This window comes from Faecalibacterium sp. AF27-11BH, from assembly GCF_003603005.1.
Taxonomy (GTDB): domain Bacteria; phylum Bacillota; class Clostridia; order Oscillospirales; family Ruminococcaceae; genus Faecalibacterium; species Faecalibacterium taiwanense.
Genome location: NZ_QVGS01000001.1, coordinates 1 through 113,831, shown reverse-complemented (window position 1 = coordinate 113,831; position 113,831 = coordinate 1). Strand labels below are relative to the sequence as shown.

Here is a 113,831-nt window from a genome sequence, read left to right as displayed (position 1 = left end):
TTCAAGCCGGGCCTGAATGTTCTTACCGGTGAGACTGGTGCCGGCAAGTCGATCCTGATCGATTCCATCAATGCGATCCTGGGAAACCGCACTTCAAAGGATCTTGTGCGCACAGGGGCCTCCAAGGCGGTGATCCGTGCAGCCTTTGAGGAGGTGCCCGGTACGGTACTGGACAGCCTTGAGAAGGCGGGCTACGAGCGCTCGGATGCACTGATGCTCAGCCGCGAGATCACAGCCGAGGGCAAAAGCACCTGCCGCATCAACGGAATGCCTGCAACGGCTGCGGTTCTGCGGGAGCTGTGCGGAGGACTTATCAATATCAACGGTCAGCACGACTCTGTGGGCCTTCTGAACCCGGCAAGACATCTGGGCATTCTGGATGATTATGCGCAGAACAGCGCGGAGTTTCAGGACTATTATGTCCTGTACCGGGAGCTTGTGCGCATCAAGCGGGAGCTGGATGCCATGATCACCGACGAAGCCGAAAAGCAGCGCAGGATCGATCTGTTGAGCTATCAGGTGCAGGAGATCGAGGATGCCGGACTGACCGCCGGAGAGGAACAGACGCTGGAAAGCCGCCGCAAGATCCTTGCCAATGCATCTGCCATCCGGGATAAGATCGCACAGAGCTATGCATTGCTTTCGGGCGATGACGAGGCCTCCGGCGCAGTCGATCTGCTGGGCGAGGCATCCAATGCAGTGGATGCTGCCGCGCAGCTGGATGATGCACTTGCCGGTGCATCCAGTCAGCTGCTGGATCTGTATTACAATGCAAAGGATGTTGCCGCAGATCTGATCGGTCGGCTGGATTCCTATGATACCAACGATGCGGAGCTGGACGAGATTGAGCAGCGTCTGGATCTGATCTACAAGCTCAAGCGCAAATATGGTGATACGGTAGAAGACGTGATCGCTTTTGGACAGAATGCAAGGGAAGAACTGGAGCGCATCCAGTCCTCGCAGGAACGGCATGACCACCTGCAGGCAGAAAAGCTCCGCCTTTATGCGCTGGCCCGTGAAAAGGCAGAAGCACTGACCCAGACGCGCCTGCGCGCTTTTGAAGAGCTGAACAAGCGTATTTCCGGCACGCTGGATTTTCTGAACATGCCGGGCGTGCGCATGACACTGCGCCATACCCGCGGCCCGCTGGCAAGCCATGGGCAGGACAGCATCGAGTTCTACATTTCCACAAACCCCGGTGAGGCGCCCAAACCCCTTGCAAAAATTGCTTCCGGCGGCGAGCTGAGCCGCATCACGCTGGCCATCAAAAATGCAATGGCCGATAAGGATGCCGTGCCTACCGTGATCTATGATGAGATCGACAGCGGTGTTTCTGGCAAAGCCGCCGGGCGTATTGGTGAGGTACTGCGCCAGAGCGCACAGGGCCACCAGATCTTGTGCATCACCCATACAGCCCAGATCGCTGCACTGGCGGACTGCCATCTGCTGATTCAGAAAAATGTAGCCAATGACCGCACCTATACCGAGATCCATCCGTTGGATGAGGAGGGCAGAGTGGAAGCACTGGCCCGGCTGATCTCCGGCGACCACGTTACCGAGCTTTCGCGTGCCAATGCCCGCGAAATGCTGGGTCTTGGCGCAAAATAAGCCAAAATAAGCCGCTGCAGATAAGGGGTTGACAAGCCCGAAGCATTGTGATAAAGTAGTCCTTGTTAATGGCGATGAAGGGAACAAGTACCTTGAAGTGTTCTGCCCAGAGAAACCCCGGTTGGTGTAAGGGGCTGCAGAGCAACAGGGGAAATACCTCCCGGAGCTGCAGGCTGAATGCCGTTCAGGTTAATAGGCTGTGCCGCGTGCGAGCGTTACAAACGCAGGAGTGTCTCTCTACTCTGGGGTGTGCACTCGTGAGGTCGTTTCTGTGAGGAAGCGGCAAACAGAGGTGGTACCGCGAATTTTCTCGCCCTCTGCCAAATTCATTTTTGGCAGGGGGTGTTTTATTTTTCCCTCTGCCCACAAACAGGAGGAAAAAATCATGACTCTGTACGAAGAACTCAAGGCCCGCGGCCTGGTAGCCCAGATCACCGATGAAGAGATCATCGACCTGATCAACAATGGCAAGGCAACCTTTTACATCGGATTTGACTGCACTGCCGACAGCCTGACCGCAGGCCACTTTATGGCCCTGACCCTGATGAAGCGCCTGCAGATGGCAGGCAACAAGCCTATTGCCCTGATCGGCGGCGGCACTACCATGATCGGCGACCCCTCCGGCCGTACCGACATGCGCAAGATGCTGACCAAAGAGGATATCGCCCACAATGCCGCATGCTTCAAAAAGCAGATGGAAAAGTTCATCGACTTCTCTGAGGGCAAGGCACTGATGCTGAACAATGCAGACTGGCTGCTGAACCTGAACTACGTGGAACTGCTGCGTGATGTGGGTGCCTGCTTCTCCGTGAACAACATGCTGCGCGCCAAGTGCTACGAGCAGCGCATGGAGAAGGGCCTGTCCTTCCTCGAGTTCAACTACATGATCATGCAGAGCTACGACTTCTACTACATGTTCCAGCACTACGGCTGCAACATGCAGTTCGGCGGCGACGACCAGTGGAGCAACATGCTGGGCGGCACCGAGCTGATCCGCCGCAAGCTGGGCAAGGACGCTTATGCTATGACCATCACCCTGCTGACCGACTCTCAGGGCAAGAAGATGGGCAAGACCGCCGGCAATGCCGTCTGGCTGGATCCCAACAAGACCAGTCCATTCGAGTTTTACCAGTACTGGCGCAATGTGGGCGATGCCGATGTGATGAAGTGCATCCGTATGCTCACCTTCCTGCCGCTGGAGCAGATCGACGAGATGAGCACATGGAAGGATCAGCGCCTGAACGAAGCTAAGGAGATTCTGGCTTACGAGCTGACCAGCATGGTCCATGGCAAAGAAGAGGCCGAAAAGGCCCAGAATGCTGCCCGCGCACTGTTCAGCGGCAGCGCAATGGATACCGAGCACATGCCTTCTACTCAGCTGACCGAGGCCGACCTGACCGATGGCTCCATCGGCATCCTGACCCTGATGGTCAAGGCTGGTCTGGCAGCATCCAACGGCGAGGCACGCCGTCTAGTCGTGCAGGGCGGTGTTCTGGTGGATGGCGAGAAGGTAGCCGCTCCCACCGTTGGCTTCACTGCTGAGCAGCTGGCAAAGGGTATTGTGATCAAGAAGGGCAAGAAGATCTACCACAAGGTCACTCTGTAAAAATATTGAACATGAAAATGCCGGTGTACTCTGTTTTGGAGTGCACCGGCATTTTTTCACTTGATGGAGGATTGCTCGCTTGCTTGCAGAATTTACAGCTCGTAAGCCTTCTTCAATGCTTCGTAAGCTGCATCCTCATTCTCTGCGTGGACCAGCAGGGAAATATCCAAATCGCTGGTGGTGATAAGCAGTACTTCAATGCCGGCCATTGCCAGAGAATTCAGTGCACGGGCAGCTACGCCGCAGCTGGTGACCATTTCTTCACCAAACAGGTTCAGCTTGGAATAACCCACGCTGATCAGCGGAGAAGCCTTGGCATCCTTGTCCAGATTTGCAACGGAAATAGCCTTCATCACCAGCGGAAGATCACTGCTGGAAGCGGTAAAGCTGAAATCAATGGTGGTGCCATGGGGTGCACTCTGGCTGATCATATCTACGACCACACCGTTATCTGCAAAGATCTGCAGGTAACGTGCGAGGCTGTTGCCCTTGAACTCTACATCCTGCACACTGATCATCATGAGGCTCGGCTCAATATTGATCTTCGATACTCCGTACATAAGGATCCTCCGTTCTGCCCGAAAGGCGGGCTTCAACAATACAAAAATATTCAGGTAAGCTGCAAAAACTCCGGGTCGATATTTTCCCGGGCAATGGACTGAATCATTTCCAGGCTGAAATCTGGATACGCCTTCCGTACTCCGTGGGCCTTTGTAAGGGCTTCGGTATAATCGCGGAACAGGTAGGTACGCACATTGGATTTGCCTGCATCATAGTGGGTCACCGTCGGCAGAAGTCTGGGAGAGAGCACGCTGCAACGGACAGTGCCGTCCGGTTCGGTCGTTTTTTCAAGCTGAACCGATAAAATTGCGCCGACCAGCTGATTGGGCTTTTCCTGCGTGCTGATAAAATTGCCCAGAGAATAGGCCGTGAACACCTGCCTGCCGTCTGCTGCAGTCAGCCACTGTGCATTTTGCAGCACATGCGGGTGGGTGCCAATGATCAAGTCTGCACCCCAGTCTGCAAGGTTCTGCGCCAGAGTTCGCTGCGGATCTGCGATGGCATGGCTGTTTTCTACGCCCCAGTGCACACCCACCACCACAAAATCTGCAAGCTGACGTGCCGCTTTTACCTGCTGCTCGATCACATCGGTCTGGCTGGTATAGATCACATTGGCCTGCATGGAGCTGTTCTGCGGGATGCCATTGGTATGCTCTGTGTAGGAAAGATATGCGATCGTTACACCATTGACAGTCTGCAGCGGGACATGACCGTAGTCGCTTTCTCCCTTCCACAAACCGATCGTTACAACATCCTCCGGCATACTGCCCCAGAAGCGCAGGGTAGCGGCAATGCCGGAAGCGCCTTTATCGTAGGTGTGGTTATTGGACAGGCTGAACACCCGCACACCCGCCCGGTAAAGCGCACGGGCGCAATCGCCCGGCGTAGAAAAGCATGGGTAGGAGGATGGCTTCAATTCATCCGTGCAGAGCGTTTCCTGATTGATCCAGTTCACATCATGCTGTGCATAAAAAGGCGCAATATGTTCGTAACAGTAATCGAAACTGTAAGCTTCCTCTCCGGAAGCGCGGCGCTGCGCCTGCTTATAAATGGGAGCGTGGATCAGATTATCTCCTGTTGCAGAAAAGCGGACAGTCTGAACCAGCGGCTGCGGTTCCGGCTCTGGCGCAGGCTCTGCTTCTTCCGGCTGTGATACAGTGGCAGAACCTGCAGAAGAGCTTTCCGTGCTCACCGGTTCTGCCGTCGGTATGCTTTCCTGCAGAAAGAACTTTGGCAGCAATGGCAGGCAGAACAGAAATACGATCAGCATCGCTCCGGCTGTCCAGAAAGCCTGCCTTTTGGCGCGGCGTTTTGCAGTCGGTCTGCGCCGGTGCTGTTGCGGGGATTGTTTGTTCATCCGCGTCCACATCCTTCCACCATGTTTCTGCCAAAAGCAGAGCAATCAGGCTTTTTAAAGTGCAGCGATCATATCACCCATATTGTACAGGCCCGGCTCCTTTTTTGCAAGGTAAACTGCTGCATTCACAGCGCCGTTTGCAAAAATATTGCGAGAGTAAGCGGTGTGCTTGAGAGTGATCACCTCGTCCGGGCCGCAGAACAGCACTTCGTGATCACCCACGATGCTGCCGCCGCGCACGGAACTGATACCAATTTCCTTCGGGTCGCGCTTTTGACGGACAGAAGAACGATCATACACATAGTGATATTCGCCATTATTCTGCTCGTTGATGGCATCGGCCAGCATCAGAGCGGTGCCGCTAGGTGCATCCAGCTTGTTGTGGTGGTGCTGCTCCACGATCTCAACATCGTAGTTCACACCCAGAATAGCCGAAGCGCGCTTGCACAGCTCCGACAGCACATTGATGCCCATGGACATATTAGCGCTCTTGAACACCGGCACCGTGCGGGATAGCTGCACCACCTTGAGCTGCAGCTCTTCCGAAAGGCCGGTGGTGCACACCACGATGGGCAGCTTGTGAGCTTCACAGTAGGGCAGAGCCTTTTCCACAGCGGCCGGAGAGCTGAAATCGATGATCACATCGCCCTTTCCGTCCAGCTTTTCCAGGCTGTCATACACAGGGATGCCGTTCTGTTCGCCATCCTTCAGGTCGATGCCTGCGATCACGCGGCAGTCCTCGCGCTGTGCGATCATATCACACAGCACATGGCCCATGCGGCCGCCGATGCCCTGAATCACAATATCCGTCATAATTTTTATCCTTTCCTGCCCGTTTTGCATATCGGCATATCGCAAAATGCCCGGACAGAGCGCTCCGCCGGGCATTTTGCAGCCAAAAACTTATTCTGTAATAAGACCCTCTGCACGCAGAGCCTTTTCAATCTGCTCCTTGTGGGCCTCGCTCGGCTCTACCAGAGGCAGACGGCACTCGCCAGCTTCCCAGCCCAGCACATTCATGGCGTACTTCACCGGGATGGGATTCACTTCACAGAACAGCGCATCAGCCAGCGGCAGCATTTCCAGCTGCAGCTCACGGGCCTTTGCGGTATCGCCGTCAAAGAATGCCTTGCAGCAGTTGTGCACCAGCTCCGGCTTGACATTGGACACGACGCTGATCACGCCCTTGCCGCCCAGAGCCAGCAGGGGAACCACCTGATCGTCGTTGCCGGAATAAATGTTCAGCTCGTCGCCGCACAGCTGTGCGATCTTGGCTACCTGAGAGATGTTGCCGGAAGCTTCCTTGATGCCGTTGATCAGAGGATGCTTGCTCAGTTCCAGAGCAGTCTCCGGGGCAATGTTCAGGCCGGTGCGGGAAGGCACGTTGTACATGATCACCGGGATGCCTCCGGCCTCAGCCATGGCGGTAAAGTGAGCAACCAGACCAGCCTGCGTGGTCTTGTTGTAATAGGGAGTCACCATCAGCAGAGCGTCTGCGCCGCATTCGGCAGACTTTGCGGCCAGTGCGCAGCCGTGGTCGGTATCGTTGGAGCCAGCGCCTGCAATGACGGGCACGCGGTGGTTGACAACATCCACCGTATACTTGATGGCGGCAAGCTGCTCCTCATCGGTCATAGTAGAGCACTCGCCGGTGGTGCCGCAGATGATGATGGCATCGGTATGGTGCACGATCTGATCCTCAATAATGCGGCCCAGCTCGTCAAAGTTGATGCTTCCGTCCTCGTACATCGGGGTGATAATGGCAACACCCGCGCCGGTAAAGACAGGATTCTTCATAGCCTAAAACTCCTTTGTATGCGCTTTTGCGCAAAATATACTTAGTCGAAATAGCCCTTTGCGGCCAGCAGCTCTGCCAGCAGAACGCCGCCGCCTGCAGCACCGCGCAGGGTGTTGTGGCTCATGCAGGCAAACTTGTAATCAAACAGGGTGTCCTCGCGCAGGCGGCCGATGCACACAGCCATGCCGTTCTCGGTGTTGCGGTCCAGCTTGGGCTGCGGACGATCCGGCTCGGTGAAGTAATGCAGGAACTGCTTGGGTGCGCTGGGCAGGTCAAGCTCCTGTGCGGGGCCGCGGAAGTTTGCCCATGCCTCCAAAATCTGCTCCTTGGTGGGCTTCTTCTCAAAGCTTACAAACACGGCAGCGGTGTGGCCGTCGGAGACAGGCACGCGGAAGCACTGTGCGGTGATCACCGGCTTTTCGGCGTTCACGATATGGTCGCCCTCAATGTGGCCCCACAGCTTGAGCGGCTCGCGCTCGCTCTTTTCTTCCTCGCCGCCGATGTAGGGAATCACGTTGTCCACGATCTCGGGCATACGGTCAAAGGTCTTACCTGCACCGGAAATGGCCTGATAGGTGCACACCAGAGCCTTGCTGACACCAAAATCCTTCATCAACGGGTGCAGGGCGGGAACATAGCTCTGCAGGCTGCAGTTGGACTTGACGGCAATAAAGCCGCGCTTGGTGCCCAGACGCTTGCGCTGTGCGGGGATGATCTCGATGTGGTCGGCGTTGATCTCGGGCACCACCATGGGCACATCCGGGGTAAAGCGGTTTGCACTGTTGTTGGACACCACCGGGCACTCAGCCTTTGCATAGGCCTCTTCCAGAGCCTTGATCTCATCCTTGGGCATGTTGACTGCACAGAAGATAAAATCCACCTGAGAAGCAACCTCTTCCACCTTGGATGCATCCAAAACTACCATCTTCTTGACACTTTCCGGCATGGGGGAGGTCATGGCCCAGCGGGGACCGACAGCTTCCTCATAGGTCTTGCCGGCGCTGCGGCCGGATGCAGCCAGAACGGTCAGCTTGAACCAGGGGTGATTTTCCAGCAGCGTCACAAAACGCTGACCGACCATACCAGTCGCACCTACGATACCCACTTTATACTGTTTTTCCATTTCCAGCACCTTTCCTTTCGTGAAAGCGAACTCAATAAATATTTCTATTACATAGATTCACGGCTTGCAAACCGGACAGCGATGCAATATAATAGATACTGTTTATACAGATTTTATGATATCATTGATACGGTGTCCGTGTCAATCATCGGAAAGGCAAATTGCACGCTATGTTAAAAAAAGATTTTTGGTATGATTTACCCAAAGAACTCATTGCACAGGAGCCGGCTGACCCCAGAGACTCTGCACGGCTGATGGTGCTGAGCCAGAAAGACGACAGCATCCAGCACAAGATCTTCCACGATCTACCGGAATTTTTAGAGCCGGGCGACCTGCTGGTGGTAAACAATTCCAAGGTCCTGCCTGCCCGCATCGTGGGCGTCAAGCAGCCCACCGGTGCTGTGTGTGAGCTGCTTTTGCTGCGTCAGGTCAAAGGCGACCAGTGGGAGTGCCTTGCAAAGCCTGGCAAGCGGATGCAGCCCGGCACGAAGGTGAGCTTTGGTGACGGCAGCCTGACCGCCGTGGTGGACGAGACCATGGAGGACGGCAACAAGTACGTTACATTCTATTACGATACCGAGACCCTTTATGAAAAGCTGGACGAATTTGGCAAAATGCCTCTGCCGCCCTATATCACCAAGCAGCTGGAGGATCAGAGCCAGTACCAGACCGTCTATGCCAAGGAGCTTGGCAGCGCCGCAGCGCCCACGGCTGGCCTGCACTTCACCCCGGAACTGATGGATACCATCCGCGCCAAGGGCGTGAACATTGCTGAAGTGACCCTGCATGTGGGTCTGGGCACCTTCCGCCCTGTACAGGAGGACGAGATCGCGGATCACAAAATGCACAGCGAATGGTACTGCATCGACGAAAAAACGGCGCAGATGATCCGCGATACCAAGGCTGCCGGTCACCGTGTGATCGCAGTGGGCACTACCAGCTGCCGCACGCTGGAAGCCGTTGCCGCAAAGTACGGCGAAATCCGCGCCTGCAGCGGCAACACTTCTATCTTCCTGTATCCAGGCGTGAAGTTCAACTGCATCGACGGCCTGATCACCAACTTCCACCTGCCGGAAAGCACCCTTATCATGCTGGTGTCGGCCCTGTATGGCTACGAGAAGACCATGGCAGCCTATAAGGTGGCTGTGGAGGAACGTTATAGATTCTTCTCTTTTGGCGATGCGATGCTGATTCTTTGATTATTTTTCCCGCTATTCTGTTGTTGATGAGCCTGATCCCGGGCTTTTTCATGAAGATCGCACGGCTGTTTTCCGTGCACAGAAAGGAACAAAAACTATGCCTTCTTTGACGACCTATAAGCTGCTCAAGCAGGAACACGACGCCCGGCGGGGCGAGTTCAAGACCGTGCACGGCACGGTGCAGACGCCCGCTTTTCAGAACGTGGCTACCGCCGGTGCCATCAAGGGCGGGTTGTCTGCTCAGGACCTGAAAGACATTGGCGCACAGGTCATGCTGTGCAACACCTACCACCTGCATCTGCGCCCCGGCGACAAGCTGGTAGCCGATATGGGCGGTCTGCACAAATTTACCCGCTGGAACGGCCCCATTCTGACCGACAGCGGTGGATTTCAGGTATTCAGTCTGGCAAAGCTGCGCAAGATCACCGAAGAGGGCGTGACTTTTGCCTCCCATCTGGACGGCCACCGCATCTTTATGGGACCGGAAGAGAGCATGCAGATCCAGGCAAACCTTGGCTCTACCATCGCCATGGCCTTTGACGAGTGCGTAGAGAACCCCGCACAGCACGATTATTCCAAGGCCAGCTGCGAACGAACGACCCGTTGGCTGAAACGCTGTAAGATTGAAATGGCCCGCCTGAAGCACGAGGGCATTTCCGTGAATCCCGATCAGCTGCTGTTTGGCATCAATCAGGGCTGTACCTTTGCGGATCTGCGTGTGGAGCACATGAAGCAGATCGCAGACCTCGATCTGGACGGTTACGCCATCGGCGGTCTGGCTGTGGGCGAACCCACCGAGGTGATGTATGAAATGATCAGTCAGGTGGAGCCCCACATGCCCAAGGATAAGATCCGCTACCTGATGGGCGTTGGCACCCCCGGCAATATCATTGAGGCAGTTTCCCGCGGCGTAGATCTGTTTGACTGCGTGATGCCCAGCCGTAATGCACGCCACGGCCACTTGAACACCTGGAGCGGTATCATCAACATCAAGAATGCAAAGTATGAGCGCGATGAACGCCCTATTGATCCTGCCTGTGGCTGTCCGGTCTGCCGCAGCTATTCCCGTGCCTATATCCGCCACCTGTTCAAAGCGGAGGAGATTTTGGGAATGCGCCTTGCCGTCATGCACAACCTGTGGTTCTATAACCATTTGATGGAGCGTATCCGGGATGAGCTGGATGCAGGCACCTTCACGGCTTTCCACGATAAATATGTAAAGCTTCTGGATACCCGAATTTGAGAATAAGTCTTGCAACAGGTCGTTTAAAAAGGTATAATAAGCTTATCTGAATTTTGAGAGGAGATTTTGCCCCATGCAATTTCTGACTACCACTTCCGAAGGCTACATCAGCCTGTTCTTCACACTGGCTCTGATGCTGGTTCTGCTGTACTTCATGATCTATCGTCCCCAGAAGAAGCAGGAGAAGAAGGATGCCGCAATGCGCAGCAGCCTGGAGATCGGCGATCAGGTCACCACCATTGGCGGTGTCATTGGCCGTGTTGTTGCAATCAAGGACGATACCTTTGTTCTGGAGACCGGTGCTGACCGTGTGAAGATCCGCTTCACCAAGACTGCAATTTCCGCTGTTGAAAAGCTGAACATGGACAAGGCTGACAAGAAGTAAGCTTTTTCTTCAAACAATTAAGAGCATATCAAACGCGTCTTCCTGCATAGATTACTGGCAGGGAGGCGCGTTTTTATGTCTGAGAAAAAACTTTTCCCGGCGGAACTCCGGGTTCTTCTGCTGGCGGGGGCAGTCGGCGTTATGGTCACAGCGGGCGGGCTGGCCGCAATGGCAGCGCTGATGACAGCACAGGGTTATTCTGGTGCCGCCGCACCGCCGCTGGCAACAGCAGCCGTTGGTGCAGGGAGCCTTTGCAGCGGTTGGATCGCTGCATTTTGCAAAAAGGAACGCGGCCTGCTGTGCGGGCTTGTACAGGGCCTGTTTTATGCGGCATTGCTCGTGGTGCTCAGCGTTCCTTCCGGTACGCTTACGGAAGAGCCGCCGCTGCTGCGGTTTGCTGTGCTGATCCTGTGCGGCAGTATTGGCGGATTGCTGGGCATGGTGACCCGGGAGAAAAAGCGCCGCAGCTGAACAAATAAAACAAGGAGGTTCGATCATGTGGGTCTATCAGCAAACAGGAACGCCAGCGCACTTGCCAGAAGCCGCGCAGCAGCTTCCCACAGGTGAAGCTGCGCTTCTGCCGCAGCCGCAGAAAACACTGCCGCCAGAACGATCCGCACCGGAAGTGCCTTCACCGCTGCAGAGACATCACACGGAAACCCGGCAGAAAACCTGCTGGCTGCTCGTCTGTGCCTTTCTGATCGGCTCTGGCTCAGCTGGCGTGCTTCTGGCTTTCTGCGAAAAGCAGCAGCCGGACTGGCTGCAATATTACCTGCAAAGCTGGCGCGGCCTGTTTGCTGCTGCAGATGCACATACTGCGGCCAGCCTTTTCGGAATGGAATATCTTACGCTGGCTGCGGCCGCGACCCTTCTGTTCCTGATGGGCTTTTCCGTACTGGGGCCGGTTTTGATCTTTTTGTTTACGATGTTCTATGGGCTGGGAAACGGGACGCTGTTTGTGCAGTTGCTTTCCGACACGGCACTGAAAAGAGAAACGTGGCTTCTGCTGCTTGCATTTCTGCCTGCGGCAGCTGCTTCTGCAGGGCTGTGCACGCTCGGCACAGATTCTCTGCGGGTGAGCAGCCAGATCCGCGTCTGTTCCTTTTTTGCAGCAGGGCCTGACCGGGAGATCGTCCGGCCACATGGATTCATCCGGCAGTATCTGCTGACGCTGACGTTATTTGTGCCGCTGTGCGGCATTTCTGCAGCGCTTGCAAGCATTGGAAGCAGGCTTTGAGCAAGGGCTTTTCTTGCGGGTTTGCTTGTTATATGCTACAATAGAGAATAATAAAGCCAAGACAATGTAACAGGAGCTTTTTTGATGAAGGAACCAAAACTGAAAACTGTATATGTGTGTTCCAACTGCGGCGAGACAAGCCCCCGCTGGATGGGCCGCTGCCCAAGCTGCGGCAGCTGGAACACGATGAACGAGGACGTTGTAGCGGAAGCCCCCAAAGCAGGTACTGCCGCAGCCAAACAGGCGGCAGCCGCCCGCCCGGAAGGGGTGACCACCCTGACCGCAAAACGCCTTTCTGAGATCAGCATGACCGAAGAAAAAAGCCGTATTCTGACCGGCATTTCGGAGCTGGACCGTGTACTTGGCGGCGGCATTGTGCTGGGCGGCGTTGTGCTTTTGAGCGGTGAGCCGGGTGTGGGCAAATCTACTATGCTTCTGCAGCTGTGCGGTGCCATTTCCAACCAGCACAGCGTTTTGTATATCACTGGCGAGGAATCGGTGCGGCAGGTCAAGCTGCGCGCTGCCCGGCTGAAAGTGCCGCAGGATAACATTTTTCTGGCAGCGGAGAATGATGTGGACGAGATCTGCGGCCTGATCGAAAAAGAAAAGCCGGATCTCGTGGTCATCGACTCCATCCAGACGATGCGCTGCATGGATATCTCGTCCTCCGCCGGTACGGTAAGTCAGGTCAAGGAAAGTGCGGCCCGCCTGCTGGCCGTGGCCAAAAAGCAGGAGATCCCCATGTTCATTGTGGGCCATGTGAACAAGGACGGTGCCATTGCAGGCCCCAAAGTCATGGAGCATATCGTGGATACGGTACTTTACTTTGAGGGCGATAAAATGCTGCCGTACCGCATCCTGCGTGCGGCCAAGAACCGTTATGGCTCTACCAATGAGCTGGGCATGTTTGATATGACGGGGCAGGGCCTTGCTGAGATCGAAAACCCTTCACAGATGCTGCTGGAAGGCCGTCCTCTTGGCGTTTCCGGCAACTGTGTGGCCTGTACCATGGAGGGCAGCCGTCCCATTTTGAGCGAAATTCAGGCCCTTGCAACCAAAACCAATTTTCCAGCACCGCGCCGTGCCTGCAGCGGCTACGACTACAACCGCATGAATCTGCTGATCGCTGTGCTGGAAAAGCGTGCAGGGTATTTCTTTGGAAACCTGGATGTATATATCAACATCGTGGGCGGCATTGCGCTGCGTGATACTGCCTGTGATCTTTCTGTCTGCTTGAGTATGGTCTCCTCGCTGCTGGACAGGCCCGTCAGCGATAAGCTGATCGCCATTGGCGAGGTCGGCCTTGGCGGTGAAGTGCGCAGCGTACCCAATCTGGAACAGCGCCTGCATGAGGCAGAGCGTATCGGCTTTGAACGTGCGGTGATCCCGAAGCACAGCCTGAATCATCTGAGCCCGGCAGATTATCCTGGAATGCAGCTGATCGGCGCGGCTTATATCACCGATGCGATCAATGCCCTGAAATCTGACCGCTTATAAGAGGAAAAACAATGTCGATCTATCTGGACGAGAAAAATCCCGGCAAGCACAAGCCCTTCGATGATGCTGCGCCGGACATTGTAGAATACGTCCGCTATCTGGAAGTGATCGCGGGCAAAAGCGCAAACACGGCGTTCAGCTACTACTGTGATCTGCGCGGATTCAGCCGTTTTATGAAGCGCCGCCGTGGGCTTGTGCCCGAAGACAGCGAGATGAAGGATATCGACCCCAAAGGGCTGGACACCGCATTCTGGGCCTCCGTAACAAAGGAGGATATCTACGAATATCTGTACTTTTTAAACCGCGAGTGCGGCAACAAAAAGTCTTCAACGGCCCGGCGGCTGGCAAGCCTGCACGGCTTTTATGATTACCTGGTCAATCAGGTCAACCGGCTGGATGCTGATCCGACTGCGGCCATCCACCCACCCAAACAGGATAAGGTACTGCCCAAATATCTGACGGCGGAGCAGTCCATGGAGTTATTGGAAAGCACGCAGACCCAAAGCGATTTTCCGGAGCGGGATTATTGCATGGTGACGCTGTTTTTGAACTGTGGAATGCGTCTGGCAGAGCTTGTCGGCATGAATCTGGACGACATTGATTTGGAAAACCGCCAGATACGCCTGTTTGGCAAGGGCCACAAGGAGCGCATGGTTTATCTGAATGATGCCTGCATGGAAGCATTGCGGCTGTATCTGGGCAAACGCAATACGATGGAGGGGCTTCTGCCGCAGGAAAAGGCGGTCTTTATTACCCGACGGCGCAAAGAGCGTATCTCGAACCGCAGGGTAGAACAGCTAGTGACCGGTGCAATGAAAGCGGCCGGATTAAAAGGCTTTTCCACACATAAGCTGCGCCACACTGCCGCAACTCTGATGTATCAGACAGGCAATGTGGACATCCTTACACTCAAGCAGCTTTTGGGCCACAGCAACGTGTCTACCACACAAATTTATACGCACCTACAGGAATTTCAGGTGCGCGCGGCTATTGAAGAAAACCCGCTGGGCAAGGTCAAAAAGCCCAAAGCATCTTCTCACATCTTGGATACAACAGAAAAGGAAAAAGGGGAGACAGCAGAGGATTCAGCTCTGGATGAGGAACTTTCGTCTGTGCCCATGAAAGCCTTTGAGGGTGCGGCTCAGGATGGCATCGGGCTGGATGCTTCCGTGCTTGCAATGAAGCCTGATGCGAACGCTGGAAACGGAAATTCCTGAACCACATAAGAATACCCATAAAATGAAACGATACCGTCTGTGACGCGTCCAAGGTGCGGACATGTCATCGGCGGTATTTTTATAGATATATTTATATAAATAATGGAATGATAAGCTGTGATCTGGCCAGCGATTTGAAATCGCACGAGCAAATGGTCGTGCGCAGAAAAATAAAAAGATTAGAATGACCACAGAACTTATATCAACATAAAAAGAGAATCTGGAAAAATAAAATGCAAGCGCGCATGGCAGCGGCAGACTGTGCAGCTTTTGTAATTTGTAAGTCCATAAAAAGATTGTAGCACCAAAATACTAATGAGACACAAAAATATAAAAAACGCAAAAGTTGAATCATACGGTATTACAGATGGCTGCAGATCCGCAGGTCGCGGAAAAGGCCAGATTCAGGAAAATAGAGATTTTTCGCTTCCCTGCATTTCGCATAACGTGCATTATACGAAAATTATACACTCAAAAAAATAAGACCGCCCTTCTCTTCTGGTTATGAGTTCAGCGGTCTTAAAATACCGATAGCTGTATGGTGTTGGGTTCAGAATGTTATCGCTTCTTCTCCCTTGGTGATGCTATGCTGATACTTTTTAATTTAAAGTGAACCCGGCAAGCTGCTCGGCCTGCGGCTGTGTGCCAAAGTATGCACAGATCGCTTCGTAATAAACGCGGGCTGTTTTTTTACAACCTTCTTCGCTGCCGAACTGTGCAACATCTGCTTCATTCGTTACAAAGCATTGCTCTGCCAGCACTGCCGGACAATTTACATCTTCCAGCAACGTAAAGCTTCGCTCTGCACGCACCTCGGTGTGGGTACTTTCCACAAGTTGCTTCTGATCGTTTTCCAGATAATAAATGTATCGGACTCCCCCGCGCCCACGCAGAGATGCTCCTGCAGCCTGCATTCCTTTGGCAAGCAGCTGCGCAAAGTAAAAGCTTTCCTGATGCCAAGTCCGGCCCGGCACTGCCGGATAGCACTCAAAGCCGGATGCAGTGGAGCCATTTGCAGCTGAGTTGCCGTGGATGGAAAGCAGCAGCTGCGGTGCCTGTTCGTCCGCTCTGGCGGCACGCTGGGCGGGTGTAGTGGTTTCATCAAAGCTGTCACGGGTCTGCAGCGGAATAAAATTAGAGTCCTGCTGCAGCAGCCGGATCAGTTCCGAGGCGGTTGCTGCGGTCATATCTTTTTCTTCGATCACTCCCCTTGCACCCGGGTCTGCTCCACCGTGCCCGGCATCGATCACCACGCGGTAAGGAGGATCACCGACCTGCGGACGGAATTCTTCACCGGCGATGCTTTCCGCTGGCTGAGCTGTCTGCAGAGTCAGCGCTGCATGCCAGAGTGAGCTGCCAAACCAGATGCCCACTGCGCAAAAAAGCAGAATGACCGTATTTTTGAGCACATGAGAAGTCTGTTTTCGTCTTTTTGAGTGCGCGGCATTGGAATATCGTTTTGCCATTTTGGCTTACATCCTTATATTAGCATTCTTTATAGAATACGATCCTGCTCTGCAAATTCCTTCAATGTGAGAAAAAGCTACCCGAAAAATCCTTCGGATAGCTTTTTCTTTATTTCAGCTCTACCACGGTCACGCCGCTTTCACCCTCGCCATAACGGCCCAGACGGAAGCTTTTGACCATGCGGTTGCCGCGCAGATGCTTGTGGATAGCTGTGCGCAGCGCACCGGTTCCATTGCCGTGGATCAGATAAACCACTGTCTGTCCGTTCAGGATGGCACGGTCGATAAAGGAATCCACCTCCGGCAGCGCTTCGTCCACCGTCAGGCCCAGCAGATTGCATTCCATCTTGGCGGAACGCTGTACCCTCTCTACCCTGCCGTTCGGGCGGTTGGCATCGCCGGTCAGGCGGGAATAGCGCTGCTGTGCTTTAGTCTGCGGTTTCTTTTCCTTGACCAGCTTTTCCGGCTGTTTCAAGCCCTTGAGCGGAACTTTGGTCTTGATGATGCCTGCACGCACCAGAACGTCGCCGTTTTTATCCGGCAGGGCCAATACGGTGGCCAGCTGGTTCAGCTCTGCAATGCAGACCTCCTGCCCTACCTTGACCTCTTTCAGCGGCACAAATTCCTTGACGGGGTTATGCACAGCCTCGGAGCCGATAAACAGCTTTTCCGATTCTTTTTTGGCGATCTCGCGGGCGCGCTGAGCTTTCTGCTGGGTGCTCATGCGCTCGTCCTTCTGCAGCTGACGCAGTTCGTCGGTCAGGGCGTAAGCCTGACTTTCCACCTGCTGTGCCAGCGCACGAGCCTTGGCACGGGCAGCTTCCAGTTCATTTTCGCCCTGACGGATCAGCTCATCACGCTTTTTCTGCGCGGCTTCCAGCTGGTGGGAAGCTTCATTTTTCAGCTCTTCCACCTCGTTCTGGCTTTCCTTCAGCTGCAGCTTCAGATCATCCAGCTGTCCCAGAACGGCATCCAGACGCTTATCCTCTGCGGAAAGATGCTGCTGTGCCGCTTCGATCACGCGCTCCGGGATGCCCAGCTTTTCGCTGATGAGGAACGCATTGGATTTGCCCGGCACGCCGACGCTCAGCTTATAGGTCGGGCGCAGCGTTTCCAGATCAAACTCACAGCTGGCATTGACAACGCCCTTGGTTTCCAGAGCAAACACCTTCAGCTCAGCGTAGTGAGTGGTGGCCATCAGCAGCACGCCGCGGCGGCGCAGCTCTTCAATGATGGCCACAGCCAGCGCAGCACCTTCGGCGGGGTCGGTACCGGCACCAAGCTCGTCCAGCAGCACCAGTGTGTGCGGCATGGCAAGCTCCAGAATGCCGGTGATCTTTTTCATATGACCGGAGAAGGTGGAAAGGCTCTGCTCAATGCTCTGTTCATCGCCGATATCCACCAGAAATTCGTCAAATACGCAGATCTCGCTGCGCTCGTCAGCCGGGATCAGGAAGCCACACTGCGCCATGGCGCACAGCAGGCCCGCTGTTTTCAAGGTGACGGTTTTGCCACCGGTGTTCGGGCCGGTGATGATCAGCGAATCGTAATCCCTGCCCAGAGCAATATCCACAGGCACGCACTTTTTAGGATCGATCAGCGGGTGGCGCGCACGGATCAGCGAGAAGGAATCGTCGGTGCGGACAGCAGGCTTGAATGCCTTGAGATCCAAAGCCAGCCGTGCCTTTGCCAGCAGAACATCGATCTCCAGCATAGCCTTGTAGCTGTACTGGAACTGCGGCTCAATGGCGGCCACCTGTGCGGTAAAGGCCACCAGAATGCGCTCGATCTCCTGCGCTTCCTGCGCACGGTACTGCAAAATGCGGGCATTGGCTTCCACAACGGCCTGCGGCTCCACAAAGACGGTGGCTCCGGTAGACGAAACATCATGAATAATGCCGCTCACCTCACCGCGGTATTCGCTCTTGACCGGCACAACATACCGGCCATTGCGCATGGAAACCACGCTTTCCTGTAGATACTTGGAGGTATCCATATTGCGGACCATGCTCTCCAGACGGTCACGGATGCTGTTCTCCGTTGCGCGGATCTTTTTGCGCAGATCGTTCAGGGTATAAGAGGCCGTGTCTGCCATGGCATCCGGTGCCAGAATGGCGCTGGAGATCTGCTGTTCCAGGCCCGGCTGCGGTGCCAGCGCATAGAACAGATCGTCTGTAGGCAGAGCGTCGTGCTCCGAAGCACCATACCAGCTTGAAAGATTCTGAAAATTGCGCAGTGCACCAGCCACCATCAACAGCTCGCCCATTGAAAGTACGCCGCCTTTTACGGCGCGGGCCGCCAGCTGACTGACATTCTCCACGCCGCCAAAGCGCGGGGAGCCGTTTTTGATCAGCAGGGTGTTGATGGCATCGGTCTGTTCCAGCGCATAGCGCACCTCGTCCGGGTCGCACTGCGGCTGAGTGGCAAGCAGCATTTCGCGCGCTTCCTTGCACACGCAGCCCTCTGCGGCACGGGCGATGATCTTATCCAGTTCCAGAGTTTTTAAGTAACTTGTTTCCATAGGTTCCCTTTATGCTCAGGGCAGCAGGGTCTTTAAAAAGTCATAGCTTTTCAAAGGCTTGTCCATGTGGGTCAGTGCATAGCGCTCTGCCACTGCGGAAAGCTTTTCCAGACTGCCCACAGAAATTTTGAATGCAAATATTTTTTTGTCGTCCACAAGGCAGATGTGCCGCAGCGCATACAGTGCGCCCTGATCAAGGTTGCAGGTTTTTCCTGCTTTTGCGGCGCAGTCTGCACAGAGCAGATGACCTTCCTGCACATCCAGATAGAACGCAGCACCATCATAGGCGCTGCAATCGCGGCAGCACACGATCTGTGGCATAAAGCCGCACTCGCTCATGGTGCGCAGTTCAAACACGGCCTTGATCACCCGCAGATCCGTTTTGCTCTCGCTGATCATATAGAAACAGTTGAGCAGCAGCCGAAGCTCCCGCTGTGCCTCCTGCCCGGTGGGCGAAAGGGTCATTGCCATTTCAGCCATATACATGGCAAGGCTCATGCCCTCAATGCTGGACGAGATGCCGTGAAAGACATTTTTCACTTCTGCTTCCCGCACAGTGTACATGTTGCGGCCCGGCACCAGTGTGAACTCGGAGTAGCAGAACAGCCCGCACGCGCTGAACAGCTTGCTCTTCAGCCGCAGGCTGCTCTGCGCTGCTGCCGAGATCACGCCCAGTTCCGGTGTCAGGATCGTCAGAATGCGGTCCGATTCCTTATAGCGGGTCTCCTTCAGCACCAGACCCGTGGTTACAAAGGCTTCCATTTTCTTGGTCCTCTGCCGGGGTTTCTTCCGGCCGCTGTTGTTTATAATCGAGATAACGAAGAATGTTTCCCGTGCAGGCAAACGCCTGCCAGCTTGCTTGTGCATCCATTTGCAGCACCTCTTCCCTGTTACGGATAGTGTCAGGTTTATTTTAACCGTTCATCCAAGGGAATTCTGTCCTGCTTTGGCAAGTGTCAGCGGTTATTGGTGTTCTGCTTGAAGCCAAAGTTGTTCAGCAGGAACTCGTTATCGCGCCAATCGGATTTTACCTTTACCCAGCACTGCAGATTGACGCGGCAGCCCAAAAACTCTTCGCAGTCTGCACGGGCAGCACTGGCAATTTTTTTCAGCATTGCACCGCCTTTTCCAATGACCATGCCCTTGTGGCTTTCGCGCTCGCAGTAGATATTTACATCAATATCGATCAGGTCGGTACCCGGGCGCTCTTTGAAGCGCTCCACCACAACAGCAATGCCATGGGGGATCTCGTCGCGCATGAACAGCAGGGCCTTTTCACGGATGACCTCCGCCACAAGCTCCTTTTCCGGCATATCCGTGTAGGCATCATCATCAAAATAATGCGGGCCTTCCACAGCATAGCGGCTCAAAGCATCGAACAGCACTTCGCAGCCGTCGTTATCACGGACGCTGATGGTGTAGATATCGTCGAATACACCCAATGCCTTCAGCTCTTCTTTGCGGGCTTCCAGATCAGCAGGCTCCTTGACAAGGTCGGTCTTGTTGATGACTGCAATTGCCGGGCCGCCGCTGCTGCGCAGCATATCCACCAGCACCATTTCCGATTCATTCAGTGCGCCGTAAGGCTCAAACAGCATCATGGAAACATCCACATCTGCAATGGAATCGCTGGCAGTCTTATCCATCCGTTTACCCAGTTTGTTGCGTGCCTTGTGCACACCGGGTGTATCCAGCAGCACATACTGCAACGGCCCGCGGGTGATCACGCCGGTAATGCGGGTACGGGTGGTCTGCGGCTTGGAAGTGACGATGGCTACCTTTTCGCCAACCAGAAGGTTGGTCAGACTGGATTTGCCAACATTGGGACGGCCAATGACAGCCACAAAAACGGAAGAAGTATCATAATGCCCCTGAATGGGTGTAGCGTTACTCAAAATCTAGCTCCTGTCTGTATTGTGCGGCAACCGCACGGTGAATCAATTACTCGGTATAGCTTACGGTGCGCGGCAGGCCCAGCTGCAGCAGAACAGCTTCCTCTTTCTCACGCATCCGCATGGCTTCCAGACCACCATTTTCGTGGTCGTAGCCCAGCAGGTGCAGCATGGAGTGCACCGTCAGGAACGCCACCTCACGCTGCAGCGGATGGCCGTAGAGGTTTGCCTGCTCCTGTGCACGCTCCATACTGATGACGATGTCACCCAGCATTTTGCAGCCGTTGTTCTCGTCAACATCATATTTGCCGTCTACACCCAGAGGGAAGCTCAGCACGTCGGTGGGCATGGGCTTGTTTCGGTACTGGTTGTTCAGCTCAGCAATGGCGGCGTTATCCACAAAGGTCACGCTGATCTCTGCAGGAGCTTCAAAATGCTCATACTCCAGCACGGCATTACAGGCACGGCGGATGAGAATGCGCAGACCGGAAGGAACCTTGACGGCCTTCTGTGAATTGGTGATCAAAACTTTATTGGACATAAATCAGTCCACTCCTTTCTGTTTTTGATGGCTTTATATGAATTCTGGTGATTTTATTTTTCAGGGTGTGCAGCCTTTTCGTAAGCCTTGATAATTTCCTGCACTAGACGGTGGCGCACAACATCTTTCTCAGTAAAATAGCACTGTGCAATCCCATTTACATTTTTAAGCACGTGCAGTGCATCCACAAGACCGCTGCGGGTGCGTTCCGGCAGATCGATCTGGGTCACATCACCGGTAACCACCACCTTGGAGCCGACACCCATACGTGTGAGGAACATTTTCATCTGCTCCGGTGTGGTGTTCTGTGCCTCATCCAGAATGATAAAGGAATCATCCAGCGTGCGTCCGCGCATATAGGCAAGCGGTGCAACCTCAATGATCTGCTTTTCCACAAGGCGCTCGTAAGTTTCGGCACCCAGCATATCAAACAGGCCGTCATACAGCGGGCGCAGATAAGGGTCTACCTTCTGCTGCAGATCACCGGGCAGAAAGCCCAGTTTTTCACCTGCTTCCACTGCCGGGCGGGTGAGCACGATGCGGGAAACATCCTTGGCTTTAAAAGCCTTTACCGCCATGGCAACGGCCAGATAGGTCTTGCCGGTACCCGCCGGGCCAACGCCAAAGGTGATGGCATTGGTGCGGATGGCATTGAGATATTCCTTCTGGCCCAGTGTTTTGGGCCGGATCGGCCGTCCCTTGACCGTTACGGTAACAAAATCTTCGGTCAGTTCCTTGACCCGCTTTTCTGCTCCGTCGTGCGCCAGACTGATGCAGTAACGCACGGTCTGGTCTTCCAGCGGTGTATGATTCTCGATCAGAAGCAGCATTCCCTCCACAGCGCGGCTGGCCGCGGCAACATTGGCCGGTTCGCCTGAAAGCCGCAGCTGCGTGCCCCGGCAGACCGCCGTAACAGAAAATTCGTTCTCCAGCAGACGGATGTTCCGGTCGCAGTTGCCAAAAACAGCTGCGGCGACCTCTACACTATCCAGTTCAATATTCTTTTCTGCCATGTGCTCCTCCTGAAAGGATATATTTTAATGCTTCTATTGTACCACCAAAATCTCGAGAAGAAAACTGTGAAAAGTACACAAAATATTTTCATCCGTTCCATCGGTTTTTTCATACGCCAAGGCAGCTGCCCCTGCAAAGCGTCAGCGGCAAAAAAGAAAATGCAGGAGCAGGAATGCATCCTGTACGAATGATCTTGTCAAGACCTTTTGTGCCACAACCACAGAGAAAAACAAAACATATCTTTGGCCAAAAAGACAATAGCAAACTTCTCCCCTGCGTGCTACAATAGCAAGCGTTGTGCGGCTTGCACCCGGCCGGCCGCTCCGGAATGCTGAAATCAAAGGAGAAGGAACCATGGAACAACTTTTTCTGATGCCCGGTGAAGAACGCTGCGAACGCTTCAAGGATGGCAACGGTATTCCGAGAGTTCACTACTCCTATCGCTCGATGCACGGTGCATTCTTCGACTGCGAGAGCCGCAGTTTGGAGGAAGCCCAGCGCCTGTGTGAGGACTGGCTGGTAGGTCAGGATCGCTGCTACCGCAACTGAAATGAAAAATAGAAACCTCCGCTTCCCTGTCGGTACTGCCGCCGGGAAGCGGAGGTTTTTGCTTTTTACAGGTTTATTTCCACAGTTGAGCGCAGACAAGTTCCAGCACACTGCCCGCGATGCAGCGGGCCTTATCCGAAATGAGAAAACAGTTGGAAAGTTCCTCTTTGCGGGGGTCTATATCGGCCACCTTAAAACCGGGCGTTACCGGATAACTGCTGCGCAAAAGTCCGCGCAGAATACCCGTGATCTGCGTGGTCACAGAGATCATGGCACCATCTGCCGTGCGGATCTGCGCAATGGTCTCACCCGCTTCCACGATATCTCCAATTTTGCGGAGATCCATAAATATACCGGCCGTGCCGGCATGGATCACGCGCTCTTTGCCGTAGCCGCCAATGATTCCGGGAATGCCGGTATCGGGGATGGCACTGCCTTCCCGAATGATGCGTCCCAGCCGGTGGCCGCGATTGGTTTCCACCACCACATCCACATCCTGCCCGGCCGTGAAACCGGGGCCGAGTGCAATGGTCAGGGGTGCCATATCCCGCGTTGTGCCAAGATTCTTTTTGGCAAGGATCGCATCCACAAGGACATCCGGCTTTGCGGGCGCAATGCTTTTTCCTTGCGGGTCTACCAGAACAGGAACGGCATTCTGTTTCCAGACTTCTTCTGCCTGCGCCAGAGTTTCGATCCGTACCGCACACAGACCTTCAACGGCGGTCTCACCTTCATAAACGGCTTCGCACAGAGAAACCTGCCGCCGGATCGCCGCCGGATGCTCCGCTTCCAGCACCAGCACACGCAGGCCTGCGCTCCACAGCCGGTGAATGGTGCCGGTAGCAAGGTCGCCGCCGCCGCGCACAAGGATCAGTGCATCCTTCTTCATTTGATCTCCTCTCCGGGCTGGAGTCGAGTCAATACGATCTCCATAGACCCACCGCAGGCAGCAATTGCTGCATCATCATTTTTGCCGTCTGCCGAAAAATGCAGCCGTTGATACGCCGGAGCCGCTCCCGTCAGCATTTCCTGTGCAGCCAGAATGGTGCGGTGCTCCATAATACCGCCGCCCACGCTGCCCACAATAGAGCCGTCTGTGCGAACCAGCATTTTTGCGCCGATTTCCCGCGGCGTAGAGCCGTGCCGCGCCGCAATCACGGCAAGCACCGCCTGCTGCCCGGCGGCATCTGTCTGAGCCATGGCTTCCAGAAGGGCAGATGAAAAGCCCTCCGTCTGCGGACGCGCATTCTTGATCGATACGATCTGTGCCAGAATGGAAAGTGCGATCTCCTCTGCCGTCTGTGAGCCGATGGAAAGCCCGATGGGGGCGTACAACGCCTCCACTCTTTCGGCATCGATACCGGCTTCCAGAAGTTGACGGCGCACCAGTGCGGCACGCCCGCGGCTGCCCATCATGCCAACATAGGCTGCAGGCTTTTTTAATATCACCTTCAGGCAGTCCACATCAAATGCATGTGCCCGGGTGACGACCACAAAATAAGTCTCTGCGCCGTCAGGTACCTGCGCAAGCGCTTTATCAAACGGCAGGCAGAGCACTCTATCGGCTCCGGCCAGCCGCAGCTGCTGTGCATATTCCTCGCGGTCATCCATTGCAAGGACCGTCAGGCCCAGCAGCTTTGCAAGCTGCACAACGGCTGCAGCCACATGTCCACCGCCGCAGACTACCAGCTGCGGCACCGCGCCAAAGCGCTCCGCAAAGATGTCTGTGCCTGCAACAGAGTGGATACCAGCTGCTGTGCAGCCCTGCAGTTCTGTCAGGTGCTGCAGCAGTACGGTGCTGTCCCCCCTCTGCCACACAGGCCTGCCCTCCAGCAAAAGCAGCTGGCTCCCCGCGGCATCGCCCTCTAACTGGGCCACCATCGTCCAGCCGCCCATAGAACGGGCTTTTTGCAGCATTGTATAAAGCGGCATTTTACCCATGCGTCATTCTCCTGTTTTATCTTTATTACTGTTCTACTGCTGCGGCCTGATCGTAACGTGCCGGGTCCAGCCGGTTCTGCCACTGCTCAAATTCTTCCGGCAGCATCCGCCAGGCAAGGCCGCAGCCTGCGGAGATCTCGCGCGGCAGTGGGATGAGCCTGCCCGGAACCTTCTCCGCAAGGCACTGCTTTTCCCATTCCATGGCATCCAGCGTTGTGCGGAATGAAAGAACAATATAAGTTTTTTTGATGCGCATATCAGATCTCCTGTGCAAGCTCCTGAACAGCGGCTGCGGTCTGCAGCACTTCGGCTTCCGTATTGAAATGCGAAAAGCTGAACCGTACCACGCCCTGCTCCACCGTGCCCAGCGCTTTATGCATCAGCGGTGCACAGTGCGCACCGGCACGCACACAGATGCTGTAGTCCTCCCACAGAATATCTGCAATGCGGGCTGAATCTTCGTCTCCGATGTTGAGCGAGATAATGGGAGCGTGCAGCGCCATTTCCGGGTCGCCGTAGATCTTCACGTTCGGCAGATCTCGAATGTTTTTATAAAAGAGCGCCGCCAGTGCAGTTTCTTTTGCACACAGCGTTTCCACGCCCTGAGCCAGAATCCATTCCACACCGGCACACAGGCCCGCCAGACCCGGAACATTGAGCGTCCCGGCTTCCAGAGCGGTGGGCATCTGTGCGGGATGCTGTTCATCAAAGCTGTGTACGCCGCTGCCTCCCACTACCAATGGCTGGATGGAAAGCCCCGGGCGCACATACAAGCCGCCTGTTCCCTGCGGGCCAAGCAGCGCCTTATGCCCAGTGAAGCATAGCACATCAATGCCCAGTGCCTGTACGTCAATGGCCTGTGAACCCGCCGTCTGGGCCGCATCCACGATCAGCAGCAGGCCGTGCCGGTGCGCAAAACCCGCTGCTTTTGCAAGATCCGTTCCGTTGCCGGTCACATTGGAAGCACCTGTTACGACCAGCGCTTTTGTATTGGGCTGAACCAGCTTATCCCAGTCATCATATTGCAGCCGTCCGCGCTCATCCACGCCTGCAAAACTGAACTGCAAGCCCTGTTCCCGCAGCCGGTAGAGCGGCCGCAGAACAGAGTTATGCTCACATACCGTTGTGATGATATGATCGCCCGGTGCAAAAAGGCCCCCCAATGCAATGTTCAAGGCCTCCGTTGCATTTGCCGCAAAGGCAATACAGGACGGGTCTGGTGCGTGGAGGAGCTTTGCCATTGCGCACCGCGCAGCATAAACAAGACGGCTTGCGTGCAGCGTTGGCTCATGGGCACCCCGTCCCGGATTGCCTGCCGTGCGCATTGCGTCCAGCACAGCCTGCTCTACCTGTGGCGGCTTGCGCAGGGTCGTGGCAGCGTTATCCAGATAGATCACGGTTTCACCACGTTGCCTGCCTGCGTCAGCTTTTCCACGATGGTGTACATGTTGGTCACACTGCCAACAGCAAGCTTTTCGGTCAGGCCATAGAAATTCAGGCAGGTGCCGCAGGTCATGATCTCCACGCCCTGTGCTTCCAGTGCCTTCAGGTCATCCAGCATGGGCGAACCCTCACAGGTCAGGGACGCGCCGCCGTTATAGAACAGCACTGTTTTGGGCAGCTGATCCTGCTGGGTAAGTGCGAACACAAAGGCCTTGAGCAGGGACTTGCCAAGGTCATCTGCGCCAATGCCCATTTTATCAGAGCTGATGGCAACCACCGTGTCCGTGCGGGTGTCCGGTGCACAGGCCGGTGCTTCTTCAGTGGGTGTTTCGGACGCTTCGCCGACCGTGAACAGCACGCGGTATTCCCGCTCGGCCAGCTTTTCGGCGCTGTACTGATAACCTTTCTGCTGGGCCATTTTGGTAAGGTTCTGCACGGCGATCTCATTATCCACCAGCACTTCCACCTCACCGGCACCCTTCAGTTCAGAGATCGCCTTTTTGGCTTTTACAACGGGCAGCGGGCATGCGTCACCACGGGCATCAACTTTCAGCATCATAATTGTAGGCCTCCATCAGTATTTTACAGTGATTTCCTGTTCGGTTTTGGGTATGATCTCACCCACGATCTTTGCGGGCAGGCCAGCGGCCTGCAGCTCTGCTTCCAGCGCATTTGCTTCTTCTGGCAACACGGCCAGCAATAGTCCGCCGGAAGTCTGTGGGTCAAACAGCACCTCTTCCATTGCAAACGGCACATTTTCAAAAGTGACATATGGGCCGGTATGGTTGCGGTTGCGCTGTCCGGCAGCGGTATACAAAAAATCATCTGCTGCTTTTTCGGCTCCCGGTAGAACCGGCACCATCCGTGCATCAATGATACAGGAAAGCCTTCCGCCCATCATCTCGTGCAGATGGCCCAGAAAACTGAAACCGGTCACATCGGTTGCCGCGTGGACCGTATACTTTCGGCTGATCTCGGCAGCGTTTTTGTTCAGCGTTGTCATGGACGCAATGGCACCGGCCATATCTTCCGGTGCCGCTTCGCCCACACGGTTTGCCGTGCAGATCAGGCCCACGCCCAGAGCTTTTGTTAAAATCAGCTTGTCACCGGGCCTGCCGGAATCATTCATATACATTTTTTTCGGGTCCACAAGGCCAGTCACCGAAAGTCCGTATTTCACACCTGTATCGGCAATGGAATGCCCGCCTGCAAGGCTTCCGCCCGCTTCGGCCACCTTCTTGGCTCCGCCGCGCAGAATCTCGCCCAGAATGTTCAGATCCATGCTCTCCGGGAAGCAGACCAGGTTCAGTGCAGTCTTCACCTCGCCGCCCATGGCATAGACATCACTCAGGGCGTTGGCCGCTGCGATCTGGCCGAAGGTATAGGGGTCATCCACCATCGGCGGGAAAAAATCCACTGTCTGTACCAGCGCCACATCATCGGTAATGCGGTATACAGCCGCATCATCCCGGCTGTCGTACCCGACCAAAAGGCTCGGGTCTCTTGCACCGCGCGGCAGCTTTTCCAGAATACGGCTCAGCGCTCCGGCTCCCAGCTTTGCGGTACATCCGCCGCCGGTGCAGAACACGATCTTGCCTTCTTTGCTCATGCACGTTCTCCTTTCTCGAAATGAGACGTAGCGCAGGAAATCCGATAAATTTTTTTCAGAATATCAGCCACCTGCCGGGCCAGAGCAGCCTGCTCTTTTGTATCGACCTGATTGAGTACAACATAAAAGCTGCGATCCCCTACAGCCTTCCTTCCACCGGCTTCACTTGCAAGCAGATTTGCCAGAAGTTCCGGTGTCAACTGCGCATCCTGCGGAACACAAAGCAGCTCTGCGGCAAGCTCTGCCCGGAAACAGACCTCCCGGAGCGGATGCCTCAACGCAGAAAGCCCTGCTACGGCCAGAACCGTATCGCACTGCGGTAAAAGCACCGGCTCGTGCGCAGCGGGTGCCTTGCAGGGCATCCGTTTTGCGCCGTCCGCTTCAATGAGCACGATATCTGCAAGGGTCATCCAGCGCTCCAGCTGTGCCTGCGGCGGGGCCGTCAATTTGCCGCCGTGTGCAGCGGTTCCGGCCACGGCATAACTGCCGCACTTCCACAGGCGGAAAAGCTCTGCATCCGTCTGTGCCCAGACCCCGCCGGGCGGCTGCATAATATGGGTGGTGGTAGCGGCCAATACCCGCCAGCCCTTGCGGGCGCAGTGCGCAGCCAGATTGTACATCAGTGTGGTCTTTCCGCCGCCGCCCACCAGAGAAATAACATGTCCCTTCTCCGCAAGAAACGGAAAAATTTTTTCGTCGATCATTTCTGCTTTTCTGCAACTGCCATGGCGATTTTTTCCGGTGTGATGGGCAGCTCATAGAACCGGGTACCAATGGCATTGTAGATCGCATCGGAAATGGCAGGCAGCGGTGTATTGATGACCACCTCGCCGATGGACTTTGCGCCAAAGGGTCCGTTGGGTTCATAGCTGCTCTCGAATTCAACCTTGATCTTGCCCACATCGGTGCGGGCCGGAATTTTGTACTGGAACAGAGAGTTCTCTTCCGGGTAGCCATTTTTATCGTAGGTGATGTTTTCGGTCAGAGTCATGCCGATGCCCTGCAGCAGACCGCCCTCAGCCTGCACACGGGTCAGGTTCGGGTTGATGGGCGTGCCGCAGTCCACACAGGCATCAAATTCCAGCAGCTTTACCTCGCCGGTCTCAGTATCCACTTCCACCTCAGCAGCACCAACCATGAACGGCGGCGGCGACAAAGGCGAAGTATGCGTTTCGGTGGCTTCCAGCGGAACCATGTGGCCGAACTGAGAAGCATACGCGATCTCGCTCAGAGACTTTTTCTGTGTGGGATCTTTGCTCTTGAAAACATCTTTTCCATCAAATTCCACCTCGTCCTCGGTGCATTCCAACAGCTCTGCGCCCAGCTTGCAGATCTGGCCGCGCAGCTTCATGGCACACTTTTCGGTGGCCTTGCCGGTAACGTAAGTGGTACTGGACGCATAGGAGCCGGAGTCATAGGGCGAGGTATCCGTATCAGCTCCGAAGACCGTGATATTGTCCAGCGGGCAGTCCAGCACTTCGGCGGCGATCTGCGCCAGTGTAGTGTCACAGCCGGTGCCCATGTCGGCCGCACCGATCATCAGGGTATAGAAGCCGTCGTCATTCAGTTTCAGGGTGGCACTGCCCACATCCATGCCGGAAATGCCGGAGCCCTGCATCGCCATGCCCATACCGACAGCGCGCACCTTGCTGTTGCCCATATCACGGGCAGGGTATTTGTGCTCCCAGTCGATCATATCCCGCACCTTGACAAGGCAGCGGTCCAGCGCGCAGCTGGTGTTGACAGCCCCATAGTAGGCGGGCATCACATCGCCCTCCTGTACGGTGTTTTTCAGCCGCAGCTCAAAGGGGTCCATATTCAGCTTATGAGCCAGTTCATTGACAGCAGATTCTACGGCAAACAGTCCCTGCGTTGCGCCGTAACCGCGGTAAGCACCGGCAGACATGTGGTTCGTATACACCACATCACTGATAAAGCGGAAGGCTTCTGCCTTGCCGTACAGCGGGATGGACTTGTGACCGGAAAGGCCCACAGTCGTAGGGCCATGCTCACCGTAAGCACCGGTATTGGAAAGGGTGTACAGATCAATGCCCTTCACAACGCCGTCCTTCGTGGCACCCAGCCGCACATGGATCTCCATTTCGTGACGCGGCGAGGATGCGATCTGGCTTTCCACACGACTGAAAATGATCTTGGAGGGCTTTTTGGTCTTCCAAGTCACAAAAGCCGGATATACCTCACTGACCGCCGTCTGCTTGGCACCAAATCCGCCGCCGATGCGGGGCTTTGCCACGCGCACCATGGATTTGGGAATATGCAGTGCGTTCGCAATATTGCGCCGTGCATGGAACACGATCTGCGTGGAGCTGAGCACATTCAGCCGCCCATAGGTATCAATGGAGCAGTAGGTGCGGAAGGTCTCCATCATAGCCTGCTGACAGGCTTTGGTGTGGTAAATGTGGTCAATGACTACATCGCTGGCCGCCAATACAGCATCGATATCGCCGGAACCACTCTCATCGTGGGCACAGAGGTTGCGCTTATTGTCGGCTCCCACCGGGCACAGACTGGCCCAGTTGTCCTCCGGATGCACCAGAATGGGGTTGTCCTTGGCAGTGTGATAGTCCAGCACTGCTTCCAAAACCTCATACTCCACCTTGATGAGCTTGAGAGCCTTATCCACGCACTTTTCGTCCTTACCGGCCACAATGGCCACCACATCGCCCACAAAGCGCACATGGCGGTCAATGAGCAGGCGGTCATGCGGACTGGCTTCCGGATAGGTCTGGCCAGCCTGCGTGTAGCGCGGCGCATCCTGCGGCACATCCTCCCATGTAAAGATCGCCTCGATGCCGGGCACCTTTTTTGCTACAGTCGTATTGATAGTTTTGACGATGGCATTTGCGTGCGGAGAGCGCAGCAGCTTTACGATCAGGCAGTCCTGCGGGATCACATCGTCCATATAGACGGGCTGGCCGGTGACCAGCTGCATGGCATCCTTTTTACGGAAAGGCTTGTTGATGGTACTCATTCTGCGGCCTCCTTCTGCTTTTTCCATGCCAGAAAGTTCATGATGCCGCGCAGCTGGCCCTCATAGCCAGAGCAGCGGCAGAGGTTGCCGGAGAGATATTCCTTCACTTCTTCCTCACTGGGGTACGGATTCTCGCGGAAGAGGGCCAGCGCGTTCATGATAAAGCCCGGGTTGCAGAAGCCACACTGCTCTGCACCCTGATCCGCGATAAAGCCGCCGAACTCCGCGGCTTCTTCCTGCAGGCCTTCCAGTGTGGTAATGCTGTGGCCGCTGGCACGCGCTGCCAGTACCGAGCAGGACAGCACCGGTTTCTCGTCCAGAAACACCGTGCACAGACCGCAGTTGGAGGTCTCACAGCCGCGCTTGACGCTCTTGCAGCCGTGAGCACGTACAAAATCGATCAGCAGCATATCTGCAGCCACATCCTCTGTGACCTTGATGCCGTTCAATGTAAGAGTGATCTGCATTTAATTTTCCTCCTGTGCCGTGCGTGCTTCCAGTTCCAGAACAGCACGCTTTGTCAGAACGCCTGCCAGATGGCGGCGGTACTCGGCATTGCCGCGCATATTGGAGCCAGTGACAATTTTTTGCTTTACTTCATCGGCAAAGTTCTGCGCCAGTTCCTGCGCAGAAACACCCGCCTTTGCCGGCAGCTCAAACAGCACAGCCTTGAGCGGCCGCGCACCGATCGCAATGCGATAGCTGCCGTTTTCCAGACGGGCGGCAGCGCAGGTAAGCACCGGGATATCAGTCTGGCTGTTGCGCACGGACTGATAGAAAAATTCTGCTTTTTCCTTTTTAACGATCAGCCGCACAAGGATGTCCCGATCATAAGGGCGCTCAGCATACTCCTGCAGGGATATGATCCCACCCTTGTACAACTCTACCGAACAGTCCATGGCCATAAACAGCGTGAGCACATCGGAAAAGCCGAACCGGCTGTAGATGCTGCCACCCACAGTTGCCAGATTGCGCAGCTGCACGCCCACGATATGCCGCAGCGCTTCCTTTACTGCGCCATGGGTATACGCAGCAAGACCGGCGTGCTCTTCCAGCTGGCGCAGTGTAACCATGGCACCAATGGAAAAGCTGCCCTCGGTCTCCTCTATGGTGTCCAGTCCCAGACCGGACAGGTCGATGGCTGTACCGACATTGATGTTCTCCATTTTGAGCCAGATCATGCCGCCCAGCACACGGTTGGCCTTTTTCTGGTTCAGCTGCCACGCTTCTTCCAGACTTTCGGCCTGCTTATATTCTCGGATCGTCATCATAGATGCAGGTTCCTCTCTCTTTTTTTCTCTGTTCTTTTATTTTAACACAGATTTCGATATAATACTATTGTGAATTCGTTTCAGAAAGAGTGGTACTATATGAAAGAACTTCTTCCGGTGGGCTGTGTCATCATGGCATCCGGTCTGAGCCAGCGCTTCGGCTCCAACAAACTCCTTGCGCCGTTCTGCGGGGAACCGATGCTATGCCGCGCATTTGCAGCGACCGATACTCCAAAGCTTTCGGCCCGCATCGTGGTGACACGTTCGGACGAAGTTGCGCAGCTTTGCCGCTCCCGCAATGTTCCGGTGCTGCTGCACGATCTGCCCGGTCGAAACGATACGGTGCGGCTGGGTCTTTCTGCGCTGCTGGAACAGGTTCCGGAGCTTTTTGGCTGCATGTTCCTGCCGGGAGACCAACCGCTTTTGTGCCGCGAGACAGTGGAAGCCATGGCAGGCATCTCCGGATGGGATCAAAGGACTCGGCTGGAACGGCAAAAAGAAACAGAACGGGAGATCTTCCGTCTGGGATTCCGGGTCCGTAACGACCCGTCTCCCTTTACTGGAAGTCCCGTTCTGTTTGAAAAAGGACTTTTTCAGGAACTGCTCACCTTGCCGCAGGGCATGGGCGGAAGTGTTCTGCTTCGGAAATATCCCGCGCATGTTCACACCGTTTACATTGCGGATCGGAATGAATTGGCCGACGCCGACACGCCCGAAGCACTGGCGCAATTGGAAGCACTGGCCCGGCAGAAGCTTTGAGCTTTATACTGCCTTGTCATCCTTCGGCAGCAGCACATTCAGCAGGATCGCCACGAACGCAGCCGGAACGATGCCGGACTCGCCGCAGATCAGCTGTAAAGCGTGCGGAGCCTGTGCCAGAATGCCGCTGTTGGCACCCATGCCGTAGCCAACACCCAGAGCCACCGAGACGATGGTAAGCTGACGCGGGGTCATCTTTTCCTTGGTGATGAGCTGGATGCCGCTGACCACGATGGAAGAGAACATCATAACGGCAGCACCGCCCAGAACGGCCTGCGGCATAATGGAAATCAGTGCGCCGAGCTTGGGGATCAGGCCGCACAGGATCAGGAAGATGGCACCGGAGGCCAGAGCCATGCGGTTGACCACTTTGGTCATGGCCACCAGACCCACGTTCTGGCTGAAGGAAGTGTTGGGCAGTACACCGAACAGAGCCGCAAAGGAGGAGCCCAGACCGTCACAGATCACACCGCCGGACAGCTCTTTATCGGTGGGTTCACGATTCATGCCGCCCTCCATGACACCGGAGATATCACCCACGGTCTCAACAGCGGTAACAACGAACATGATCATCACCGGCATAATAGCGCGCATATCAAACACGATCTTGACCGGCATCAGCTTGGGAATGGCAAACCAAGAGGCCTGTGCCACCTTATTCCAGTTGAGCACCCATGCCTTGGTAAACTCTACACCATCGGCAGTGACACCGGTGGTGGGCAGCACCAGACCCATGACAAAGGCCGCAACGTAACCGGCCAGAATGCCGATCAGGATCGCGGAAGAGCTGAGGAAGCCCGTGGTCCAGTGCTTGAAGATCAGAATGACCACCAATACGAACAGGGCAAGCAGAAGATTTTCCATGGAGCCAAAGTCTTTTGCGCTGTTGCCGCCGCCAAAGGAATTGATGCCCACCGAGATCAGCGAAAGACCGATGGAAAGTACAACCGTACCGGTGACGACCGGCGGGAAAAACTTGCGCAGAGGCTTGAGGAAGAAGCCCAGCACGCTTTCAAAGATGCCGCCGATGATGGATGCGCCCATAATGGCACCATAGGCCAGCACACCGCCGCCCATGCTGCCGACAACACTGTTGAACACGCCGATAAAACCGGAACTGGTGCCCATGATGATGGGCACGCTACCGCCCACGGGGCCGATGGTGAACAGCTGCACCAGTGTGACCACACCGGCCACGAACATGGCACTCTGCAGCAGCGTGACCTGCAGATCTGCGAACTCACCACCCGCAATGCCGCAGGCACTGGTGATGATCAGCAGCGGGGTCAGGTTGCCCACAAACATGGCGCAGACATGCTGCAGACCCAGCGGGATCGCCTGTTTCAGGGACATTTTTGCGTCGAACTGATACGCCGACTCTTCGAGCTTGACTTCCTTCAAATGTTCCACTCTCCTCAAATCTTGACAAAAATCATTCTTTTCGACTGCTTTACCAAAAAAGCGGATTTATTATAGCAAAACTGCGTATCCTTGTAAATTAAGTATGACTTTTTCGTGAACGGCTGCTTCCCGCTGAGAAACACAAAAAGCAGGGCGCTTTGTGCGTTTTTTCCGCTTTGGTCGGAAGAATTTCGCGCAGAACTCCTGCTTTTTTGTTTTGTTTTATTTGATTTTTGTGCGATATGGAAATTTTACAGCGTTCTCAGCCCGTAATCTTTTAAACAGCGCTGGATGCCCTGCTGAGTGGTGTCGAACCGGATGCCGAAGCGTTCCAGTTTTGTGGTGTCCATCACAAGGTTCCGGCCCCAGCTTTCTTCCTCGATCTGCACAGCGATTCCCAGCGTTTCGGCAAACTGCCGGGCGGTGCATACCATGTTTTCGGCATTGCCGCTGCCAAAATTGTATACGCCGCCTGGCAGCGCCATGGCAGGCTCCAGATTTTCGATTACCTGCCGCACATAGGTCACGCCGCGGTGGTCGTTCCGGGAGAAGCGCAGAGCCTCTCCCTTCAGCGCGGCACGCAGAAGATTCAGCGGAAGATTGCCCCGGATGGGCAGCCCATAGCCGGGCAGGTCATACATCCAACTGGCACGCAGATGGACCGAGTCCGGGCAGAGCTCCAGCACACGCTGCTCTGCTTCCAGCTTGTATTGGCCGTAAATGTTTGCGGGATGCAGGGCCAGTGTTTCCGGCAGCGGCCCCTGCTGCTGCACACCGGCATAGACCTGATCCGAGCTGAATGCCACCAGCTTTGCCTTCGTCTGCTGCGCAGCCCGTGCCAGCCAGACTGGCAGCTCCACATTGGCACGGTAAGCTTCTGCCGGATGCTGCGCACAGTAACTGGTATCGGAAAGAGCGGCGGTGTGCAGGATCACATCCGGATGCAAAGCTTCCACCTGTGCACGGGTGAGAGCTTCATCGGCTGTACAGAAAAAGCCTTTTGGAAGGGCGCAAAGCTCGTACTTTCCCTGCCACTGCTGCAAAATGCGGGAGCCGACAAAGCCGCCTGCACCGGTGATAAGAATTTTTTTCATGATAATTTCCTCCTGCAGGGCAATGAAAAAGTGCCCAGAAGCATGACAGCCTGCCGGGCACAGAAATTTTAAAGGAACAGTTCCAGCACGAACACGACGGCACAGCAGGCCACAGATACCTGAAACAGGCTTGCGCCGAACCAAGCAGCTGCAATGCCTACCACCAGCGCCATGGCACCGGCAGCCGGGCTCTGGGTCGCGTTGACAATGGCCGGGAAGGTCATGACCGCCAGCGTCACATAGGGCACATAATACAGAAACGACTGAATGAATCGATTTTTGATGGGCTTGCGGATCAGTGTGAGCGGAAGGATGCGGATGGCATAGGATACCAGCGCCATCACTGCAATGTAAATGTAATGATTATGCGTCATGCTCTGCCTCCTGCTCTTCTGGATTTACCGGAAAAAGAACTGCTGCAGCGCTGGAAATGAGCACTGTGAGCAAAATGGTGCGCGTGCCCTCCGAAAGAGCGGAGATACCCGGCAGGTAATTGCACACAAAGCTCAGTGCAAAGCTGATGGCAACAAGTGCAGCTACCACCCTGCTCTTACGCGCCGGAGGAATGATGATGGCAAGGAACATGCCGTAAAGGGCAACGCTCAGCGCACTGACAGCCCGCAGCGGCAGCAGATTGCCCGCAATGATGCCCAACGCTGTACCGATGGCCCAAGCCGGTGCCGCCAGCAGAATGGCACCGTAGGTATAATATGGGTTCAGGCTGCCGGGCCGTGCAATGGTGATGCCAAAAAGCTCGTCTGTCACATCATAACCGATGAGCAGCCTGTGCCAGAAGGGTGTGCCCGGCGCAAAGCGCTGGGCCAGTGCGCAGCTCATGAGCAGATAGCGCGCATTGGCGATCAGTGTGATGATGGCCACTTCCAGATAGGTCGCATTGGCCATGATGATGGCAAATGCAGCGTACTCGCCTGCCGAAGCGTTGTTCAGTAGGCTGACCAGAAAGCCCTGAAACGGGGTAAAGCCTGCCCGGCGGGCCGCAATGCCCAGCGAGAAGGAAACAGCAAAATAGCCCAGCGCAATGGGAACGCCATCCCGCATGCCCTCACAGAAAATCTTTTTGCTGAAAGCCCAAACCGGCCTTTCTGCATTGACAAGCTCCGGGGCAAGGAGCTTACTTTTGGAATTCATCTTTGTTTTTTTACTCCTTTCCTATTTCAAACACCGCTTTTTATTATACTCTCCCGCACACAGAGAAGAAAGGGCTTTTTCACTTTCTTTTCGGCACAAAAGGAAAACGCCGCCTGAAAAGGCAGCGTTCTTCGTCGATTTATGCGCCCGGCACCAGAAAATGCATCGCCTGCGGCAGGACCTGCGTACCGGCTTCCAGCCCATTTGCCGTCAGGATCTGTGCCGGTGACACATGGAACCGTCTGGCAATGCCGAACAACTCCTCCCCTGCCTGTGCATAGTAGATGCGCAGTGCGATCTCCGGGTCCGGAGTCGTCAGCGGTTCGCCCAGCTCAATGCTGCCGATGCCCGAATGTGTGCTCCGGCAGAGGATGGCTCCTTCGGCACGGGCGGTGACCGTCACTTCCAATGTGCCGCCAGTGCAGCTGCACTGGATGTTCTCGGTGCTCAGCCAGCATTCCGGGCTGAACTGTGCACCCGGCGGAGCTTCTACTGCAAGCGGAAAGACAAGCTCCAGTGTTTTTTCGTAGCTTTCCAGCTCAGCAAGACTGTTCTCGGCAAAGGCGGTAGCAACGGCACGCACCGTAAAGGCCCAGCCGTCGCGGTAAGGTGTTACCTGCGCCGGTCCATAAGACACAAAGCAGGCGCGCAGCTGAGCATCCGCATCTGGCAGCGGCCCGGAGGCCGTGGAAGATGCTGTCTCGTTCAGCATACAGGCAAGATCTTCTGCTGCCAATTCCTGCGGCGTGACGGCGGTTTCAAACTGCGTAGAAAAGGCATCCGCTACGTATTGCAGCTGGCAGGGCCGCCATGCGTGCAAATGCATCATCACGCTGGCTGTCAGTTGGCCGCTGGCTTCCTGTTCGCCCTCCGCAAGGGCAAAGCCAACCGGCTCCAGCACGCACATGCATCTGCAGTCCTCTGCCACGCCTTCCAGATCCACCACTTGATTGAACGGCAGGGATGCCGCCTGACTTTGCAGGCTGCTTTCGCCTTCCGCGCGCCAGGCGCATTGGGCACGTACCTCGCCCTTGACCACTGCCTTGCCCGCCAGCAGCTTTACCTCCCGCACGGCGGCGCTGCCGGTAATATCCAGAATGGCTGCGGGCGGCTTTGCAAAAACAAGCTCCCCTTCCACAGTGACCAGCTTTTCCAGCACCGCGGTGCTGCGCACGCCGTTCAGCGTCTGCAATTTCTGTTCAATGCCGCCATCGGCCAGCGCCGTGATCAGTTCCTGTTTATCCTGTGTATGGATAGTAACTACAAGACCATAGGCTCCGCGCACCTCGATGCGGTGCGGGTTTACTGCCCGGCAGTTGAGGTATTCGGTCTGCCCTTCTACCATGGCCATCCAGCTGGTGAAGGAAAATTCCGGCACCTCCAGCTGCTTTGTAAACGGCAGCTTCTGCTCGGTCTGGCAAAGCCCGGCCCCATCCTCGCCCTGATAAAACACAGTGCAGCGCAGATAGCCTTCCAATGTAAGCCGCCCGGGCTGCAGCTGCTTTTGCAGCACCACCGGTTTTGCAAAGCATTTGACCAGCTTGAACACCGGCGGAAGATAATCTGAAATCAGGATCTCGGTTTCCAGCGGAAGTTCTGCCTTGACGGTGCAGCTCGTGCCTGCCTGCGGCAGCGTATCCCGAAAGATCTTCAGTTCCATGCAGTGTGCTCCTTTCCCTGTCCGTCTCTACTGGAAAGGTATGCACATGCTTTGCAGGATATGCGCGCAAAAAAGGCACCGTGCAAAACGCACGATGCCTTTGGGCCTTTTGAAACAATCAGATCGTTTTGCGCAGGACAGCCGTCTGCATTACATGGTATTTCTGCATCAGCCGGACGGCAGCCGGTGTGATCTTCTCGCCGCTGACCACAATGGGGATCGCAGGCGGGCAGGAAACCGTCGGCATAGCGCAGATACGCCCCACCGCCTGCTCTGTGGGCACCTGCTCCTGCGGGGCAAACACGGCCTGCCGGATACTGCAGCAGGTGTGCAATTCGTGTTCCAGCTCCAAAAGCTCACGATCGTTTTTTTCCGGAAGCGGGAACGGTCCTGTAAGGTTTTCCACAATGTGGAGAACGGCAGAAGTCAGCCGTTCAAAGTCCTGCGGCGGATTTGCCGGGGTGAACATCAGCACAACATAGCGCGGGTCGGCATATTCGCACTCGACCTTTGCGCAGCGCAGCGCTTCTGCAAGCTCTGTGCCGGTCATGCCCAGTGTAGCAGCATCCAGCGTGACCTTGAGAGGTTCGCTTTCCAGTGCCAGCGGCTCCGGGCAGTGTTTTGCCGCAGCGGCTTCGTTCAGCTCCCGGCGCAGGCGGGTCAAATATCCGCAGCACTGCAAAAGCCGCAGCGGATAACCCTCCGACAGAACCTGATTGCATTTGTCCAGCGACTGCAAGATCAGGTAAGACGGACTGGTGGAACCAAACAATGCCAGTGCATTGCGCACAGCGGCTTCGTCCTGAATGGGGGCATTTTTGCCCAGATGCAGGTATGCGCCGCCAGTGACAACGGGCAGCGTTTTATGGCCGGAGTCGCAGCACATGGCCGCGCCCAGCGCAATAGGATGCTGACCGCCCTGCGGCAGAAAACGCAGGTAAGCACCGTGGGCATTATCCACCAGAAGCGGAACTCCAAAATCCTTGCACACTTCGGCCAGCGCTGCAATATCCTGCACGCCGCCCAGATAATCCGGACTGGTGATGTAGACGCCAAAGGGCCTTTTGCCCTGCTGCGCCAAACCCTGCAGAGCACCTGTCAGCTTTGCAGCTGACACCGGGCAGCTGCAAAGTGCACCGGCATCCTGCGGCGCAGGCCAGAGCCACTGGATATCAAAATCCAGCAGCGCCGCCGCATACAACAGCGCTTTGTGAGCGTTGCGCGCTGCCAGCAGGACCGGGCGCTGTCCGGCTGCGGGCGCAGCCTGCAGTGCAAGGCACAGCATTGCACGGATGCACTGGGACGAGCCCTCTGTGCTGTAATAGGTATGCACCGTGCCGAACAGCCGGGTAGCGTTGGCTTCGCTCTGGGCAATGATGCCGTCAGCCCCATACAGTTCATCCGCACCCTTTATTTCGGTAATGTCCCACGGCTCAAAGCCCAAAAGGCTCTGGCCCTTGTGGCCGGGCATATGCAGCCGCGAGGTGCCGGACTGTGCGTAACGGCGCACAAAATCCACAATAGGCGTGGTCGTGCTCATTCGCAGGCTTCGCCATCAGCACAGGCGTTACAGGTGGAACCAAGCTCAATAGGCACCTCGATGCCCTTGGCGGCAAGTTCCTGATTCTCAGCGACCTTGATCATGATAGCGCATTCCATTCGCTTTTTGAACAGCTCACAGCCGTACTCGTACACGCCGGTGATATTGCCGGTGGCATGGTAGGAGTTGGCTGCACAGCCGCCGGAGCAGTACAGCTTTGCCCAGCAGTCCTGACACTCCTTGCGGGCATAGGCGTTGCAGTGCTTGAACTCATCCCGCACAACGGTGTTGGTAACGCCCTTCCAGATATCGCCCATCAGATACTTGGGATCACCCACGAACTGGTGGCAGGGATACAAATCGCCCCAGGGAGTAACGGCCATATACTCGGTACCGGAACCGCAGCCAGAGATGCGCTTGTAGATGCAGGGACCGCCGGTCAGGTCGATCATGTAGTGGTAGAAGGTAAAGCCGCGGCCCTCGCGGTTGCGCTTGATCATTTCCTTGGCAAGGATCTCGTACTGTTCCTTCAGGATGGGCAGATCTTCCTCGGTCAGGGCACTGGGGTCGCCGGGCTTAGACACCACAGGCTCCATGCTCAGCTCAGTAAAGCCGAGGTCGGCCATGTGGAAGATATCGTTGGTGAAGTCGGTGTTGTAGTGGGTGTAGGTGCCGCGCATGTAGTAGTTCTTGTCGCCGCGCTTCTTCACGAACTCCTGGAACTTGGGCACGATGGTATCGTAGCTGCCATGGCCTGCATAGTCCTTGCGGAAACGGTCGTTGACCTCTTTGCGGCCATCCAGACTCAGCACCACATTGTGGCACTCCTTGTTGCAGAAATCGATCACATCGTCATCGATCAGCATACCGTTGGTGGTCATGGTAAAGCGGAAGTTCTTGTTGTGGATCTTCTCCTGCTCACGGCAGTAGGCCACCAGCTTTTTGACCATGTCAAAATTCATCAGCGGTTCGCCGCCAAAGAAGTCCACCTCAAGGTTGCGGCGGGTGCCAGAGTTTTCGATCAGGAAGTCCATGGCACGCTTGCCCACTTCAAAGCTCATCAGCGCACGGTCGCCCTGATAGCGGCCCTGCGAAGCAAAGCAGTAGGAGCAGTTCAGGTTGCAGGTGTGTGCAACATGCAGGCACAAGGCCTTGACCACTGTGTTGCGGTTTTTAAAGTCGAAAGCCATATTCTCATAGGTATCCGGGGTCCACAGCTTGCCTGCTTCCTTCAGGTTGGTCACATCATCGATGCACTGACGCAGATCTTCCTCCGTGACATCCTCGCGGTCTCCATACTTTGCCATCATAGCCGAAACGATCTCGTCAGCAGTATGCTCCGGGTACATGGCAATGATATCGTATGCAACATCGTCCACCACATGCACCGAGCCGCTGCAGGTGTCCAGCACGATGTTATAGCCGTTCAATTGATACTGGTGTACCATTTTACTCTCCATTCCAATTATACAAAAAAATGCCGCCCGGCAAAGGCGGCAGGGGGTTGCAAAAATTACTTGTTGCTGTTCTCGCACTGCTGGTTAGCCACGCCGCAGGAGGTCTTGCAAGCGGACTGGCAGGAAGTCTGGCACTCGCCGCAGCCGCCGGTCTTAACGCTCTTGGTCAGGTCACGAGTAGCAATGGTCTTAATACGTTCCATAATAGAAAACCTCTCTAACTCTCAAAATTTCATCGCGCCGGACAAAGCCCAGTACGCATTTATCTTTGCTTATGATAACACGCAAGGGGCTTTCTGTCAAGATTTTTATGCTGCCAACCTGTTCAAACCTGTCCAGCAGGCTGATACTTCGTCAGGACGGTGTGCAGCCCCAGCTCCCGCGCCCTGGCCAGTAAGTACCGGTAGCGGCACAAAAGCGCCTGCCGCTCGTAAATGCGCTGCTCGATCAGGTCTGTATCTACCTCCAGATCAAACATCATCTCATTGCGCCGCAGGCAGAACAGACATTCCTTCAGCTCTTCTTCCAGTTCTGGGTGATAGCGTTCGTGCTCGGTATCCCGCGGGATGCGGCTCGAAAGCAAAGTTTGGGTGTTCTGGGCATGGGTTCGTTCCAGCATAGGCCGTCCTCCTCTTCTTTGTGTATCTTGAAGGTTTGTACATTTTAGTATATGAAGAGACCGGTGCAGAATATGCCAGTTTATGGTAAAGCAGAAACTTCTCCGCTGGTGCGCGCATTTTAAAAAAGTTTGCAATTTTTTCAAAATCACGCTTGACAAGTATCACTTTTCCGCGTATAATAGCACACGTTGAGCGGCTCACACTGCGAAACGCAATCGAATATTGGGGATTTGCATAGTGGTAGTGCGGTAGACTCTGACTCTACTTGTGGGAGTTCGATTCTCTCATCCCCAACCAAAAGCCATCCGGTTTATGCCGGATGGCTTTTTTCGTTCTATATTGTTATACAAAAACAGCGTACCGTCTTTGCGACGGTACGTCCATTTTTATGCAGTTATTACAGAATGCTAATGCGGCCTGCGCCGTAGGGATTCTCGTAATCCAGCAGATAGCCCGGGTAATCGGCCAGCGGGCTGTTTGCGGTGGTCAAATGCGGCAGACCCTCTGCATCTACACCGCCAAAGGTCATGGCATAGGTAGACATCACAAGGTAATCCTCAGACACATAGTCCTTGATCAGCTCTGCGCCATCAAACATGGCAAAGCCATCGCCCAGATTGCGCAGAGTGTAATTCATGCCAGCCAGAGCGTATGTCTTGCTCTCGTCCAGCGGTTCATAAGTACCGGAAGCCTTGTTGTAGATCTTCACGTTCTGCACGCGCGGAGTGCCGGTGGCACTGCCAATCCAGACATTCTTCTCGTCGGTCTGCACGGTGTTGGGGATATCGGCGTGGATCTCGTAGGAAGCGCCTGCCACATGCAGGAAGCCGCCGTTCTCCTTTTCCGTTCCGGCAAAGCGGGCTGCAAACTCCAGTGCATCCTGGATCTGCTTGCCGGTGACAGACATCAGACAGGCCACATTGCCAAACGGGCTGACCTGCTTGCAGGTCTTGAAGGTCCAGTAGCCGGCTTTCTCATCGGCGCGGATGCCGCCGCCGTTCATGATAGCGATGTCACAATGCAGCTGTTCCACCTCATTGAAGTAGGAGTAAATGCCGTCGGCCACGAAGTCGCCGAGATTCGTCTCTGCCATGCGGATGCGGCGCTTGCCAGTCTCGGGGTCGGAGATGTAGAAGTTCGTATCGGCAACAGCGATCTTCTCACCCAGCATGTCGTCCACAGAAGCGACCCATGCGTTCTGGATATCGGCAACGGCACTGTCGGAGCCTTCGTAAGAGGAGATCAGACGGGTGGCAATGGAGCCGTCAGCCTTGATGGTCATTTCGCCAACATTTGCAAAATAAGAGCCGGTCTGGGTCAGGGCGACAGCCTTGCCGGACAGATCCTTCACCCACTCACACTCCATCTTGGTGTGAGAATGGCCGTCGATGAATGCATCGAAGCCGGAGGTGTGCTCGATGACTTCCTTGCTGGTCCAGGGCGAAGAGGAAGGATCAACGCCCAGATGGCCCAGACCGATCACATAGTCAGCCAGAACCTTGGCCTTATCAATGGACTTCTGCACAGCCTTGTACAGCTTCTGGCCGTCGTCACCGCCCAGAATATCATAGATATAGCGGCTCTGGCTCTTATCCATGAAGTAAGCCGGAGTAGACTTGGTGAAGGTCTCGGGCGTGGTGATGCCCACAAATGCGATCACGCGGCCGCCGATGGTGAAGTATTTGACATCCGGCAGAACGCGGTTGCCCAGCGGCAGATTGACCCAGTTGCTGGAGAGGTACGGGAAATCTGCCTCAGCCATTACCTCTTTTGCACGGGCCATGCCGTAGTCGAATTCATGGTTGCCGGGCGTAGCAACATCGTAGTCAGCGGCGTTCATCAGCTGGATGATGGATGCACCTTCGTCCATGGAACCATATGCGGTACCCTGAATATGGTCGCCCGCATCTACCAGCAGGACATTTTTGCCTGCATCCTGATAGCTCTTTTTCAAAGCTGCGATGGCAGCATAGGTCAGTTCCGGCGATTTTTTGTCGATGTAAGTATGAACATCGTTGGTGTACAGGATCGTAATGTCCTTAAAGCTGCCGGGGTAACATGCAGACGCAGCGGGTGCGCCCAGACTTACGGCAGCAACGGCCGTGGTAACACCTGCGGCTTTCAGGAAGCTGCGGCGGGAGATAAGCTGTTTCATGGAAAAACGACCTCCTCTTAAAACTCTCTTTTGTTTTTATCGGGCGCACAGAACCAGCCCGACGCTTATTATGTTAAGCATAACACACAAAACACCCAAGAACAACCCGGAATCGCACAATTTGTTCATAATTCACGGTACTAAGTCACACTTTTTGTGCAACATTATTCCTCTTCAGGGCAAAAACAGCCCGCATCTGCAGCCAGTCGTTGACTGCAAAAGCGGGCTGTTTTCAAAGGGGATTCAAAAATGGATCAGAGCAACGAGCTCAAATCGCATTGTATTCCTTGAGGAATTTCTCAAGGTCGGTACCCTCGATCTTTTTCAAAGCTTCCTTCATGGCAAGGCGCGGGATGAGCGGCAGATCCATGTCGGTGATCTTCTTGCCGTCGCGCAGCTTGACCGTTGCATCGATCAGGGCACGTACATCATAGGTGCTGCCCCAGACCTCGGGCACACCGCGGTCGATGTCCAGCAGGGTGTACACAGCTTCCATACCGGTGCGCATGGAGTATTCGGTGGTGAAGATGGTGTCACGGCCGGTCTCGGCGAACTGACCCAGGAAGGCAAAGTTGACAGCACCCTCCGGCACGATATCAGGACGGTCGCCCATCGCACGCGGCATAAAGAATGCATCGATATACGGCATCATGACCGGGATGGTGTTGGCACTGTGCTCGGCCAACTCTTCGATCTGATCCTCGGGCACACCAATGTGGTACAGCCATTCCATGCACAGTTCCTTGCCGGTGCAGTCACGCATGGCCTTTTTGACGTAGTTGCCGGGCTTATCACTGAACAGGCCGTAGACCCAGACGCACAGCTGGTTCTTGGGCTGGTCTCGGAACTGCTGCTGACGGTTCAGCGTCCAGCTGAGCAGCCAGTTGGAGTCCTTAACGGTGACGATGCCGCCGGTGACGGTGTGGCCACTGAACGGGTCACGCTTGCAGATCTTCTGGATATACTGTGGGATCTTGTCGTCCAGCGTAGTGATGGTGGCGCTTTCCCAGTTGGAATGTTCGGGGTCGGAGCAGAACTTTTCAGGATTGCCGAATGCAGGGTCCTGTGCAGCGATCTTCTTCCACAGATCCCAGCCGTTGCCCGGCTTGATGGTGGGATCAAAGCCTGCTGCCTTGTCCTGTGCGCCCATCGTGCAGCTTTCCACGCAGCCGCCGTTGGTGATGAACAGCAGATCATTTTCGGTCAGGTCAATGGTGCTGATCTCACCTGCGTGCTCCACAACCACGCTGCTTGCCTGCTTGCGCTTGCCATTGATATCAAATTTCACGTCCACGACCTTGGTCTCATAGTGGAACTGCACGCCGTGGTCCTTCAGGTAAGTGACCATGGGCAGGATGATAGATTCATACTGGTTGTAGCGGGTAAAGCGCAGGGCGGTGAAATCCGGCAGGCCGCCGATGTGGTGGATATAGCGCTTGAGATAGAGCTTCATTTCCAGAGCACTGTGCCAGTTTTCAAAGGCAAACATGGTGCGCCAGTACAGCCAGAAGTTGGAGTTCAGCACTTCATCATCAAAGAAATCGGTGATCTTCTTATCCTGCAGCTGCTCGTTGGGGGTGAAGAAGAGCTTCATGATCTCCATAGCACCCTTATCAGACAGGCCGAACTTGCCATCGGTGTGGGCATCCTCGCCGCGGTTGACGGTAGCACGGCACAGTGAATAGTTGGGGTCTTCCTTGTTCAGCCAGTAGTACTCATCCAGCACACTGGCACCCTCGGTCTCCAGAGACGGAATGGAGCGCAGCAGATCCCACATGACCTCGAAGTGGTTATCCATCTCGCGGCCACCGCGCATCACGTAACCGATATCGTATTTGTAGCCGTCGCAGGCACCGCCGGGGATGGGGTCTTTCTCAAACACATGCACATGCTCGCCCTTCATCTGGCCGTCACGCACCAGATAACATGCAGCCGTCAGTGCGGCCAGACCGGAACCAATGATATATGCAGATTTATGATCGACACCCTCCGGCTTTTTAGGAGTTGCAAATGCTTCATAGTTGCCACTGGAATAGTACATAGAAAAGCCTCCCTGCTTTTTATTGCTTTTTTCGGCATCCTTGCGCCGTCCTTATGGCAACAGTATACCCCGCGTCGCCGCAGCAGACAACAAACAAACTTTAGCAGGTGTATAAATTTTATACAATCATTCTGTTTTGCTGGAAATACGTACAAATTGTGACAAAAGCCGCCCTAATAGCGAATCGTTCTGTGATATAGAGTGCTTTATAAACCAGTTTCAGCAAAAAGAAAAGCGCCCAGATTTCAACGAATCCAGGTGCTTTTTGTTGGTGGAGGCGATGGGAGTCGAACAATTAAATTTGATATTGCTACGTCAAAAATAGGAGGCGTTATGGCTCTATCACTTTGCATTTGCGCTTGTTGTGCGGCTTGCAAAATATCCACTTGTGCTAGGGTACAAAAAATAGTGTTACCAGAAATGTTACCAAAATCAGCCCTGCGCTTTCTGAAAAGCTGCTGTTGTTGCGGCTGCCAAATCTTCACGCTGCCCCTGCAATTCATGCCGGTATACACCGGATGTGTCCATGTTCTTGCTATGTCCCACGAGCATCTTCAGCTGGCTGTCAGTCAGGACGCTGGATTCGACACTGACAAAGGTGTGCCGCAGCTCGTAAAGTGAAACTTTCGGCTCAAGCCCGTTTGCTTCCTGATAGGATTCCCAGCGGCGATAGAGCGCATGTTCTGACGGGATCTGAAACAGCGGGGTATTGTAGTTCAGAAGTATACCTTGAGCCTTCAGAAGCTGCACCTGTGCCTCGTATGCCTCGCGAGCTTCCTTGCCCATGTCAAAAGAGCGGATTGCATTTTCGTTTTTTCCGGTCGTCTGTTCCCGGTGCACGTTGATGCTTCGCCGAAGGTTGACCGTGTTCCCTTTGATGTCACCATACCAGAGACCAATCAGCTCCCCGGGGCGCAGGCCGGTCGCAACTGCAAAGCGATAGGCGTAGATGTACTCGTCAAATACCGGCTTTCCGTAGTAGGTACGGGTATCTACGCTAAACAGCACCTTCAGAGCGGTGGGCTGAAGAATTGTGCGTTTTCCCATTCTCGCATTCTTCGGGATAGACAGATCAGGATGCAGTGTCGTGTACTTGTTCCTTCTGCACCACTTGACAAAGGCCGTTTCCGCCGCCCGAATCGTCATAAGCGTCTTTCGGCTCAACGGCTGGTTTGAGATGGGCTTGCGCTGGTTCTTTTTCTGTGAGCGCTTCCGGAACGAAACGTCGATTGCCTTTTGAAGGTCGCCCTCGGTCAGCTCGTCAATGCGGATGTTCCCGCAGGTCGGCAGGATATAGCAGTCCCCGTAACGCTGGCATTGTGTCACATAGGATGTCCCGCAAGTCAGCTTCAGTTCTTCTACCCACTGGGCATAGAGGGCAGCTACCTTCTTTTTTCCGTCTCTGATGCTATCGTCAAGCCAGGCATCGGCCTTTGCGTTGGCTTCCCGCTGGCCGGTGCGGCCAGGCGTGCTGCTGTAAAACCGTTTGCGGGTGCCGTTCTTCTGCACCGCAATGCACCAACGCTTTTCCTTCTCGACCCAAAACGCTGTGTTTGTCCTCTTTTTCATTGTTTTCACCTCCAAAAGGGTACACTTTGACAAGCCCGCCCAAAAGAGGTATAATCGCAGTGTCGAGTGTGCGATGACCCCGCAAGGGTGAGCCGCTTATCTTAACTCCCTCGGCGTTAGCGCGCTGGGGGAGGTTTTTATTTAAGCAACCAATCCGCAGAAACTTCAAAGTATCTTGAAATATCCAGAATCATTTTAATGCTTGGTTCCATTTTTCCTGTTTCATAATTCGATATTGTAGTCCGGCTGACATGAAAGATTTCACCAAGTTGCTGTTGAGTGAGCCTCTTTTCAGACCTCAACTCACGAAGATTATTTTGAAAGCTCATACAATCCCTCTGTGTGCGAAAATCGTGAATCGTCTTTCAATGGTGACTACTTTATGATACAATCACCATGGAGAAAGGAGACTGCCCTATGTGGAAGCTGTTGAACATTCTATATCGTATTACTTCCTATGTGCTTTTTCTTGCTATTCTTTTGGGGGCCTCTTGTAAATTTCTCACTTTTTTCTTTTTTCACGATTTTATTCCTTTTACAGTCGAACTTTTACTTGTTATTTTTTCGTTGATTCTTCTCAAGAACTACCGTCCCTATGATTTCCCTCATTGGACGAAGGAAAAATAACCACTTTAGAGTCGGGCTCTTGAAGTTCAAGAGCTCGACTTGCTTTTTGCAGCTTTTCCAATTCCTGGTCTGTCGGCATTTTTTGAAGAACACTTTCTTCCTTTTCTCTGGCAATCTGAATACGTTTTAATTCATTATCCAGATCAATTCCGCTGATTTCTTTTTTTAACTTTTCTGCTTCCAAACTTTTAATGCTGTTATCATGTTTGCGGTTGCATACCCATTTGATCAACCCTCTAACAGACGGAATATCAATTTTCAGCCCTGACACTTCATAGCTACCGCCAAAAAGCACCGCAAAGATAAATAAGAACGCAAACCAATGTTCCTGAATAAAATCCATTCCCTGAGAGAATGCAACAACATAGTCTCCCGGAGAATTCAAATTCGTTGTTATTGAAATGTCTTCATCTTCATTAAGAACAGAAAAAATCTCAGTTATGTAATAACAAAATGTCGCAAAATCACGACCTTTTATTTTTCTTTTTGTATTCACGCGAAAAACGGCATGGGTTTCTCCGTTGTAAACATACAAATCAAAACAAGTGTTTAAAACTGGAATAGCATAGTCACTGATTGTGGACAAACTATGGTGGTTCAGCATTGCACGCGCCAGCATTGGTGTCAGTCTGAGCTCTTCGACTTCTTTTATAATTTGAACTTTTCGACGCTTCACATAAGGACATTCAATTCTATTTTGCTTATGAAAGCCCGCAGCAATTTGGGCGTCTGCCTCTAATTCTTTTTTTATTGGATCCTGAATGTCCTGTTTTTCAAAGTATTCTCCAATTATTCCGAAGGCGACTCTTTTATCGCCCAAAATCATAACCAGATCGCCAGCCTGCATTTCGCTCGCAAAACTATAGCATTTGTTTATAGCGGCACCTGGCCGTTTATCAGCGTAATTTAGCTCTACTGCTTGACGCAATTTTTCTTCTGTATCTTGTGTGATATTACTTTGAAGAACTGCATTCCAGCCAATTGCGATATACCCATTATGAATGTATTCGCTGTAGTATGCACCCGACTTTGTCCGGATCATCCAAAACGAGCAGGTATCAGGAACCTGAACAACATGCACTTGCTGGTTGATTTTTTCAACAAGCTGAAAATTATATTCTTCCATTTTCTTCCTTTCGTAACTGCTGCATTGGTGACGCAGCGGCATTTATTTTATTGAGCAATGTGCAAAGTTTGTATACTGCCTCAGTTTTTCAGATTTTTCACCGCCCGGTCAAAATCCGACACGATCTTTTGCGTGGGGTTGAATAGATCATACTCGGCTTCCGCTTTCTGCTTTGCCTGACGGGCAGATATCTTGCCTTTGTCCGGCAAAATATCGTACCGCCGGAAGGACAAAAACTCGTTGATGCTGGCAGCAAACTGTTCCATAGTGAAGGTATTTTCCCGCTCGATCAGATCCTCGATATAGTCAAAGTAACCGGAAACGGTGCGTTCCAGCTGCCGGATCTGCTTCTCGGACAGGTAATTTTTTGCAATGGACACATCCGATTTGAGCACACGCCCCTCTGGTGCGTACTTCCATGTGGTTAGCCCCATGTGCTCCTTGGTGTGGTCGGCCTTGCTGTACACGATCTCTGCCGCCGTCTGGCCGGTGATCGCATAGTGGAACTTGTTCTGCACCATGGCATAGAAGTCCCTGGTCACCGGCGCGTTGCGGTCATAGTCGATGCTGCACTCTGCAAAGATATCCGTCACCTGCTGCCAGATCCGGCGCTCACTGGCGCGGATGGATCGAACACGCTCCAACAACTCACGGAAATAATCCTTACCGAAAGCGTCCTTGCCCTGCTTCAAGCGCTCGTCATCCAGCACAAAGCCCTTGGTCATATACTCTTTGAGAATGCCGGTAGCCCAGATACGGAACTGCGTAGCCCGGCGGGAGTTGACACGGTATCCCACAGAGATAATGGCATCGAGGTTGTAGAAGTTTGTTTCTCTGGTCTGCGTCTTATCGTCCAGAGCACCGTGATGTGTGGTTGTTTCCATTTTGGAAACAACCACTTTTTCGTCCAATTCGCCTTCTTCAAAAATATTTTTAAGATGTTTACTGATAGCAGGTTTCTGTACGCCGAACAATTCGGCCATGCCCTGCTGTGTCAGCCAGATGCTTTCGTCCTTCACAACGGCATTGATCGAAACATCTTCCTCCGCAGAGCGATATATCAAAAACTGAAAGTTATTTTCCATCCTCTATCCTTTCACACCAACCCACGGCAACACCCTACCGCCAGCCCTTCAATGACCTTCTCCTCCAGCTGCTGATCCGCAAGCACCATGCTTTGCGTTGGCGCGCCGGGGGAGTTTTTGTTTAGTTTACATCAGTTATTCAAAGCCTTTGCGCGCACAGTCGGGCTTGCTGCCTTGAACAGATCATATGCGTTCAAGACATCCGTAATTGCCTGACGCTCTTCGGGGGTGACTGTGTGGTCGATGCTGCCACCATCGCCGCTGTATCGGATAATGATTTCATCAGCGCTCAAAATATTCTTAAACCACTGGATATCTTCATCATCGCCCATAAAAGATGTCAGTTCCCAGTACTGCTTTCCATCATAGCCACGATCCACATCCGTCCAATCAATCGTGTAGGTATATTTATACTCGCCCGCGCGAATCGTAATCGTGTCCAAGTACACATATTTGTTGCCGCTACACAGAACCATGAAAAACATTGACGGATCATTGGTGCTGCCATTTACAAAGAAGGGCAGTATATAGCTTTTGCCTTGATTGCTCAGTCGGTCTTCCGTGGGTGACACATAGCTTCTTGCGTCCTCGACCTTATCATAACTGATTTTCAGCTTTGCAAGAGCGTCTTTCAGTCCAAGCACCTGCTGGGCTTCTGCCAACACCGCAAAGTTACTGACCTGCGCCTTGCTTGCATCGTCCAATTCGTTATAAGCATTTACAGCAGCCACAATTGCCGGGCGGCGGGCAGTCGTGACGGTTCCGATTTGGTTGATCAGGCTTTCCACCTGCGCTACCGTCGCAGTATTGCATTCTTCAAGAGCGGCTGTGCTCATATATTCTGCTGGGCTGACAGCCATTGCCGGCGCTGCCACAGATACAAGCGTTGCGGCAATGCACAGTGCTGCAGCGGTCTTTTTCATAGTTTTCTTCATACATAACACTCCTTCGCTATATAGACTGGAATGACTCCGATAATCCAAAATTACCCTACCCAGTGCGTCCAGCCTACGGCCTTGCCCTCAATGTGCACCTCTTCCAGCTGGGGGCCGGCGTAGATCATGGGCGCATAAGCCGGGTTTGCGGGCATCAGGGTCAGCGTGCCGGGGTTGTAATATACCCGCTTGAGAGTGGCTTCGCCATCAATGCGCACCGCTGCGATCTCGCCGTTCTCCACCTCCGGCTGGATGCGGATATACACCACGTCTTTATCGTGAATGCCGGCATCCACCATGCTGTCACCGTGGCAGGTCAGGGAAAAATCGCACCGGATGTTCTCCGGCACGTCCACCATTTTTTCAATGTTCTGCTCTGCCGTGATGGGTTCCCCACAGGCAATGCTGCCGATCAGCGGGATCTTCTTCATCTTCGGCATCGGCTCAAAGCCCGGGGGGATGGGACGGGATGCAGGAGCGGGCTGGGCATCATCCAAAATTGCACTTTTGGGGATACCAAAGTAATTTGCCATTTTCTCCACTGCGCCCATGCGAGGTATTTTTATCCCGAGTTCCCAAGTGGACACCGCTTTGTCGCTGACACCTGCAATCTTGCCAAGGTCAGCCTGTGATAGCTCGTGTTCCAATCGGATTTTTTTAATATTTTCAGCGATGCTCAATTGAATCACTCCTTATATGTAGAGATTACACCAAAAGTAGAGCTATGTCAACATTTATTTTAAAATTTTCTACTTTAAGTTCTTGACATTCTACTAAAAGTGGAGTATAGTATTCTCGAACCCAGACGAAAGGAGGTGTGAACTTGGGATTCACCGTTAAACAAGCCCGCCAGTACGCCGGTTTCACACAGCGTGAAATGGCAGAAAAGCTCGGAATTTCGCGCGATACATACCGCAAAATCGAGCAATCGCCCGAAGACGCTACCGTCGCCACCGCGAAAAGAATCAGTGAGGTCGTCGGCATTCCCATCGACCAAATTTTTTTCGCCAGTGCATCTACTTAAAGTAGATTATTTAATTCATCCAAAAGGAGGTGAAAAACATGAAAATCAAAATCATTGGTGAACCCAAAGAAATTGCCGCCCTTGTATTAGCGGTACAAGGGCGGCAAAATCGCGAGGTGTTAGCCATTGGTGAGATCAGTGCCAAGGGTCACAGCAATGATCTGGTCACAAAAGACAGTCAGAACAGGGAAATTCACAACGGGACTTGTGGTTTCCAGACGAGCATCCTTTAGCAGAATAAACTCACAGCTTTCACCCGTCTGCGGACTTTCTTCTTCAGCAGAAGCAGCTTTGGAAACGGCCTTGAGAGCTGAGGAGTTAACTGTCTGCGCAACGGCAATGTTCGGATTGCTATTTTCCTCATCAAATACGGGGATACCGCTGATCATGCCAGCAGGTGTCGCCAGAAATAAACGGTTCTTTGCAAATTCTTTGAGGGAAATGGTATTTGCATATCCAGTAAGAACAGCCATTTTAGTCAATGACAAGCTCATGTTTTTTCACCTCCTTCCGTTTTGGGGTGTCTTTATGATAGCACATCCATAGTGAAAAATACATACTTGCCAGCCATCCAAAGGAGGTGAAGAAGATGAAGAACCACGAAATGCAAATCTTTGCTCTTTGCATCCAGATTCTGGCATTGATTGTCATTTTACTAAAGAAATGAACATCGATGCAGCCGCAATCAAAATTGCGATCACATTGCATACTCGGTTGAATCTATTTTCTTTGGCCTGATCTCTCATCTCTGCATCATGCTGTTCTTGCAACTTGTGCAGAACTTCGCAATGTTCTTTCTGGCTCTGCTCAAATTTTTCTCGCAGTTCACGCAGGTCTTCGGAAGCCGCTTCCTCAGCATACGAGCTTTTTGAGTGGTCGCAGGCATCAAGTAAAGCTTTCAACCGTTCTTCTGTAAGCTGGCTGCAGTCTGGCTGCTTTACCACAGAGGTAAAAGCAGCCATCTTCGCAGCTTCACGATGATAACCTGTAAGCTTTTCAATTTCTTTATTTTCGCTCATTTTTACCACCTCCTTCTTGTTTTTTCTCCATTTTACCGCAGGAATGAGGTGCACACAAGGATGTAAACCACATGAACAATAACAAAAAGCCCGGCGAACCGCTGGAACCGGAACGCTGGGCGAAGATAGAAAAGGAAGTTCAGGAGCTTAAACGGAGCAGGTCAATCCTCAGCATCGGCTTGTTCCTGCTGAGCGGCCTGTATGGAATCTTAATCCTCTGCATCATCTTGAGAATCATCCGAATCGAGGACACTTTGACCTCGATCATCCAATTCAACGCTCTGGTTGGCGAGCATCTCCAAAGCCTCGGCGATTCGCTCATTCGTATCCTCAACGATTTTGAAATGCTCCTCCGTGCGCTGTCTGAAGTTTTCTGACCTTTCTGCTTCCTCTCGCTGTATTTCGAGCATTTCCTGTTGATATTCTGCCGTTGCAGACCATGAAGATTCTTCCTTTTTGTCATGTTCGCTGGACAATGCCTGACCTGCCAAAAACAGAAGAATTGTAACGATGATGAACAACCCCAATGTCACCGAGACCACTGCTGCAGCCACCGGCACCGGTTCCTCCACCCAGTGGAAGGACAAGAGCCCGCAGCAGATCCTGAAGGACGTGAACGACCTGCTGAGCGCTGTGTGGGCTTCCTGCGAGTATGACACCGATGCCATCCCCAACCACATCCTGCTGCCTTATGAGCAGTACAACTACATCCTGACCACCATGGTGTCCGATCTGGCATCCGAGACCATTCCTATGCGAAGGATGGGAGCAAGGCTCTGAGCAAGAACTTCCACGTCCGGGAGTTCAAGTGCAAAGACGGCAGCGACCCAATCTTTATTGATGACGAGCTTGTGGCTCTACTGCAAAAAATCCGGGATCACTTCGGCAAGGCTGTGAACATCAACAGTGCTTTCCGCACTGCCAGCCACAACGCCAAGCAGAAGAAGGCGGCCAAGTACAGCCAGCACCTTTATGGCAAGGCGGCTGACATCTGGATCGCTGGCGTGTCGGTGGACACGCTGGCGGCCTACGTCGAAACACTGCTTCCCGGCAAGGGAGGCATTGGACGATACCACGCGGACGGTTTTGTCCACGTCGATGTGCGGGAGGTAAAAAGCAGATGGGTGATGTAGTGAAGAATGGAGTTTGCACCATGGTTGGAGTAATCGGCAGTCTGATCGCAAGTCAATTCGGCGGATGGGATGCGGCACTTTCGACGCTGATCCTGTTCATGGCAGTCGATTACATCACGGGGCTTGTGGTCGCCGGGGTTTTCCACGCCAGCCCGAAGAGCAAAAGCGGCACGCTGGAAAGCCGCGCAGGCTGGAAGGGCCTGTGCCGCAAGGGCGAAACACTGCTGATCGTGCTGGTGGCCTGCAGGCTGGATGCCGTGATGGGTTCCACCTTTGTGCGGGATGCCGTTGTGATCGGCTTTATCTGCAACGAGACCATTTCCATCATCGAAAACGCGGGCTTGATGGGACTGCCCATCCCGGCAGCGATCACCAAGGCTGTGGACATTTTAAAGCAGCGCTCGGAAACCGAGCAGAAAGGATAAGCTCTTATGAATGAATTTCTGAAAGTCGCACTCACTGCCTGCATCCCCGCAATGACCGTCATTTTCGGCTGGGGCCTGAACAAAGGTGTCAGCATTGCAAACGGCTACATCAACAACAAGTTTGAGCAGACCTGTCTCCAGAATGCCGCCAACGCGGTGTTCAACGCCGTCCAGTACGTCAACCAGACCTACGTTGATGCCCTGAAGGAACAGGACAAGTTCGACGAGGCTGCGCAGCGCATTGCCTACAACCGCGCACTGACCGCTGCGAAGAAAGCCCTGACGCAGGAGACCATCAAGTTCATCAAGGAGACCTTTGGCGACCTCGACAGCTACCTGAAGCCGATGATCGAAGCGCAGGTGCGCAGCCAGAAGACCTATATGTGACGTTTTCGCGGCATCACGAAAATGTTAACGCCAACAAGATCATAGTATAGCAGCAGCCCCGGGGAGCCTGACGGTTCCTCGGGGCTGTTTTTGTTTGGCGTGTTTCGACGCTTTACGACGTATATCGACGTAATTGGTAAACTTTAAGTATTTTTCGGTTAGAGTTGACGCATAGAAAGGATGTGTCAACTATGATCGTTTCCGAATTGTCCACTCAGGTCACTGATTTGCTGCGCCCGATGGGCATCACACGCAATCTGAGCGCCTACAGTATCCTGTGCCAGTGTCTTGAGCTGGTCTGTGAGCAGGAAGACCGCCTGCAGGCCGTGGAGAAAGATATCTATACCCCTATCGCCGACCGCAGAAAATGTGAGCCAAAAGCGATTCAAAGCGCTGTCCGCCGGGCAGCTAAAGGTGCATGGCTCACAAACCCGGAGTATGTGCAGCAGCTGGCAGGCTATCCGCTGACTGGGTGTCCAAGCGCGGTACAGTTCATTGAGATGTTGTATAATGCGCTGGTGAGAGCAGTCTGAAAACTTAATAGTGTTACCAAAAACGTTACCATAATAAAGAAAAGAACGCCAATTCCTAACGAAATGGCGTTCTTTTTTCATGGTGGAGGCGATGGGAGTCGAACCCATGTCCGAAAAGAGTTCAGTGTAGGTATCTCCGGGTGCAGGCGATCTACAACATTCCCGCCGCGCCACGCCGATCGTCAGGCTAGCGCATTGGTAGCTTCATGAGTTCCTGCCGGTCCGCAAAGCTTAAGTCCGTTCAGGTGCTGTGTCTAAAGGACGCCCCGGCCCCACACGACACAAGAGTGGGCGGAACGCGCAGCACTCAGGCTGCGAGCAACTGAGAATTGTTATTGTCAGTTAATTTTTTTGGAGGAGTTATAGAGCAGTTCCCCCACTGCTACCCGCTGCCCAGACCTCACTCTCCCCGTCGAAACCTTTACGCCCCCTTATAAAGCACACCTTGCGGTGTGCAGAAAGCTTTGAAAAAGTTCCGCTTCAGGAAGCGGTCTGAAAAAATCAATAGTATTTGCCGTTGGACTTCATGGCACGGTCAATGGAACGCTTTGCATCGCGCTGGGCGGCATCGGCACGCTTATCGTAGAGCTTTTTGCCTTTGCAAAGACCCACTTCCATTTTCACGCGGCCATGTTTGAAATAGAGCGAAAGCGGCACAAGGGTAAATCCCTGCAGCTTGCACTGCTGATGCAGCCGCCGGATCTCACTTTTGTGTGCCAGCAGGCGCCGGACGCGCATCGGATCCTGATTGAACATGTTTCCGTGGTCGTAGGGACTGATATGCATTCCCTTTACCAGCAGTTCACCATCCTCAATATCGACCCAGCTGTCTTTCAGGTTGACCCCTCCGGCACGCAGGCTCTTGACCTCCGTACCTTTCAGTTCAACACCGGTTTCCAGCGCTTCCAGAACGAAGTATTCATGGCGCGCTTCACGGTTTGTGGCAATGGTTTTTGTTGCCGGACGCTCCTTAGTGGGTGCCATTCCGCGCGCCTCCTTTCTCCATTGTGGTTTGTTGTATCAGTATACCATTTTTTTATGGTTTTGCAAGGGCTGTTTTTGAAGAAACTGTAAATTTTTCCCAATTCACAGCTCACCACGGCCAGAAAGTGCACGGTACAAAGTGGTTTCGTCAGTGTATTCCAGACTTGCACCCACCGGCAGGCCGTAGGCCAGACGTGTGGTCTTGATGCCCAGAGGCTTGATAAGCTTTGCCAGATACATAGCGGTGGCTTCACCCTCCACCGTGGGGTTCATGGCCATGATGACCTCTTTCACCTTGCCGTCGCCCAAGCGGGCCAGAAGTTCCTTGACGCACAGCTGTTCGGCAGTAATTCCGTCCATCGGGCTGAGCAGACCGTGCAGCACATGGTACAAGCCGTGATACTCCCTTGTGCGTTCAAACGCCTGCACATCGCGGGGCGTTTCCACCACGCAGATCACAGAAGGATCGCGTTTTGCACTGGCACAGATGGGGCAGATATCCGCTTCTGTATAATTCTGGCAGATACGGCAGCGATGGAGCTTGGTGTGGGCACCCTGAATGGCTCCCGCCAGTGCGGCGGCATCTTCGTCCGACATGCTCAGCACCTGATACGCCATGCGGGTAGCGCCCTTGCGCCCGATCCCCGGAAACTTGCTGAATTCTTCGATCAGCTTTTCCAGCGGGGCAGCAGTATAGCCCATGTTCTTCCCTCCTGCCGGATCAGAGACCGGGGATGTTCATGCCGCCGGTCAGCTTGCCCATTTCAGCTTCGGCAGTTTCGTCCACCTGCTTGACGGTTGCGTTGATGGCAGCAGCCACCATATCTTCCAGCATTTCAACATCATCCGGGTCCACAGCCTCGGGCTTGATGGTGATGGACAGCACTTCGTGCTTGCCGTTCATCTTAACAGTGACCATCTCACCGGCAGCGCTGCCGGTGTACTCGGCAGCTTCCAGCTCGGCCTGTTTGGCTTTCATATCTTCCTGCATCTTCTGTGCCTGACGCATGAGGGCGTTCATATCGGGGCGGCCAAAGCCTGCGGGCATTCTTGCTTTCATAATCGTTTCTCCTTATTGATGCAATGTATTTTTATGATCTCGTTTTCCTTGCGGAATCCTCAATGGACACATCCAACCCCAGCTTTTCCAGTGCACGAAGCGACTGCTCTGCGTTGGAGACCGTTTTGCCAGCGCTCTTTGGTTCATAGGGACCAATGGGCACCGCCGTACCGGACACATCCTTGATCAGCTTTTTGATCAGGCGCTGGCTGTCCTTGTTGGCGCGGATAAAATCGCGGAAGGTCTTGCCGCCGTCGATCAGCACGCGGGTGCCATCAAAGTAAGCCTTGGACTTGCGCAGATAGGTGTAGAGCATGGGATCTTTTTCCTGCAGCTGCTGTACCACCTGCGGCCAGTACGGATACAGCGCAGTCCCTTCCTGCCCGGCATCCTGCGGCTTTTCCGGCACAGGCTTTGCAGCGGGCGTGGGTGCAGGTTTGGGCGGTTCTGGCTGCGGAACAGGTTCCAACTCTGCCGGCATGGGTGCAGCTGGCTGTGCGGCCTGCGCGGCAGGCTCGTCCCAAGGCAGCATTCCGGCCTGCTGCACGGGCGGTTCCTCCGGCAGCGGCGGCAGCTCTTCGGTCTGGACGGGTGAAGTCTGCTCTACAGATATTTCCGACGGCACGGAAGGTTCTGCCTTTACAGGTTTCGGTTCCGCTGCAGGCTGCACCACAGGAACGGACGGTATTGGCGGCTGGGTAGTCGGAGCGCTTGCAAAGGGCTGCACAGCAGTTGCCGAGGCAAACGGCTGCGGCGCTGCGGGTTGAGCTGCAGCACGGACAGGCGCGGCCTGCACAGGAACTGCCTGCGGCTGCTGGGGCGGTTCGGATAAGCCAAATAGTGCAAGTTCCAGCTCGATCCGCTGGTCGCTGCCGCGGGTCATATGTTCCAGCGCACTGCCCAGCGCACGGATGGCACGAATGGCCTCCCGCTGGCCAAGCTGCGGGCCTTTTTCCAGATACAAAGCCTCCTCCTCCGGCGAAACGCCGGACAGAAGGCTCTGCCCGCCCGGCAATGCTGCCAGCATCAAAGCACGATAATGCGCGATCAATTCCTCTGTCAGACGCTTGACATCCACAGACTGCTGGCGAAGCTGTGCCAGCTGGGCCAGTGCTGTGGCACCGTCCTGCGCTTCCAGTGCGTCCGAAATGCGGAACAGATAACTGCGGTCGGTCACACCTGCCATGCGGCGCACCACATCGGCATCGATTTTCGCCGTAACGCCTGCGCAGGTATCCAGAATGGACAACGCATCGCGCAGTGCACCGTCGGCCAGACGGGCGATCAGTTCCGCACCGTCCGGCGAAAGCTCCAGCTTTTCCTCACCTGCAATGTATTCCACCCGGCGGGCGATATCCTCCGGCCCGATGCGGGTAAAATCGTACCGCTGGCAGCGGGAAAGGATGGTGGCGGGCACCTTCTGGATCTCAGTGGTTGCCAGAATAAAGATGACGTGGGCAGGCGGTTCTTCCAGCGTTTTGAGCAGCGCATTGAATGCCGCTGTGGACAGCATGTGCACCTCATCGATGATGTATACCTTATATTTACAGGCGCTGGGAGTGTAAGCTGTTTCGTCGCGCAGGTCGCGGATATCGTCCACACCGTTGTTGGAAGCCGCATCCATCTCCACCACGTCCAGAATGCTGCCGTTATCGATGCCTTTGCAGATCTCACACTCGCCGCAGGGGTCTCCATTGACCGGATGCAGGCAGTTGACTGCCTTTGCAAAGATCTTGGCGCAGGTGGTTTTGCCGGTGCCGCGCACGCCGGTAAACAGGTAGGCATGGCCCACACGGTTTGCCGTGATCTGGTTTTTCAGCGCAGTAACAATGGCCCGCTGGCCTACCACATCCTCAAAACGCTGCGGTCTCCATTTGCGGTACAAGGCACGGTACATGGTTCTCTCCCCTTTCCTGCAAAATAAAAAGGACAGCGCTGACGGGGTTTTGTCCCCGCCTTGCGTAACTCGGCATACGGATGCAGGCTTACTGAAACGCACGAACGCACTGCTTAAGGCTGCTTGGTTCCCCACCTGACCTGGTTCACAGCGAATCCATCGTACAGGACCCGCATCCGTATGCCGAACCACGCAGCAGGCGCTGTCCGACACATCCTTCTGAATGCCAGAATATTGTACCATAAACGCAGGCAGATTGCAAGGGGTGGGAGGTATCATTTCACGGCCCACGCATGAAACGATCAAATAGGATAGCCCAAAGTCAGAAAATGTGATGTTCTCTAAAATCCAAAAAGCGCAGTACATTCTCTGCGCTTTCGCGTTTTGTACTGCGCTTTTCTTTTATCCTGTTATTTTAACGGCATTGATTTTGCAGCAGCCCTTTTTTTCTTACAATGCCACATCCAGTGCCATCATCAGCGCAAATCCCAGCACGATGCTTACAACACCGGCAGGCTCGTCGCCCTCCACGGCCTGCGGGATCATCTCCTGTGCGGTCACGCACACCATACAGCCCGCCGCTGCGCTGAGCAGCCACGGCAGCGCAGTACTGACCCATTCGGCCAGGGCAAAGGCAAGCAATGCCCCCAACGGCTCTACCAGCCCGGAAGCCGCTCCCGCAAAAAACGCCTGACTGCGGGTGCGGCCGTTATGGGCCAGCGGCAGGCTGACTGCTGCACCTTCCGGGATATTCTGCAGACCGATGCCAAGGCTCAGTGCCAGTGCACCGCTGATGGCATCCGGTTCCCCGGTCAATGCCAGTGCAGCGGCAAGGCCCGCCACCATACCCTCGGGCAGGTTGTGCAATGTTACAGCCAGCACCATACGTCCGCCGTGCCCGGCCCCGCCTGCCAGCAGCTGCCCGGCAAACTGTTCCACCTGCAAAAGGCCCACTGCGCCCAGCACAAGCCCCACTGCCGATGGGATCCATGCCGGAAGCGGCAAAGTCTGTCCGCGCTGGATAGCAGGCAGCAGCAGGCTCCACACACTGGCCGCCAGCATGATGCCCGCTGCCATGCCGCACAGGATGCGCTGCGTGCAGGGCCGCGACTGCCGCCGCAGCAAAAACACACCTGCTGCCCCCAGTGTAGTGCACGCCGCCGGGAACAGCAGCACCCACGCAGTGAAAACGATCTGGTTCACGATACATTCCCCCTTTGCCCGGTGTATGTGCGACGAAGCAAAAAGGTGCAGAAAAGCCCGTCACACTGTATTTTGTGTGGCGGGCTTTTCTGTCAGAATGCGATGGCATCTTCTTCGTTGCCAAAGGGCAGACCCGTAGCCGGATCGACCGGCGGCAGGCCAGTCTGCCCCATATCCGCCGCCTTTACGCTGCATACCACCGCATTGGCAAGCACATACTTCACCTTTGCGGTGGCAGCAGCGCCGATCTTATCATAGATGCGGCCTCCGCTGTAACAGTCGCCCAGCACGGTGTGAGTGCTGTTGGCCACATAACCCACCTTGCCCAGACCCGGCAGTTCTGCGCGGATGGCTTCGCGGTCAAAGCCATTCTCCGGCTCCTTGACCAGCTTTACCTTCTGGCCTACTGTAAACGGCTGAGTGCCGAAGCGGTAGTTGAGTCCGGTCAATGTAACATAGTACTTCATCTTTATTTCCTCCAAAACACATGTTTTATTTTCAGGGGACCCGTTCATCCCCTGCTGTGTCTGTATTATCCACTTTTTATGTCCAATAAAAATCACTTTCAAATAACACTTGTCATTTTTTGATATTTTTGTTCAGGTTCGCTGCACAAAGTTTACCATCTTTTCTTTCTCCGCAGGTCAACTGTCATATGACAAATGGCTCTTTTCCGTTTCCGGAGCCGCATCATCCTCACTTTTGCATTTCTTTATTTCTCTTTAGGGAACATGCATTCCCGTCTTGATTCAAGTGAACAAACAATGAAAGAAATTACAAAGTGATTACAACGCGGTAAAAAATTCTTTCCTGAGTCTCCCTGTGCTTCGATCAGTTTAACAAAAACTCTTTGACTTTTAGCGATAAATTATAACAAAATCGTAGATTATCATTGAAATCCCACTTCTTAGCCAAAAAAGCTCTTGATTTTTTCGCAAAAAAGACTAGAATATCCACTTGCAGAAAGGCACTTCCTGTAGGGCCTTCTGCAAAATACATTTGCGTATGGCAAGGAGATTTTAGATATGAAACTCAAGAATGTTTGTGTTGCTGTTGTTGCTCTGGCTCTGGCTGTTGGCATGACCGCTTGCGGCGGTTCTGCTTCCTCCACTGCTGCATCCTCTTCCGAGGCTGCTTCTACCAGCACTTCTGTTGCTGCTGAGGCCGAGGAGAGCGCTTCTTCCGCTGTTGCAGAGGAGAACGGTTCTTCTTCTGAGGCTGCTTCCAGCGAGGCCGCTTCTTCTGAGGCTGCTTCCAGCGAGGCTGCTTCTTCCGTTGCAGCTTGATTGCACAGCGCCTAAATTCCAATAAAAGCTGAAGCCGGGCACAGGGAGCCATGAGTTTTCCTGTGCCCGGCTTTTTACAACAAAACGCACCGGATCGTTCAACGAGAACCACCCGGCGCGTTATTTTTTATGCTCCCCAGAACAGGATGCCCAGCCCTGCGGAAATCAGGATCATGAGAATGGGGGATGGTGCCTTGCCGTTCCTTTTGCGGCACAGCAGATGCAGCGCCCACAAAAGTACAAACACTGCAATGGAGCGCGCATCCGGTACAAAGTCGGTGCTGCGGCCCGCAAAGCCCAGCAGTGTGGAAAGTGCCATATTGATTGCCGTTGCAAGGATCATCGCCACCACACAGGGACGAACGCCGCCAAGAACTGCGTTGACTCCCGCATACTTCATCAGGTTCTGCAGCACCGATGCAACGAGCAGAATGATCACAAAAGACGGCAGCACCACCCCCAGCGTGGCGCACAGCGCACCCCAGAAGCCGCCCTGTGAAGCGCCGATGAAGGTAGCCATATTGATGGCCAGCGGGCCGGGTGTGGACTCCGACACGGCAATGAAGCTGAGGAATTCGCCTTCCGTCAGCCAGCCGCGTCCTAAGACCGTTTCCCGCACCAGCGAGATCATGCCGTAGCCGCCGCCAAAGGACAGCGCGCCGATCATGAGAAAATTCCAGAAAAGTTCTACATAGATCACGGCTTCTTCTCCCCCTTCCGCAGCTGCTGTACTGCATACACCAGCAGCCCGGCCGCACCGCTGAACAGGATGAAAAAAATGGAAGAGAAGGACACTGCTGCAATGGAACAGCCCACCATCGCTGCCGCAACCGTGGTCAGGATGACAATATTGAAGACGCTGTGTTCCAGCTGCTTCAGCATTTTCAGGCCCGCCGAGAGGATCAGATAGATCACACACACCTGAATGCCGTGGAACGCACTTGCCACCACCGAAAGGCGGAGGAACTGGTCAAAGAACAGCGAGATCAGATAAATGACCGCGAAGGACGGGAGACACACCGCCACCGTAGACGCCGCCGCGCCTGCCGTACCCTCGATCTTGTAGCCGATATAGGTGGCACTGTTCACCGCCACCGGGCCGGGCGTAGACTCCGCAATTGCCACCATGTCCAGAAATTCTTCTTTTGTCACCCACTTTTTCTCTTCCACAAATTCATTTTGCAGCAAAGCCACCATGGCATAGCCGCCGCCAAACGTGAACGCTCCAATTTTGAAAAACGTCCAGAAAAGCTCCTTTGTTTTCGACATAGCCTTCTCCTTTCTTGCGCCTTATTATATCATTTTTTGTTTTGATATGATATACTTTAATGGAATATGCTGCTTTCTTTGGAAAAAGCAGAAAAAGGAGTTTAGGATATGAAAACAAAATTTGGCATCGTAGGCTGCGGATTTCTGGGCAACATTGTGGCCGATGCATGGAAGAACGGTCTGCTGCCGGACTATGAGCTGGTGGGCGTGACCAGCCGTACCCGTGCTTCGGCAGAAAAACTTGCCGCCGAGGTAGGCTGTCCCGTCTGCGATGATGTGGATGCCCTGCTGGCGCTGCAGCCGGAATACATTGTGGAGACTGCTTCGGTGGAGGCTGTGCGCGCCATGGCTGTGCCTGTACTGAAAAAAGGCGTGAATCTGGTCATTATTTCCATTGGTGCCTTTGCGGACCTTGATTTTTACGAGCAGGTCAAGGCCGCTGCCGTGGAGGGCGGTGCCAAGGTGCATCTGGCAAGCGGTGCCATTGGCGGCTTTGATGTGCTGCAGACCGTCACTCTGATGGCCGAGGCGCAGAAGCTGGCCGAGACGGCAGGCATTGAGACCCACACCGGAGCCAAAGGCTTCCGCAACACGCCCGTATGGGCCGACCACCTGCTGACCGATACCGAAAAGACCACCGTGTTCACCGGCAATGCCAAGCAGGCCATTGCCACCTTCCCCCGCCGCGTGAATGTGGCTGTTGCCACCTCGCTGGCCACCACCGGCCCGGAGATCACCGGCGTGACCATGCACTCGGTACCCGGCTGGGTGGGCGACGACCACTGCATCACCGCCGAGATCGAGGGCGTGAAGGCCGTGGTGGATATCTGCTCTTCCACCAGCGCCATTGCCGGTTGGAGCGTAGTTGCCCTGCTGCGCAACCTCTCCTCCCCCGTATGCTTCTATTAAAGGAGGGCTTTGCAGATGTTCAACAAACTGGTGGCCATTGAGCCGGTAAGCCTGATTCCTTCCGCTGAGCAGGAACTGCATCAGTACGCAAAAGAAGTGGTGCTGTACCGCGATATCCCGGCCAGCGATGACCAGATCGTGCGGCGCATCGGAGATGCCGATGCCGTGCTTCTGAGCTACACCTCCCGCATGGGCAAAAATGTGATCGAGCGCTGCCCGAATATCCGTTACATCGGCATGTGCTGCAGCCTGTATTCTGAGGAAAGCGCCAATGTGGATATCGCCTACGCCCGCACCCGCGACATCAAAGTGCTGGGCATCCGGGACTACGGCGACCGCGGCGTTGTGGAGTACGTCCTGCATGAGCTCACCGGCATCCTGCACGGTTTTGGAATGCCCATGTTGCGGGACGAGCCGGTGGAGATCACCGGGCTGAAGGCAGGCATCATCGGGCTGGGTGTGTCCGGCAAAATGATCGCCGACGCGCTGCAGTTCATGGGCGCCGACATTGCCTATTACAGCCGCACCCGCAAGCCGGATGCCGAAGCTGTGGGCATGGCCTATAAGCCGCTGGCACAGCTGCTGACCGAGAGCAAGGTGGTGTTCACCTGCCTGAACAAAAATGTCCTTCTGCTGGGCAAGGACGAATTTGCACAGCTGGGCGCAGGCAAGGTACTGTTCAACACCTCCATCGGCCCGGGCTTTGACTCTGCTGCTCTGGAACAGTGGCTTGCTCTGCCGGGCACCCACTTCTTCTGTGACACCCGTGCCGCTGCAGGCCCGGTGAGCGAGGGCTTTTTTGAACGCGAGAACGTACACTGCGCCAATGTTTCCGCCGGGCGCACCAAGCAGGCTTTTGTGCTGCTGAGCCAGAAGGTGCTGGCAAATATCCGCACTGCGCTGGGAGAATGATATAAAAAGGAAACGCTTCCCCGGCCGGGGAAGTGTTTCCTTTTAGGCTTTATTCAAAATTGTTGTGATCTCTTCCAGATTCGCCGCAAATCGGATGCCCTGCTGGCGCTGCGGCGTGGAAAGGCCTTTCTCGATCATTTTGGCAAGCAGTGCTTTCAGGCTGTCGTAGTAGCCGTTCAGATCATACAGGATGCAGGGCGCGTCCAACTGGCCCAGCGAGACCTTGGACATTACCTCTGCGATCTCTTCCAGCGTGCCGGTACCGCCGGGGAATGCGATGAAGGCATCGCCCAGCTCGATCATCTTCGTCTTGCGCTCGGTCATGTCCTTGGTGACGATCAGCTCGGTCAGGCCATCGTGCTGCAGCTCCTGCTGCACAAAGAACTGCGGTTCCACACCGGTCACCGTGCCGCCTGCGTCCAGCGCGCTCTGGGCAAGCTGACCCATCAGGCCGCTGCGGGAGCCGCCGTACACAAGGCGGTGCCCGTTTGCACCGATCCAGCTGCCCAGTTCCCGGACAGCTTCCGCCAGCGCAGGATCATTGCCCGCATTTGCTCCAAGATAGACCGTGATGTTCATGGTATTTCCCCCTTTGTTTTTTCCATTTTACCACGCAGCGGGCCGATTGAAAAGGGCCATCCCCTTGCAAATGCAGCGGCACTGTGGTATTCTTGAACGCAGAAAAAAGGGAGCCTGCAAAAGCAGGCTGAGAGTGGGCTGTTTGCCCAGACCTGTGACCTGATTTGGACAATGCCAACGTAGGGAGATACTGCTGCTTCAAAGTGCGGAGATGCCTCCTTGCGGGCATTTCCGCATTTTTTGCAAAGGAAGTTGTAACCATGAAAACTGCATTGACGATTGCCGGCAGCGATTCCAGCGGCGGTGCTGGCATCCAGGCCGATATCAAAACCATGACTGCAAACGGCGTGTACGCCATGAGCGCCATTACCGCACTGACTGCCCAGAACACCACAGGTGTGACCGGCATTTTTGAAGCCACGCCCGAATTTCTGGCACAGGAGATCGACGCCATTTTTACCGACATCTACCCGGATGCCGTCAAGATCGGCATGGTATCCTCGGCAGAGCTGATCGGTGTGATCGCCGAAAAGCTGCACACCTACGGCGCAAAGCATATCGTGGTGGACCCGGTGATGGTTGCCACCTCCGGCTCCAAGCTGCTGCGGGACGATGCCGTGCAGGCACTGACCGAAAAGCTGCTGCCCATGGCAGAGGTGGTCACCCCCAATATCCCGGAGGCTGAGATCCTTTCCGGCATGAAGATCACCGATGCGGCCGGAATGGAGGCCGCTGCAAAGCTGATCAGCGAGAAATACCACTGTGCCGTGCTGTGCAAGGGCGGCCACCAGATCAACGATACCGACGACCTTCTGTGGCGGGACGGCTGCGGCAAATGGTTCCGCGGCAAGCGCATTGCAAACCCCAATACCCACGGCACCGGCTGCACCCTGTCCAGCGCCATTGCGTCCAATCTGGCAAAGGGCTATGATCTGGATGCATCGGTGGAGCGCGCAAAGGCCTACATTTCCGGCTGTCTTTCTGCCATGCTGGATCTGGGCCACGGCTCCGGCCCGATGGACCATATGTTTGCACTGAAGGGAGAGTTTGTGGGTGAGTGAGCAGACCTTTGTGCAGCAGCTGGTGCAGGAAAGTCTGCCTGTGTGGGAGAAATGCCTGCACTCAGAATTTCTGACCCACCTTGCGGATGGCACACTGGATGAAGCCTGCTTCAAGGGCTACATCGTGGAGGACAGTCTTTACCTGCGGGAATATGCCAAGGTGTTTGCCTGGGGCATGACCAAGGCAAAGGATATGCAGACCATCCGCACCTACTATTCCCTGCTTTCCTTCGTGAATGAGAGCGAGGATGCAGCCCGCCTGCACTATCTCAAGCACTTTGGACTGACCGATGAAGGCATCCAGAGCCTGCCGCTGCGGCCGGAGAACCGTGCCTATGTGGACTCTATGATCGAAGCCGCCAAAAACGGCGAGGGCGCAGCCGAGTGCATGATGGCCTGCCTGCCCTGTATGCTGAGCTATGGCTGGATCTTCCAGAAACTGCTGGAAGAAAAGCCTTCCGTGCAGGATACCCTTTATGGTGCACTGGTGGTGGACTATGCTGGCAAGGGCTATGAGGCGGCCTGCCGCGACTGGGCCGCGTTTGCAGAAAAAGTCTGCGAAGGCCTGAGCAACGAGCGCCTTGCCCGCTGCCGCGAGATCTTCCATGCCTGCTCGGAGCACGAGCTGAACTTCTGGGCCATGGCAGCTTCCCCGCGCAGTGACCTGTAATTTTTCCTAAAATATAAAATGCACCTGGCCTGTGGGTAGAACCGCAGCAACCGGGTGCATTTGTTTTGTTCAGGGTTTCGTGGCCGCAGCCGCAGGCATGAGCCTTAGTGCCGGAAACATGGGAGCCCTAAAACAAAAACTCCCCCGGCTCTTCTGCCGAGGGAGTGGAAAAGAAAAACGCCCCTAACAGAAGAACTCTCTTCTGTCAAGGACGAATAAAATATGGCCTTTTATCCGCGGTGCCACCCTGACTTCATGGGCATGACCCCATGCACTTGGCGGGATGCCAACACATCCCCGGCAACTGACGTATGCCCTACGTTGCAGAATACTGTGCGGCGAAAGTTCTCCGCAGTTCCCTGCACCCTCAGCGGTCCATTTCGGGAAAATATAACGCAAAGTCACACTTTCCTTGACGAACTGTTTCCGGTCTGCTTCTCAGCTGCGCAGGCTCTCTGTACAGGCATGGTTCGCCGTTATCTCCGCTTCAACGGTTTAGTGTATTGAATTTGGCTATATTAAACCACGGATTTTTCGTTTGTCAATACCTGTTTGCAAATTTTTCAAAATCAGCCTATGTCCACAGTGGGTTCAGCGCTTCCGGCGGCTGTTCGTGCTAGAAAACTTCACCGCTTTTGCCGGCCTGCGACGGCTGTGCAACGCACTGTAGTAGCCAAAGGCAGTGCCGCATAAGCCGCCCACAATGTGCATGAAGTTTGCTACATTGTCGTGCACAAAAATGATATCGTACACCTGCTGACCAAAGTACAGCGCTGCAACCAGCAGCATGGTGACCGGGATGCCGCCGGAGAAGCCCGCCAGCGACGAAAGCATGATAAGCATGAACACGATGCCGGACGCGCCCAGCAGCCCCGAACGCGGGAACAGCACGCATTGCAGCACGCCGGTGACCAGAGCGGTGAACACCATGCCGCACAAAAGCGGCTTGCTGCCGTACTTTTCTTCCATTGGCGGGCCAACAACGAGCAGCAGCAGCATGTTATTCAGAAAGTGATCCCAGCTGGCATGGCCCAGCACATGGCCGAACAGCCGGATGTAGAACAGCGGGTCCTTCAGCGAGGAGCGATAGACACAGAACAGATGCATCGTCGTCCACCCGTCCGTCCACTGGTCGAGGAACAGCACCAGAAGTGACAGCAGGAAAAATGTGAGGATCACCGGGGAGTTGTACTGCAGTTCCAGTTTGAGTTTTACTTTTTTCATCCTCTTGTCTCCACCCAGTATTCGCCCATGCTCTGGCCGGGCTGGTTCGTCACTTCATCCTTGAGGTAATCGCCAAGGCCGCAGCTTTCCGGCTGCCATGCAAGGGCTGATTCCACCGTGGGGTACTCCACCTCGGCATACCAGAACTCGGTGGGCTGGCCTTCGTCCACATGGTTCACTTCCAGCACAGAACCGTCCGGCAGAGTGTAGCTGCGGCGCAGCTTCGGGATGAGAGGTTTGCCGATGATCTTGTGTTCCAAATCCTCAAACAGCGCTTTGTCGATGCTGCGCTCGATCTCCTCGCGGGCAAGGCCGCCCCCGGATTTGAAGCAGAGGATGTAGTCCGTTCTGCCGCCGGTGAGGGCTTCTTCCCGGATGCGCACAGTGGGCCGCACGCTGATATAGCCCTGCCGCATGGCAAATTCCTCCCTGAGGGGCAGCCCCTCCGGCCAGCCCTTCACCATCCATTTGCGTTCAATTTCCATAATGCATCCCTCTTTCATGCGGTTTTTTGGCATTTCTTATTTATAATAACATGATTTTGTGCTATTATAAAGGGTAGATTTTTACTCCTTCAGTCTGCTTCGCAGCCAGCTCCCTCAGTGAGGGAGCCTACCCGCACGGTAAGCGTGTCGAGCGAACGCGGGACGAAGGGAGTTCGTCCATGATAAGGAGAACCATATGAAAGAACGCGCTTACCCTGTGTATACCGTCAACAAACACGCCGAGGGCCTGCTGGTGGGCGGGCACCCCTGGGTGTACGAGAACGACATCCTCAATTCCCCGGAAAATGAGCCGGAAAACGGCACGCTGGCCGATGTGGTCAGCACCAAAGGTTCCTACCTTGGCACCGGCTTCGTTTCGCTCAAGAGCAAGATCCGCGTGCGGCTGATCTCCCGCAACGCCAATGACACCTTTGATGCAGCCTTCTGGCGCCGCCGGGTGGAATATGCATGGAACTACCGCAAAACCGTGCTGGAGCCCGCCGACCTTTCCGCCTGCCGCGTCATTTTTGGCGAAGCCGACCAGTTCCCCGGGCTGACCGTGGACCGGTTCAGCAACATCCTCGTCACGCAGACCCTGAGCGTGGGCATGGAAAAGCTCAAGCCCGTCCTCTTCCCCATTCTGGCAGAAGTCCTGCGCGCCGACGGCCAGACCATCGACGGCATCTACGAGCGCAACGATGAGGCTCTGCGCGCAAAGGAAGGTCTTGAGCAGAACAAAGGCTGGTTTGAGCTGCCCGGTGAGACTCACCCGGCAAGCACCCAGACCGAGATCTGCGAGAACGGAGTTTACTATCATGTGGACTTCGAGAACGGCCAGAAGACCGGCTTCTTCCTTGATCAGAAGTACAACCGCCGGGCGGTGGCACGCCTTGCTGCAGGTCACACCGTGCTGGACTGCTTTACCCACACCGGCAGCTTTGCACTGAACGCCGCTGCGGGCGGCGCTGCCCGTGTGACCGCCGCCGACATCAGCGCCGAGGCCATTGCCATGGCGCAGCGCAATGCCCAGCGCAACGGTCTGACCAATATGGACTTTTTGTGCGAGGACACCTTTGAGCTGCTGCCCCGCTTGGAAAGAGAGGGACACCCCTACGATTTTATCATTCTGGACCCGCCGGCCTTTACCAAGGCGCGCCGCACTGTGGAGAACGCCATGCGCGGTTACAAGGAGATCAACTACCGTGCCATGAAGCTGCTGCCTCGCGGCGGCTATCTGGCAACTGCCAGCTGCTCCCACTTTGCCACCGAGGAGCTGTTCATCAAGATGCTGCGCGCCGCTGCAAAGGATGCGCACCGCCAGCTGCGGCAGATCGAGGTGAAACAGCAAGCACCGGATCATCCGATCCTGTGGGGTGTGCCGGAGACGAATTATCTGAAGTTCTTTTTGTTCCAGGTGATCTGACCATTTAGAATGCCCTCCGCTTCGCTCTGGGCATATTTAAAGGAAATATTATTTTTATATTGGCGTTTGTCGCGGCCTGCGGGCCGCTCCAAACGCATTTTCACAAAAGGGGTCGTAGCGGGTAGTAGCATCTGCGGCTGTCACGCAACGGATAAGCCTAGGCTTTGCAAATGCAATTGTCCGTAACGACTCCTCCCGTGAAAAAACAGTTCCGGCGGGCCCGCAGGCCTGCCGGAACTGCAAATTTAAAAATATTATTTCCGCTGATATTGCCAGAGCGCAAGCGGAGGCAATTTCAAATCGTTCTGTTCCGGTTTAAAGGCTCAAAAGTCATACCAAGCTCAGTTGTGCCAAAATTCGCAGAGAGCGTTTGTGCAGAATCGTCAGATTTGTCAATTGCCTTTTTGCCCGGCAGCGGCTATAATCAAACCATAGACAGCAACGGCGCTGTGGGTCACCTCCTGACTCGCAGCGCCGTTTTTGTTAAGATGCTTTCGTACTTCTGGGTGCGGCATTGCGGCAGACCAGAATGCAGACGAAAGGATAAGAAAAATAAGATCAAGTAAGGAGTAGGATTTATGGCAGCGAATGTTATGGAAATCTACGGCAGCAAGGTCTTTAACGAACATGTGATGAAGGAGCGCCTGCCGAGCGCAACCTATAAGAGCCTGAAGAACACCCTGCACAAGGGTGCTCCGCTGGACATTGAGGTGGCAAACGTTGTGGCCAGCGTGATGAAGCGCTGGGCCATGGAGCTGGGTGCCACCCACTACACCCACTGGTTCCAGCCGCTGACCGGCATCACCAGTGAGAAGCACGATGGCTTTGTTTCCCCTGTGGGCGACGGCACCGCCATCATGGAGTTCTCCGGCAAGGAGCTGGTGCGCGGCGAGCCCGATGCATCTTCCTTCCCCTCCGGCGGTCTGCGCGCCACCTGCGAGGCCCGCGGCTACACTGCATGGGACCCCACCAGCTACGCATTCGTGAAGGATGACGTGTTGTGCATCCCCACCGCATTCGTCAGCTACACCGGCGAGGCTCTGGATAAGAAGACCCCCCTGCTGCGTTCCATGAACGCACTGTCCAATCAGGCAGTTCGCATCCTGAAGCTGTTCGGCAAGGATGTGGATTACGTCTCCACCACCGTCGGCCCCGAGCAGGAGTACTTCCTTATTAAGAAGGAAGATTACGAAGCCCGTCAGGATCTGATCCTCACCGGCCGCACCCTGTTCGGTGCCCCCTCTGCCAAGGGTCAGGAGCTGGAAGAGCACTACTTCGGTGTCATTCGTCCCGAGGTCTCCGAGTTTATGAAGGAGCTGGACGAGGAGCTGTGGAAGCTGGGCATTCCCGCCAAGACCAAGCACAACGAAGTTGCTCCCTGCCAGCATGAGCTGGCTCCCATCTTCGACACCACCAACGTTGCCATCGACCACAACCTGCTGACGATGGAGATGATGAAGAAGATCGCTCCCAAGTACGGTCTGGTCTGCCTGCAGCATGAGAAGCCTTTTGAGGGCGTGAACGGCAGCGGCAAGCATAACAACTGGTCCATGTCCACCACCCACGAGAACCTGCTCGACCCGGGCGACACCCCCATGGAGAACCTGCAGTTCCTGGTGTTCCTGGCTGCTGTCATCAAGGCTGTTGACGAGTACGCCGATCTGCTGCGCACCTCCGTTGCCACTCCCGGCAACGATCACCGTCTGGGTGCCAATGAGGCACCTCCGGCTATCATTTCCATCTTCGTGGGCGAAGAGCTGGAAGCTGTCATCGATGCTATCGCATCCGATTCCCCCTATGCCGGCCCCGTCAAGATGAAGATGGATCTGGGCGTTGATGTCCTGCCCAAGTTCAGCAAGGATACCACCGACCGCAACCGTACCTCTCCCTTTGCCTTCACCGGCAACAAGTTCGAGTTCCGTATGCCCGGTTCCGCTGAGAACCTGAGTGATGCCAACACCATCCTGAACACCGCCGTTGCAAAGGAACTGAAGGGCTACGCCGACGAGCTGGAGAGCGCTGAGGACTTTACCAGCGCCGTGATTGCTCTGGTCAAGCGCACCATCCGCGACCACCGCCGCGTCATCTTCAACGGCAACGGCTACACTGCCGAGTGGGAAGAGGAAGCTGCAAAGCGCGGTCTGCCCAACAAGAAGAACACCCCTGCTGCCCTGCCTGCCCTGATCGAGCCCAAGAACATTGCCCTGATGGAAGAGTTCGGCGTGCTGACCAAGGTAGAGATGGAGAGCCGCTACGAGGTGGAAATGGAGCACTACTCCAAGATCATCAACATCGAGGCTCTGACCATGCTGGAAATGGCCCGCAAGCAGCTGCTGCCTGCCGTCAACTCCTACATGAGCGAGCTTGCCAATACCGCAGCATCCAAACTGGCCGTCAGCGAGAGCATCAGCGTGCGCAGTGAGACCAAGACCCTGGGCCGTCTGTCCGCCGACGCCGACGCCATGAGCGACGCCATCGACACCCTGCAGGATGCCGTGGATGCCGCCAAGGCTCTGCCCTCCGAGAGCGAGAAGGCCGTTGCCTTCCACGACAACGTGCTGCCTGCAATGGATGCTCTGCGTGCCGCTGCGGACGACGCCGAGACCATCTGCGGTGAGGATTATTGGCCTCTGCCCAGCTACAGCAAGATGCTCTACTACGTCTGATCTTTCATCAGCGTAACAGCAGAATAGCATCCGTAGGCTGCGGAATTTAAAATTGCCATTCTCCTTTTCCTATTTCTTACACCAGCCTAAAGACCTGCTCCCATTCTGAGGGCAGGCCTTTAGGCGTTTTATTTGAAAGGGAAACCATTATGAGCTATTCGACCCAACAGGACATCCTTGATTTTGTGGAGGACAACAACGTCAAATTTGTGCGCTTTGCCTTCTGCGATATCTTTGGCACTCAGAAGAACATTGCCGTGCTGGCAAACGATCTGCCCAAAGCTCTGGAAGACGGTGTCTGCTTCGACGGCAGTTCCATTGCCGGCTTTATGAAGGTGGAGGAAAGCGACCTTGTGCTGCGGCCGGATCTGTCCACCGTGACTATCCTCCCCTGGCGGCCTACCGAGGGCCGGGTGATGCAGTTTTTCTGTGATGTGGAAAAGCCGGACGGCCAGCCCTTTGGCGGCAACTGCCGCGGCTTTCTGCGCAGCGTGAACCGCAAATTCAAAAAGCTGGGCATCACCTGCAATGTGGGCGCAGAGTGTGAGTTCTACCTGTTCGAGAACGATGACCGGGGCCGCCCCACCCGTATCCCCATCGACTTTGGCGGCTACTTTGATGTGGCCCCGCTGGACGCAGGCGAGAACCTCCGCCGGGACATCTGCCTGACCATGGAGCAGATGGGCATGAGCCCTCAGCACAGCCATCACGAAAGCGGCAACGGCCAGAACGAGATCGACTGCCACCACGCAGGCCCCCTCAAGACCGCCGACAACGTGATGATGTTCAAGCAGATCGTGCGCGCCATTGCCACCCGCAGCGGCATCCATGCAAGCTTCCTGCCCAAGCCCCTGCCGGATCAGGCAGGCAGCGGCCTGCACATCAACCTGTCCCTTTACATGGATGGCCGCAACCTGTTTGAGGGCGACATTGCCCCGGACAGCATTGCAGGCAGCTTTATGGCCGGTGTGCTGGCCCACAGCCGGGAGCTGACCGTGTTCACCAACCCTCTGCCCAACAGCTATCAGCGCTTTGGCTGCGATGAAGCGCCCCGCTATGTGAGCTGGAGCCGCCAGAACCGCAGCCAGCTGGTGCGCATCCCGCAGGTAAAGGGCGACAACTGCCGCATGGAGCTGCGCAGCCCGGACCCTGCCTGCAACCCCTATCTGGCCATTGGTCTGGTTCTGGCTGCCGGATTGGACGGCATCGAGAACCGCATGGTGCTCTCTGCCCCTGTGAACAAGAATCTGTTCGACCCCTCTATGGCTGAGGGCCTCAGCCTTGAGACTCTGCCCGCCAGTCTGGAAGAGGCCGTGCAGGCTGCGGAGGAGAGCGAATTTTTGCGCAGAGTGCTGCCCGAGCAGCTTGCCAGCCGCTACTTTACGGAAGAACTGAAGCGCTGCGAAGCACTGAAACACGCGTCCGACCCTGTTGAGTACGAGCGTACCCATTACTTCAACGCCATCTGACCCCTGCAAAAGAGAGTGTGTAGGAGAAAGGAGCGAAGGAAATGGGACGTGCACTGATCGTAAGTGCCGGTGCAAGCTCCAACGAGTATATCGCTGCACGGCTGACCGAAATGGGCTACAGCCGCCCGGTGATCATTCCCAGCGGGGCCGAAGCCCGGCGGCGCATGACGGAATCGGATTTTGAGCTGATCGTGGTCAACTCTCCCCTGCCCGATGAATTCGGGCATGAGGTGTGCATCAATGCTGTGGAAAAAACAGATGCCGGTGTCGTGTTTCTGGTCAAGGCCGCACAGGCTGAGCAGCTTTTGGGACCTTTGAGCGAACAGGGGGTATTGCTGCTGTCAAAGCCCTTCAGCACCGCCTTTTTTGTGCAGGCCATGCACATGGCGGCGGCGGGCAACCACCGCCTGCTGCGTGCCCGGCAGGAGAACGCCCGCTTACAGGAAAAGATCGCACAGGTGCGGCTGGTCAGCCGGGCAAAATGCTGCCTTGTGGAGCACGAGCACATGACCGAAGCCGAGGCACACCGCTACATAGAAAAACAGGCCATGGATACCCGTCGTGACCGCACAGAAATTGCACAGGAAGTCCTTGAAAATTATGAGGACATGGGTGTATAATATTGGATTGGGAAAAGTATCCTTGCTTTCACCGGCTCATTTTGGGAAAGGCTGAGAGCAAGACCGTTCACCTGAAAGAATTCACAAAGGTTTATAAGGGAAAGAATTCAGAAAAGCAAAAATAGAGGAGGAAATTCTATGGCAGAGAAACAAACCAAATTCATCTTTGTCACCGGCGGTGTCGTCTCCGGCCTTGGCAAGGGCATCACAGCTGCATCGCTGGGCCGTCTGCTCAAGTGCCGCGGCCTGAAGGTGGCCAGCCAGAAGCTGGACCCCTATGTGAATGTGGATCCCGGCACCATGAGCCCGCTGCAGCACGGTGAGGTGTTCGTGACCGACGATGGCACTGAGACCGATCTGGATCTGGGCCACTACGAGCGCTTTATCGACGAGAATCTGAACAAATACTCCAACCTGACCACCGGCAAGGTGTACTGGAACGTACTGAACAAGGAACGTCAGGGTGCATATCTGGGCCAGACCGTGCAGATCATTCCCCACATCACCAACGAGATCAAGAGCTACATCTACAATCTGGCCTCTTCCACCGAGGCTGACGTGGTCATTACCGAGATCGGCGGCACGACCGGTGATATTGAAAGCCAGCCCTTCCTCGAGGCCATCCGTCAGGTGGGTCTGGAGCAGGGCCGCGACAACTGCTGCTACATCCATGTGGTGCTGGTGCCTTACATTTCCGGCTCGGACGAGTACAAATCCAAGCCTGCACAGCACTCTGTGAAAGAGCTGCAGGGCATGGGCGTGAACCCGGATATCATCATCCTGCGCGCAGACGGCAGTGTGGGCGGCGACATCCGCCGCAAGATCAGCACCTTCTGCAATGTGAAGCCGGAGTGTGTGATCGAGAACCTGACCATGCCCAGCCTGTACCAGTGCCCGCTGATGCTGCACACCGGTGGTCTGGACGAGGTCGTGGTGAAGAAACTCAAGCTGGACGTTCCTCCTGCCGACCTGACCGAGTGGAAGCAGGTGGTCAGCCGCATTGCCACCCGCAGCAAGACCTGCAGCATTGCACTGGTGGGCAAATACGTCAAGCTGCACGACGCTTACCTCTCCGTGATGGAGAGCCTGTACCACGCCGGCTTTGAGAACGACAGTCAGGTGGAGATCCGCTGGGTGGAGAGCGAGGACCTGACCGATCAGGCCGCCTGCAAGGAAGCCTTTGCAGATGTGGACGGCATCATCGTACCCGGCGGCTTTGGCGACCGCGGCATTGAGGGCATGATCCAGGCTGCACAGTATGCCCGCGAGAACCATGTTCCCTACTTTGGCATCTGCCTCGGCATGCAGATCATGGTGATGGAGTTTGCCCGGGGCGTTTTGGGCTACAAGGATGCAAATTCCAGCGAATTCACCCCGGATGGCAAGCATAATGTGATCGCCCTGATGGCCGACCAGCAGGGCAACATTCCCAAGGGCGGCACCATGCGTCTGGGTAAATACCCCTGCAAGGTGATGCCCGGCACCAAGATGGCCGAGTGCTACGGCGAGGCTGAGATCTGGGAGCGCCACCGCCACCGCTACGAGTTCAACAACGAGTTCCGTCAGGAGATGCAGGACGCCGGTCTTGTCATTTCCGGCACCAGCCCCGACGGTCGTCTGGTAGAGACTGTAGAGCTGCCCGGCCGTGACTTCCATTTGGGCGCACAGTTCCACCCGGAGTTCAAGAGCCGTCCGAACCGTGCTCACCCGCTGTTCAAGGCATTCATTGCTGCGGCACTCAAGTTCCGCGCCAGCGAGCAGCGCAGCCTGCTGCACATGTAAACCATAAAAATAAGGTGCTGTCTGTGCGGACAGCACCTTATTTTTTACCCATATAATCCATGATCCTGCAAGGCATGGTTCATAGTGGTCATTTTCCAGATCACACACCACAAACCGGTCCACGATGCGGGCCATCCCGTGGAACATCTGTTCCGTAAGTTCCTTGCGGCGCTGCAGCTCCATCCGTTCCGCTTTCCGCTTTTGCAGAGAACTCCCGGTGGCTTCGTTCTATCCTTGATTTCCGATCAGCACCACGGCCACATCGTTGACATTCGTGCCGGTCGCGCCGGTGATGATGAGCCCATCCACCGCCTTGAGGGCATGGTAGGCATCGTTGTTCTGCAGCACATCGTACACGTTCAGCTGGTTCTGCGCCAGTGCCGCGGCCGTGCTGCCGTCCACATAGCCGCCCGCAGCATCGGTTGGGCCGTCGGTGCCATCGCTGCCCACCGAAAAGACCGCTGCATCCAGCCCGGCGATCATTGGTGCTGCAGCAAGGGCCAGCTCCTGATTGCGCCCGCCCAGACCTGTTCCGGTCAGATGGACGACCGTCTCACCGCCTGCAAGAAAGGCCAGCTTTTTGCCCTGCCCCGCGTGGGTGCGGGCTATGGAACCAAGGAAGCTGCCAGCCTCCCGCGCTTCACAGCAGAGCCTGTCGGTCAAGATCACCGGCTCATAGCCCAGCTCCCGGCAGGCGTTGGCTGCTGCGCTGCACAGCTCCCGCACGCTGCCGGTGATCTGCGTGGCAACACGGTCCAGCACCTTTGGAGTCTCCCGTGCCAGCAGAGCCTTGGCCTGTGCCGAAAGCTGCAGGTGATATTTTTCCGCAATGGCAAGGGCCTGTGCACAGGTGGAGGTATCCGGCACCGCCGGACCGCTGGCGATCATATCCAGCGGGTCGCCCAGAATATCACTGAGCACGATGCTGAACACCCGCGCGGGCGCACAGCTCTGTGCAAACCGCCCGCCCTTGACCCCGGACAGGCGCTTGCGAATGGTGTTCATCTCCACGATATCGGCACCGCTGGCAAGCAGCTGGCCCGTGATCTGCTGCAGCTCTGCGCCGGGGATCAGCGGCTTCTCAAACAGTGCACTGCCGCCGCCGGACAGCAGAAACAGCACCGTATCCTCTGCCGTTAAGCCCTGCACCAGTTCCAGCGCTTTCCGGGTGGCGGCAAAGCCATTCTCATCCGGCACGGGGTGCCCGGCTTCGCAGCAGTCCACGCCGGGGATCGTGCCCTTCACATGGCCGTATTTGGTCACGACCACACCGCCATCCACCCGGCCAAGAAATTTTACCGCAGCATGGGCCATCTGCCATGCTGCCTTACCGGCAGCCACCAGCAGCACCCTGCCGCCCTGCGGCCGGAATTTTTTCAGCGCGCGGCGCACCGCTTCGTCCGGCAGAACAGCGTTCAGGCTGGCACGGATGATGGCATCTGCATCTCTGCGCAGTGTTTCGTTTTTCAGCATGTCGTTCTCCCCTTTTCCATCGCTTCTTGTCCGCAGACAAAAAACACCTGTACAGTCTCTTCCCATGCAGGAAAACGCAGTACAGGTGTTCTGATCTTTTTGCTTACTTTGTGCTTGCCGGAGCAACCTCAAAGTCGATCTTGCCCAGGTTCACATCCGCACGCACAATGGTGATCATCATGGTGTCGCCCAGGCTCCAGTTCTTGCCGGAGACGGGGTCGGACAGGCGGATGCCCTCGGTGAGCATGGTACCGGAGGGGGTCAGGCTGGAAGCCGGCACAAAGCCCTCCACGCCGTTGTCCAACTCGATGAACAGGCCGCGCTGGGTCACGCCGGAAATGCGGCCCTCGTAGCACTCGCCCAGATGGCGGCGGGCATACTCGGCCTTGTAGCAGTCCTCGGCCTTGCGCTCGATCTGCATTGCAATGATCTCGCGCTCACTGGACTGCTTGCTTGCCTTCTCGGCAAAGTCGCTGTAGCGCAGCACCATGGTATCCTTATCCATGCCCTTGAGTTGGGCGGTCATGATGCGATGGATGGCCAGATCCGGATAGCGGCGGATGGGGCTGGTGAAGTGAGCGTAGTCCTTCAGCACCAGACCGTAGTGGCCCTTGGGTTTTTCCTCATACACAGCCTTGGACATGCAGCGCAGCATACCGGTATTGATGATCTGCTCATACGGGCCGCCGCGCACACCTTCCAGAATGGCGCTCAGCTCCTTGGGGGTGGGCACATCCTTGGCAAAGTGATCGTTGATGCCGCAGGCCTGCAGCAGAGTGTGCAGACGCTCCAGCTTTTCAGCATTGGGTTCCTCGTGCACACGGTACACGAAGGGGATCTGCTTCACGCGGGCAAAGTGGGCAGCGCACTGGTTGGCCAGCAGCATAAACTCTTCGATCATAGCTTCGCTCTCGCCGGAGGTGCGCTTTTTCACGTCGATGCAGTGGCCGTCCTCGTCGAGGATCAGCTTCACCTCGCCGCTCTCGATATCCATGCAGCCGCGCTCCTTGCGCAGGCGGGCACGGTGGCCGTACAGCTCCTTCATGGCGGGCAGCTGGCTGAGCACTTCATGGTACTTGCCCTTCAGCTCGTCGTCAGCACTGCCGGCCAGCAAGGCGTTGATCTCGGAGTAAACACCCTTGACGCGGCTGCGGATGACCGACTTGACAAAGCGGTAATCGATCAGGTTGCCATCCTTATCCAGATGCATCAGGCAGGAGAAGGCCAGACGCAGCACGCCCTCATTCAGGCTGCAGATGCCGTTGGAAAGCTGCTTGGGCAGCATGGGCACCACCTGATCGGCATAGTAGACGCTGGTTGCGCGGTTAAACGCTTCGTTGTCCAGCTCGCTGCCGGGCTTGACATAGTTGGAAACATCTGCAATGTGGACACCCAGCTCAAAACCGCCCTCCGGGGTCTTGGTCAGGCTGATGGCATCATCGATGTCCTTGGTCTCAGCACTGTCAATGGTGAAGATGGGCAGGGCGCGCAGATCCATGCGGCCCTCGGTGTCCTTTTCAGAGACCTCAGCGTTCTCCAGCTTCTTGGCTTCCTCACGAACCTTATCCGGGAAGCGGCTGCGGATATCCTGCGCATAGAGCAGGGCCTTTGCGCAGCGCTTTGCTTCGTCCGAGCTGCCAAACCGCATGGCAACGCCCACGCGGTGATCTTCCTGCCGATTGCCGCGCTGCAGGATCTCCACGGCCACCTTGTCGCCGTCCTTTGCGCCGCCCTCGCAGTCACGCATCAACTGCATGGAGATGGCCGGGCAGTCGTCCGGCACGAACTTCAGGCGGCCCTCAATGCGGCGGGCAGTGCCCACCAGATCGTTCTTTTCTTCCAGAATGGCCAGGATCTCGCCTTCATCACTGCCCTCCACACGGGGGTGCTCAAACTTTTCCACAAGCACCATGTCGCCGGGCATGGCACCGCGGGTAAAACGGCCCGGGATAAAGATATCGCTGGTGCCGTCCTCCAGCATGACAAAGGCAAAATTCTTGCCCAGTTTTACCACCTTGCACAGCAGAGCCTTGTCTGCACGGCCGGAGCGCACCGTAAAGAACACGCCCTGACGCTGGCAGATGACCGCCTCGTGCACCAGCTGATCCACAGCCTCCATCACCTTGCGGTCCGAGCCGCGGTCCCCGCCGAATTTGGATTTGAGGTCTTTGACGGTGCACGGCTGATTCTGGATCGCGTGCTCAATTTTATCGCGCATTGCCATAATATTTTTTCTCCTTGCTCTTCCATGGCCGCAGCCTCCAACGTGCCGCAGCGCTTCCAATCGTGGGCCAGCTGCCCCACCCTGCCCAGCGGTCAGACTGCCGCCGACATCCTATCATAACACAGAAAAACAGCCCCGTCCTTTACACGGGGCTGCACGAACCTTGTCAACCTGCCAGACGGCCTGCAAACAGACATGCCAGAATGGCAACCACAAAGAAAACAATGCCTGCAATGCGGGTGGTCTTGGCCAGCATCTGATCAGCCGGGGTCAAACGGGCATTGTTTGCGCCGCCCATACTGCCGTTGATAGCACCGGAAAGGCCCTGACCGTGGGTGTGCTGCATGAGAGTGAGGAAAACGATGACGAGCGAAGCGATCAGCAGGATCACACCGCCAACAATTTCGATAACAGACATGGATTGAAACGCTCCTTTATTTTAATTCAACAAAAACTACGCAGAAATACAAATATATAGTAGCATAACAAGCGCAAAAAAGCAAGCAGAAACCGTGCATTTTTATGCCAGAAGGTCCAGCATTGCGCACAGCCGGGCAAAGATGGCGGCGCTGGAATGTTCCGTGCTCACCTGCCCGTCCTGCAGCACCACAATGGTGTAGCGCGGCTGCTGCGCCGGGTAAAACCCTGCAAACCACAAGTTTTTGCGTTCCGTGCCATCCGGTGTGAACTGCCCGGTCTGCGCGGTACCGGTCTTGCCGCCAGCCCCTTCTTCCAGCCAGGCAGCATCCTGTGCGGTGCCCTCTTCCACCACCTGCTGCAGCATTTTACGCAGGAGCGCTACATTTTCCGCACTCATCACCCGCCTTGACTGCGGATGTGCAAGCGTTTCCAGCGGCGTACCGTCAGTTTCATCCACCGAGCCACACACGAAGAAAGGCGTACGGTACACCCCGCCGGAAGCAATGGTGTTCATCATGGCGGCGATCTGTACCGGTGATGCCAGCAGACCGCCCTGCCCAAAGCTGAAATTTGCCAGCTGGCCGCTCTGGGCAAGCTCCCCGGCAGACGGCAGCTTTCCGGCATCGGCGTGCAGCGCACCTGCCACCGGCACCTCCTGCCCGAAGCCAAGCTGCCGAGACATCTGCAAAAGCGTCTCTGCCCCCAGCTGCTGCCCCAGCCGGATAAAATAGCCGTTGCAGCTTTTTTCCAGAGCCGCAGTCATGTCCACCGTTCCGTGCGGAACACCGCCTGCGCAGCGGAAGATCTGTCCATCCACCACCACCGCACCGGTGCATTCGTACTCCGGCAGGATGCCCTGCTCCAGCGCTGCCGCAGCCAGCACCGGCTTGAACACTGAACCCACAGCATAGCTTTCCAGTGCGCGGTTCAGGAACGGACTGTCCGGTGCATCCAGACTTGCGGCAAGGTCATCCGGATCATAGCCCGGCACGCTGACGCTGGCGCGAACCGCAGCAGTGGCCGTGTCCAGAACCAGAATGCAGCCGCTGGTCATGGTGTCTGCGGCCACCGCTTCGGCGGCACGCTGCACCGGGCGGGAGATCGTCAGCTGCACGCCCACCGCACTGCTGTCCTGCCGGGTGAGCTGCGGTGTTTCCCCGGCCCGCAGCCGTCCTTGTGCTGTGACCGCGCACACCAGCGTGTCATGCTCCTTTGTCCCGGCCAGCTGGCTGTCCAGCGCCTTTTCCAGCCCGGCAGTGCCGCGGCCTTCTGCATCCAGATAGCCGATCAGATGCTGGCACAGCGGAACTTCTGCGCAGCGCCGTGCCGTTGCAAAACAGCGTATGCCGCGCCCGGAAAGGTCGCGGTCCACTTCCAGCAGAAACGGTGCGGAGCGGTTGCGGTTCCGGTACAAAAGTGCCTGCCCGGCACTGTCCGTAAATGCATACAGGCGTGTGTAGTTGTTTTCGCCCGGGAAACAGAGGGCAAGATACCGCGTTTCCAGCCCGGTGAGAAGCAGGCCGCTGTGGTCGTAGAAGCTGCCCCGCCGGGCAGGCAGCGAGAGCCGGACCGTGCTCTGCGCTTCGGCCCGGGCAGCATAGGTATGGTTCTCTGCCAGAAAATACAGGCGGCACAAAACTACCGCAAACCCCAGCAGAACAGCTGCATACAACGCCAATACCCGTTTGCCGGACATCTGCTCACCCCTTTTTGATAGAGTGGGCTGCATCTGTGGTTTCTATACAAAAAGAGACGGGGTCTCCGAAGAGATCCCGTCTCCATAAGGTACTTATTGAGTAAGCAATTCCGCTTCATACGTCGAAAATCACAGGTTGCCGGCGATCTGTTCAAAGGCTCTTTCAACCGATTCAAAGCTGCTGTGCGTGTAGACATCCAACGTCACACTGGCATTGGAGTGTCCCATCAGGTATTGCAGGCTTTTTACATCCAGCCCGGCCTGCTGAACATTGGTGCAGAAGGTGTGTCGCAGCACATGAGGTGTAATGCGCGGAACAGGTTTGCCGTACGCCTTCTCAAACTTTCCCTGCACGCCACGCATAAACAAACAGCGGCCCCGCAGACCTTTTTCAAAGTCTGCGGGGCCTTGTGCTGTGGGGCTATTTTACCTGCACGGTCATGGTTCGGTCACTGCCCGGTAGCCGCGGATGACGCGCCATTTGGCGACGCCCTTGTCCGGCTTAAAGCTGCCATCGGCGCGGGCTTTCAGGTAGCCCTGCTCGATGGCCCACTGGGCGGCTTGGGCCAGCTCCGGGTCGGCTACGTCCGCAAAGGCGGGCAGAGTGGCCGGGGCCGGGCGGCCTGCGGTGTTCCAGAGGAGCATTGCCAGCTCGGCGCGGGTATGGGGCACGGCCACCCCTGCAGGCAGGAGCTGGTCAAGGATGAGCTCCGTGCCCACCTGATAGGCCACGACGCCCGCCACGCCCACGACTGCGCCGACCGCCAGAAGGGTGCCGAAGCCGTCTCCGCCGTCTGGGCTGCCCTCGCCGCTCTCGGCGGTGCGCCAATGGCCATAGAAGGTCACGTCCCGGTCGAGGTTGCCCACATGGTTCGCGCCCGGGCCCATGTAGTAGGGGCTATCCTCCAAACGGGTGCCGTCTTCGAGGAACCAGCCCTCAAAGAGGCGGGCTTCCTCCTCGCTGCCGGTGATCGCACCGGGGAACTGCATTCCTCCATTCACCGGTTCGTCCCCCGGATGGACGACCCAGTAGACCTTAAAGTCCGTGGGGGCCTGCTCCGGCCGGGCGATCTTCGCCTTCTTACTCTCGTTCATTTTGCCTTCCACCAGATCAAGGCCGTGAGACATGATCAGGCGTCCCAGTTCGAGGGCATAATAATCCTGTTCCTCCGATGCATCCGTTTCCGCCGTGATGACGGTGCCTGCGCCGGAAACTTCCATCTCGTCTGCTGCCACGATGGCCGAGCCGCCGGCTTTCACATCCAGCGTGCTGTTCGCCACGGTGAGCTTGCCGCACCGAATGCCAAACTGGAAGAAGTTGCCTTCCGAGTTCGTGCCTGCAATGGTCACGGTGCTGTTTTGGATGGTGATGTTCTCGTCAGAGCGGCCTGCCCGGATCGCGTCCTCACCAACGTCGCCATCGATATTGCCCGTAAGGGTGAGGGTTGCGTTATCCAGCGTCAGCGGGCCTTCCGTAAGGATTCCATCGGCGTTGGAAAGGGTGGCTGTGCCGGTAATGGTCAGCTCTTCCGCCAATTGGGAATCGATGCAGCAGTAACCGCCCGCGGCCCCATCCAGCGTGAGATCGGCATCGTTCAGGGTCAGCGTGTTGGTCGTCGGGTCAAACTTCACAGACCCGCCATCCTCCAGCACGTCGTTCTGGTTGCTCTTTGTGACCTGCGTGCCTGCTACCAAAAGGGCGTAGGTTTCGCTTTCCTGCCGGTCCGGGTCCACATCCGTCAGCTCCAGATAGGCGTGGTTTGTCTCTTTGACTTCAAAAAAGCTGTCAAGTTTTTCCTGCACGCTGGTGTCGATTTCCGTATAACCCGCGTCATCGTCGGTGCGATACCAGAACCTGCTTACGTTCTCTCCGATGCCCAGCCTACTCAGGCCGAAGTCCATACCGATAGTCGTCACATTCAGGAGCAGGTGGCCGCCGTTGTAGGTCAGATGACCCTGTTCCCCGATGTACTGCTGCGCATGGATCACCAGCTCGCTGCCATGGTTCATGGTAGTGAAATTGGCGATGCCGCATTCTGCATTTGTGATCTTCACCTTGCCATCGATCTGAACGCTTCCCCAGCCGATGCCCGTCTGGAAACCCTTCAGCGTGATCTCGGTATCGGAAGCAATCGTTGTTCCCGTGTCTCCACCCGAAATTCCTTTCGACGTATTGTTCCAATAGGTATTGGTGAGATCGTATTTTCCCCTTACTATCTCCTTTGCTCCATCAAAGCCGTCGCTATTTGTACTGCCCGTCACCTTGCCATTTGCCACCAGCCTCAGATTTTTTTCGCCAAGGGCTTCGACCAGCGAGATCGTCCCCGTATCCGCAGGCCCAACTGTGGTCAGCGTCACGTCTCCGTCAAAGGTCAAAAGGCCATGGTCATAGGATACCTCACCCTGAATGTACGGCACCCTCTCATTATCATCGACCCGTCCGACATACTCCGGATACAGAAGTACATTTGTCACCCCGCAAGCTGCTCCCATCGTCGAGCTGCCCGCCAGTGCCAGCGGGGCCGCGAGGTTCAGCGCGAGGGCTGCGGAAAGCACCCCGGCGAGGAATTTCTTCCATCTTCGTTTCATTGCAAAAGCCTCCCTTTTTCTACCAATTTTGTTGCAGGAAAAAAGCTCCACGGTTCACTTTTAGGATACCGTGGAGCTTTGGTTTTTGCTATTAACCCGGGGTTAGTTTTTGGTTAATTCCGGGGGGGCGTTTTTCTGATACCACTCCGCCAGCCGGGCGCGGCGGGTGCGGGGGTCGCCGCCCATATCCAGCTTTGCGTACAGCTGGTTGATGTACTGCTTCACCGTTCCCTCGGAGAGGTAGAGGGCGGCGGCGATTTCCTTGTTGGTGCACCGCCCGGCCACCAGACGGGCCAGCTCCCGGTCGCGGTCGGTCAGGGGCAGCTCCGGCGCGGGGGCGGGCAGGCCCAGCCGGGCGGCAAAGGCCCGGCCTGCGGGCAGGATGCGGGCCACGAAGGGCCCCAGACGCGGCTCGCTGGCAGCCCAGTCCTCCCCTTCCAGCAGGGGGGCCAGAGCGGGATACTGCTCCACAAAGAGCACCCAGAAATCGTCCTGCACAGCGTCCAGCAAAGCCGCTGCCAGCGCGGCCCGGGCCTCGGCCCGCTGGCCAAAGCGCAGCTGCGCCGCCGCCAGCTGAATGCGGGCCTGCAGGCCCACCAGACCGTAGTGCATGGCCTCGCACCGGCGCAGCAGGCCCTCGCTGTGGGCGATCACCTTCACGTACTCCCCCTGCGCCAGCCAGACCTGCTGCTCGATGAGGGACATCATGGGGCGGCAGGGCCCAAAGAAGCTCACCTCGGCCAGCTTGTGCTCCCGGAACAGCTCCGGGGCCTGCTCCGGCCTGCCCTGCAGGGCATAGAAATAGGCGGCGATGCTTTCCAGCAGATGCACCTGCACCCCATCGTGCTTTTGCAGCAGGGCGGCGCGCTTGGCGGCAAAATCGTACCCCTCTTTCCCCTTGCCGCACAGGGCCAGCCGCAGGGCCAAAAAGTCGCAGCAGAGGGTCATGTTTTCCTGCCCGACGGCGTCGGCCCGGGCCCGCTCCAGCAGCACGGCGGCTTTCTCCCACGCCCCCTGCAGGTAGGCGGCCTCCGCGTCCATCAAAAGCTCGGCCCCCCGGCCGTGGCCGTTGGTGATTTTATAGTAATGGGGCATACACTCGTACATTTCGGCCAGTTCTTTGCCCAGCTCTCCGGGGGCGCGGTAGTACATCATCAGCACCGAGGGGGAGCCGAAGGTCCAGCTGCCGCTGTTGCGCAGGGTGACGGCGGGGCGGCTCATCTGGCGGCTGGCGCTGCGATGGAGGCGGCTCATCTGGGTGATGTCGTTGTAGAACAAGAAGCTCTGGATGAGGTCGCACTCCCCCAGCAGGTTGCCCCGCTCGGTGGCGGGCCACTCGGGGTGTTGGGCCACGGCGGCTTCCAGCAGGGCTTTCAGCTCCATCATTTTGGGGATCTGCTGCCAGGTGAACATCCGGCGCATCAGCACCAGAATGGCCAGCGGGTGGCGCTGCAGCGCTTCCACCGGGCAGCGGTCCAGCCGCTGCAGCAGCTCGGCGGGGCTGAGGGAGGCAAGCAGATCCCCCGCGTCCGCCTCGATGACGGCAAGGGCTGCGTCGCGGTCGCCGCAGTGCTCAAAGGCCTGCAAAGCGTGGAGGTACTGGGCTTTTTGGGCATACCAGCGGCCATACCGCTGCCAGATCTCCGTTTGCCGGGCGGCGGGCAGCTGGGCAAAGAGCCGCTCGGCGCACTCTTTCATCATGTGGTGGAAGCGGAAGCTCACCCCGTCCGGCAGGCGGGTGACAAAGGCGTTTTGCTGGGTGAGGGCCCGCAGCACCTCCTCCGCGTCGGGCAAGGCGGTGACAGCCCGGGCCATCTCCACCGTGAACTCATCGGCCAGCCCCATCACAGCGAGGAAGTCCCGGGTCTTCTCGGGCAGGGACTCCAGCATGGCGGCGGTGAACATGGCGTAGATGTCCGACCCCAGCTGCAGCAGGCTCCCCCGCTCGGCCAGGGCATGGAGGTTCAGGTAGACGGCGGAGAACCACCCCTCGCAGGAGCGCAGCAGGTTCTCGGCCTGGGCGGCGGTGATCTCCACGCCGCAGCGGTGGGTGTAGGCCAGCAGCTCCTCCCGGTTCAGGCGAAGGCCGTCGGCCTCGATGCGGTGGAGCAGCCGCCCCAGCCGCACCACCTGCTCCCCGGGCAGAAAGCGGTTGCGGCTGGCCACGATAAGGTGGACGTTCTCGGGCAGGCGGTAGGCCAGCCGACACAAAAACTGCGCCACCCGCTCGTCCCCCAGCAGGTGGAAATCGTCCAGAAAAAGATAGTAGGGCGTTTTGCCGCCCAGCGCGGCACACAGGTCCTCCAGCAGCAAAGCCGCGCCGCTGGCGTCGGCGGGGCAGTCGTAGCCCTCCAGCACCGTCAGCCCGGCGGCGGCAAAGGCCTTCTGCACGCTTTTCCAGAAGATGGAGCGGTTATCCGAGTAGATGCTGGCTTGCAGCACCACGGCCCCCGCCTTGGCCTGCTCTGCCAAGAACCAGCGCACCGCCGTCGTTTTACCGTAGCCCATGGGGGCCACCACCGCCGTGAGCGCACAGGACGCTATGGGCCGCAGCGTCTCCCGCATTCGGTCCGAGATGTAGATGATGTTCAGGTTCTGCCTGTTTCTGGCCATGCGCGTTCCCCTTTTCCTTATGCTAAGGCTATTGTAGCACATTTGCGGCGAAGAGAAAAGTGCGGCAGGGGTGCAAAAAAGCAGGCAGAGCCTTCGCCTTTGCGAAAAGTTCTGCCTGCGTTCTTTTTATAAATTGGGATTCTTGGGAGCAGCGGTTTTTGCTTAGTACATGCCGCCCTTCCAAACCACACTTTTGGAGCCGAATCACGAATATCGGGAAACGTAGACTTTTGTAGAATTATCAAGGCCACAAGCCGATTTTTCCAGATTCTCCGTTTTTGCACGATCAACGCTTTTCTACGCAAATCTACGCCACTTACCGGGTGATTGGCGTAAGTTTCGGCGTAAGCAATTCCGCTTCATGAGTCGAAAATCACAGGTTGCCGGCGATCTGTTCAAAGGCTCTTTCAACCGATTCAAAGCTGCTGTGCGTGTAGACATCCAACGTCACACTGGCATTGGAGTGTCCCATCAGGTATTGCAGGCTTTTTACATCCAGCCCGGCCTGCTGAACATTGGTGCAGAAGGTGTGTCGCAGCACATGAGGTGTAATGCGCGGAACAGGTTTGCCGTACGCCTTCTCAAACTTTCCCTGCACGCCACGCATATAGTTTTCCAAGTGCATTGCCACCTTCGGCATCCCGGACTTGTCCAGAAAGAGAAATCCGCTGCAACCATCTACCAGCGCTTCCACTTTCGTGGACGCTCTGGCTTTTACTACACGCCGCAACGCTGCACAAACGGTATCTGTCATGGGAACATTGCGGATACCGCTTTTTGTTTTCGGCGGTGTGACAAAGTAGGGCTTTTCAGCCGTCCGGCAAAGCTGCCGCCGGACATGGATACAGTGCCGTTCAAAGTCGATATCTGCTCGTGTCAGGCCATACAACTCACTCACACGCAAGCCGGTTCCCATAAGAATGACGATATCATCATAATAGTTTCCGCCATAGTCTTGAACGAATTGCAGATATTTCTCCTGCTGTTCTCTGGTCAGGGCATTGCGCACATAAGCGTCCTTCGGCACAACATCGGACAGCTTGAACTTGAATGGATTCTTGCGGATGATGTCATCCTCCACCGCCATCTCAAACGCCGGTCTGACAACGCTTTGCAGGATTCCTATGGTGTTTTGCTTGAAACCGCTGTCATGCAGAAACACGAACCAGCCTTTCGCATCGGACAATTTTACCGTTTTAATGGCTTTTTGCCCGAAAGGGTCAGCATGAATCCGCTTGACCGCTGTGTTGTACGACCGAAGTGAATTGGGTTTCAACTCACGTTTCAGGTTCATATAGCGGTCAACCAAATCAGCCACTGTCATCTCTCCGGCAGCATAGTCGATGCCGTCTGCCAGATCACGCCACAGCTCATCCTCTTTCTTCCGCAACTCTGTCAGGGATTTGGCGTAAATACAACGCCGTTTCTTGTGGATATCGGTATAACGATAGTCGTAAGTGCCGTTTGCTCTCTGGCTTTCGCCATCCTTCAAAACACGGCCCTTGCTATCCTTGCGCTTTTCAGGCATTTAGAAACTCCTTTCTGTGAAAAGCGCATCTATAAGGTCAGTGTCAGTATAACACATCAACCATGCGATTTCCACCCGCAGCGAATGAGAAAAGGACGGTTTCACATTTGCAGCCTTTGGCAACCTCTCAAATAGAATATGCTTGCTCGACAAAGCAATCGAACAGGCGACGTTTAATCAGACGCTTGTTTCCCACCCAAAGGACGAATTTGCATTTATCTTCATTCGTAATTTCACGCAGCTTGTTGATGCCAATGCCGGAGTAAGCCGCAGCTTCCTCCAGCGTTAAATTGCTCTTCTCCCAGATCGGAACTTGTCGGGACTTGGTCCCTCCATCTTGCTGATGCAAGACCGTTCCGTCGCTTGAAGTCTCCACCGGGGACTTCATTGCTTCGCAAACGCGAACTTCCTTCATAGGCAGACCTCCAATTCCTTGTAACCGAACGCCTGTAACCGGGCAGGAAAACTCTCTTTTTCTGTACGCAGGACATTCGGTGGACTTTATACTTTTTCTTATCTTTTTAAGGTTACATGGTTACAGAAAGAGGAAAACGCAGCAGTCATGCGGCTTTTCCGCCGTAACTAAGGTTTAACCGAACCTGTAACCAGACGTGTAACCGCCATTCATCAGAAGGGAAAGCCCAGCTGCTTAGCTTCTGCATCCGTTATTTCGGAGAAATCTTCAGCCCCGGTTTCGGGGCTGGTTACGCGCTCCCAGCCTTTCTGAACGCCGTACTTCGGGTAACGCTTGGCGGTCTTGTGCGCCTGCCAGCCTTGGATATCGCCGCGCGAAATTCCCGTGTTCATGATCTCGCAGATGGCGCGGGTCTCCCACTCTGCCGGGATATTGGTGTTGCCCAGTGCTTCTGCGTAAAGCTGCTTGGAACACACCCGGTCACCCGTGTAGTCCTCCAGAAAGGCGTAGATCATGCCAGCCTGTGCATCCTCCTGCATAAAGTCCTGCTGATGAGCTTGCAGCGTTTCCTGCATGGCAGGGCTGAACGCCAGCTTATAGTTGCCGCTGTTGTAGATGGTCATGGCTTCCGCCCAAAGCTGGTCGATATAGGTGCGGGATTCGGTTTCATCGTCCAGAATGTGCACTTTGGCCAGTTCCGCATCCACCGGAACAGGGATGAAGCGGCGGTTGCCTGTGCGGTCACGGGGCAAAAAATCCTGCCGGTTGGTCGTGCCAGCAAAGACGCACTGGCGCAGACGGTCGGCAGGATGGGTCTCGTAGGGGACCTTATAGGTCTCCTTCTGTTTGCTGAGAAAACTCTTGATCTCCTCGATGCTCTTGGCATTGGCGGTGGCGATCATCTCCGACATTTCGATGATCCAGTGACCTTGCAGCTTGCGGTACACGTTGTCATCGTCCAGCCGCCGCAGGTCATCCGAGAACCACTCATCCTTGACCGCCAGCAGACGGAAGAAGGTAGACTTCCCCGCGCCCTGACCGCCCACCAGACAGAGCATGGTTTCAAATTTACATCCCGGCTGGAACACCCGCTTAATGGCTCCCAGCAGGAAAATTTTCATGGCTTCGCAAGTGTACTCATCCTCCGCAGCACCGAGGAAGTGGTGCAGGACGTGGGCTATCCGCTCTGTTCCATCCCATTTCAGGCCGTTCAGGTAGTCCCGGATGGGATGATAGCGGTTTTCGTTGGCAACGATGCGGATGGCAGATTCGATTTTCTTTTCGCTGGAAATGCCGTATTTCTCCATCCGACGCAGGATATACTTCATGTCGGTGTCGCTCAGCGTCTTGCCGGAGCGGGGCCAGCCCACAGACTTTACGATGTCGATGCGCTCGCTCAACAGGTTCAGTCGAATGGCATCGGCCAGCACATGGTCGTTCTGCAAAATCGTGATGCAGTTCTGGATCGTCCGCTGGATTTCGCCGTTGGAGTGCTTGGTCAGCATCTCTTTCACATCTTCAACGGTTCGGGGAGTGCGTTCTTCGTTGACTTCTTTGCTCAATAAACATCACCTCGTGTTTCTGACTTTTCGGCGGTAGGCGGGACAGGTGACTTCCGCTGTGTCTGCTCTGCCTGCAAGCGGTTCAGCAGTTGCAGAACGGAATCCCGTGCTTTCTCCTTGACCTGCTCCTTGCCTTTCTGCCGAACTTCTGACTTCAGCAGCTTCTCCTGCAGACGTGCGGCGGTGGTCTGCATGGTCTTGAGGAACTTGTTCAGCACATCGTCCAAACGATGGGAGGCATATTCCCTCGTAGCTTTGGGAGCCTTGCGTTCCGGGGACAGCACCCACTTCTTCGTGTCCTCGATCATCCGCATATCTTCCTTGCGAGTCTCGGTGCGCACTACGTCCGTCACGACCTCCACAGCCTTGTCGTAGGCCGCAGCCGAAACATCTTCCAGCAGGGTCTCCATGTCTGAAACTTTCAGGGTCAGCGCGTTCAGCCTGTTCTGCTGGGCGGCAAGCTGCTCCTTTTGCTTGGCAAGGATGAAGTCCTGCTTTTCCAGATATTTGCGGTTGCCGTACTCCGCTTCTTCCTCCAAATCCAGCCCATGACGTTTGGCGATTTCAAACAGCATCTTCCGGCAGGCGGCATCGAAGGTGATTTTGCGGTTGTTGCGGCGGCTGAGAGGTTTATTCGGGTCAGGCAGGTCGAAGCCCAATGCTTCCAATGCCTTTTCCTGCTGGGGTGCCACCTCGCCGTATTTGTTCTCGCAGTCGAATACATGACGTTCGTGGATGTGAGGTGTGCTCTCATCCAGATGCAATGCCCAGTCCAGCACATGAACGTGTTCGCCAAACTTGGCCTTGAACTCCTCAATGAACTCGGTGACGATGTTCAGCAAGTCCTCTGCCGAAGCGTGGTCATCCAGCGTTCCCAGCTGGTAAATGGTCTCTTCCGGGCAGGTCTTACGGCTGGACAGCAGGTCAGGAATGGAGCGGTTGCGTTCCGTGTGCCGGATTCTGGCGTTGCGCTCGTTTTGGCCTTCAACAAAGGCCGTGTAGTGGGTCTCGTAGAACTGCCGTTCCACATCCGAGAAGGTCGCCGCCAGATCATTCGGGTCTTGTGGGTCGAGAGCCGAACGGAAGCCGTGAAAGCAGTCCCAGTAGATGTTGCCTTTGGCTCGTTCCGGGTCGATGTGCTCACTGTTGGCAAGATTGAAACTGCGGTCGTTGTGCTTGGGGTTGTAAGTGCCGTGGGTTCCGGCTCGTCCGTTGTGTCGTGTTAATTTCAGATAGACATCCCTCTTTTCCTGTATTTTTTGTGTACGGCCACTCGTGCGATCAAATCACAGGAGTGATACAATTCTTCTAAGCAACGGGTCTCGCATTTCAAGACCGTGTCTTGAAATCTTCTCTCGGAATCGAGAGGTAATCCTTTCGGAAAAGGATTTATGTGTTTGTTATACTGCAAAGAAAGTGGCCTACCGCTCCTTCCCTCAGTGGGAGATCATGGCGTTTGTCGCTTTCTGCTTAGAAGAGTTTGCTTTCGCTCTGCAAGAAAAGTATAACAGAGAAACTCATAGTCGAACAGGAACTGTGAGTTCCTAATTTTCAGTGAAAGTAGGAAGCATCGTTCCCATTTCTTGTTGCATCCCTATTCTTTCTTTGCGGAAAATCATTAAGATGCTGTATCTCTGCAATTATCATAGCACCTGAAATCACTAAAGTCGTGGGCTTCGCAGGCCTATTATTGGCCCCTAGGTGAACCCGTTTTGATTACTTTTTCCTGATTTTGGTATAAGGTTTAGCAGGAGCTTCTTTCATTTCAACAGCTTGGCGTGGGAGAACGCAGCAGTGGAGCTGCTGGATCTGCCGCCGTTTTGCGCCAGATAATACCCAGTAGGATATGACGCACAGCATCATATCACTGGGGCAAAGAACTGCGTCCTCTGCACTCCTGCACCGGGCAAGCTGTCCAGAAGAGCAGCTCGTCCGGCTTCAATATGTATCGAGAACCAGCGTATTCGCCAGTCCTCTCAATTGCAGATCAGCACACTGGTCTGCTTAATATGTTAATGTCTCCCATATTCGCCCTCGGCACCCTAGGAGTGGGGAATCGTCCGGCGGCGGGCTTGCACCGCACCATTGGCATTTCAGCCACCCCGCCTTCGTTATGGCCGGGCTGCGAATTACAGAAGTACCTTTTGTGAAGTACCGGACGATTGAACTATTCTGTTTTCAAGGAGCAGATTTTTATAGAAAATCCTCGGAATTTAGGGCTTCCGAAAAATTATCCCTCTACTTGGTAGGCATCGAAAAAGGGCTTTTTGTTACCCGAAAAAGAAATTTGTTAAAAAGTTCTTAGAAAATATAGTTGAAGCAAGCGCCGAGTTAAAATATCGTTGGTTGGTCGAGTGACCATTGAAAACCGGCAATTCGCCACGACGGAAGTATTCAAGGCTGAAGCAACCTTGAAAAAGATGCTCTCACTTGGTAGGCATCGAGAAAGGTCACTTGACACCCATTGACAGCTCTTTGTAATAAAGTTGTCATAAGTACCCACTTTGAAAAAGTCCTCTCAATAGGTAGCCGGCGAGAAAGGCCAAAAAGTAACCATTTCAACAAATTTCCATAAAAGTTGCGCGAATAGCACAAAAAAGGCAGCCATCTGCACCCATGCAGACAGCCGCCTTTGGTTTTATGCCGTATTCTATTGGTCAATCTCTGAAGATCTTATCCAGTTCCCTTTCCATTGTTCCCGCCTTGGCGAATTCCAGCGTATCCGCCTGACGGATATGGTGGGCGGTAATGCCGTGACCCTTTGCAAAGCCCAGAATGTAACTGATGGCAATGCGGTAGATGATCTCGGTCGGGGCAAGCCCATAGACCTGCTTGGCAAAGATATGTTCCAGCCGGGCGTTATCGTCCGGGAAAGTTTGCCGCATCTTCTCGCTGCGGTAAAGGCGCTTGACGATTTCCGTAATGTACAGTCCGGACTTCATGTAGGGGTCCAGGAAGGTCTTGCCGGGGTCATCGAAGCAGCCGGGGTTTTCCTGCTCCAGCAGGTCCACCATCTTTTTCACCACCCACTTGGGGGTGAAGATCTGGTTGGTTTTCTGGGGCGGGATGTAGTCGAAGATATCCTCGGTGCGGCTCTCGTCAAAGTAATCTGCCAGCTTGACCTTCAGGTTCAAGAACTCCTTCACCGAATCGTCAAACACCACCGGGTCGAACAGGTGACCTGCAAAATGCTCCTCCTGTCCGGTGGCTTGGTTGATGTACGGTCCGCCGTCCCGCAAAAAGCGGAACTGCTCCAGCGTGATGCTGGTGACCTCCTGAAAGACCTTGTCCGGGATGATCTGGTCAAAATTTGCCAGTGTCACGGTCTCGTCGCCGTAGGCCATGAGGAAGGACGGAATGGTGCGGGAGAAGCCCCGGAGATGGTCACGGACGGTGTCCTCGTAGCCCTTTTTCTCCTGCTCCTTCTGGTTGGTCTCCACGGTGCGCACAATGGTCTGCTGCATCTCCTGCGCCGTCTGCTGGATGGTGGATTGCAACGTCTCCATCAGGGCGGCGGCGCTCTGCCGTTGCTTTGCGTCAAACTCCCGGTTCACCTGCTGGCGCTGCTGGGCGGTGGTGCAGCTTTGCAGCTGCTGGGTGCGCTGGGTCTCCAGCTGGCTCCGGTCGATGCGGTAGTTGTCCACCACCTTGTTCACCGCCACGTCCATTTTGGCTTTGGCGGTGCTCTCAAACCGCTTCTGGTCGGACAGCTTCAGGTCGCGGCCATACTCCTGCTTTGCCTGCTCCACCATGGGGGTGATGATCTCCTTGGTGATGCTCTTTTTCAGGGGTTCCAGATGCTCTTCTTTGGCAGGAGCCGGGGCATCGGTCAGGTCTTGCAGGGCGGTGTCCAGCGCCGGGGTGCTTTCGTAAATCTTCGCCCCGAACACATCCGCTGCCTTGCCGATGACGTAGCCCTCGTCCAAATCCACCTCGCCCTTGTCGTTCAGGGAGAGGTCTGCGCCGGTGTCCGGAGTGATCTGGATGGGCTTTGCCTTAGCTTCGCTGATGGGCTGGAAGTTTTGCAGAATGTCCAACACCTCCTGCGGGGCACTGAACACGTTGGAAATGTTCTGGAACAAAAAATTGCTCTGGAAACCCATCCGCACCACTTCCTTGGACTTGATCTTCCGGGGGATGCTGAGGACTTTTTCTGCATCCAGCGGGATCATCTCCCCCTCCTCGTCCTCGCCGATGACCGGGAAGAAGTTGAGCAGATTCTGGATGTGCGCCTTGCGTTCCTCGGCGTCGCCCTTGCCGCTGGCGGTGTCCTGAGAAAGGTCGTTGGCGAACTGCTCGTAGATCAGCAGGGTGCGGGCAGGGTCAAAATCGAACACATAGGCGTTCTCTTTGCGGCGGAAGGTGCCGTTTTCGTGGAAAAGGCAGGGGTTCTGGGCACGGAACGCTGCCTGCATATACAGCGCCGGGCTTTTCAGGTTGGAGAGCATCAGCACCGCCGACCACTCCGGGATAGTCACACCGGTAGTCAGCTGTCCCACCGACAGGGTAATGGTCTTTTCGTGGTGGGCGATGGCGGCTTTTACCCGGTCAAAGCTCTTCTGGTTCTCGTCCGTGTCGTCCAGCTTGCCGTCACCGGCGGCTAGGATCACCTCATAGTCCCGGAATACCGGGTGCGCCTGCAGCTTTTTCGCCAGCGCTCTGGCGCTGTCCACCCGGTTCAGCAGCCAGAAGGTGTGCTTCAGTTCGGCACGCAGTTCCGGGGTGGAAAACGGAAATTTGTTCTGGGTGGTCATGGCATCCAGAAAGCGGTCCACCTCGGCTTCGTGCTCAAAGTTGCCGCTGGGCTTTACCTTGAAGAACTCGTTCAGGTCAAAGGCAAATTCCTGCGTTTCGCCGTCGATCTCCACCCCCTGCTGGATCTCGTCCCGGATGATCTCGGACATCTGGTAGGTGTAGAGGTTGAGCATGGGGAGGTTTGCGTAGGGGTTCTGCTGCCCCGGTGCGCCCTGCCAGTTTCGCTTGGCGGCCTGCTCGTCAGCGTAGGTCCAGTTGAAGATGGCATCCCCGGCAAACTTATCGTTCGCCAGTGCCTTGAAGGGCGTGCCGGACAGGTGCAGCGTGAAGCGGCGGCGGATGCGGTCAAAGGCAAGGTCGGTCTTGTAGGTGTCCACGCCCTCGTGGGCTTCGTCGATGACCAGCACATCCCAATTCAGCTCGGTCAGGTGGCGCAGCTTGTCGTACTCACCGCCGAAATACTTTGAGCCTTTCATGTCCTGCAGGCTGACGAACTCAATGCGCTTATACAGTTCCTCGCCCTGTGCGGCGGCATCCAGATAGCCCTGCTCGTCCAGCACATGGGGCTGCCCGGCAAGGGCATCCACATGGCTGACGAACAGATAGCCGGACTCCCTGCCCAGAAAGCGCACATAGTCGCTGTACCAGCTATTGGCGATGGCTGGGCGGTTGGTGACGATAAGCACCGTCTGTGCATCGACCTGCTTGCAGAAGTCGTAGACGGAGAGGGTCTTGCCAAAGCGGGGCTTGGCGTTCCAGAGGTATTCCCCGCCGGGGTGGCTCTGGTAATAGGTTTTGGTGTCGCGGACAGCCCTTGCCTGCTCCTCCCGCAGGGTGTAGGCGATGGCGGCATCCAGCTGCACCCGGCCCCGGTTCATGCGGAAATCCTGAAAATACCGCCGGGACTGCTGTCCATCCAGATGGAACCACTCGTTTTTGCGGTCGTTCTCCACGTTCAGCTTGCGGAGATAGGCGTGGAAATCGTGGTCGGTGAACACCTCGCCGCTGCCGTCATCGTAGACGGCATTGCCCCGCCACTCCTCATGGTACAGCACATCGGCGGTGTGGGTCTGCTGTTTCAGGCGTTTGTCCACCGACTGCTCGGTGTAGCCGATCTTCGTCCAGCCGTTGTGCCGGGCAATTTCCGGGGTGGTATAGGCGTAGATCATGGGCACCACCTGCCGGGCAGTGCGCAGGGTTATGCCAGCCATTATGCCATCTCCTTTACATGGGTCTCGATAAATTCGATCTCGTCCGCAGTCAGGTCATATTTGCGGTAAAGCTGCTGGTCGATTTCCGCCACCGACTTGCTCCAATCAATGTCGGAATGGGCGGTAAAGTCTTGAAGGGGTACGTATTTCCATTTTGGTGCCGGACAGTCCTGCGTAATTTTTAGTACCCCAAGCATTGCCCTTGCAAATTTTGTTTTTACATACTTTGTTATTGCGATAGCTTCTTGTTCACTTTCGCATTTTCCAATAGACATAAATGTCTGCGTATGTCCTATGCCCGGTTCAGCAATTATCGGTGCTGAGAGAGTTTCGCCAAAAGCACCACTACCGTTTGCTTTGGAGATAAAAACCTTATAACTCCCAAAATTTTCAGGGACACGAACGTAATCTTTTCTAATCCATTTCTCTGTGCGCTTGCTTCCGTCCAGCCCCAAAATCTTTATATAAGAACTTCCGTCCTTCGGCATTTCAGAGAAGAACACAATATTATCGAGTTTACTTAAAACATTCGACTTGAAGTCGTATTTATGACCTTTACTTAGCAAAGACTCCACGCTTGAGTTCTCTTTGTGCATCGTTTCTGTGAAACGATACGATTCTGCTGCATAAATCACCTTGCTTAACGGTACATAGTCTGTTTTTCCAATTTTACGAGCAATACTTCTTAGTTCATCGAACACAATAAAATGCTCAATCGCACCGTAATTCTTCACTTTATCGCGGTATGTAATTACAACACCGCCCTTAATATCTGTGTTTGCAAAGATTTTTGAACTATCAGATTCATAATGCAAGACTGTCAAGTGCGAATCATTCAGCATCTTCTCATTCCATGCCTTCGGCGTAGAGCCAGCATTGAACAAAAACCGTGCAGGGTGAATCATTTCCACCTTATCTGCAATTTCATAAGACGCATCCAGAAATTTGTTATATACTGGCGGTGCAAAACCCTTGTTATCGCCAAGGTTTCATCCTGATACGGCGGGTTTCCGATGACATAATCAAACTTCATGCTGGTACTCCCTTCCTGAATGGTTTCAAAGTTCTGGGCGGTTCCATGGCTGCCCTTGCGCCAGTTTTTCACTTTACAGGATACCGTGGGCAGCTGCGGCTCTGCCGCCCCGAACATGGAAAAGAGGTCAAGCTGTTCTGTCTCCGGCTGGGGCTTGCCGCCGGGCACGGACAGGTGCAGGCCGTCCATTTGCCACAGGTTCCAGCTGATGATGTTGGCGATAGGTTGTAACGCTTCTTTTGTGGGCTTGCGCTGCCAGCGTGCTTGCAGATGCTCTGCATAGGTCAGCAGCAGGTTGACCCGCGCCAACAAAAGATTATCGCCCTGATACTCGTAGCCGTAGGTGGACTGCACCGCATGGGTGGCATATTTGCGCCACTCTTCCTCTGTGGCGGCGTTCTCGCTTACCACACGCAGCTTGCGGTCCAGAATGCCAATGCGCCGGGCTACCGGGATCATCTCGCCAGTGGCGGCATCGTACCGGGATGCCAGAAAGGGGGCTTCGCCGCAGGTCACCTCCAAGCGGCGGCTCTGCACATACTGCACCCATGCCGGGGTCCTGCCCCCGCAAGCCGGGAACCGCACCGGCGTTTCCACCGTCTGCCAGCCTTGGGGCAGTTCCACCGTGAACTGCCCGGCGCTCTCCTCTGCCCCCAGTCCACGGAACCAGTCGGCGTCCAGTGCGTTGTTCATCTTGTTGCAGACCCATGCCGGGCTGAACACCTCGCCTTTTTTGCGGGTGCGCTGCTGCTGGGTGTCAGTCTGCTTCATCATCCGGGGCAGCACCACCTCGTAGTGGGTCAGCCTGAGCTGCTGGGTGGTGATCTGAGATCTATCCGTGACAGGTTCGTACATCACCGTTTGCAGTTCCTCCGGCGGGTCGGTGCCCCAGATGATATTTTTTCCGGTGGAGCGGTCTTTTAGAAGTGTATCCAGCACCGCCTGCACTTCCGGTGCGTGAAAGTCGATCAGTTGTTCCAACGGGGATTCCCTCGCTTTGCCTTAGCGTTGCGGCGGAAGTGATAATATTCTTAGCACTTTCAGCCTATACTAACAAGTGTCTTATCACTTTCGAGGCAAATTAACAAGATTCTCGGCGTTTTTTACCAAAAGTGATATGAAGCACCTATACTTATGGCAAAGAAAGGCGGGAAAAAGATGATTGGAGCACGATTAGCCGACCTGCGAGATTGGAATAACCAAACGCAGGAAGAACTCGCCAAAGCCCTTAATGTTGCAACCTCTACCATCCGCAGTTGGGAGCATGAAAAGAGTTCCCCAAACCACGAGATGTTGATTGCCATTTGCAGGTACTATGGCACCTCTGCCGACTACCTGCTGGGGCTGACCGACTACGACCCCTCGGACGAGGCTCGCAAACAGCGCCAGCGCCTGACCGAGGAAGAACAGAACGAGATGCACCGCTACGAAGAATATCTGTTGTGGAAACGCAAAAAATAAGCCGCCCAGCAAGACCGCAAGGTCGCTGGGCGGCTTATTTGCCCTCTTGACAAATACGTAAAATACGTATACAATAAAACTGTAATCCTGAAAGAAAGGAGGGGCACCCGCCATGCCGATGACTCCCAAGCAAATGATTCGCTTGCTGGAGCAGAACGGCTTTGTTTTAGTCAGTGCAAATGGGTCACACTACAAGTACCATAACCCAACTACCAACAAAACCACTGTCGTTCCATTTCACGCAAAGGATCTGAAGCCCGGTACCGAGAAAAACATTCTCAAATTAGCCGGACTCAAAAAGTAAGAATATGATGATTGTAGACTTCATATTCTGAAACTGCGAAGCACTGCATAGACTATTCTACAATTTCCAACCAATAATGTAGGCCTGTTAAGTGAAGGTACATTGATTGTTTGTTGAATTATAAAAGGTGAGGTCACATTATGAACGCTATTTTCTATCCTGCAATTTTTCACCCGGAAGAAAGCGGGTACTCTGTTGAGATTCCCGATATTGAGGGCTGCTTCACCCAAGGCGATACCATGGACGAAGCCGTCCGCATGGCACAGGATGCCATCGGCCTTATGCTGGAAGATTGCAAAGTCTGCCCGGAGCCTTCTGTCCCTTCTGCGCTCCACGTTGACCCGGAAGATTTTGTGGTGATGGTGCCTTTCGATATGGAAGAGTACGAAAAGCGGTACAGACCCGTAAAGAAAACCCTTTCTATTCCCGGCTGGCTCAACGATGCCGCCGAATCGGCACACATCAACTTTTCCGGCGTCCTTCAGGATGCGCTGAAAGAGAAACTCCATCTGGCGTAAGTATAAGTACAACAACAGCCGCCCAGCGAGACCGTGAGGTCGCTGGGCGGCTGTTTGTTTATAATTGCATATCAGTAAAATGGTTTTGCTTTCATTTCCGAATAAAAGATTGGCTTATTCAACCCATACTTTTCTGTAATATCACGCACTACATCTTCAAACCATTTAGGTGCATACGGCGAAATATAGACTCCTGCAATCAATTTCTCAATATCGACATCTTTTTCAACACCACAGCAAGCAGCTTTTCTCATATGTGTAACTGCCCTTACTTCTTGTTCATACTCAAACGATTTTCGTTTACACCAATACGAGCCATTTATAGGTGCAAACTGCTTTGTAAAATCAATATAGCGTACTTTTCCTATTTCTACTGATGGGTCTTTTCCAAGTGCTTCATATAATTGTTGGCTAGTTGTCTGAATTGCAATCGCATTTTCCACGTTTGTAGAATATAATTTCCACATAGCCTCTGATTCATATTGATTACAATGCCAACAACTTACGAAGATATCTTTTCTTTCGCTTACGCCCGCTCTTTCAAGGTTTGACAAAATCATCGCCGCGTTCTTTTCCACATATTCATCCGTCAAATCTCTCGTATTTCCCTCCGGTGGCGTTCGTATAGCCCACTCAAGAAACTCCGTGTAAAATTCGTTCCATATTCCCTTACGTTCTATAATTCCCTTTGCACCTTCAAATATATCCTCAAACGATTCCAATGACGCAAAGTACAACTTTTTCTTTCCAATCAAAGAAATGAACTTAGCCAAATCCATGTAACGCCAAAGTTTGGCCGTTGGTGAAACTTCTTCATACCGAATAATTTCTTCTGACATATTATCAGCCTCTTTTTGATTATTTCTATTCTTATCCACCAATGTTGTCACTGGCCTTGCGATACTGCTCGTCGATTTCCTTCATGTTGTAGTCCATCAGGCCAGGGATTCCCATTTCGCCGCCGCATTTGTTGCAGAAAGCAGCCGTGATTTCAAAAGTATACTCCTTTTCCCGGATGGTCCGGTTGATTTTGATTTTCTTCAAGGTGTAGTTTGTTTCTCTGCGGCATTCTGTGCAGAAGTCCTTTTGATTCTCCAAGGCGGCACACTCCCTTCCGTCTTTACATCCCTTTCTATTATTGTATTCCTATCTCTATTCTTCGTCAATAAAAAACCGCTGACAGTCTGCCGCTCGCAGAATCCATCAGTGGGTTTCATGAGTCTTCAAATCCCCTAGACACAAAAAATCGGCACCCGCTTTTCAGCGAGTGCCGATTTTGTTACCCTATCATGCGCTTTGATTTTTGGCGTAAGTGGCGTAAGTTTGGCGTAAATCCGCTTTTGCGCGCTCCAAAAATCAAGCATTCATGCGGTTCTTAGGCAGTTATTAGTACATGCCGCCCATGTCACCGCCTGCAGCAGCGGGTGCAGCAGGGGGTTCCGGCAGATCAGCGACCAGGCTTTCGGTGGTCAGCACCATCTCAGCGACGGAGGCTGCGTTCTCCAGAGCGGAACGGGTGACCTTGGTGGGGTCAACGATGCCAGCAGCGATCATATCGTCCACAAAGACCTCGTTCTGAGCATCAAAGCCGTAGTTGGGCTTGTTGGCAGAGATGATCTTGTCGATGATGACACTGCCTTCCAGACCGGCATTCTTAGCGATCTGGCGCAGAGGAGCTTCCAGAGCCTTCAGAACGATCTTGGCACCGGTGCGCTCGTCGCCTTCCAGCGTGTCGCACAGCTCACGCACAGCGGGGATCGCATTGATAGGAGCAGTGCCGCCGCCGGCAACAACACCTTCCTGAACAGCAGCCTTGGTTGCGTTCAGAGCATCCTCGATGCGCAGCTTCTTGTCCTTCATCTCAACTTCGGTAGCAGCGCCGACCTTGATGACGGCCACGCCGCCAGCCAGCTTTGCCAGACGCTCCTGCAGCTTTTCACGGTCGAAATCGCTGGTAGCGGCCTCGATCTGGCTGCGGATCTGAGCGATGCGGGCTGCGATGGCATCCTTATCGCCTGCACCGCCAACGATGGTGGTGTTCTCCTTGGAGACCTTCACCTGACGGGCATGGCCCAGCATCTGGACGGTAGCATCCTTCAGCTCATAGCCCAGATCGGAGGAGATCACGGTGCCGCCGGTCAGGGTTGCGATATCCTGCAGCATTTCCTTGCGGCGGTCGCCAAAGCCGGGAGCCTTGACAGCGCAGACGTTCAGGGTGCCGCGCAGGCGGTTGACGATCAGAGTGGACAGAGCCTCGCCCTCGATATCCTCAGCCACGATCAGCAGCTTCATACCATTCTGCATGACCTGCTCCAGCAGGGGAACCAGATCCTGAATCACGCTGATCTTCTTATCGGTGATCAGGATAGCGGCATTGTCCAGATCAGCCACCATCTTGTCGGTATCGGTGACCATATACGGGGTGAGGTAGCCGCGGTCGAACTGCATGCCTTCCACGATCTCGTTGTAGGTCTCAGCGGTGGTCTTGTTCTCCTCAATGGTGATAACACCATCGGAGGTGACCTTCTCCATAGCCTCGGCGATCAGACGGCCGATCTCGGGGTCGCCTGCAGAAATAGTGCCGACGCGGGCGATATCGTTGCTGTCCTTCACCTTCTGGCTGTGAGCCTTGATGGTCTCAACAGCCTTGGCAACAGCCTTGCTCATGCCGCGGCGGATATCCATGGGGTTTGCACCGGCGGTGACATTCTTCATGCCCTCGGTGACCATGGCCTGTGCCAGAACGGTTGCGGTGGTGGTGCCATCGCCTGCTGCGTCGTTGGTCTTGGTAGCGACTTCACGCACCAGCTGTGCGCCCATGTTCTCGAACTCGTCCTTCAGCTCGATCTCCTTGGCAATGGTCACGCCATCGTTGGTGATGACCGGTGCACCGAACTTTTTGCTCAGCACCACATTGCGGCCCTTGGGGCCCAGGGTGATCTTAACGGTGTTTGCCAGGGTATCGATACCGGCACACAATGCCTTGCGGGCATCCTCGCCCTGCTTGATCTGCTTAGCCATAATCAAATCGCTCCTTTAAAGCTCAATTTTCAAATATCAGAGGGGAAACTGCTCAGTCCTCAACGACTGCCAGGATATCGCCCTGACGGACGATGGTGCACTCTTCGCCGTCCACCTTGACCTCGGTACCGGAGTACTTGCTGGTGAGGACCTTGTCGCCGACCTTCACAGTCATCTTGACTTCCTTGCCGTCCACAACGCCGCCGGGGCCGACAGCGATGACCTCAGCCACCTGGGGCTTTTCCTTAGCACTGCCGGTCAGGATCAGACCGCCCTTGGTGGTCTCCTCAACCTCAACAGCCTTAATGACAACACGGTCTGCAAGAGGAATGATCTTCATAGTTCTTGCCCTCCTATAGTAAAAATATAATTTAAAACTTTGCTGTGTCCAAAGGGCCTCGTGTCGGCTCTTTGGTTCTTTAGCACTCCATTTCTCTGAGTGCTAAGTGTATTGTACTCATCTTGACCCGAAAAATCAAGACCTTTTTTGCTTCTTTTTGTTAAGAATTTATGACAGATGAAAAAATCAGCCGTACAGCGAAAAAGAGACAGCTTTCTTCTTGGAGAAAAAAAGCTGTCTCTTCTTCTGGTTTTTCATGTTCGGTCTGCACTCTGTGCCGTCCTCTGCGCTGCAAAGCGCTCAAAAGCAGGCTTTGGCAGAAGGATGCGCCCTGCCAGCGGCTGTACCTGTACAGTGATCTGCTCCTTGGGTGCGCATTCACCGTCTGCCGTGGCAACGATCGGCCCGCGGCCATCCGCAGCGCGCAGGCTCACCTGTTTTGCGCGGCGGTAAATGAAGTACGGCTCTGCAGCCCTGACGAGCTGACCGTTCTGGAAGTGCTTGCCGCTCTTGTACATTCCCAGCAGCTTTGCAATGGTCACGCGGCTCACCTTGCGGATGATATATACATCCAGCCAGCCATCGTCGGGCTGTGCTTCCGGCGCTGCACAGAAACCACCGCCATAGGTGCGGCCATTGCAGATGGCACACATCAGGCAGTCCACATCCAGCGTTTCACCATCGATGGTGTACTCCACCCTGCGGCCGATGTGTCCGCACAGCTGTTCCACAATGGAAAGCACATAGGCCATCTCGCCGCCGCACAGCGGGATGCGCCGGAACTTCGGGATGCCGTAGGCAACCTGCGCATCCAGACCGGCAGCGCAGATGGTGGCCGAAAGGCCAAGGCTGGTCTGCATCAGATCGATGCTCACCGGCCCACCGGCCAGCTGGGCATCCAGATCCAGAAACTCTTCCTTTGTACCAAAGGTGCGCAGGAAATCGTTACCGCTGCCAAAGGGCAGACAGCCCACGGCTGCATTTGCATAGCCATAGATCCCGGTGAGCGCTTCGTTGAAGGTGCCGTCGCCGCCGGCAGTGAATACTCGCAGTTCTTCCCCGCTCTGCCGGGCCTGCTGCGCAGCGGCATTGGCCAGCTCCCGGGCATGACCGGCGTGATTTGTGACCTGAATGGCATATTCTTCCGGCGCAAGCCCTGCACGCGCGGCGGCAGCATTGATCTGCTGCGGCAGCGTACGGGTGCAATCGGCCTTACCGGCAGTTGGGTTCAAAAGGAATAATGTGCGCATGGACTTCCTCCTGCAATTCTGTTGCTTCTATGATAACAGAAAACCAAAAGGATGCAAGAGCCAATCTCACAATGTCCCTGCCCCGTACGCACAAAAAAGGAGCGGATGTCTCCGCTCCCCCCTGCAGACAAAAAAATACCGCCCCGGGTCTTGTAACTCAGGGCGGTCCTTTTGAGCTTCAGATGCTTTACAGTGTTGCGGTTTCGTCCTCCCGCAGGACGATAGCACCATCCGCCGAGCAGTCCGCTGTCCAGTGCTGGCCCACGCAGGCCGTGCCGGATGCGATCTGATCCGCAAGTGCCTGCTCCACAGCCCTGTCCACTGCGCGGCGCAGTTCTCTGGCCCCGTAGGCAGAGCGGGCCTTTGCTGCCAGCGCCTGCCCTACCCGCGGTGTGTGATGCAGCTGGTAGCCGCTGCGGGCGGCACGCTGCTCCAGCTGGCACAGCATTTTTTCGGCAATGGCGCACAGGCTGTCGTCGGCCAGCGGACGGAATACGATCATCTCGTCCAGACGGCCTGCCAGCTCTGGCCGGAACCACTTTTTTGCCTCTTCAATGGCCTGCGCAGACTGCTTTTCAAACACGGCTTCGCTGCCCGCTGCAAAGCCCAGCGGCGTGCTCTGACCCGCCAAAAAACGTGCGCCGAGGTTTGAGGTGAGCAGTACGATGGTGTTGCGGAAATCCGCCTTGCGGCCCATGGCATCGGTCAGCTGGCCATCTTCCAGTATCTGCAAAAGGATGTTCTGAATGTCCGGGTGTGCCTTTTCGATCTCGTCAAACAGCACCACACTGTAAGGGCGGCGGCGCACTGCTTCGGTCAGCTGTCCGCCCTCGTCATGGCCCAGATAGCCCGGCGGCGCACCCAGCAGCCGGGCAGCGGTGTGCTGCTCCTGATACTCCGACATATCAAATTTGAGCAGGGCTTTTTCGCTGCCGAACCAGCTGACCGCCAGCGCCCGGGCAAGAGCCGTTTTGCCCACTCCCGTAGGGCCAAGAAACAGCATGGCACCCATGGGCCGGCCCGGCTCGCCAAGACCGGTGCGGCTGCGCCGGATGGCACCTGCCACTGCAGCCACAGCCCGGCTCTGGCCCACGATCTCGGCGTTGAGACGTTCTTCCAGCTTGTCCAGCCGTTCCCGCTCCTGCTCACCTACCCGCTCCACCGGCACACCGCTGGCCTGCGCCACCACATGGGCGATATCGTCCGGCATCAGCGTGGGCTTTGACTGCTTTGCCTGCTCGGCCCGGATGCGTGCCGCCGCACAGGCTTCGTCCACAAGGTCGATGGCCTTATCCGGCAGAAAGCGCCCCGGCAGATACCGCACCGAAAGCTCCACCGCAGCCTGCAGCGCTTCCGGCGGAAGGCAGACATTGTGGTAGCTCTCATAGCGCGGCGCAAGCCCGTTGAGGATATCCAGCGCCTGCGCAGGCGTAGGCTCCTCTACCTGCACCTTGCCGAAACGGCGTTCCAGTGCGGCATCCTTCTGGATGTGGGTGCGGAACTCTTCGGTAGTGGTAGCGCCGATAATTTGTATCTCGCCCCGGGCCAGCACCGGTTTTAAGATGCTGGCTGCATCGATGGCACCCTCCGCTGCACCGGCACCCACGATGGTGTGGAACTCGTCTACGAACAGGATGGAGCTGCCGTCCCGCACCAGCTCTTCCAGCAGGTTCTTGAACCGCTCCTCAAAGTCACCGCGGTATTTGGTGCCCGCCACAAGGCTGGCCATATCCAGTGCCAGCAGACGGCGGCCCTTGAGCGCACGGGGCACACGATCCGTGGCAATGCGCTGGGCCAGCCCTTCGGCAAGGGCGGTCTTGCCCACGCCCGGCTCCCCCACAAGGCAGGGGTTGTTCTTCTGACGGCGGCATAAGATCTCCACCATGCGGTCCAGCTCTGCTTCCCGGCAGAACACCGGGTCCAGTTCCCGTTCCGCAGCACGGCGGGTCAGATCCCGGCAGTACTTATCACTGGCGCGGCTGCCGCGCGGCGCACTGACCGTGGTCCGCATCTGATACGGCAGTACGAACTGCCCGGACAGCTGGCGGCACTCCCGCACGGCATCTGTGAGCTGCACGCCCATGGATGCCAGCAGGATGCCTGCTGTGCAGCCGTCATCCTCCAGCATGGCGCAGAGCAGATGTTCCGGCTCGGCCCGGTTCAGGTGCGCGTTCTGTGCCCCGATGATGGCGTAATCCATGGTGCGCTTGAGGTCCGGCGCAAGAGCGTAGCGATCCAGATGCAAAGCCGGTGCGCGGCGGCTCTCGGCCAGCTGACGGCGCACCTCCGGTTCCCGGATCTGCTTGCCCTCCAGAAACCGTGCTGCCGCCCCGTGATCCTGTTGCAGGATCGCCAGCAGCAGGTGGCCGGTATCGGCTTTTTCGCAGCCAAGGTTCCCGGCAAGCTCCACCGCACTGCGCAGCAGCTGATCCGACTCGTGCGAAAAGCCCTTGTACCCGCCAAAGCCAAGTTTTTCCCAAATACTCATTTGCCCGCTCCTTGCTGATGAAATTCGTTTTCACAAGAAGTATAGCCCCGAAGCACAGAAAAAAAACATCTCTTTCTGTCGGGATGGGAAAACAAAAAGGAGATACCCGCAGGCATCTCCCCTTCGCTGTTTGATTTTTTCAGTCCATTTCGGCCAGAGCCTTTTTCAGGTTCTTGGCGATCTGATCCGGGCAGCTGGTATTGCGGAAACCGCAGAGCGTGCCCTCCATGCGGTCGATCACATCTTCGGCCTTCATGCCCTTGACCAGACGGCAGATGCCCTTCAGGTTGCCGTTGCAGCCGCCAATGACCTCCATGGACGCAATGGTGTGGTCATCGTTCAGCACAAAGTTGGTCTGCTTGGAACAGGTGCCGCTGTTCGGGAAGCTGAATTCCTTGCTCATAGTTCAAAATCCTCTCTTTTTGACAGAAATCCCGACGAAGATCGTCTGTTTCTATTATAGAGCAGCGTGCCGGAATGTCAATGTGACCGGGTCACACATCAATACCGCGGCGCTTGTGGGCCAGCTCCAGAATGCGGGCCACCTGATCGTCTGCCGTGGTACAGGTACCCACCGGGTGCGGCACCTTGTGGTTTGCACCGTGGAAGTCCGTACCGCCGGTATGAATCAGCCCATACTGCTCACACAGAGCAGCACACTCGGCCCTGTCCTCCGGGCTGTTGCGGGGGTGCTCCACCTCAATGCCGTCGATGATGCCCTCTTTGGCCAGCTGACGCACCAGCGGCATGCTCTTGTAAACGGTCGGGTGTGCAAATACCAGCACCGCACCGGCAGCTTTCGCCGTGGCGATTACTTCCTGCACCGAGGGATATTTTACCTGATGCAGCACCACGCCGCGCGGCTCCCAGCCAAAGAGATAACTGTACAGCTTGCCGTACACAGCATCGCACAGCCCCAGCTGGTGCAACGCTTCCATAATGCCGCTTTTGAACAGCACACCGCTGTCCTTTGCGTATTCCAGCGCCTGTTCCGTGCGGAACTGCGGGTACAGCGCTTCGATCTCCTTTGCGCTTTGCAGGCCGCACTCGTTGCGGCGCTGTCGCAGGATGTCGCAGTGCTCCTTCAGTTCCCGGCTTTCCGGGTCCGGGAAGTAGCACAGCAGGTGCACGCGATGCTTATGCTCATGGTCATAGCCGGTCAGCTCGGTGGCCGGAAGCAGGCGCACGCCGTCCTGCACAGGGTGCTCATAGCAGTAGTTTACGCTGAGCAGGGTGTCGTGGTCGGAAATGGCCATGGTGTCCAGCCCCGCCCGCGCCGCCATGAGCGGCAGGCGGTGGATGGGCACAGAGCCATCGGAACAGGTGGAATGGTTGTGAAGATCGCCGGGCATGGAAAATGAACCTCCCAAGAAAACCAGAGAAAGGCTTCCCCCAAAGAGGAAGCCTTATATCATATCAGTGCTTATAGAAATTGATCAGGCAGCCGTCGGCCAGGATCTTGCGCTCGTCGGCGGTCAGCGGGGCCATGTACAGGCTGAACTCTTTTGCGGTGTCGCCCAGCACATAGGCCTTGATGTTCTGCAGGTCGCCCTTGAGGGCCTCGCGGACATTCGGGATAAAGACATAGTCGCCCAGACCGAAGGGCGTTGCGCCCACCAGCTGCAGCGGCAGCATGCCCCAGTTGATGAGGTTGGAGCGGTAGCGCTTGGTGGCGTACTCGGTAACGATGTTGGCACCGGCCCCCAGCACACGCTGGCAGCTGGCCGCCTGCTCACGGGCAGAACCATCGCCGGGCTTGACGGCAAAGATGGTGGATGCGATCTGCACATCGTTCCAAGTCAGGTTTTCGCAGCCGGGCACCTTGTGCAGCTGGGCCAGCACCTCGGCGCTGCCCTCGCCTGCACGGCGGGCCTTTTCTTCGGCCTGCACGGCCTTGGCACGGCCCACATACTCCGGGTCCTTGCGGCTGAGGGTGAACTCGGCCAAGCCCAGAGGATTGGAACGGTAAGACGAAGTCTCACCGGAGGGGATCAGCTCGTCGGTGGTGGTGACAGGGTCGGTGATGTAAGATGCCACCTTCAGCAGCAGGTTATCGCCCAGCGGTGCAATTTCGGGCCAGTCCTTGATGTTGGGGCCAAGCTTGAGCAGGGCATCGTAATCGCCCTTGCCAAAGCCCTGATACACGCGGGTATCGTAGCTGGAAGGATCGTACTGATACTCCGGCACAGTGGGATCATAGTCGATATCGGTAGCCGGGGTCAGAATGCCGCCGTTGGCCGTGGTGGCCGCAATGCTGCGGGCATCCATCAGTGCCACACCGGAAAGCTGGCCGTTGCCGGGCTTGGAGCCTTCGCGGCTGGGGAAGTTGCGGGTGGTATGGCGGATAGACAGCGCACCGTTGGCGGGCACGTCGCCTGCGCCGAAGCAGGGGCCGCAGAACGCAGTGCGGACGGTGGCACCGCTGGCCATCAGGTCGTGGATGACTCCGGTGCGCACCAGTTCCATCATGATGGGCTGGCTGCCGGGATACACGCTCAGGGCGTAGTCACCGCAGCCGCCGGTGTGGCCCTTGAGGATGGAGGCAGCTTCATAAATGCTGTCGTACAGACCGCCTGCGCAGCCTGCGATCACGCCCTGATCCACACGCAGTTTACCGTTCTCGATCTTGCTGCACAGGTCAAGGCTGACATCCTTGCGGCCGATCAGCTTCTGCACATCCTGCTCGCAGGCATGGAGAATATCCTCAAGGTTTGCGTTCAGCTCTTCAATGGTAAATGCATTGGAGGGATGCATGGGCAGTGCGATCATGGGGCGGATGGCAGAAAGGTCTACCTCTACCACACCGTCGTAATAAGCAAGGTCGGCCGGAGCCAGCTTCTTATAGTCGGCGGCACGGCCATGCACCGCGAGGAATTTTTGCGTCGTTTCGTCGGTTTCCCAGATGGAGGACAGGCAGGTGGTCTCGGTGGTCATGGCATCGATGGCGTTGCGGGTATCCTGACGCAGAGACGCAACGCCGGGGCCGACAAACTCCATCACCTTGTTTTTGACATAGCCGCTCTTGAACAGCTTACCCACCAGCGCAATGGCCACATCGTGCGGGCCGCAGCCTGCAGGCAGAGAGCCGGTGAGATAAATTGCAACAACACCCGGACGGGCCACATCGTAGGTGCGGCCCAGCAGCTGCTTTGCCAGCTCGCCGCCGCCCTCACCAATGGCCATGGTGCCCAGAGCACCGTAGCGGGTGTGGGAGTCCGAGCCAAGGATCATCTTGCCGCAGCCCGCAAACTTTTCGCGCATGTACTGGTGGATGACCGCCAGATGCGGGGGCACAAAAATGCCGCCGTATTTTTTTGCGGCGGACAGGCCGAAGCGGTGGTCGTCCTCATTGATGGTGCCGCCCACGGCGCAAAGGCTGTTGTGGCAGTTGGTGAGCACATACGGAATGGGGAATTTCTCCAGACCGGACGCACGGGCCGTCTGGATGATGCCCACAAAGGTGATGTCATGGCTGGCCATGGCGTCAAACTTGATCTTCAGGTTTTCGGCATCGCCGCTGGTGTTGTGGGCCTGCAGAATGCTGTAGGCCATGGTGCCGGTCTTGGCGTTTTCCACCGCAGCGGCATCAAAGCCCTTGGCGGCCAGTGCTGCCGGTGCGTTGCCGTCTGCCGGCACCCACTCGCCGCGGGCATAGTATGCGCCGCCGGTGCTGCATTTGATCATATCCAACATCTCGATTCGCCTCTCTTTTTCTGTTTCCCGCCCGCCCTATCTTGCGGGCACTGCCCCAGCAGAGCGGTACGCTGCCCGCTCTGCCCTCTTCTGCCGCGCTGCCAAAGCACGCGGCTACGGCCCGGAAAACCGTATCTGAAGGTTATTATACCATGAAACCACGGAAAGAAAAAGCACTTTTTACAAATGAATCGTGAATGGAGGATGAAGAGACGGGCTCCGTGCTTTTTCTTGACAAAGAAGCCATTCTATTGTATTATTATTAGCGTTGTATGCCGCTGTGGTGAAATTGGCAGACACGAGGGACTTAAAATCCCTTTCTGGAGACAGAGTACGGGTTCGACCCCCGTCGGCGGCACTCTAAGTGTACGGTACGAACTCTTGGCTCCAATGTAACCATTCAAATGGTCGGGAGCGTGTTCGTTCTGTACTGCGAGATACCAACTCGCCAATAATGGTAATCCCCGGTTCTTTCATGTTTTTGGTGAAAGAGCCGGGGATTTTTTGTTATTTTTACCCGTTTTTCGGAAGAATTTGCCGAAAGTAGTAGTTTCCTGCCAAAATCCAGCTAAGCCGATTTGAAATCGGTAGAATTTTGGATAAAGGAGATTGGCTTATGATTAGGATTTTACTGTCAACGCGTCTCGGCGAAAGGCGCATGACGCAAACGGAACTTGCCCGCGCAACCGGCATCCGCGCTCAAACCATCAATGAACTGTATCACGACTTTGCAGAAAGAATCAGTCTTGACGATCTGGATTTGATTTGTGAAGCTCTGGATTGTAGCATTGATGAGTTGATTGTCCGTGAACCCAACGAGGAGCTTCGAGTCACGGAGGTGCGCCGGATCCCGAAAACCGTAAACAAGGCCCGAAAGAAGTAAGTTGTTCTCCCCTGCCCGGATACACAATCCGGGCTTTTTATATAAATATATTTGTTTATTTTATCATCTATTTTCTTGATAAAATATCGGTTTTGCTGTTGTCTTTCAAGGCAAAAAGGAAGATACTATAATCACAGCAAGGGAGTACGACCGGAAGGCAAGGGGCGAAGTAAGAGCCGGGAGCGCAGTAAGTCGTGAGCGCATGCTAAGTCAGTAACCCACTCCCCTGCTGATTTTTATTTTATCTTTTCAGCCAAAGAAAGAGAGGGCATTATGAAAAAGTTTGATCTGTCCGCCATCATGCGCAAGGCATGGAAGCTGTATCGAAAGGGCGTTGCCGCCTTTTCCGAGTGCCTGCACCGGGCATGGAACAGTGCAAAGGCCGAGCCGATCAACGCCCAGCGCATCGAGGAAGCCCAGCAGGCCGCCGGGGTAGCCGAGCCGGTGAACACTTGGGCAGGCTGGAAAGCCGCCGGGTACATGGTGGAGCATGGCGAAAAGGCCCTGTTTCAGGCTGTGCTTATCCACAGCAGCAAGGGGGACGGCCAGACCTACCGGGCATCGTTCTTTGGCGCTTCTCAGGTAAAGTCCTTACCCACGGCATAAAGAAAGCCGCCAGCGCTTCAAAAACACTGGCGGCTTTTATCATACCTCTGTTCCATCCGGGAAGCGGAAGTTCACAACAAGTTCTGCGCCCATGGCCTGCGCCATCTGCTCCAGTTCTTCATACTTGAACTTTCCTGTTTTCATTCGCTGGTTGAATGCCTGCGGGGTGGTGTCCATCCGCCGGGCAAGTTCAGCTTCTTTTACTTTGGCAACAGCTTCAGCCATTTTGATTTTCGTTGGGAAATCCATGCTCATCACCTCACCGCAAGTATAAATGATTTCCTGTATTTTGTCAAGAAATATTTTCAAAAATATAGGTTTTTCTTTAAGAAAAGCCTTGACATTATAAAGGAAATCCTGTATAATATAGGTGTCAGGAGGAGCGGAAAGCTCACCGGAAAGGAGAACAGACCGATGGATGAAAAAGTAAAAGCTCTGAA

General features: G+C 55.3%; 108 protein-coding genes, 2 tRNA genes, 2 other RNA genes, 1 riboswitch and 1 other annotated feature (1 of these 114 running past the window's edge). Of the genes, 36 read left to right on the top strand and 76 right to left on the bottom strand.

The window, feature by feature from the left end:
- Nucleotides 1–1,608: the 3' portion of a DNA repair protein RecN gene (gene recN / locus DWY76_RS00560; protein WP_120079272.1), read on the top strand. 57 nt of this gene lie to the left of the window's left edge; the window shows 1,608 of its 1,665 coding nt (coding positions 58–1,665); the start codon falls outside the window, past its left edge; its stop codon occupies nt 1,606–1,608.
- Nucleotides 1,609–1,673: 65 nt separating this feature from the next.
- Nucleotides 1,674–1,929, top strand: a binding site (T-box leader).
- Between the two features lie 64 nt (nt 1,930–1,993).
- The gene (tyrS, locus tag DWY76_RS00555) at nt 1,994–3,214 is read left to right on the top strand and encodes a tyrosine--tRNA ligase (protein WP_044953690.1); all 1,221 of its coding nucleotides are present in this window, start codon (nt 1,994–1,996) and stop codon (nt 3,212–3,214) included.
- A gap of 92 nt (nt 3,215–3,306) precedes the next feature.
- On the opposite strand, the gene DWY76_RS00550 is transcribed toward tyrS, so the two are convergent.
- The 5 genes from DWY76_RS00550 to asd all read right to left on the bottom strand — a co-directional run bounded on the left by DWY76_RS00550 (nt 3,307) and on the right by asd (nt 8,053).
- Nucleotides 3,307–3,774: an ACT domain-containing protein gene (locus DWY76_RS00550; protein WP_097775498.1), complete on the bottom strand. Its 468-nt coding sequence runs from the start codon at nt 3,772–3,774 to the stop codon at nt 3,307–3,309.
- 50 nt (nt 3,775–3,824) lie between these two features.
- Nucleotides 3,825–5,045 carry a CapA family protein gene (locus DWY76_RS00545; protein WP_243111869.1) on the bottom strand — a complete coding sequence of 407 codons (1,221 nt, stop codon included), beginning with the start codon at nt 5,043–5,045 and terminating at the stop codon, nt 3,825–3,827.
- A 141-nt stretch (nt 5,046–5,186) separates the two neighbouring features.
- A complete protein-coding gene (gene dapB / locus DWY76_RS00540; protein WP_044953691.1) occupies nt 5,187–5,945 on the bottom strand; it encodes a 4-hydroxy-tetrahydrodipicolinate reductase in 759 nt (252 codons plus the stop codon).
- Nucleotides 5,946–6,035: 90 nt separating this feature from the next.
- Nucleotides 6,036–6,929, bottom strand: coding sequence for a 4-hydroxy-tetrahydrodipicolinate synthase (gene dapA, locus DWY76_RS00535; RefSeq protein WP_005942076.1), 894 nt, complete (start codon nt 6,927–6,929; stop codon nt 6,036–6,038).
- A 41-nt stretch (nt 6,930–6,970) separates the two neighbouring features.
- Nucleotides 6,971–8,053 (bottom strand): aspartate-semialdehyde dehydrogenase, encoded by a 1,083-nt coding sequence (gene asd, locus DWY76_RS00530; protein WP_005942078.1) that lies wholly within the window; start codon nt 8,051–8,053, stop codon nt 6,971–6,973.
- 170 nt (nt 8,054–8,223) lie between these two features.
- On the opposite strand from asd, the gene queA reads away from it, so the two are divergent.
- The 7 genes from queA to DWY76_RS00495 all read left to right on the top strand — a co-directional run bounded on the left by queA (nt 8,224) and on the right by DWY76_RS00495 (nt 14,831).
- Nucleotides 8,224–9,252: a tRNA preQ1(34) S-adenosylmethionine ribosyltransferase-isomerase QueA gene (gene queA / locus DWY76_RS00525; RefSeq protein WP_005942082.1), complete on the top strand. Its 1,029-nt coding sequence runs from the start codon at nt 8,224–8,226 to the stop codon at nt 9,250–9,252.
- Nucleotides 9,253–9,349: 97 nt separating this feature from the next.
- Nucleotides 9,350–10,495 carry a tRNA guanosine(34) transglycosylase Tgt gene (gene tgt / locus DWY76_RS00520; RefSeq protein ID WP_120079268.1) on the top strand — a complete coding sequence of 382 codons (1,146 nt, stop codon included), beginning with the start codon at nt 9,350–9,352 and terminating at the stop codon, nt 10,493–10,495.
- A 73-nt stretch (nt 10,496–10,568) separates the two neighbouring features.
- A complete protein-coding gene (gene yajC, locus DWY76_RS00515; RefSeq protein WP_005942086.1) occupies nt 10,569–10,880 on the top strand; it encodes a preprotein translocase subunit YajC in 312 nt (103 codons plus the stop codon).
- 75 nt (nt 10,881–10,955) lie between these two features.
- The gene (locus tag DWY76_RS00510) at nt 10,956–11,351 is read left to right on the top strand and encodes a TIGR04086 family membrane protein (RefSeq protein ID WP_005942088.1); all 396 of its coding nucleotides are present in this window, start codon (nt 10,956–10,958) and stop codon (nt 11,349–11,351) included.
- Between the two features lie 25 nt (nt 11,352–11,376).
- A complete protein-coding gene (locus DWY76_RS00505; protein ID WP_133300772.1) occupies nt 11,377–12,117 on the top strand; it encodes a hypothetical protein in 741 nt (246 codons plus the stop codon).
- 84 nt (nt 12,118–12,201) lie between these two features.
- On the top strand, nt 12,202–13,614 hold the full coding sequence (gene radA, locus DWY76_RS00500) for a DNA repair protein RadA (protein WP_082210849.1): 1,413 nt from the start codon (nt 12,202–12,204) through the stop codon (nt 13,612–13,614).
- An 11-nt stretch (nt 13,615–13,625) separates the two neighbouring features.
- Nucleotides 13,626–14,831 (top strand): tyrosine-type recombinase/integrase, encoded by a 1,206-nt coding sequence (locus DWY76_RS00495; protein ID WP_120079264.1) that lies wholly within the window; start codon nt 13,626–13,628, stop codon nt 14,829–14,831.
- Between the two features lie 599 nt (nt 14,832–15,430).
- Here DWY76_RS00495 and DWY76_RS00490 read toward each other — a convergent pair.
- From DWY76_RS00490 to DWY76_RS00465, 6 genes are all read right to left on the bottom strand, one after another.
- A complete protein-coding gene (locus tag DWY76_RS00490; protein WP_243111868.1) occupies nt 15,431–16,297 on the bottom strand; it encodes an N-acetylmuramoyl-L-alanine amidase in 867 nt (288 codons plus the stop codon).
- A gap of 109 nt (nt 16,298–16,406) precedes the next feature.
- Complete coding sequence (locus tag DWY76_RS00485) at nt 16,407–18,818, bottom strand: endonuclease MutS2 (protein WP_120079262.1); 2,412 nt, start codon at nt 18,816–18,818, stop codon at nt 16,407–16,409.
- Between the two features lie 15 nt (nt 18,819–18,833).
- Nucleotides 18,834–19,580 (bottom strand): DNA repair protein RecO, encoded by a 747-nt coding sequence (recO, locus tag DWY76_RS00480; protein ID WP_044953693.1) that lies wholly within the window; start codon nt 19,578–19,580, stop codon nt 18,834–18,836.
- Between the two features lie 194 nt (nt 19,581–19,774).
- Nucleotides 19,775–20,713 carry a GTPase Era gene (gene era, locus DWY76_RS00475; protein ID WP_154255692.1) on the bottom strand — a complete coding sequence of 313 codons (939 nt, stop codon included), beginning with the start codon at nt 20,711–20,713 and terminating at the stop codon, nt 19,775–19,777.
- 46 nt (nt 20,714–20,759) lie between these two features.
- A complete protein-coding gene (gene ybeY / locus DWY76_RS00470) occupies nt 20,760–21,251 on the bottom strand; it encodes an rRNA maturation RNase YbeY (RefSeq protein WP_097775507.1) in 492 nt (163 codons plus the stop codon).
- A gap of 53 nt (nt 21,252–21,304) precedes the next feature.
- The gene (locus DWY76_RS00465) at nt 21,305–22,264 is read right to left on the bottom strand and encodes a PhoH family protein (protein ID WP_005942102.1); all 960 of its coding nucleotides are present in this window, start codon (nt 22,262–22,264) and stop codon (nt 21,305–21,307) included.
- Between the two features lie 355 nt (nt 22,265–22,619).
- On the opposite strand from DWY76_RS00465, the gene DWY76_RS00460 reads away from it, so the two are divergent.
- Nucleotides 22,620–22,814 carry a DUF3873 family protein gene (locus DWY76_RS00460; RefSeq protein WP_005942104.1) on the top strand — a complete coding sequence of 65 codons (195 nt, stop codon included), beginning with the start codon at nt 22,620–22,622 and terminating at the stop codon, nt 22,812–22,814.
- 73 nt (nt 22,815–22,887) lie between these two features.
- Here DWY76_RS00460 and yqeB read toward each other — a convergent pair whose 3' ends face one another.
- The 10 genes from yqeB to DWY76_RS00410 are packed head-to-tail and all read right to left on the bottom strand — an operon-like array spanning nt 22,888 to nt 32,070.
- Nucleotides 22,888–23,703: a selenium-dependent molybdenum cofactor biosynthesis protein YqeB gene (gene yqeB / locus DWY76_RS00455; RefSeq protein ID WP_120079260.1), complete on the bottom strand. Its 816-nt coding sequence runs from the start codon at nt 23,701–23,703 to the stop codon at nt 22,888–22,890.
- Nucleotides 23,700–24,755, bottom strand: a complete 1,056-nt coding sequence (locus DWY76_RS00450; protein WP_097777796.1) for an XdhC/CoxI family protein — start codon at nt 24,753–24,755, stop codon at nt 23,700–23,702. Before DWY76_RS00450 ends, yqeB begins: the two co-directional genes overlap by 4 nt.
- 25 nt (nt 24,756–24,780) lie before the next feature.
- Complete coding sequence (locus DWY76_RS00445; RefSeq protein WP_097775510.1) at nt 24,781–25,011, bottom strand: DUF3343 domain-containing protein; 231 nt, start codon at nt 25,009–25,011, stop codon at nt 24,781–24,783.
- A gap of 1 nt (nt 25,012) precedes the next feature.
- On the bottom strand, nt 25,013–26,152 hold the full coding sequence (locus DWY76_RS00440; RefSeq protein WP_120079258.1) for an aminotransferase class V-fold PLP-dependent enzyme: 1,140 nt from the start codon (nt 26,150–26,152) through the stop codon (nt 25,013–25,015).
- A complete protein-coding gene (gene yedF, locus DWY76_RS00435; RefSeq protein ID WP_337679042.1) occupies nt 26,149–26,757 on the bottom strand; it encodes a sulfurtransferase-like selenium metabolism protein YedF in 609 nt (202 codons plus the stop codon). Before yedF ends, DWY76_RS00440 begins: the two co-directional genes overlap by 4 nt.
- 15 nt (nt 26,758–26,772) lie before the next feature.
- The gene (gene selD / locus DWY76_RS00430) at nt 26,773–27,807 is read right to left on the bottom strand and encodes a selenide, water dikinase SelD (RefSeq protein ID WP_120079256.1); all 1,035 of its coding nucleotides are present in this window, start codon (nt 27,805–27,807) and stop codon (nt 26,773–26,775) included.
- Nucleotides 27,804–28,511, bottom strand: coding sequence for a selenium cofactor biosynthesis protein YqeC (gene yqeC, locus DWY76_RS00425; RefSeq protein WP_120079254.1), 708 nt, complete (start codon nt 28,509–28,511; stop codon nt 27,804–27,806). Before yqeC ends, selD begins: the two co-directional genes overlap by 4 nt.
- Nucleotides 28,508–30,799 carry a molybdopterin cofactor-binding domain-containing protein gene (locus DWY76_RS00420; RefSeq protein WP_120079252.1) on the bottom strand — a complete coding sequence of 764 codons (2,292 nt, stop codon included), beginning with the start codon at nt 30,797–30,799 and terminating at the stop codon, nt 28,508–28,510. The genes yqeC and DWY76_RS00420 overlap by 4 nt, the downstream gene beginning before the upstream one ends.
- Nucleotides 30,796–31,266, bottom strand: coding sequence for a (2Fe-2S)-binding protein (locus DWY76_RS00415; RefSeq protein ID WP_005942122.1), 471 nt, complete (start codon nt 31,264–31,266; stop codon nt 30,796–30,798). Before DWY76_RS00415 ends, DWY76_RS00420 begins: the two co-directional genes overlap by 4 nt.
- Nucleotides 31,267–32,070, bottom strand: coding sequence for an FAD binding domain-containing protein (locus tag DWY76_RS00410; RefSeq protein ID WP_120019857.1), 804 nt, complete (start codon nt 32,068–32,070; stop codon nt 31,267–31,269).
- A 99-nt stretch (nt 32,071–32,169) separates the two neighbouring features.
- Between DWY76_RS00410 and DWY76_RS00405 the strand changes: the two genes are divergently transcribed.
- Entirely contained in the window at nt 32,170–32,829 is a 660-nt protein-coding gene (locus tag DWY76_RS00405) for a nucleotidyltransferase family protein (protein ID WP_120079250.1), read from the top strand.
- 3 nt (nt 32,830–32,832) lie between these two features.
- Here DWY76_RS00405 and DWY76_RS00400 read toward each other — a convergent pair whose 3' ends face one another.
- From DWY76_RS00400 to DWY76_RS00360, 9 genes are all read right to left on the bottom strand, one after another.
- Nucleotides 32,833–34,182: a solute carrier family 23 protein gene (locus DWY76_RS00400; RefSeq protein WP_044953729.1), complete on the bottom strand. Its 1,350-nt coding sequence runs from the start codon at nt 34,180–34,182 to the stop codon at nt 32,833–32,835.
- Between the two features lie 299 nt (nt 34,183–34,481).
- A complete protein-coding gene (locus DWY76_RS00395) occupies nt 34,482–35,324 on the bottom strand; it encodes a sugar nucleotide-binding protein (RefSeq protein WP_120079248.1) in 843 nt (280 codons plus the stop codon).
- A gap of 68 nt (nt 35,325–35,392) precedes the next feature.
- Nucleotides 35,393–35,698, bottom strand: a complete 306-nt coding sequence (locus DWY76_RS00390) for an AzlD domain-containing protein (protein ID WP_005942135.1) — start codon at nt 35,696–35,698, stop codon at nt 35,393–35,395.
- Nucleotides 35,688–36,383, bottom strand: coding sequence for an AzlC family ABC transporter permease (locus tag DWY76_RS00385; protein ID WP_242821938.1), 696 nt, complete (start codon nt 36,381–36,383; stop codon nt 35,688–35,690). The genes DWY76_RS00390 and DWY76_RS00385 overlap by 11 nt, the downstream gene beginning before the upstream one ends.
- 229 nt (nt 36,384–36,612) lie before the next feature.
- Complete coding sequence (locus DWY76_RS00380; RefSeq protein ID WP_005942145.1) at nt 36,613–38,133, bottom strand: SPOCS domain-containing protein; 1,521 nt, start codon at nt 38,131–38,133, stop codon at nt 36,613–36,615.
- Nucleotides 38,134–38,251: 118 nt separating this feature from the next.
- On the bottom strand, nt 38,252–39,673 hold the full coding sequence (locus tag DWY76_RS00375) for an amino acid decarboxylase (protein ID WP_120079246.1): 1,422 nt from the start codon (nt 39,671–39,673) through the stop codon (nt 38,252–38,254).
- Nucleotides 39,670–41,121, bottom strand: coding sequence for a thioether cross-link-forming SCIFF peptide maturase (gene scfB, locus DWY76_RS00370; protein ID WP_165852538.1), 1,452 nt, complete (start codon nt 41,119–41,121; stop codon nt 39,670–39,672). Before scfB ends, DWY76_RS00375 begins: the two co-directional genes overlap by 4 nt.
- 65 nt (nt 41,122–41,186) lie before the next feature.
- On the bottom strand, nt 41,187–41,333 hold the full coding sequence (scfA, locus tag DWY76_RS00365; RefSeq protein ID WP_005926683.1) for a six-cysteine ranthipeptide SCIFF: 147 nt from the start codon (nt 41,331–41,333) through the stop codon (nt 41,187–41,189).
- A gap of 122 nt (nt 41,334–41,455) precedes the next feature.
- A complete protein-coding gene (locus tag DWY76_RS00360; RefSeq protein WP_005942150.1) occupies nt 41,456–41,749 on the bottom strand; it encodes a hypothetical protein in 294 nt (97 codons plus the stop codon).
- A gap of 224 nt (nt 41,750–41,973) precedes the next feature.
- On the opposite strand from DWY76_RS00360, the gene DWY76_RS00355 reads away from it, so the two are divergent.
- A tRNA-Gln gene (locus DWY76_RS00355) sits at nt 41,974–42,047 on the top strand.
- A 100-nt stretch (nt 42,048–42,147) separates the two neighbouring features.
- Here DWY76_RS00355 and DWY76_RS00350 read toward each other — a convergent pair.
- The 7 genes from DWY76_RS00350 to DWY76_RS00315 form a co-directional block, all read right to left on the bottom strand.
- Nucleotides 42,148–43,905, bottom strand: a complete 1,758-nt coding sequence (locus DWY76_RS00350) for a bifunctional UDP-sugar hydrolase/5'-nucleotidase (protein ID WP_120079243.1) — start codon at nt 43,903–43,905, stop codon at nt 42,148–42,150.
- Between the two features lie 268 nt (nt 43,906–44,173).
- Nucleotides 44,174–45,946, bottom strand: a complete 1,773-nt coding sequence (locus tag DWY76_RS00345; RefSeq protein ID WP_120079241.1) for an oleate hydratase — start codon at nt 45,944–45,946, stop codon at nt 44,174–44,176.
- 432 nt (nt 45,947–46,378) lie between these two features.
- Entirely contained in the window at nt 46,379–47,515 is a 1,137-nt protein-coding gene (locus tag DWY76_RS00340) for a tyrosine-type recombinase/integrase (RefSeq protein ID WP_120079239.1), read from the bottom strand.
- A gap of 577 nt (nt 47,516–48,092) precedes the next feature.
- Nucleotides 48,093–49,268 (bottom strand): hypothetical protein, encoded by a 1,176-nt coding sequence (locus DWY76_RS00330; protein WP_120079237.1) that lies wholly within the window; start codon nt 49,266–49,268, stop codon nt 48,093–48,095.
- 80 nt (nt 49,269–49,348) lie between these two features.
- A complete protein-coding gene (locus DWY76_RS00325) occupies nt 49,349–50,152 on the bottom strand; it encodes a virulence RhuM family protein (protein ID WP_343214679.1) in 804 nt (267 codons plus the stop codon).
- Between the two features lie 332 nt (nt 50,153–50,484).
- Nucleotides 50,485–51,288, bottom strand: coding sequence for a hypothetical protein (locus tag DWY76_RS00320; protein ID WP_120079235.1), 804 nt, complete (start codon nt 51,286–51,288; stop codon nt 50,485–50,487).
- A gap of 50 nt (nt 51,289–51,338) precedes the next feature.
- Nucleotides 51,339–51,977, bottom strand: a complete 639-nt coding sequence (locus tag DWY76_RS00315; RefSeq protein ID WP_120079233.1) for an XRE family transcriptional regulator — start codon at nt 51,975–51,977, stop codon at nt 51,339–51,341.
- A gap of 134 nt (nt 51,978–52,111) precedes the next feature.
- Between DWY76_RS00315 and DWY76_RS00310 the strand changes: the two genes are divergently transcribed.
- Nucleotides 52,112–52,312, top strand: a complete 201-nt coding sequence (locus tag DWY76_RS00310) for a helix-turn-helix transcriptional regulator (RefSeq protein WP_120079231.1) — start codon at nt 52,112–52,114, stop codon at nt 52,310–52,312.
- Nucleotides 52,313–52,431: 119 nt separating this feature from the next.
- Here the strand turns inward: DWY76_RS00310 and DWY76_RS00305 are convergent, their stop codons facing one another.
- Both DWY76_RS00305 and DWY76_RS00300 read right to left on the bottom strand, forming a co-directional pair.
- Nucleotides 52,432–52,806 carry a hypothetical protein gene (locus tag DWY76_RS00305; protein WP_133300771.1) on the bottom strand — a complete coding sequence of 125 codons (375 nt, stop codon included), beginning with the start codon at nt 52,804–52,806 and terminating at the stop codon, nt 52,432–52,434.
- Nucleotides 52,807–52,959: 153 nt separating this feature from the next.
- On the bottom strand, nt 52,960–53,331 hold the full coding sequence (locus DWY76_RS00300) for a hypothetical protein (RefSeq protein WP_120079227.1): 372 nt from the start codon (nt 53,329–53,331) through the stop codon (nt 52,960–52,962).
- Between the two features lie 71 nt (nt 53,332–53,402).
- On the opposite strand from DWY76_RS00300, the gene DWY76_RS00295 reads away from it, so the two are divergent.
- The 6 genes from DWY76_RS00295 (at nt 53,403) to DWY76_RS00270 (ending at nt 55,809) form a co-directional block, all read left to right on the top strand.
- Nucleotides 53,403–53,708: a hypothetical protein gene (locus DWY76_RS00295; RefSeq protein ID WP_120079225.1), complete on the top strand. Its 306-nt coding sequence runs from the start codon at nt 53,403–53,405 to the stop codon at nt 53,706–53,708.
- 133 nt (nt 53,709–53,841) lie between these two features.
- Entirely contained in the window at nt 53,842–54,111 is a 270-nt protein-coding gene (locus DWY76_RS00290; protein WP_120079223.1) for a major capsid family protein, read from the top strand.
- Nucleotides 54,069–54,464 carry a D-Ala-D-Ala carboxypeptidase family metallohydrolase gene (locus DWY76_RS00285; RefSeq protein WP_120079221.1) on the top strand — a complete coding sequence of 132 codons (396 nt, stop codon included), beginning with the start codon at nt 54,069–54,071 and terminating at the stop codon, nt 54,462–54,464. Before DWY76_RS00290 ends, DWY76_RS00285 begins: the two co-directional genes overlap by 43 nt.
- Before the next feature lie 20 nt (nt 54,465–54,484).
- Nucleotides 54,485–54,889, top strand: coding sequence for a phage holin family protein (locus DWY76_RS00280; RefSeq protein ID WP_243111866.1), 405 nt, complete (start codon nt 54,485–54,487; stop codon nt 54,887–54,889).
- Between the two features lie 6 nt (nt 54,890–54,895).
- A complete protein-coding gene (locus DWY76_RS00275) occupies nt 54,896–55,276 on the top strand; it encodes a hypothetical protein (RefSeq protein WP_120079219.1) in 381 nt (126 codons plus the stop codon).
- A gap of 191 nt (nt 55,277–55,467) precedes the next feature.
- Complete coding sequence (locus DWY76_RS00270; RefSeq protein ID WP_120079217.1) at nt 55,468–55,809, top strand: sporulation initiation factor Spo0A C-terminal domain-containing protein; 342 nt, start codon at nt 55,468–55,470, stop codon at nt 55,807–55,809.
- A gap of 80 nt (nt 55,810–55,889) precedes the next feature.
- Here DWY76_RS00270 and ssrA read toward each other — a convergent pair.
- The 8 genes from ssrA to DWY76_RS00230 all read right to left on the bottom strand — a co-directional run bounded on the left by ssrA (nt 55,890) and on the right by DWY76_RS00230 (nt 61,420).
- Nucleotides 55,890–56,240: a transfer-messenger RNA gene (gene ssrA / locus DWY76_RS00265) on the bottom strand.
- Between the two features lie 70 nt (nt 56,241–56,310).
- Nucleotides 56,311–56,793: an SsrA-binding protein SmpB gene (smpB, locus tag DWY76_RS00260; RefSeq protein WP_120079215.1), complete on the bottom strand. Its 483-nt coding sequence runs from the start codon at nt 56,791–56,793 to the stop codon at nt 56,311–56,313.
- Between the two features lie 102 nt (nt 56,794–56,895).
- Nucleotides 56,896–57,495, bottom strand: a complete 600-nt coding sequence (recR, locus tag DWY76_RS00255; protein WP_005941730.1) for a recombination mediator RecR — start codon at nt 57,493–57,495, stop codon at nt 56,896–56,898.
- Nucleotides 57,496–57,514: 19 nt separating this feature from the next.
- The gene (locus DWY76_RS00250; RefSeq protein WP_097774953.1) at nt 57,515–57,853 is read right to left on the bottom strand and encodes a YbaB/EbfC family nucleoid-associated protein; all 339 of its coding nucleotides are present in this window, start codon (nt 57,851–57,853) and stop codon (nt 57,515–57,517) included.
- Between the two features lie 31 nt (nt 57,854–57,884).
- Nucleotides 57,885–59,750, bottom strand: coding sequence for a DNA polymerase III subunit gamma/tau (gene dnaX, locus DWY76_RS00245; RefSeq protein ID WP_120079213.1), 1,866 nt, complete (start codon nt 59,748–59,750; stop codon nt 57,885–57,887).
- Between the two features lie 77 nt (nt 59,751–59,827).
- Nucleotides 59,828–59,926: signal recognition particle sRNA small type (gene ffs, locus DWY76_RS00240), an RNA gene on the bottom strand.
- Nucleotides 59,927–60,200: 274 nt separating this feature from the next.
- The gene (locus DWY76_RS00235) at nt 60,201–60,953 is read right to left on the bottom strand and encodes a ZIP family metal transporter (protein ID WP_165852537.1); all 753 of its coding nucleotides are present in this window, start codon (nt 60,951–60,953) and stop codon (nt 60,201–60,203) included.
- A gap of 92 nt (nt 60,954–61,045) precedes the next feature.
- On the bottom strand, nt 61,046–61,420 hold the full coding sequence (locus DWY76_RS00230) for an HIRAN domain-containing protein (protein ID WP_207665809.1): 375 nt from the start codon (nt 61,418–61,420) through the stop codon (nt 61,046–61,048).
- 558 nt (nt 61,421–61,978) lie between these two features.
- Between DWY76_RS00230 and DWY76_RS00225 the strand changes: the two genes are divergently transcribed.
- Complete coding sequence (locus tag DWY76_RS00225; protein WP_120079211.1) at nt 61,979–62,239, top strand: hypothetical protein; 261 nt, start codon at nt 61,979–61,981, stop codon at nt 62,237–62,239.
- A 127-nt stretch (nt 62,240–62,366) separates the two neighbouring features.
- Here DWY76_RS00225 and DWY76_RS00220 read toward each other — a convergent pair whose 3' ends face one another.
- Nucleotides 62,367–62,939 carry a chromate transporter gene (locus DWY76_RS00220; RefSeq protein WP_120079209.1) on the bottom strand — a complete coding sequence of 191 codons (573 nt, stop codon included), beginning with the start codon at nt 62,937–62,939 and terminating at the stop codon, nt 62,367–62,369.
- Nucleotides 62,936–63,508 (bottom strand): chromate transporter, encoded by a 573-nt coding sequence (locus tag DWY76_RS00215; protein ID WP_120079207.1) that lies wholly within the window; start codon nt 63,506–63,508, stop codon nt 62,936–62,938. The genes DWY76_RS00220 and DWY76_RS00215 overlap by 4 nt, the downstream gene beginning before the upstream one ends.
- A gap of 108 nt (nt 63,509–63,616) precedes the next feature.
- Here DWY76_RS00215 and DWY76_RS00210 point away from each other — a divergent pair, with 108 nt between their 5' ends.
- Nucleotides 63,617–64,417 (top strand): aspartate dehydrogenase domain-containing protein, encoded by an 801-nt coding sequence (locus tag DWY76_RS00210; protein ID WP_120079205.1) that lies wholly within the window; start codon nt 63,617–63,619, stop codon nt 64,415–64,417.
- A gap of 15 nt (nt 64,418–64,432) precedes the next feature.
- A complete protein-coding gene (locus tag DWY76_RS00205) occupies nt 64,433–65,329 on the top strand; it encodes an NAD(P)-dependent oxidoreductase (RefSeq protein ID WP_120079203.1) in 897 nt (298 codons plus the stop codon).
- Nucleotides 65,330–65,371: 42 nt separating this feature from the next.
- Here DWY76_RS00205 and DWY76_RS00200 read toward each other — a convergent pair whose 3' ends face one another.
- Nucleotides 65,372–65,908, bottom strand: coding sequence for a TIGR00730 family Rossman fold protein (locus DWY76_RS00200; RefSeq protein WP_097774947.1), 537 nt, complete (start codon nt 65,906–65,908; stop codon nt 65,372–65,374).
- A gap of 96 nt (nt 65,909–66,004) precedes the next feature.
- Nucleotides 66,005–66,111, top strand: a riboswitch (TPP riboswitch).
- 57 nt (nt 66,112–66,168) lie between these two features.
- Here DWY76_RS00200 and thiD point away from each other — a divergent pair.
- Together thiD and DWY76_RS00190 are read left to right on the top strand one after the other, a co-directional pair.
- Nucleotides 66,169–66,969 carry a bifunctional hydroxymethylpyrimidine kinase/phosphomethylpyrimidine kinase gene (gene thiD / locus DWY76_RS00195; protein WP_120079201.1) on the top strand — a complete coding sequence of 267 codons (801 nt, stop codon included), beginning with the start codon at nt 66,169–66,171 and terminating at the stop codon, nt 66,967–66,969.
- Entirely contained in the window at nt 66,962–67,639 is a 678-nt protein-coding gene (locus tag DWY76_RS00190) for a TENA/THI-4 family protein (RefSeq protein WP_120079199.1), read from the top strand. Before thiD ends, DWY76_RS00190 begins: the two co-directional genes overlap by 8 nt.
- A gap of 591 nt (nt 67,640–68,230) precedes the next feature.
- Here DWY76_RS00190 and DWY76_RS00185 read toward each other — a convergent pair.
- Together DWY76_RS00185 and DWY76_RS00180 are read right to left on the bottom strand one after the other, a co-directional pair.
- Nucleotides 68,231–68,863 (bottom strand): rhomboid family intramembrane serine protease, encoded by a 633-nt coding sequence (locus DWY76_RS00185; protein WP_005941761.1) that lies wholly within the window; start codon nt 68,861–68,863, stop codon nt 68,231–68,233.
- A complete protein-coding gene (locus DWY76_RS00180) occupies nt 68,860–69,348 on the bottom strand; it encodes a CYTH domain-containing protein (protein WP_120079198.1) in 489 nt (162 codons plus the stop codon). The genes DWY76_RS00185 and DWY76_RS00180 overlap by 4 nt, the downstream gene beginning before the upstream one ends.
- 196 nt (nt 69,349–69,544) lie before the next feature.
- On the opposite strand from DWY76_RS00180, the gene DWY76_RS00175 reads away from it, so the two are divergent.
- The 6 genes from DWY76_RS00175 to DWY76_RS00155 all read left to right on the top strand — a co-directional run bounded on the left by DWY76_RS00175 (nt 69,545) and on the right by DWY76_RS00155 (nt 77,308).
- Nucleotides 69,545–70,771 (top strand): class I SAM-dependent rRNA methyltransferase, encoded by a 1,227-nt coding sequence (locus DWY76_RS00175; protein WP_005937333.1) that lies wholly within the window; start codon nt 69,545–69,547, stop codon nt 70,769–70,771.
- A 170-nt stretch (nt 70,772–70,941) separates the two neighbouring features.
- Nucleotides 70,942–71,337 (top strand): hypothetical protein, encoded by a 396-nt coding sequence (locus DWY76_RS13885; protein WP_207665808.1) that lies wholly within the window; start codon nt 70,942–70,944, stop codon nt 71,335–71,337.
- Between the two features lie 12 nt (nt 71,338–71,349).
- Complete coding sequence (locus DWY76_RS00170; RefSeq protein ID WP_120079196.1) at nt 71,350–73,437, top strand: glutamine synthetase III; 2,088 nt, start codon at nt 71,350–71,352, stop codon at nt 73,435–73,437.
- A gap of 149 nt (nt 73,438–73,586) precedes the next feature.
- Nucleotides 73,587–74,906, top strand: a complete 1,320-nt coding sequence (locus tag DWY76_RS00165; RefSeq protein ID WP_005937322.1) for a glutamine synthetase family protein — start codon at nt 73,587–73,589, stop codon at nt 74,904–74,906.
- A 41-nt stretch (nt 74,907–74,947) separates the two neighbouring features.
- A complete protein-coding gene (locus DWY76_RS00160) occupies nt 74,948–75,526 on the top strand; it encodes an ANTAR domain-containing protein (protein ID WP_005937320.1) in 579 nt (192 codons plus the stop codon).
- Nucleotides 75,527–75,664: 138 nt separating this feature from the next.
- Entirely contained in the window at nt 75,665–77,308 is a 1,644-nt protein-coding gene (locus DWY76_RS00155; RefSeq protein WP_005937315.1) for a CTP synthase, read from the top strand.
- 228 nt (nt 77,309–77,536) lie between these two features.
- On the opposite strand, the gene DWY76_RS00150 is transcribed toward DWY76_RS00155, so the two are convergent.
- The 14 genes from DWY76_RS00150 to DWY76_RS14290 form a co-directional block, all read right to left on the bottom strand.
- On the bottom strand, nt 77,537–78,781 hold the full coding sequence (locus tag DWY76_RS00150) for a glycerate kinase (RefSeq protein ID WP_120079194.1): 1,245 nt from the start codon (nt 78,779–78,781) through the stop codon (nt 77,537–77,539).
- Between the two features lie 103 nt (nt 78,782–78,884).
- A complete protein-coding gene (gene rnr / locus DWY76_RS00145) occupies nt 78,885–81,005 on the bottom strand; it encodes a ribonuclease R (protein WP_120079192.1) in 2,121 nt (706 codons plus the stop codon).
- A 166-nt stretch (nt 81,006–81,171) separates the two neighbouring features.
- Nucleotides 81,172–81,423, bottom strand: a complete 252-nt coding sequence (gene secG / locus DWY76_RS00140) for a preprotein translocase subunit SecG (RefSeq protein ID WP_005937305.1) — start codon at nt 81,421–81,423, stop codon at nt 81,172–81,174.
- A gap of 102 nt (nt 81,424–81,525) precedes the next feature.
- On the bottom strand, nt 81,526–83,121 hold the full coding sequence (locus DWY76_RS00135) for a penicillin-binding protein 2 (RefSeq protein WP_120019834.1): 1,596 nt from the start codon (nt 83,119–83,121) through the stop codon (nt 81,526–81,528).
- 129 nt (nt 83,122–83,250) lie between these two features.
- On the bottom strand, nt 83,251–83,484 hold the full coding sequence (locus tag DWY76_RS00130; protein WP_005937299.1) for a tyrosine-type recombinase/integrase: 234 nt from the start codon (nt 83,482–83,484) through the stop codon (nt 83,251–83,253).
- Nucleotides 83,485–83,559: 75 nt separating this feature from the next.
- On the bottom strand, nt 83,560–85,710 hold the full coding sequence (locus DWY76_RS00125; RefSeq protein WP_120079190.1) for a hypothetical protein: 2,151 nt from the start codon (nt 85,708–85,710) through the stop codon (nt 83,560–83,562).
- A gap of 102 nt (nt 85,711–85,812) precedes the next feature.
- Nucleotides 85,813–88,323: a LuxR C-terminal-related transcriptional regulator gene (locus DWY76_RS00120; RefSeq protein WP_120079188.1), complete on the bottom strand. Its 2,511-nt coding sequence runs from the start codon at nt 88,321–88,323 to the stop codon at nt 85,813–85,815.
- Nucleotides 88,324–88,696: 373 nt separating this feature from the next.
- Complete coding sequence (locus DWY76_RS00115; protein WP_120079186.1) at nt 88,697–89,851, bottom strand: site-specific integrase; 1,155 nt, start codon at nt 89,849–89,851, stop codon at nt 88,697–88,699.
- Nucleotides 89,852–89,978: 127 nt separating this feature from the next.
- Nucleotides 89,979–90,200: an excisionase gene (locus DWY76_RS00110; RefSeq protein ID WP_238057119.1), complete on the bottom strand. Its 222-nt coding sequence runs from the start codon at nt 90,198–90,200 to the stop codon at nt 89,979–89,981.
- Nucleotides 90,201–90,478: 278 nt separating this feature from the next.
- Complete coding sequence (locus tag DWY76_RS00105; protein ID WP_243111895.1) at nt 90,479–91,771, bottom strand: virulence-associated E family protein; 1,293 nt, start codon at nt 91,769–91,771, stop codon at nt 90,479–90,481.
- A 53-nt stretch (nt 91,772–91,824) separates the two neighbouring features.
- Nucleotides 91,825–92,856 carry a plasmid recombination protein gene (locus tag DWY76_RS00100; protein ID WP_243111865.1) on the bottom strand — a complete coding sequence of 344 codons (1,032 nt, stop codon included), beginning with the start codon at nt 92,854–92,856 and terminating at the stop codon, nt 91,825–91,827.
- A gap of 1,629 nt (nt 92,857–94,485) precedes the next feature.
- Nucleotides 94,486–97,794: a DEAD/DEAH box helicase family protein gene (locus tag DWY76_RS00090; protein ID WP_120079180.1), complete on the bottom strand. Its 3,309-nt coding sequence runs from the start codon at nt 97,792–97,794 to the stop codon at nt 94,486–94,488.
- Nucleotides 97,794–98,699 (bottom strand): Eco57I restriction-modification methylase domain-containing protein, encoded by a 906-nt coding sequence (locus DWY76_RS14155; protein ID WP_243111863.1) that lies wholly within the window; start codon nt 98,697–98,699, stop codon nt 97,794–97,796. Before DWY76_RS14155 ends, DWY76_RS00090 begins: the two co-directional genes overlap by 1 nt.
- Nucleotides 98,696–99,808, bottom strand: a complete 1,113-nt coding sequence (locus DWY76_RS14290) for an Eco57I restriction-modification methylase domain-containing protein (RefSeq protein WP_243111862.1) — start codon at nt 99,806–99,808, stop codon at nt 98,696–98,698. Before DWY76_RS14290 ends, DWY76_RS14155 begins: the two co-directional genes overlap by 4 nt.
- A 177-nt stretch (nt 99,809–99,985) precedes the next feature.
- Between DWY76_RS14290 and DWY76_RS00080 the strand changes: the two genes are divergently transcribed.
- From DWY76_RS00080 to DWY76_RS00070, 3 genes are all read left to right on the top strand, one after another.
- Complete coding sequence (locus tag DWY76_RS00080; RefSeq protein WP_120079636.1) at nt 99,986–100,288, top strand: helix-turn-helix transcriptional regulator; 303 nt, start codon at nt 99,986–99,988, stop codon at nt 100,286–100,288.
- Between the two features lie 112 nt (nt 100,289–100,400).
- A complete protein-coding gene (locus DWY76_RS00075) occupies nt 100,401–100,592 on the top strand; it encodes a type II toxin-antitoxin system HicA family toxin (protein ID WP_112114942.1) in 192 nt (63 codons plus the stop codon).
- A 140-nt stretch (nt 100,593–100,732) separates the two neighbouring features.
- Nucleotides 100,733–101,110, top strand: coding sequence for a type II toxin-antitoxin system HicB family antitoxin (locus DWY76_RS00070; RefSeq protein WP_112114943.1), 378 nt, complete (start codon nt 100,733–100,735; stop codon nt 101,108–101,110).
- 71 nt (nt 101,111–101,181) lie between these two features.
- On the opposite strand, the gene DWY76_RS00065 is transcribed toward DWY76_RS00070, so the two are convergent.
- The 9 genes from DWY76_RS00065 to DWY76_RS00025 all read right to left on the bottom strand — a co-directional run bounded on the left by DWY76_RS00065 (nt 101,182) and on the right by DWY76_RS00025 (nt 111,893).
- Complete coding sequence (locus DWY76_RS00065; protein WP_120079178.1) at nt 101,182–101,949, bottom strand: hypothetical protein; 768 nt, start codon at nt 101,947–101,949, stop codon at nt 101,182–101,184.
- A 31-nt stretch (nt 101,950–101,980) separates the two neighbouring features.
- Complete coding sequence (locus DWY76_RS00060) at nt 101,981–102,154, bottom strand: hypothetical protein (protein WP_207665807.1); 174 nt, start codon at nt 102,152–102,154, stop codon at nt 101,981–101,983.
- 342 nt (nt 102,155–102,496) lie between these two features.
- On the bottom strand, nt 102,497–104,131 hold the full coding sequence (groL, locus tag DWY76_RS00055) for a chaperonin GroEL (RefSeq protein ID WP_120079176.1): 1,635 nt from the start codon (nt 104,129–104,131) through the stop codon (nt 102,497–102,499).
- A 52-nt stretch (nt 104,132–104,183) separates the two neighbouring features.
- Nucleotides 104,184–104,471, bottom strand: coding sequence for a co-chaperone GroES (locus tag DWY76_RS00050; RefSeq protein ID WP_005937287.1), 288 nt, complete (start codon nt 104,469–104,471; stop codon nt 104,184–104,186).
- 254 nt (nt 104,472–104,725) lie between these two features.
- Nucleotides 104,726–105,721 carry a YegS/Rv2252/BmrU family lipid kinase gene (locus tag DWY76_RS00045; protein WP_120079174.1) on the bottom strand — a complete coding sequence of 332 codons (996 nt, stop codon included), beginning with the start codon at nt 105,719–105,721 and terminating at the stop codon, nt 104,726–104,728.
- 187 nt (nt 105,722–105,908) lie between these two features.
- Nucleotides 105,909–108,209 carry an ATP-dependent Clp protease ATP-binding subunit gene (locus DWY76_RS00040; RefSeq protein ID WP_120079172.1) on the bottom strand — a complete coding sequence of 767 codons (2,301 nt, stop codon included), beginning with the start codon at nt 108,207–108,209 and terminating at the stop codon, nt 105,909–105,911.
- A 139-nt stretch (nt 108,210–108,348) separates the two neighbouring features.
- Nucleotides 108,349–108,612, bottom strand: a complete 264-nt coding sequence (locus DWY76_RS00035; protein WP_005937268.1) for a TIGR03905 family TSCPD domain-containing protein — start codon at nt 108,610–108,612, stop codon at nt 108,349–108,351.
- Between the two features lie 91 nt (nt 108,613–108,703).
- The gene (locus DWY76_RS00030; RefSeq protein WP_097774920.1) at nt 108,704–109,561 is read right to left on the bottom strand and encodes a PHP domain-containing protein; all 858 of its coding nucleotides are present in this window, start codon (nt 109,559–109,561) and stop codon (nt 108,704–108,706) included.
- Between the two features lie 64 nt (nt 109,562–109,625).
- Nucleotides 109,626–111,893, bottom strand: coding sequence for a hydratase (locus tag DWY76_RS00025; protein WP_347562200.1), 2,268 nt, complete (start codon nt 111,891–111,893; stop codon nt 109,626–109,628).
- Nucleotides 111,894–112,176: 283 nt separating this feature from the next.
- Between DWY76_RS00025 and DWY76_RS00020 the strand changes: the two genes are divergently transcribed.
- From DWY76_RS00020 to DWY76_RS00010, 3 genes are all read left to right on the top strand, one after another.
- Nucleotides 112,177–112,260, top strand: a tRNA-Leu gene (locus DWY76_RS00020).
- A 258-nt stretch (nt 112,261–112,518) separates the two neighbouring features.
- Nucleotides 112,519–112,785 carry a helix-turn-helix transcriptional regulator gene (locus DWY76_RS00015; RefSeq protein WP_120079169.1) on the top strand — a complete coding sequence of 89 codons (267 nt, stop codon included), beginning with the start codon at nt 112,519–112,521 and terminating at the stop codon, nt 112,783–112,785.
- A 273-nt stretch (nt 112,786–113,058) separates the two neighbouring features.
- On the top strand, nt 113,059–113,391 hold the full coding sequence (locus DWY76_RS00010; protein WP_120079167.1) for a hypothetical protein: 333 nt from the start codon (nt 113,059–113,061) through the stop codon (nt 113,389–113,391).
- Between the two features lie 39 nt (nt 113,392–113,430).
- Here DWY76_RS00010 and DWY76_RS14285 read toward each other — a convergent pair.
- A partial coding sequence (locus DWY76_RS14285; protein ID WP_243111860.1) for a hypothetical protein occupies nt 113,431–113,831 on the bottom strand: 401 nt, incomplete at its 5' end.

What these genes read in the sequence shown, in the direction of transcription:
- tyrS (WP_044953690.1), top strand. Translation starts at nt 1,994, where the DNA reads ATGACTCTGTACGAAGAACTCAAGGCCCGCGGCCTGGTAGCCCAGATC.
- DWY76_RS00550 (WP_097775498.1), bottom strand. Translation starts at nt 3,774, where the DNA reads ATGTACGGAGTATCGAAGATCAATATTGAGCCGAGCCTCATGATGATC.
- DWY76_RS00545 (WP_243111869.1), bottom strand. Translation starts at nt 5,045, where the DNA reads ATGCTGATCGTATTTCTGTTCTGCCTGCCATTGCTGCCAAAGTTCTTT.
- dapB (WP_044953691.1), bottom strand. Translation starts at nt 5,945, where the DNA reads ATGACGGATATTGTGATTCAGGGCATCGGCGGCCGCATGGGCCATGTG.
- dapA (WP_005942076.1), bottom strand. Translation starts at nt 6,929, where the DNA reads ATGAAGAATCCTGTCTTTACCGGCGCGGGTGTTGCCATTATCACCCCG.
- asd (WP_005942078.1), bottom strand. Translation starts at nt 8,053, where the DNA reads ATGGAAAAACAGTATAAAGTGGGTATCGTAGGTGCGACTGGTATGGTC.
- queA (WP_005942082.1), top strand. Translation starts at nt 8,224, where the DNA reads ATGTTAAAAAAAGATTTTTGGTATGATTTACCCAAAGAACTCATTGCA.
- tgt (WP_120079268.1), top strand. Translation starts at nt 9,350, where the DNA reads ATGCCTTCTTTGACGACCTATAAGCTGCTCAAGCAGGAACACGACGCC.
- yajC (WP_005942086.1), top strand. Translation starts at nt 10,569, where the DNA reads ATGCAATTTCTGACTACCACTTCCGAAGGCTACATCAGCCTGTTCTTC.
- DWY76_RS00510 (WP_005942088.1), top strand. Translation starts at nt 10,956, where the DNA reads ATGTCTGAGAAAAAACTTTTCCCGGCGGAACTCCGGGTTCTTCTGCTG.
- DWY76_RS00505 (WP_133300772.1), top strand. Translation starts at nt 11,377, where the DNA reads ATGTGGGTCTATCAGCAAACAGGAACGCCAGCGCACTTGCCAGAAGCC.
- radA (WP_082210849.1), top strand. Translation starts at nt 12,202, where the DNA reads ATGAAGGAACCAAAACTGAAAACTGTATATGTGTGTTCCAACTGCGGC.
- DWY76_RS00495 (WP_120079264.1), top strand. Translation starts at nt 13,626, where the DNA reads ATGTCGATCTATCTGGACGAGAAAAATCCCGGCAAGCACAAGCCCTTC.
- DWY76_RS00490 (WP_243111868.1), bottom strand. Translation starts at nt 16,297, where the DNA reads ATGGCAAAACGATATTCCAATGCCGCGCACTCAAAAAGACGAAAACAG.
- DWY76_RS00485 (WP_120079262.1), bottom strand. Translation starts at nt 18,818, where the DNA reads ATGGAAACAAGTTACTTAAAAACTCTGGAACTGGATAAGATCATCGCC.
- recO (WP_044953693.1), bottom strand. Translation starts at nt 19,580, where the DNA reads ATGGAAGCCTTTGTAACCACGGGTCTGGTGCTGAAGGAGACCCGCTAT.
- ybeY (WP_097775507.1), bottom strand. Translation starts at nt 21,251, where the DNA reads ATGTCCAATAAAGTTTTGATCACCAATTCACAGAAGGCCGTCAAGGTT.
- DWY76_RS00465 (WP_005942102.1), bottom strand. Translation starts at nt 22,264, where the DNA reads ATGGCAGAAAAGAATATTGAACTGGATAGTGTAGAGGTCGCCGCAGCT.
- DWY76_RS00460 (WP_005942104.1), top strand. Translation starts at nt 22,620, where the DNA reads ATGGAACAACTTTTTCTGATGCCCGGTGAAGAACGCTGCGAACGCTTC.
- yqeB (WP_120079260.1), bottom strand. Translation starts at nt 23,703, where the DNA reads ATGAAGAAGGATGCACTGATCCTTGTGCGCGGCGGCGGCGACCTTGCT.
- DWY76_RS00450 (WP_097777796.1), bottom strand. Translation starts at nt 24,755, where the DNA reads ATGGGTAAAATGCCGCTTTATACAATGCTGCAAAAAGCCCGTTCTATG.
- DWY76_RS00445 (WP_097775510.1), bottom strand. Translation starts at nt 25,011, where the DNA reads ATGCGCATCAAAAAAACTTATATTGTTCTTTCATTCCGCACAACGCTG.
- yedF (WP_337679042.1), bottom strand. Translation starts at nt 26,757, where the DNA reads ATGATGCTGAAAGTTGATGCCCGTGGTGACGCATGCCCGCTGCCCGTT.
- selD (WP_120079256.1), bottom strand. Translation starts at nt 27,807, where the DNA reads ATGAGCAAAGAAGGCAAGATCGTGTTCTGCACCGGCGGCGGATGTACC.
- yqeC (WP_120079254.1), bottom strand. Translation starts at nt 28,511, where the DNA reads ATGATCGACGAAAAAATTTTTCCGTTTCTTGCGGAGAAGGGACATGTT.
- DWY76_RS00420 (WP_120079252.1), bottom strand. Translation starts at nt 30,799, where the DNA reads ATGAGTACCATCAACAAGCCTTTCCGTAAAAAGGATGCCATGCAGCTG.
- DWY76_RS00415 (WP_005942122.1), bottom strand. Translation starts at nt 31,266, where the DNA reads ATGCAGATCACTCTTACATTGAACGGCATCAAGGTCACAGAGGATGTG.
- DWY76_RS00410 (WP_120019857.1), bottom strand. Translation starts at nt 32,070, where the DNA reads ATGATGACGATCCGAGAATATAAGCAGGCCGAAAGTCTGGAAGAAGCG.
- DWY76_RS00405 (WP_120079250.1), top strand. Translation starts at nt 32,170, where the DNA reads ATGAAAGAACTTCTTCCGGTGGGCTGTGTCATCATGGCATCCGGTCTG.
- DWY76_RS00400 (WP_044953729.1), bottom strand. Translation starts at nt 34,182, where the DNA reads ATGTCCCTGAAACAGGCGATCCCGCTGGGTCTGCAGCATGTCTGCGCC.
- DWY76_RS00395 (WP_120079248.1), bottom strand. Translation starts at nt 35,324, where the DNA reads ATGAAAAAAATTCTTATCACCGGTGCAGGCGGCTTTGTCGGCTCCCGC.
- DWY76_RS00390 (WP_005942135.1), bottom strand. Translation starts at nt 35,698, where the DNA reads ATGACGCATAATCATTACATTTACATTGCAGTGATGGCGCTGGTATCC.
- DWY76_RS00385 (WP_242821938.1), bottom strand. Translation starts at nt 36,383, where the DNA reads ATGCGGGATGGCGTTCCCATTGCGCTGGGCTATTTTGCTGTTTCCTTC.
- DWY76_RS00380 (WP_005942145.1), bottom strand. Translation starts at nt 38,133, where the DNA reads ATGGAACTGAAGATCTTTCGGGATACGCTGCCGCAGGCAGGCACGAGC.
- DWY76_RS00375 (WP_120079246.1), bottom strand. Translation starts at nt 39,673, where the DNA reads ATGAGCACGACCACGCCTATTGTGGATTTTGTGCGCCGTTACGCACAG.
- scfB (WP_165852538.1), bottom strand. Translation starts at nt 41,121, where the DNA reads ATGGTACACCAGTATCAATTGAACGGCTATAACATCGTGCTGGACACC.
- scfA (WP_005926683.1), bottom strand. Translation starts at nt 41,333, where the DNA reads ATGGAACGTATTAAGACCATTGCTACTCGTGACCTGACCAAGAGCGTT.
- DWY76_RS00360 (WP_005942150.1), bottom strand. Translation starts at nt 41,749, where the DNA reads ATGCTGGAACGAACCCATGCCCAGAACACCCAAACTTTGCTTTCGAGC.
- DWY76_RS00350 (WP_120079243.1), bottom strand. Translation starts at nt 43,905, where the DNA reads ATGAAACAGCTTATCTCCCGCCGCAGCTTCCTGAAAGCCGCAGGTGTT.
- DWY76_RS00345 (WP_120079241.1), bottom strand. Translation starts at nt 45,946, where the DNA reads ATGTACTATTCCAGTGGCAACTATGAAGCATTTGCAACTCCTAAAAAG.
- DWY76_RS00340 (WP_120079239.1), bottom strand. Translation starts at nt 47,515, where the DNA reads ATGAAAAAGAGGACAAACACAGCGTTTTGGGTCGAGAAGGAAAAGCGT.
- DWY76_RS00330 (WP_120079237.1), bottom strand. Translation starts at nt 49,268, where the DNA reads ATGGAAGAATATAATTTTCAGCTTGTTGAAAAAATCAACCAGCAAGTG.
- DWY76_RS00325 (WP_343214679.1), bottom strand. Translation starts at nt 50,152, where the DNA reads ATGGAAACAACCACACATCACGGTGCTCTGGACGATAAGACGCAGACC.
- DWY76_RS00320 (WP_120079235.1), bottom strand. Translation starts at nt 51,288, where the DNA reads ATGAAGAAAACTATGAAAAAGACCGCTGCAGCACTGTGCATTGCCGCA.
- DWY76_RS00305 (WP_133300771.1), bottom strand. Translation starts at nt 52,806, where the DNA reads ATGAGCTTGTCATTGACTAAAATGGCTGTTCTTACTGGATATGCAAAT.
- DWY76_RS00300 (WP_120079227.1), bottom strand. Translation starts at nt 53,331, where the DNA reads ATGAGCGAAAATAAAGAAATTGAAAAGCTTACAGGTTATCATCGTGAA.
- DWY76_RS00295 (WP_120079225.1), top strand. Translation starts at nt 53,403, where the DNA reads ATGAACAATAACAAAAAGCCCGGCGAACCGCTGGAACCGGAACGCTGG.
- DWY76_RS00290 (WP_120079223.1), top strand. Translation starts at nt 53,842, where the DNA reads ATGATGAACAACCCCAATGTCACCGAGACCACTGCTGCAGCCACCGGC.
- DWY76_RS00280 (WP_243111866.1), top strand. Translation starts at nt 54,485, where the DNA reads ATGGTTGGAGTAATCGGCAGTCTGATCGCAAGTCAATTCGGCGGATGG.
- DWY76_RS00275 (WP_120079219.1), top strand. Translation starts at nt 54,896, where the DNA reads ATGAATGAATTTCTGAAAGTCGCACTCACTGCCTGCATCCCCGCAATG.
- DWY76_RS00270 (WP_120079217.1), top strand. Translation starts at nt 55,468, where the DNA reads ATGATCGTTTCCGAATTGTCCACTCAGGTCACTGATTTGCTGCGCCCG.
- smpB (WP_120079215.1), bottom strand. Translation starts at nt 56,793, where the DNA reads ATGGCACCCACTAAGGAGCGTCCGGCAACAAAAACCATTGCCACAAAC.
- recR (WP_005941730.1), bottom strand. Translation starts at nt 57,495, where the DNA reads ATGGGCTATACTGCTGCCCCGCTGGAAAAGCTGATCGAAGAATTCAGC.
- DWY76_RS00250 (WP_097774953.1), bottom strand. Translation starts at nt 57,853, where the DNA reads ATGAAAGCAAGAATGCCCGCAGGCTTTGGCCGCCCCGATATGAACGCC.
- dnaX (WP_120079213.1), bottom strand. Translation starts at nt 59,750, where the DNA reads ATGTACCGTGCCTTGTACCGCAAATGGAGACCGCAGCGTTTTGAGGAT.
- DWY76_RS00230 (WP_207665809.1), bottom strand. Translation starts at nt 61,420, where the DNA reads ATGAAGTACTATGTTACATTGACCGGACTCAACTACCGCTTCGGCACT.
- DWY76_RS00225 (WP_120079211.1), top strand. Translation starts at nt 61,979, where the DNA reads ATGAAACTCAAGAATGTTTGTGTTGCTGTTGTTGCTCTGGCTCTGGCT.
- DWY76_RS00215 (WP_120079207.1), bottom strand. Translation starts at nt 63,508, where the DNA reads ATGTCGAAAACAAAGGAGCTTTTCTGGACGTTTTTCAAAATTGGAGCG.
- DWY76_RS00210 (WP_120079205.1), top strand. Translation starts at nt 63,617, where the DNA reads ATGAAAACAAAATTTGGCATCGTAGGCTGCGGATTTCTGGGCAACATT.
- DWY76_RS00205 (WP_120079203.1), top strand. Translation starts at nt 64,433, where the DNA reads ATGTTCAACAAACTGGTGGCCATTGAGCCGGTAAGCCTGATTCCTTCC.
- DWY76_RS00200 (WP_097774947.1), bottom strand. Translation starts at nt 65,908, where the DNA reads ATGAACATCACGGTCTATCTTGGAGCAAATGCGGGCAATGATCCTGCG.
- thiD (WP_120079201.1), top strand. Translation starts at nt 66,169, where the DNA reads ATGAAAACTGCATTGACGATTGCCGGCAGCGATTCCAGCGGCGGTGCT.
- DWY76_RS00185 (WP_005941761.1), bottom strand. Translation starts at nt 68,863, where the DNA reads ATGAAAAAAGTAAAACTCAAACTGGAACTGCAGTACAACTCCCCGGTG.
- DWY76_RS00180 (WP_120079198.1), bottom strand. Translation starts at nt 69,348, where the DNA reads ATGGAAATTGAACGCAAATGGATGGTGAAGGGCTGGCCGGAGGGGCTG.
- DWY76_RS00175 (WP_005937333.1), top strand. Translation starts at nt 69,545, where the DNA reads ATGAAAGAACGCGCTTACCCTGTGTATACCGTCAACAAACACGCCGAG.
- DWY76_RS13885 (WP_207665808.1), top strand. Translation starts at nt 70,942, where the DNA reads ATGCAATTGTCCGTAACGACTCCTCCCGTGAAAAAACAGTTCCGGCGG.
- DWY76_RS00170 (WP_120079196.1), top strand. Translation starts at nt 71,350, where the DNA reads ATGGCAGCGAATGTTATGGAAATCTACGGCAGCAAGGTCTTTAACGAA.
- DWY76_RS00165 (WP_005937322.1), top strand. Translation starts at nt 73,587, where the DNA reads ATGAGCTATTCGACCCAACAGGACATCCTTGATTTTGTGGAGGACAAC.
- DWY76_RS00160 (WP_005937320.1), top strand. Translation starts at nt 74,948, where the DNA reads ATGGGACGTGCACTGATCGTAAGTGCCGGTGCAAGCTCCAACGAGTAT.
- DWY76_RS00155 (WP_005937315.1), top strand. Translation starts at nt 75,665, where the DNA reads ATGGCAGAGAAACAAACCAAATTCATCTTTGTCACCGGCGGTGTCGTC.
- DWY76_RS00150 (WP_120079194.1), bottom strand. Translation starts at nt 78,781, where the DNA reads ATGCTGAAAAACGAAACACTGCGCAGAGATGCAGATGCCATCATCCGT.
- rnr (WP_120079192.1), bottom strand. Translation starts at nt 81,005, where the DNA reads ATGGCAATGCGCGATAAAATTGAGCACGCGATCCAGAATCAGCCGTGC.
- secG (WP_005937305.1), bottom strand. Translation starts at nt 81,423, where the DNA reads ATGTCTGTTATCGAAATTGTTGGCGGTGTGATCCTGCTGATCGCTTCG.
- DWY76_RS00135 (WP_120019834.1), bottom strand. Translation starts at nt 83,121, where the DNA reads ATGTCCGGCAAACGGGTATTGGCGTTGTATGCAGCTGTTCTGCTGGGG.
- DWY76_RS00130 (WP_005937299.1), bottom strand. Translation starts at nt 83,484, where the DNA reads ATGCGTGGCGTGCAGGGAAAGTTTGAGAAGGCGTACGGCAAACCTGTT.
- DWY76_RS00125 (WP_120079190.1), bottom strand. Translation starts at nt 85,710, where the DNA reads ATGAAACGAAGATGGAAGAAATTCCTCGCCGGGGTGCTTTCCGCAGCC.
- DWY76_RS00120 (WP_120079188.1), bottom strand. Translation starts at nt 88,323, where the DNA reads ATGGCCAGAAACAGGCAGAACCTGAACATCATCTACATCTCGGACCGA.
- DWY76_RS00115 (WP_120079186.1), bottom strand. Translation starts at nt 89,851, where the DNA reads ATGCCTGAAAAGCGCAAGGATAGCAAGGGCCGTGTTTTGAAGGATGGC.
- DWY76_RS00105 (WP_243111895.1), bottom strand. Translation starts at nt 91,771, where the DNA reads ATGCTGACCAAGCACTCCAACGGCGAAATCCAGCGGACGATCCAGAAC.
- DWY76_RS00090 (WP_120079180.1), bottom strand. Translation starts at nt 97,794, where the DNA reads ATGGCTGGCATAACCCTGCGCACTGCCCGGCAGGTGGTGCCCATGATC.
- DWY76_RS14155 (WP_243111863.1), bottom strand. Translation starts at nt 98,699, where the DNA reads ATGATTCACCCTGCACGGTTTTTGTTCAATGCTGGCTCTACGCCGAAG.
- DWY76_RS00080 (WP_120079636.1), top strand. Translation starts at nt 99,986, where the DNA reads ATGATTGGAGCACGATTAGCCGACCTGCGAGATTGGAATAACCAAACG.
- DWY76_RS00075 (WP_112114942.1), top strand. Translation starts at nt 100,401, where the DNA reads ATGCCGATGACTCCCAAGCAAATGATTCGCTTGCTGGAGCAGAACGGC.
- DWY76_RS00070 (WP_112114943.1), top strand. Translation starts at nt 100,733, where the DNA reads ATGAACGCTATTTTCTATCCTGCAATTTTTCACCCGGAAGAAAGCGGG.
- DWY76_RS00065 (WP_120079178.1), bottom strand. Translation starts at nt 101,949, where the DNA reads ATGTCAGAAGAAATTATTCGGTATGAAGAAGTTTCACCAACGGCCAAA.
- groL (WP_120079176.1), bottom strand. Translation starts at nt 104,131, where the DNA reads ATGGCTAAGCAGATCAAGCAGGGCGAGGATGCCCGCAAGGCATTGTGT.
- DWY76_RS00050 (WP_005937287.1), bottom strand. Translation starts at nt 104,471, where the DNA reads ATGAAGATCATTCCTCTTGCAGACCGTGTTGTCATTAAGGCTGTTGAG.
- DWY76_RS00045 (WP_120079174.1), bottom strand. Translation starts at nt 105,721, where the DNA reads ATGCGCACATTATTCCTTTTGAACCCAACTGCCGGTAAGGCCGATTGC.
- DWY76_RS00040 (WP_120079172.1), bottom strand. Translation starts at nt 108,209, where the DNA reads ATGAGTATTTGGGAAAAACTTGGCTTTGGCGGGTACAAGGGCTTTTCG.
- DWY76_RS00035 (WP_005937268.1), bottom strand. Translation starts at nt 108,612, where the DNA reads ATGAGCAAGGAATTCAGCTTCCCGAACAGCGGCACCTGTTCCAAGCAG.
- DWY76_RS00030 (WP_097774920.1), bottom strand. Translation starts at nt 109,561, where the DNA reads ATGCCCGGCGATCTTCACAACCATTCCACCTGTTCCGATGGCTCTGTG.
- DWY76_RS00025 (WP_347562200.1), bottom strand. Translation starts at nt 111,893, where the DNA reads ATGATCAAATGCAGCACCGGCGGCGCATACTATGCCCGCGGCGAGTGG.
- DWY76_RS00015 (WP_120079169.1), top strand. Translation starts at nt 112,519, where the DNA reads ATGATTAGGATTTTACTGTCAACGCGTCTCGGCGAAAGGCGCATGACG.
- DWY76_RS00010 (WP_120079167.1), top strand. Translation starts at nt 113,059, where the DNA reads ATGAAAAAGTTTGATCTGTCCGCCATCATGCGCAAGGCATGGAAGCTG.